Origin of the sequence: Streptomyces rubellomurinus (assembly GCF_000961885.1) — a bacterium.
GTDB lineage: Bacteria > Actinomycetota > Actinomycetes > Streptomycetales > Streptomycetaceae > Kitasatospora > Kitasatospora rubellomurina.
Genome location: NZ_JZKH01000001.1, coordinates 112,890 through 228,232, shown reverse-complemented (window position 1 = coordinate 228,232; position 115,343 = coordinate 112,890). Strand labels below are relative to the sequence as shown.

General features: G+C 70.8%; 81 protein-coding genes (2 of these 81 cut by a window edge). 46 read left to right on the top strand and 35 right to left on the bottom strand.

Annotation, left to right across the window (positions count from 1 at the left end; translation table 11 throughout):
• The 7 genes in view from VM95_RS00915 to VM95_RS00885 are tightly spaced (at most 46 nt apart) and all read right to left on the bottom strand, a layout consistent with a single transcriptional unit that may run on beyond the window.
• Positions 1–143, bottom strand: the 5' portion of a protein-coding gene (locus VM95_RS00915; protein WP_045691961.1) for a sulfotransferase family protein. 592 nt of this gene lie to the left of the window's left edge; only the first 143 of its 735 coding nucleotides appear in the window; it begins with the start codon at positions 141–143; the stop codon falls past the left edge of the window.
• Complete coding sequence (locus tag VM95_RS00910) at positions 136–933, bottom strand: hypothetical protein (RefSeq protein ID WP_157881962.1); 798 nt, start codon at positions 931–933, stop codon at positions 136–138. The genes VM95_RS00915 and VM95_RS00910 overlap by 8 nt, the downstream gene beginning before the upstream one ends.
• 5 nt (positions 934–938) lie before the next feature.
• Positions 939–2,591 carry a pyridoxal phosphate-dependent decarboxylase family protein gene (locus tag VM95_RS00905; RefSeq protein WP_052707066.1) on the bottom strand — a complete coding sequence of 551 codons (1,653 nt, stop codon included), beginning with the start codon at positions 2,589–2,591 and terminating at the stop codon, positions 939–941.
• Complete coding sequence (locus tag VM95_RS00900) at positions 2,584–3,627, bottom strand: radical SAM protein (RefSeq protein ID WP_045691959.1); 1,044 nt, start codon at positions 3,625–3,627, stop codon at positions 2,584–2,586. The genes VM95_RS00905 and VM95_RS00900 overlap by 8 nt, the downstream gene beginning before the upstream one ends.
• A complete protein-coding gene (locus VM95_RS00895) occupies positions 3,627–4,829 on the bottom strand; it encodes a glycosyltransferase (protein ID WP_045691958.1) in 1,203 nt (400 codons plus the stop codon). Before VM95_RS00895 ends, VM95_RS00900 begins: the two co-directional genes overlap by 1 nt.
• 11 nt (positions 4,830–4,840) lie before the next feature.
• Positions 4,841–6,853 (bottom strand): radical SAM protein, encoded by a 2,013-nt coding sequence (locus tag VM95_RS00890; protein WP_045691957.1) that lies wholly within the window; start codon positions 6,851–6,853, stop codon positions 4,841–4,843.
• Between the two features lie 46 nt (positions 6,854–6,899).
• The gene (locus VM95_RS00885; protein WP_157881961.1) at positions 6,900–8,738 is read right to left on the bottom strand and encodes a hypothetical protein; all 1,839 of its coding nucleotides are present in this window, start codon (positions 8,736–8,738) and stop codon (positions 6,900–6,902) included.
• A 303-nt stretch (positions 8,739–9,041) separates the two neighbouring features.
• On the opposite strand from VM95_RS00885, the gene argS reads away from it, so the two are divergent.
• The 13 genes from argS (at position 9,042) to VM95_RS00820 (ending at position 40,508) form a co-directional block, all read left to right on the top strand.
• The gene (gene argS / locus VM95_RS00880; protein ID WP_045691955.1) at positions 9,042–10,802 is read left to right on the top strand and encodes an arginine--tRNA ligase; all 1,761 of its coding nucleotides are present in this window, start codon (positions 9,042–9,044) and stop codon (positions 10,800–10,802) included.
• Positions 10,803–11,255: 453 nt separating this feature from the next.
• The gene (locus tag VM95_RS00875; RefSeq protein WP_107072821.1) at positions 11,256–12,446 is read left to right on the top strand and encodes a serine/threonine-protein kinase; all 1,191 of its coding nucleotides are present in this window, start codon (positions 11,256–11,258) and stop codon (positions 12,444–12,446) included.
• A gap of 97 nt (positions 12,447–12,543) precedes the next feature.
• Entirely contained in the window at positions 12,544–15,684 is a 3,141-nt protein-coding gene (locus VM95_RS00870; protein ID WP_045691954.1) for a DEAD/DEAH box helicase, read from the top strand.
• Positions 15,681–21,137, top strand: a complete 5,457-nt coding sequence (locus VM95_RS00865) for a hypothetical protein (protein ID WP_045691953.1) — start codon at positions 15,681–15,683, stop codon at positions 21,135–21,137. The genes VM95_RS00870 and VM95_RS00865 overlap by 4 nt, the downstream gene beginning before the upstream one ends.
• Positions 21,134–27,868 carry a DEAD/DEAH box helicase gene (locus VM95_RS00860; protein WP_045691952.1) on the top strand — a complete coding sequence of 2,245 codons (6,735 nt, stop codon included), beginning with the start codon at positions 21,134–21,136 and terminating at the stop codon, positions 27,866–27,868. Before VM95_RS00865 ends, VM95_RS00860 begins: the two co-directional genes overlap by 4 nt.
• A complete protein-coding gene (locus tag VM95_RS00855) occupies positions 27,865–30,207 on the top strand; it encodes a UvrD-helicase domain-containing protein (protein WP_045691951.1) in 2,343 nt (780 codons plus the stop codon). Before VM95_RS00860 ends, VM95_RS00855 begins: the two co-directional genes overlap by 4 nt.
• Positions 30,208–30,330: 123 nt before the next feature.
• Positions 30,331–30,714 (top strand): hypothetical protein, encoded by a 384-nt coding sequence (locus VM95_RS00850; protein ID WP_045691950.1) that lies wholly within the window; start codon positions 30,331–30,333, stop codon positions 30,712–30,714.
• 223 nt (positions 30,715–30,937) lie between these two features.
• A complete protein-coding gene (locus VM95_RS00845) occupies positions 30,938–32,482 on the top strand; it encodes a hypothetical protein (protein WP_045691949.1) in 1,545 nt (514 codons plus the stop codon).
• On the top strand, positions 32,479–33,291 hold the full coding sequence (locus tag VM95_RS00840) for a hypothetical protein (RefSeq protein WP_045691948.1): 813 nt from the start codon (positions 32,479–32,481) through the stop codon (positions 33,289–33,291). Before VM95_RS00845 ends, VM95_RS00840 begins: the two co-directional genes overlap by 4 nt.
• 17 nt (positions 33,292–33,308) lie before the next feature.
• Complete coding sequence (locus tag VM95_RS00835; RefSeq protein WP_045691947.1) at positions 33,309–37,769, top strand: coiled-coil domain-containing protein; 4,461 nt, start codon at positions 33,309–33,311, stop codon at positions 37,767–37,769.
• Positions 37,766–38,914 carry a Wadjet anti-phage system protein JetD domain-containing protein gene (locus VM95_RS00830; protein ID WP_063773426.1) on the top strand — a complete coding sequence of 383 codons (1,149 nt, stop codon included), beginning with the start codon at positions 37,766–37,768 and terminating at the stop codon, positions 38,912–38,914. Before VM95_RS00835 ends, VM95_RS00830 begins: the two co-directional genes overlap by 4 nt.
• Positions 38,915–39,330: 416 nt before the next feature.
• The gene (locus VM95_RS38425) at positions 39,331–40,053 is read left to right on the top strand and encodes a hypothetical protein (protein ID WP_052707065.1); all 723 of its coding nucleotides are present in this window, start codon (positions 39,331–39,333) and stop codon (positions 40,051–40,053) included.
• A gap of 5 nt (positions 40,054–40,058) precedes the next feature.
• Positions 40,059–40,508, top strand: coding sequence for a hypothetical protein (locus VM95_RS00820; RefSeq protein ID WP_157881960.1), 450 nt, complete (start codon positions 40,059–40,061; stop codon positions 40,506–40,508).
• Between the two features lie 371 nt (positions 40,509–40,879).
• Here the strand turns inward: VM95_RS00820 and VM95_RS00815 are convergent, their stop codons facing one another.
• The gene (locus VM95_RS00815; protein ID WP_045691945.1) at positions 40,880–41,719 is read right to left on the bottom strand and encodes a PIN domain-containing protein; all 840 of its coding nucleotides are present in this window, start codon (positions 41,717–41,719) and stop codon (positions 40,880–40,882) included.
• Positions 41,720–42,011: 292 nt separating this feature from the next.
• Here VM95_RS00815 and VM95_RS42215 point away from each other — a divergent pair, with 292 nt between their 5' ends.
• The 6 genes from VM95_RS42215 (at position 42,012) to VM95_RS00785 (ending at position 57,291) form a co-directional block, all read left to right on the top strand.
• Complete coding sequence (locus VM95_RS42215; RefSeq protein WP_157881959.1) at positions 42,012–42,338, top strand: hypothetical protein; 327 nt, start codon at positions 42,012–42,014, stop codon at positions 42,336–42,338.
• Between the two features lie 226 nt (positions 42,339–42,564).
• Complete coding sequence (locus VM95_RS00805; protein WP_045691943.1) at positions 42,565–44,634, top strand: Shedu anti-phage system protein SduA domain-containing protein; 2,070 nt, start codon at positions 42,565–42,567, stop codon at positions 44,632–44,634.
• Positions 44,635–45,138: 504 nt separating this feature from the next.
• Complete coding sequence (locus tag VM95_RS00800; RefSeq protein WP_045691942.1) at positions 45,139–50,346, top strand: sacsin N-terminal ATP-binding-like domain-containing protein; 5,208 nt, start codon at positions 45,139–45,141, stop codon at positions 50,344–50,346.
• Between the two features lie 382 nt (positions 50,347–50,728).
• Positions 50,729–51,376: a DCL family protein gene (locus tag VM95_RS00795; protein WP_052707064.1), complete on the top strand. Its 648-nt coding sequence runs from the start codon at positions 50,729–50,731 to the stop codon at positions 51,374–51,376.
• Between the two features lie 546 nt (positions 51,377–51,922).
• On the top strand, positions 51,923–52,831 hold the full coding sequence (locus VM95_RS00790) for an endopeptidase (protein ID WP_244178561.1): 909 nt from the start codon (positions 51,923–51,925) through the stop codon (positions 52,829–52,831).
• The gene (locus VM95_RS00785; protein WP_045692055.1) at positions 52,828–57,291 is read left to right on the top strand and encodes an AAA family ATPase; all 4,464 of its coding nucleotides are present in this window, start codon (positions 52,828–52,830) and stop codon (positions 57,289–57,291) included. The genes VM95_RS00790 and VM95_RS00785 overlap by 4 nt, the downstream gene beginning before the upstream one ends.
• 425 nt (positions 57,292–57,716) lie before the next feature.
• On the opposite strand, the gene VM95_RS00780 is transcribed toward VM95_RS00785, so the two are convergent.
• Positions 57,717–63,116, bottom strand: a complete 5,400-nt coding sequence (locus VM95_RS00780; RefSeq protein WP_157881958.1) for a helix-turn-helix domain-containing protein — start codon at positions 63,114–63,116, stop codon at positions 57,717–57,719.
• Between the two features lie 615 nt (positions 63,117–63,731).
• On the bottom strand, positions 63,732–64,523 hold the full coding sequence (locus tag VM95_RS00775; RefSeq protein WP_425265272.1) for an exodeoxyribonuclease III: 792 nt from the start codon (positions 64,521–64,523) through the stop codon (positions 63,732–63,734).
• A gap of 347 nt (positions 64,524–64,870) precedes the next feature.
• Between VM95_RS00775 and VM95_RS00770 the strand changes: the two genes are divergently transcribed.
• Entirely contained in the window at positions 64,871–65,644 is a 774-nt protein-coding gene (locus tag VM95_RS00770) for a GntR family transcriptional regulator (RefSeq protein WP_045692054.1), read from the top strand.
• A 128-nt stretch (positions 65,645–65,772) separates the two neighbouring features.
• On the opposite strand, the gene VM95_RS00765 is transcribed toward VM95_RS00770, so the two are convergent.
• The gene (locus tag VM95_RS00765; RefSeq protein ID WP_045691938.1) at positions 65,773–66,936 is read right to left on the bottom strand and encodes an ROK family protein; all 1,164 of its coding nucleotides are present in this window, start codon (positions 66,934–66,936) and stop codon (positions 65,773–65,775) included.
• Positions 66,937–67,304: 368 nt separating this feature from the next.
• Positions 67,305–68,906 (bottom strand): hypothetical protein, encoded by a 1,602-nt coding sequence (locus VM95_RS00760; RefSeq protein ID WP_157881957.1) that lies wholly within the window; start codon positions 68,904–68,906, stop codon positions 67,305–67,307.
• A 295-nt stretch (positions 68,907–69,201) separates the two neighbouring features.
• Here VM95_RS00760 and paaK point away from each other — a divergent pair, with 295 nt between their 5' ends.
• The 3 genes from paaK (at position 69,202) to VM95_RS00745 (ending at position 71,970) form a co-directional block, all read left to right on the top strand.
• On the top strand, positions 69,202–70,536 hold the full coding sequence (gene paaK / locus VM95_RS00755; RefSeq protein ID WP_045691936.1) for a phenylacetate--CoA ligase PaaK: 1,335 nt from the start codon (positions 69,202–69,204) through the stop codon (positions 70,534–70,536).
• Positions 70,537–70,757: 221 nt separating this feature from the next.
• Positions 70,758–71,429 (top strand): class I SAM-dependent methyltransferase, encoded by a 672-nt coding sequence (locus VM95_RS00750; protein ID WP_045691935.1) that lies wholly within the window; start codon positions 70,758–70,760, stop codon positions 71,427–71,429.
• A 103-nt stretch (positions 71,430–71,532) separates the two neighbouring features.
• Positions 71,533–71,970, top strand: a complete 438-nt coding sequence (locus VM95_RS00745; protein ID WP_045691934.1) for a GNAT family N-acetyltransferase — start codon at positions 71,533–71,535, stop codon at positions 71,968–71,970.
• Between the two features lie 7 nt (positions 71,971–71,977).
• On the opposite strand, the gene VM95_RS00740 is transcribed toward VM95_RS00745, so the two are convergent.
• Entirely contained in the window at positions 71,978–73,429 is a 1,452-nt protein-coding gene (locus VM95_RS00740) for an aminopeptidase P family protein (protein ID WP_045691933.1), read from the bottom strand.
• Positions 73,430–73,557: 128 nt separating this feature from the next.
• Between VM95_RS00740 and VM95_RS00735 the strand changes: the two genes are divergently transcribed.
• Positions 73,558–74,196 carry a helix-turn-helix domain-containing protein gene (locus VM95_RS00735; protein ID WP_045691932.1) on the top strand — a complete coding sequence of 213 codons (639 nt, stop codon included), beginning with the start codon at positions 73,558–73,560 and terminating at the stop codon, positions 74,194–74,196.
• A gap of 18 nt (positions 74,197–74,214) precedes the next feature.
• Here the strand turns inward: VM95_RS00735 and VM95_RS00730 are convergent, their stop codons facing one another.
• Positions 74,215–74,799 (bottom strand): hypothetical protein, encoded by a 585-nt coding sequence (locus tag VM95_RS00730; RefSeq protein ID WP_052707063.1) that lies wholly within the window; start codon positions 74,797–74,799, stop codon positions 74,215–74,217.
• A 229-nt stretch (positions 74,800–75,028) separates the two neighbouring features.
• Between VM95_RS00730 and VM95_RS00725 the strand changes: the two genes are divergently transcribed.
• Entirely contained in the window at positions 75,029–75,427 is a 399-nt protein-coding gene (locus VM95_RS00725) for a hypothetical protein (RefSeq protein WP_157881956.1), read from the top strand.
• 15 nt (positions 75,428–75,442) lie between these two features.
• Here the strand turns inward: VM95_RS00725 and VM95_RS00720 are convergent, their stop codons facing one another.
• Positions 75,443–76,114, bottom strand: a complete 672-nt coding sequence (locus tag VM95_RS00720; protein ID WP_045691931.1) for a TetR/AcrR family transcriptional regulator — start codon at positions 76,112–76,114, stop codon at positions 75,443–75,445.
• Between the two features lie 124 nt (positions 76,115–76,238).
• Here VM95_RS00720 and VM95_RS00715 point away from each other — a divergent pair, with 124 nt between their 5' ends.
• From VM95_RS00715 to VM95_RS00695, 5 genes are all read left to right on the top strand, one after another.
• Positions 76,239–77,216, top strand: a complete 978-nt coding sequence (locus tag VM95_RS00715; protein ID WP_045691930.1) for an alpha/beta hydrolase — start codon at positions 76,239–76,241, stop codon at positions 77,214–77,216.
• Between the two features lie 191 nt (positions 77,217–77,407).
• Positions 77,408–77,947, top strand: a complete 540-nt coding sequence (locus tag VM95_RS43525; RefSeq protein WP_208615378.1) for a hypothetical protein — start codon at positions 77,408–77,410, stop codon at positions 77,945–77,947.
• Between the two features lie 135 nt (positions 77,948–78,082).
• Positions 78,083–79,168: a cell division protein ZapE gene (gene zapE, locus VM95_RS00705; RefSeq protein ID WP_244178560.1), complete on the top strand. Its 1,086-nt coding sequence runs from the start codon at positions 78,083–78,085 to the stop codon at positions 79,166–79,168.
• A 57-nt stretch (positions 79,169–79,225) separates the two neighbouring features.
• Positions 79,226–79,801 carry a COG1361 family protein gene (locus tag VM95_RS00700; protein ID WP_157881955.1) on the top strand — a complete coding sequence of 192 codons (576 nt, stop codon included), beginning with the start codon at positions 79,226–79,228 and terminating at the stop codon, positions 79,799–79,801.
• Positions 79,802–79,904: 103 nt separating this feature from the next.
• The gene (locus VM95_RS00695; protein ID WP_045691928.1) at positions 79,905–80,675 is read left to right on the top strand and encodes a DJ-1/PfpI family protein; all 771 of its coding nucleotides are present in this window, start codon (positions 79,905–79,907) and stop codon (positions 80,673–80,675) included.
• Positions 80,676–80,688: 13 nt separating this feature from the next.
• Here VM95_RS00695 and VM95_RS00690 read toward each other — a convergent pair whose 3' ends face one another.
• A complete protein-coding gene (locus tag VM95_RS00690) occupies positions 80,689–81,984 on the bottom strand; it encodes an alpha/beta hydrolase family protein (RefSeq protein ID WP_063773424.1) in 1,296 nt (431 codons plus the stop codon).
• A gap of 109 nt (positions 81,985–82,093) precedes the next feature.
• Between VM95_RS00690 and VM95_RS00685 the strand changes: the two genes are divergently transcribed.
• The gene (locus tag VM95_RS00685) at positions 82,094–82,762 is read left to right on the top strand and encodes a TetR-like C-terminal domain-containing protein (RefSeq protein ID WP_078859488.1); all 669 of its coding nucleotides are present in this window, start codon (positions 82,094–82,096) and stop codon (positions 82,760–82,762) included.
• A 20-nt stretch (positions 82,763–82,782) separates the two neighbouring features.
• Here VM95_RS00685 and VM95_RS00680 read toward each other — a convergent pair whose 3' ends face one another.
• Positions 82,783–83,439, bottom strand: coding sequence for a hypothetical protein (locus tag VM95_RS00680; protein ID WP_045691927.1), 657 nt, complete (start codon positions 83,437–83,439; stop codon positions 82,783–82,785).
• 125 nt (positions 83,440–83,564) lie between these two features.
• Here VM95_RS00680 and VM95_RS42210 point away from each other — a divergent pair, with 125 nt between their 5' ends.
• Positions 83,565–83,702, top strand: coding sequence for a hypothetical protein (locus VM95_RS42210; protein ID WP_157881954.1), 138 nt, complete (start codon positions 83,565–83,567; stop codon positions 83,700–83,702).
• A gap of 154 nt (positions 83,703–83,856) precedes the next feature.
• Here the strand turns inward: VM95_RS42210 and VM95_RS00675 are convergent, their stop codons facing one another.
• Positions 83,857–84,048 carry a hypothetical protein gene (locus VM95_RS00675; RefSeq protein ID WP_045691926.1) on the bottom strand — a complete coding sequence of 64 codons (192 nt, stop codon included), beginning with the start codon at positions 84,046–84,048 and terminating at the stop codon, positions 83,857–83,859.
• Between the two features lie 41 nt (positions 84,049–84,089).
• The gene (locus tag VM95_RS00670) at positions 84,090–84,854 is read right to left on the bottom strand and encodes a MerR family transcriptional regulator (RefSeq protein WP_045691925.1); all 765 of its coding nucleotides are present in this window, start codon (positions 84,852–84,854) and stop codon (positions 84,090–84,092) included.
• A gap of 360 nt (positions 84,855–85,214) precedes the next feature.
• Between VM95_RS00670 and VM95_RS00665 the strand changes: the two genes are divergently transcribed.
• Positions 85,215–85,754, top strand: coding sequence for an NUDIX hydrolase (locus tag VM95_RS00665; protein ID WP_045691924.1), 540 nt, complete (start codon positions 85,215–85,217; stop codon positions 85,752–85,754).
• A 207-nt stretch (positions 85,755–85,961) separates the two neighbouring features.
• Here VM95_RS00665 and VM95_RS00660 read toward each other — a convergent pair whose 3' ends face one another.
• Positions 85,962–86,954: a hypothetical protein gene (locus tag VM95_RS00660; RefSeq protein WP_045691923.1), complete on the bottom strand. Its 993-nt coding sequence runs from the start codon at positions 86,952–86,954 to the stop codon at positions 85,962–85,964.
• A 153-nt stretch (positions 86,955–87,107) separates the two neighbouring features.
• On the opposite strand from VM95_RS00660, the gene VM95_RS00655 reads away from it, so the two are divergent.
• Together VM95_RS00655 and VM95_RS00650 are read left to right on the top strand one after the other, a co-directional pair.
• Positions 87,108–87,335, top strand: a complete 228-nt coding sequence (locus tag VM95_RS00655; protein WP_045691922.1) for a hypothetical protein — start codon at positions 87,108–87,110, stop codon at positions 87,333–87,335.
• A 43-nt stretch (positions 87,336–87,378) separates the two neighbouring features.
• Entirely contained in the window at positions 87,379–87,831 is a 453-nt protein-coding gene (locus VM95_RS00650) for a DUF6879 family protein (protein WP_244178559.1), read from the top strand.
• 65 nt (positions 87,832–87,896) lie between these two features.
• Here VM95_RS00650 and VM95_RS00645 read toward each other — a convergent pair whose 3' ends face one another.
• Both VM95_RS00645 and VM95_RS00640 read right to left on the bottom strand, forming a co-directional pair.
• Positions 87,897–88,565 (bottom strand): class I SAM-dependent DNA methyltransferase, encoded by a 669-nt coding sequence (locus tag VM95_RS00645; protein ID WP_045691920.1) that lies wholly within the window; start codon positions 88,563–88,565, stop codon positions 87,897–87,899.
• Between the two features lie 156 nt (positions 88,566–88,721).
• Entirely contained in the window at positions 88,722–89,561 is an 840-nt protein-coding gene (locus VM95_RS00640) for a helix-turn-helix domain-containing protein (protein ID WP_157881953.1), read from the bottom strand.
• A 234-nt stretch (positions 89,562–89,795) separates the two neighbouring features.
• Between VM95_RS00640 and VM95_RS00635 the strand changes: the two genes are divergently transcribed.
• The gene (locus tag VM95_RS00635) at positions 89,796–90,020 is read left to right on the top strand and encodes a hypothetical protein (RefSeq protein WP_045691919.1); all 225 of its coding nucleotides are present in this window, start codon (positions 89,796–89,798) and stop codon (positions 90,018–90,020) included.
• A gap of 8 nt (positions 90,021–90,028) precedes the next feature.
• On the top strand, positions 90,029–90,256 hold the full coding sequence (locus tag VM95_RS00630; protein WP_045691918.1) for a hypothetical protein: 228 nt from the start codon (positions 90,029–90,031) through the stop codon (positions 90,254–90,256).
• Between the two features lie 224 nt (positions 90,257–90,480).
• Here the strand turns inward: VM95_RS00630 and VM95_RS00620 are convergent, their stop codons facing one another.
• The 4 genes from VM95_RS00620 to bioB form a co-directional block, all read right to left on the bottom strand.
• Entirely contained in the window at positions 90,481–90,927 is a 447-nt protein-coding gene (locus VM95_RS00620) for a hypothetical protein (protein ID WP_045691916.1), read from the bottom strand.
• A gap of 79 nt (positions 90,928–91,006) precedes the next feature.
• The gene (gene bioD / locus VM95_RS00615) at positions 91,007–91,744 is read right to left on the bottom strand and encodes a dethiobiotin synthase (protein WP_045691915.1); all 738 of its coding nucleotides are present in this window, start codon (positions 91,742–91,744) and stop codon (positions 91,007–91,009) included.
• On the bottom strand, positions 91,741–93,045 hold the full coding sequence (locus tag VM95_RS00610; RefSeq protein WP_045691914.1) for an adenosylmethionine--8-amino-7-oxononanoate transaminase: 1,305 nt from the start codon (positions 93,043–93,045) through the stop codon (positions 91,741–91,743). The genes bioD and VM95_RS00610 overlap by 4 nt, the downstream gene beginning before the upstream one ends.
• A gap of 35 nt (positions 93,046–93,080) precedes the next feature.
• Positions 93,081–94,289 carry a biotin synthase BioB gene (bioB, locus tag VM95_RS00605; RefSeq protein WP_045691913.1) on the bottom strand — a complete coding sequence of 403 codons (1,209 nt, stop codon included), beginning with the start codon at positions 94,287–94,289 and terminating at the stop codon, positions 93,081–93,083.
• A 248-nt stretch (positions 94,290–94,537) separates the two neighbouring features.
• On the opposite strand from bioB, the gene VM95_RS00600 reads away from it, so the two are divergent.
• A complete protein-coding gene (locus VM95_RS00600) occupies positions 94,538–95,386 on the top strand; it encodes a hypothetical protein (RefSeq protein ID WP_157881952.1) in 849 nt (282 codons plus the stop codon).
• Positions 95,387–95,510: 124 nt separating this feature from the next.
• Here the strand turns inward: VM95_RS00600 and VM95_RS00595 are convergent, their stop codons facing one another.
• The 4 genes from VM95_RS00595 to VM95_RS00580 form a co-directional block, all read right to left on the bottom strand.
• On the bottom strand, positions 95,511–98,003 hold the full coding sequence (locus VM95_RS00595; protein WP_425265271.1) for a DEAD/DEAH box helicase: 2,493 nt from the start codon (positions 98,001–98,003) through the stop codon (positions 95,511–95,513).
• Between the two features lie 87 nt (positions 98,004–98,090).
• Positions 98,091–98,816 (bottom strand): hypothetical protein, encoded by a 726-nt coding sequence (locus VM95_RS00590; protein WP_045691910.1) that lies wholly within the window; start codon positions 98,814–98,816, stop codon positions 98,091–98,093.
• 3 nt (positions 98,817–98,819) lie between these two features.
• Positions 98,820–101,099 (bottom strand): hypothetical protein, encoded by a 2,280-nt coding sequence (locus tag VM95_RS00585; protein ID WP_045691909.1) that lies wholly within the window; start codon positions 101,097–101,099, stop codon positions 98,820–98,822.
• Positions 101,100–101,129: 30 nt separating this feature from the next.
• The gene (locus VM95_RS00580; protein WP_157881951.1) at positions 101,130–101,585 is read right to left on the bottom strand and encodes a hypothetical protein; all 456 of its coding nucleotides are present in this window, start codon (positions 101,583–101,585) and stop codon (positions 101,130–101,132) included.
• Positions 101,586–101,807: 222 nt separating this feature from the next.
• On the opposite strand from VM95_RS00580, the gene VM95_RS00575 reads away from it, so the two are divergent.
• Positions 101,808–102,998: an 8-amino-7-oxononanoate synthase gene (locus tag VM95_RS00575; RefSeq protein WP_045691907.1), complete on the top strand. Its 1,191-nt coding sequence runs from the start codon at positions 101,808–101,810 to the stop codon at positions 102,996–102,998.
• A gap of 40 nt (positions 102,999–103,038) precedes the next feature.
• The gene (locus tag VM95_RS00570; protein ID WP_045691906.1) at positions 103,039–103,545 is read left to right on the top strand and encodes a hypothetical protein; all 507 of its coding nucleotides are present in this window, start codon (positions 103,039–103,041) and stop codon (positions 103,543–103,545) included.
• Here VM95_RS00570 and VM95_RS00565 read toward each other — a convergent pair.
• Positions 103,531–104,193, bottom strand: coding sequence for a GNAT family N-acetyltransferase (locus VM95_RS00565; protein ID WP_244178558.1), 663 nt, complete (start codon positions 104,191–104,193; stop codon positions 103,531–103,533). The two genes, VM95_RS00570 and VM95_RS00565, sit on opposite strands and share 15 nt — an antisense overlap.
• Positions 104,194–104,215: 22 nt before the next feature.
• Positions 104,216–105,223: a non-homologous end-joining DNA ligase gene (ligD, locus tag VM95_RS00560; RefSeq protein WP_208615377.1), complete on the bottom strand. Its 1,008-nt coding sequence runs from the start codon at positions 105,221–105,223 to the stop codon at positions 104,216–104,218.
• Between the two features lie 66 nt (positions 105,224–105,289).
• Between ligD and VM95_RS00555 the strand changes: the two genes are divergently transcribed.
• Positions 105,290–106,351: an ATP-dependent DNA ligase gene (locus VM95_RS00555; protein ID WP_045691905.1), complete on the top strand. Its 1,062-nt coding sequence runs from the start codon at positions 105,290–105,292 to the stop codon at positions 106,349–106,351.
• A 55-nt stretch (positions 106,352–106,406) separates the two neighbouring features.
• On the opposite strand, the gene VM95_RS00550 is transcribed toward VM95_RS00555, so the two are convergent.
• Positions 106,407–107,819, bottom strand: a complete 1,413-nt coding sequence (locus VM95_RS00550; protein WP_045691904.1) for a serine hydrolase domain-containing protein — start codon at positions 107,817–107,819, stop codon at positions 106,407–106,409.
• Between the two features lie 467 nt (positions 107,820–108,286).
• Between VM95_RS00550 and tdh the strand changes: the two genes are divergently transcribed.
• The 4 genes from tdh (at position 108,287) to VM95_RS00530 (ending at position 113,325) form a co-directional block, all read left to right on the top strand.
• A complete protein-coding gene (gene tdh, locus VM95_RS00545; protein WP_045691903.1) occupies positions 108,287–109,315 on the top strand; it encodes an L-threonine 3-dehydrogenase in 1,029 nt (342 codons plus the stop codon).
• 29 nt (positions 109,316–109,344) lie between these two features.
• Positions 109,345–110,541 carry a glycine C-acetyltransferase gene (locus tag VM95_RS00540; protein WP_045691902.1) on the top strand — a complete coding sequence of 399 codons (1,197 nt, stop codon included), beginning with the start codon at positions 109,345–109,347 and terminating at the stop codon, positions 110,539–110,541.
• A gap of 255 nt (positions 110,542–110,796) precedes the next feature.
• Positions 110,797–111,708, top strand: a complete 912-nt coding sequence (locus VM95_RS00535; protein ID WP_045691901.1) for a LysR family transcriptional regulator — start codon at positions 110,797–110,799, stop codon at positions 111,706–111,708.
• 135 nt (positions 111,709–111,843) lie between these two features.
• The gene (locus tag VM95_RS00530; RefSeq protein ID WP_208615376.1) at positions 111,844–113,325 is read left to right on the top strand and encodes an MFS transporter; all 1,482 of its coding nucleotides are present in this window, start codon (positions 111,844–111,846) and stop codon (positions 113,323–113,325) included.
• Positions 113,326–113,513: 188 nt separating this feature from the next.
• Here VM95_RS00530 and VM95_RS00525 read toward each other — a convergent pair whose 3' ends face one another.
• Positions 113,514–113,714 (bottom strand): hypothetical protein, encoded by a 201-nt coding sequence (locus tag VM95_RS00525; protein WP_045691900.1) that lies wholly within the window; start codon positions 113,712–113,714, stop codon positions 113,514–113,516.
• Positions 113,715–113,840: 126 nt separating this feature from the next.
• Here VM95_RS00525 and VM95_RS00520 point away from each other — a divergent pair, with 126 nt between their 5' ends.
• Positions 113,841–114,383, top strand: coding sequence for a TetR/AcrR family transcriptional regulator (locus VM95_RS00520; protein ID WP_045691899.1), 543 nt, complete (start codon positions 113,841–113,843; stop codon positions 114,381–114,383).
• 14 nt (positions 114,384–114,397) lie between these two features.
• Here VM95_RS00520 and VM95_RS00515 read toward each other — a convergent pair whose 3' ends face one another.
• Positions 114,398–115,343 carry the 3' portion of an alpha/beta fold hydrolase gene (locus tag VM95_RS00515; RefSeq protein WP_078859487.1) on the bottom strand. It continues 59 nt past the right edge of the window, so only the last 946 of its 1,005 coding nucleotides appear in the window; its start codon lies beyond the right edge, outside the window; its stop codon occupies positions 114,398–114,400.

The window sequence follows — 115,343 nt, the reverse complement described above, 5'->3', positions numbered from 1 at the left end:
GCCACGGTGTAGCCGGCGAGGTGGAGTTCGTGCGGGGCGTGGACGTCGGGGTGGGATCCGAGCAGGCAGCGCAGCAGGGTCGATCCGGAGCGGATCGGGGAGAGGAGGAACACGGGAGAGGGGACGAGGCGGTGGTCAGGCACCGAGTTCCTCCTTCACGGCGTGCTCGCGTTCGGCGAAGACACGCAGGCGGGTGGCGATGTCGCGGCGGTAGTGGGCGGAACCGGGCGCGGTTTTCTCGTCGCAGTGGAAGACCCGGAGCGGGAGGCGGTGCAGGTAGCCGATGCCGGGGCCGGCGGGCTGGGCGAAGGTGTGGGAGAGCCAGTCCTCGTAGTTCATCCAGCGCCGGCCGTCGTCGTGGAACCGGTCGCCGGGGACGCCGCCAGCCGCGGCCATGACGGGGCGGGCCCGCTGGGTGTCGTAGATCAGGAAGTGGGAGGAGACGCGGTTGACCGAGCGGGCCCGGTCGCTCAGCGGCGGGCCGACCTCTTCGAGCTTCCACTGCCAGCAGTCATGGTCGTCGATGCGCTGTGCGAGCGCGAGCTGGGGGCACTGGTCGAACGTCTCGGCGATCTCGGCGAGGACATCGGTGGCGTTCGGGTCGCGGAAGGCGGCGACATCGCCTTCGATCGTGATCAGGAAGCGGCTCTTGTCGCTGACGAAGTGGGTGTGGATGTTGTTCGCCTGGTCGCCGGAGGCCCGGTGGCGGGTGCGCCAGCGCAGCCGCACTTCGTCGAAGCCCCAGGTGCTGTGGGCGAGTTCGACGATCTCGTCGGCCGGGGCGCTTTCTGCCCCGTCTACGACGAGCACCAGGTCGTACGGGTGGCGGGTGCCGCGGGTCAGGGCGTCCAGGGTGCTGGGGATGGTGCGGCGCAGGAGTTCGACGTCGCTGTGGACGAGGTAGGCGATCGTGAACGCGGGTGGATAGGTCACGGCGGTCACCAGCCCGCGGGTCCGGTCACGCCCGGCCTCGGGGTGCTGGCGGCCGGGTTCGCGGATGCCAGTAGGGTGCGGAGGTCTTCCAGCATGCGGCCGGTGAGCTCGTGGGCGGCTTCGATGATGTCTTGCTCGATTCCGTGCTCGATCTCGTCGGGGATGTGTGGGTGGCCCACGCACATCCCCATGACCTGGTACTTGGCGCTGCTGCCGAGTCCGAGGCGGTCGGCGAGGTCCTGCAGTGCGAACAGGTCGAAGACGACCGTGCCCGCGCGGTACAGGCGGTCGGCGAAGGCGGCGGTGTAGTGGGAGATGAGGTCGCGCACGGCGGCGTGGTGCGCGGTCGGCAGCGCGGCCTGTTTGAGGGCTTCGGCGACCGGGGTGGGGAGGAAGACGAAGGCGCACCGGTAGAAGTCGGAGGTGCCGAGCATCCGGAAGCAGCCGGTGCGTTCGAGTAGGTCGACCATCTTCTGGAAGGTGGCCTGACGGTCTTCGACGAGTCGGCCGATGCCTTCGACGCCTTGATGCTTGATCAGCGCCCAGAGCTTGAGCGATTCGAAGCCGCGGGAGCCGTAGAACGGGGTGATCAGTCCGAGGTCGAGGCAGTCGGGGTCGTGGGCGCGGCCTGGGTAGCGGGCGAAGCGGCCGATTGCGGCGGGGTCGCGGAAGAGGACGTAGCTGGAGGGGTAGCTGACGAACAGTCCCTTGTGCGGGTCGAGGGCGATGGAGTCGGCGTGCTCGATGCCGGCGAGCTGGACCTTGAGCTTCTCGGAGAACAGCAGGCTACCGCCGTGGCAGGCGTCCACGTGGAACCACACGTTGTGCTGCGTGCTGAGCTCGGCGAGGGCCTGCAGGTCGTCGATGCCGGTGGTGCGGCAGTTGCCGGCGACGCCGACGACCATGAAGATCCGTTTGCCGGGAGGTGGCGAGGCCATCAGGCGGGCGACGGAGGCCGGGTCGCTGGTGAAGTCCGGGGTGGCGTCCGCCCACAGCAGTCCGTCGGTGCCGAGGCCGAGGGCTTGGGCGGCGGCGAGGTAGGAGAAGTGCTCGACTCCGCTGGCCAGCAGGATCACCGGCTGCTCGGGCAGGGCCCGCATGCCGGTGGTGCGGATCTCGGGGTAGGTGTGGGCGAGGGCGGCGGCGATGGCGATGTGGTTGCTCATGTTGCCGCCGGAGGTCCACATGCCGCCGAGCGACCCGAGCCCCTGGTAGTCGGCCAAGGGAGTGGTGTCGTAGCCGACCAACTCCCGCAGCCAGGTGATCAGCTGGGCCTCGATCACGCTGGCAGCGGGCGCGCTGCGATCGAAGGCGATCAGGTTCTGGTTGAGGAAGGACGCGACGATGTCGGCCGCGAGAGAGGCGATGCTGTCGCCGGTGTCGGGGAATGCGAGATAGCGCGGGTCCGCCTGGGAGATCGACCACCTGGCGATCTCGGTCAGGGCCTCCAGTAGCTGCTCGTCGTTCTCGCCGTCCTGGGGGAGCGGGCCGGCGAAGCGGTCGATGAGCTCGCTGACCTCTCCGTGCCGTAGGACCAGGTCGTCGCGCAGGGCGCCGGAGGTGAAGTCGAGGCCGAGGTCGACCGCGCGGTGCAGCAGCCGTCGGCTGTCCGCGGTCGGGCGGTTGCCCAGGAGGGCGGGTGGGTGGGTGTCAGACACGTCCGAACTCCATTCGGTACACGCAGTCTTCGCACGAGGACCACGCCGGGGCCTGGGAGAGGAAGGAGTCCCGCAGAGCCCCGTACGGCTTCGAGGTCCAGATCTCGTCAATCTGCGGCTGGTGGGTGTTGCCGAGCCCGTTGCCGGGTGAGGACTCCATGTGGATGCAGCACGGCGTGATGTCGCCGTCCTTGGTGATGTAGCTGGCATCCCAGGGCCACGGGCACACGGCCCGGCCGGCGGCCGGGGAGGCCAGCCGGGAGTAGTCGAAGATCGACAGCTGCAGACCCAGCTCGTCGGCGCGGGCGAGGCCCGCCTCCAGGTGCGGCACGACCTGGGAGGGCGGGGCGGCGAACAGGGACTCGGCGTTGAGGGTCTTGTCCTCGCCCCAGTGGTGCAGGCTCTCCACGCTGATCCGCGTGACGCCGTGGTCCGCGACGAAGTCGACGATCGCCGGGAACTGGTCGAGGTTGGCGGTGGAGAGCGTCACCGCGGCCGACAGCGCGGTGTCGCGCTGTCGCGTCATCTCCGCGGCCTTGCGCAGTGCGGTGGACAGCTGGGATCGGCGCAGGCCGGAGCGCATCCGCCCGAGCGTGGCATCGTCGGCGCCGTCGACGCTGATGGCGAGCAGGCCCAGTCCGGCGTCGAGGACCGGCTGGAGACGGCGGCGCACGAGCAGGCCGTTGGTGTTCGTCGAGGTGAACACGGACCGCTCGGTGCACGCCTGGACGAAGGAGGCGAAGTCGCGGACGATCAGCGCCTCACCGGCGCCGACGAAGGAGACGTGGCCGAGATCGGGCAGCTGCTCGAGGAGCGCGACGAAGGCGTCCAGCGACAGGTGTCCGCCGCTGCTGTCGTGTACGGCCCGCACGCACCCGGCGCAGGCGAGGTTGCACAGGTCGGTGAGTTCCACCTGCAGGTACTGGGGAGTTGGCGTTGGCCGGCCCGGTTCGAGCCCGTAGCGGTCGAAGTCGTCTGTGACGAGGAACTTCCGAAAGCGCTCCGGCACCACGACCGGCTGCATCTGCTCGGGCATCACCTGGTCACCTCCTTCCGGTAGACGGAGACCATCTCGTCGACGAACGCCTCGAACGCCGACACCCGGCGGCTGAACGACAGCACCCGCGGCCCCTGGAATCCGGCCGCCGCATCGATCGCCTGCCTCCACGAAGCCGGGTCGGCGTACCGCTCGACGAGGTGGACGCCTCCGTCATTCGCGAGGTGGCGCATGGACGGCACCGCCGAGGACCACACCGGCACGCCCAGGGCTCGGGCCTCGTGCGCCACGATCGGATGGTTCTCCCACCACTGCGAGGGCACCAGCAGCGCCCGTGCGCCGGCCAGCACCGGCCCGACGTCGGAGCGGGAGAGCGGAGGAAGCCAGCGCACCCGCGGATCGGCGGCGGCGACCAGGCGCATCCGCTCCTCGTATGTGGCATCGTCCGGCACAGTTGCGACCAGCAGAGGCAGCGTGGTCGGGCTGTCCGCGAGGGCGTCGAGGAGGACGTGGAGGCCCTTCTCGGGTGAGCACCGGCCCAGGAACAGCAGGTACTCGCCGCTGCCACTGCCGCTCTCGGTCAGCGGCTGCCAGCTGTCGGGCAGCCCGTAGCAAGCTTGGTCCCGGACCGCCTTGTTCATCGCGACGCCGGCCTTCGCGAGCTCCGCAGCCTGGTGTGGTGTCTGTGTCCACAGCGCCCGCACCCGCTCGTTCAGCCACGCGACGTTGCGTGCCCGCCACAGCTCCACGTCCCCAGCTGCCGCAGTCGGCGCACCCAGGCATCCCAAGCAGCTGGTCGAGTGCGCGGTGCTGGTGCACTGCGCACCGGTGGAGCGCACGAGGAGCTGGTGGTCGGGGCAGACGGCGGTGTAGTCGGTCAGGGTCGCGACGACCGGCACGTTCCGCAGCGGCGCGATGTCGAGGAACGCCAGGCCGACGCGGCTGAAGTGCAGGACGTGGACGAGGTCGACAGCAGGTCGCGAGGCGAGCAACTGCTCGATGAGCGCCGCCTGCTGGGCTTCCTGCTCGCGCCAGCCGACCGGGTAGTCGCGTTTGAAGACCGCGGGCACGCTGATGTACTCGGCCGCGGTGCGTCGCTGCGGCGACGGCGGGTCGCCAGCCGCCAGCCACGCGACGTCCAAGCCTCGCGCCATCAGGGCCCGGGCGAGGTCGTCGGCCAGGATCTCCGTCCCGCCGGCCTCCTCGCCCGCGAACCGGTGGGTGACCAGAAGAATGCGCATCTCGCCTCCCGTCAGCAGGTGTTGCCCTGGAGCCCGGCCCAGCGGCCCAGCGGCGTGAGCTCAACGGGCATGCGGCCGTTGACTCCCGCCGCAGCTGGCCGCCCGGGTGCTTCCGGGCCGGACAGGTGAAGCGGACCCTTTGCGTTCGGGCCCAGGACCGCGAACGGCTCATGCAGCGTCAAGGCCGTCCATCCACCGTCCGTGAAGTCCCCGAACACGTTCACACCAAGTCCCTCGTCGGAAGCAAACGGTTCGGGAAGCGGCAGCAGGAGCTCCAGGTGATCGGCCTCCCAGGAGAGGCGGACGTCGTGGGCGTCCTCCCAGGTGGGATCGGGATGCGGAACACGGCGGAACCGCATGTCGGGAGCTGCGAGCCACCAGGCGCCGTCGCGGGTGCACCACAGGTACCGCTCGCCTGGCCACTGCCCGGCGGCGAGATCATGCAGGGTGAACACGCTCTCGCCCACCGGCTGCAGGCGGACGCGGACCGCTTGGACGGCGTCGGGCGTATCGCCCAGCTCCAGCCGTACCGCAAGCCCTTCGGCGCGTCGGGCGAGCGTGACGGCGAGTCCCGCAGGGTTGGCCAGTCCGCCCCGCACCCTGCCCGGACCGGCGAGCGGGATGGACATCGGCTGATCGTCGACCGTGGTGTCGAGGCGGGCCGCGGGTAGGTAGGCGGATTCGGGGGAGGAAGCGAGGGAATCGGCGGTGAGTCCGTACGGCGAGGGCAGGGCGTCCAGCACCTCGGGGTGCAGCTCGCGCAGGGTGACGACGAGGCGGATCGACAGGTCGGTCAGGAACCGGATCAGGTCGCACTTCACGCCGTCGGGCTTGGTGATGTCACCGTTCGTGAGGACCGCCTGGTAGTAGCAGCCGCCGCCGCACACGTACCGCGATGGGCAGGAGGAGCACTCGTCCCGCTGGTCGACGACCAGGTCGAGGTACTTGCGGCGCTCGGTGTCTTCGACGCCGGTGGAGGCGTGGCCGATGTGCCAGCCGGACTTGCCGATGAAGTGCGCGCACGGGTAGAGGTTGCCGTTGGTGTCCAGGTAGGTGCCGCTCTTGCCGGCCCCGCACCGGTAGACCTGAGCCGCGCGATCCTTCACCCGGTAGAAGAACCGCATGAAGAAGTCCTCGGAGTTCAGCGCGAGCAGCCGGGCGAGGATGCCCTCCGGGGGCTGGGCGAGGATGTGCTCGACGAGGCCGGTGTAGCCCTGGCGGAAGGCCGGCAGGGTCTTGGCGTTGAGCGCGTAGTCCTTGTCGTGGGTGGCGTTGACCGGCTTCATGTAGATGTTGCGGGCACCGACGTCCTCGAAGAGGTGGCGGAAGATCGCCACGAAGTCGGTGCAGTACGCGGTCAGGACGGCCGAGACCCCCATGTCGGGGTGGCGGGCCAGCACCTGGTCGAGCACGGAACGCACGTGGTCGTACGTGCCGCCGCGGTCACCGGTGTAGAAGCGCACCCGGTCGTGGACGTCCCTGGGCCCGTCCAGGCTGATGTCCTGGGGCGGGCCGAGCTGCTCGGCGAGCTCCGACGTCATCGACAGCGTCGCGTTGGTGACCATGGGCCCCGCCCAGACCACGGCGACGGGGGAATCGGCGAGGTTCTCGGCGACCAAGTCCTGGACTGTGTCGTGCATGTGGCGCACGAGCATGGTCTCGCCGGCCAGGCCGAAGTCGATCCGGCTGTACCGGGCGTTCTCCTCGACCAGCCGCTCGCGGTGGGTGCGAAGGCCCTGCACCACGGTCTCCAGCGGGATCGTGACGGGCTTGCCGTCGGCGTGCACCCGGTCCCGGAACGAGCAGTACGTGCAGCCCATGTTGCAGACGTCGGTCAGCGACAGCTGGGCCTGCGGGTACGCCTCCCGGTAGGAGGTGATCTGGTGGACCGGCTCCAGCGCGCCGCACGGACACGGCTGGCCCGGGGCGGTGATCTGGCCGCCGCGGACATGGAAGGTGTAGCCGTCCGCGAAGGAGACGTGCGAAGCATCGCTGGTGGACAGTGGAATCGCGTCGCTGATCACGGTTGACCTCTCGGGTTGAGATGGCGCGGATCGGGGCGGAACGGGATTACAGGTTGAGCGGGCCAGGCAGACCGAGGCGGCGACGCAGCACGTCCAGCCGGCCGGCCAACTGCTCCACCTCCGTGTCCGGGCCGGTGGCCGGCGGCGCGGGATCGGCCGCCTCCCGCAGGGCGAACGCCTGGCGCACCAGGGCTTCCACCTCGGCGGCTTTGTCAGCCGGAACGAGCTCGTGCAGGAGCGACAGCTGGGGGACCAGCTTCACCGGGGGCGGCGTAACTGCGGCACGGGTGAACACGAGCCGGGCCAGCAGCGCCCGTGACTCGAACCACAGGTACTTGGCGGTGAGTTCGCGGCCCTGCTGCTCGCACTCGCTTGGCCGGCTGATGACGGTGGTCGACGGGGCGGCGATGGCGGTGGCGACCCAGCCAGGGGAGTGATGGTCCGTGCCGGGCCGGCGCAGCTCGAACCACTCGTGGAGGTCGCGGCTGAACTTCCCGTTCGCGCTGACGACATCGCGCTCGGTCGGCCGGGCGGCGGAGCCCTCGGCGGCAAGACCCAGGCAGGCGAGCGCCTCGATCACGAGGTCCTCAAGCGCCCGATGCCCGTTGGGGTGGTTGGGTGAGCTCAGTTCGAAGTCGACGTCGCTGCCGTGTCCGAGGACTCCCTGTGCGCACGAGCCGCGCAAGATGAGCTCCAACCCCTCCAGTCCCAGGATGGCTTGAGCAGTCCGGGCAATGCGGGCGGTGACTTCCTCGGCGACCTCGGCGCGCTTACATGCCGCATTCCACCCGCAGGTGCCCCGCAGCTCCTCCAGACGTGCGGCCAGCTGTTCGAGCGATCGGAGGCCAGCGGCCAACGGGCGCTCGGCCGTGGAGAACATCGCGAGGACCCACGGTCGGCGTAACCGCTCCAGGCGACGGCTGCCACCGCTACCGGCGCATTCGGTGAGGGCATCCAGCCGGTGAATGAGATCCGCATAGGCGTCCTCGCCCTGGTCTGCTCGCAGCCGCGAGGTCAGCACCGTGTGGAAGACACCGAGGCCGGGCGACAGGACGTCCTCGGCGAGATGCCCCAGACGGGCAGCGCTTGCGGACTTCGACCCCGCGGCGGGCAGTTCGCTCGCGAGCGTCAACTCGATGCCGCGACGACGCACCTCCTGCGCAGCCAGTCCGGCCGGCAGCCAGGCAGCGAGTACGGACTCGAAACCGTCCAGCGTCGGCTCGTCGACGCTCCCCGCCGTGATGCGCCTTCTAAGTCCCAGATCGCGGCCGAACAGGTCGGACCACCCGATGTCCCACTTCATCACGGTCAGCGCACCGGGGGCGGCGGTGCCCGCCGGGACGAGCAGCGCGTCTTCCCAGTCGATCAGGACCGTCCGGCCGCTCTGCCGGAACATGTTCCGCGGAATGCACCCGGACGCCTCCACACCGCGTCCCAGCACCGCCAGGAGGAGATCCTCGATCTCCTCCGTTGACAAGCCGGCCAGGCCGTCCGTTGAGGCAGAGAGCGGGATCCCGAGGTAGGGCGACACCAGAGCCGCCGTACGGTCATCCAGTGGCACCAGGTCGGGAACGCACACCACGATTCGCCCGAACCCGTCCATTGTGAGCGCGCCCAGGCGACGCGCCGCCTCCGAGGCGAGGGCGCGCTCCGCGTGCGCCGCTGTCCGGGCCCGGAGCTTGACCACGAGGTCCCGCCCTTCGTGGCGCAGCCGCCGCACCGCACCGGTGACGTCGCCGAACTTCGGATCGTTGAGTGCATGCCCTTCGCCGTCCCCGGCGAACACCGCCCGGATCGCCGCAGCGATGCCGGGCGAACCACCTGCACCCCCAGACAGCCTGCTCACCTCACTCCCCTCCCGAGCGCCGCACAGCAGGCTTGCCACCGTAGCCGCTCCATCACGCTGTGTTCGATCGAATTTGCGGATTCGACCCAAGGGGGATGCGGAACGCGTGCCTCCCCGGAGGCGGAGGGCTCCACCAGTGGTGCTGATGATCACTCAAGATGATCTACGGTCAAGGGCCTTGAGGTTGCAGGGTTAGCTTCGCGACGACGTTAATCGGGCCGTCGGCTGTGCGGGGCATGGGATACTCGGCAGACGGCGCCGACCGACTCGACGGAGCGGCGCTGTGCGACTCCCGCGGCCCGTCCGCGGATCCGCCCTCTCACAGAAGTGGTCCTTCGATCTATGCCTACGGTCCTCTCCATCGCCGACGTGCTGCGCGAGCGCTTCGCACAGGCGATTTCCACTGCGTTCCCCGACGCCGCGGACAGCGACCCCCAGCTGCGACGAAGTGACCGCGCCGACTTCCAGGCCAACGGCATCATGGGCCTGGCCAAGCCGCTGCGGGTCAACCCCCGCGAGGTGGCCGCGCGCGTGCTCGAGAACCTCGGCGTCGACCAGGTGATCGCGAACCTGGAGGTCTCCGGGCCCGGCTTCATCAACGTGACCGTCACCGATGCCGCCATCCTCGAGCGCCTGGCCGCCCGCGCAGCCGACGCCCGACTCGGCGTGGGCAGCAACGCTGAGGCCGGCGTCACGGTGATCGACTACAGCCAGCCGAACATCGCCAAGGAGATGCACGTCGGCCACCTGCGCTCCACGATCATCGGGGACGCGCTCGTGCGCGCCCTCGAGTTCACCGGCGAGAAGGTCATCCGGCGCAACCACCTCGGGGACTGGGGCACCCAGTTCGGCATGCTCATTCAGTACCTCGTCGAGCACCCCGCCGAGCTCGACGAAGGCACCGAGCCGGACGACTCCGGGCCGTCGATGTCCCGGCTCAACCGCCTGTACAAGGCGTCGCGCGCCAAGTTCGACAGCGACGCCGACTTCGCCGATCGCGCCCGCAGGCGCGTCGTCGAGCTGCAGGCCGGCCACGCCGAGACCGTCGCGTCCTGGCAGGGCATGGTCGACGAGTCGAAGGTCTACTTCGAAGCCGTCTACGCCCGCCTCGGCGTCCTCCTCGAAGATGCCGACGCCGTCGGCGAGAGCTACTACAACCCGATGCTCGCCGACGTGTGCGCCGACCTCGAAGCCTCCGGCGTCGCCGTGCGCTCGGACGGAGCCCTGTGCGTCTTCTTCGAGGACATCAAGGGCCCCAACGGCGAACCGACCCCGCTCATCGTCCAGAAGAGCGACGGCGGCTACGGCTACGCCACCACCGACCTGGCCGCCATCCGCGACCGCGTCGGCATGCTCGGCGCCAACCAGCTCCTCTACGTCGTCGACAGCCGCCAGGCCCTGCACTTCCAGATGGTCTTCGAGACCGCCCGCCGCGCCGGCTGGCTCCCCGACAACGTCCGCGCCCTGCACCTCGGCTTCGGCACCGTCCTCGGCAAGGACGGCAAGCCCTTCAAGACCCGCTCCGGCGAGACCGTCCGCCTCATGGACCTCCTCGACGAAGCCGTCGACCGGGCCCGCACCGTCGTCGCCGAGAAGAGCCCCCAGCTCGCCACCGAGGAACTCGAAGACCGGGCCAGGCAGGTCGGCATCGGCGCGGTCAAGTACGCCGACCTGTCGACCTCCCGTACCCGCGACTACATCTTCGACGCCGACCGCATGGTCTCCCTCAACGGCGACACCGGCACCTACCTGCAGTACGCCTACGCCCGCATCCAGTCCATCCTGCGCAAGGCCCCCGAAGGCGTCACCCCGACCGCCCACCAGGACCTCGCCCTGGAGACGGCCGAACGCGGCCTCGGACTCCTCCTCGACGAATTCGGCGCCACCATCGACCTCGTCGCCGAGACCTTCGAACCCCACCGCCTCTGCGCCTACCTGCACAGCCTCGCGGCGGCGTACACCACGTTCTACGAGCACTGCCCCGTCCTCAAGGCCCCCAGCCGCGAGGTCCTGGAGACCCGGCTTCTGCTCTGCCAGCTCACCGGCCAAACCCTCCGCCAGGGCATGGACCTCCTCGGCATCGGAACCCCCGAGCGGCTGTAGCTGGTGCGAAGCCTTCGGATAGGCGGCGATAGGCCGGCCTACCCGAAGGCTTCGTATCGGACGGTGGGTGTTTGTGGCCCGCGGGGGCTGTTGGCGAGCTGATACTTCCCGCGGGCGCCGACAGCAGCTTCATGGCGGTGATCAGGGATGCTCACTTGACTGCTGGCCGAGCGCGTCGACCTGTCGATGACCCGCCCCCTCGCCCGTGTACTCCATCGCTCTGTGATCAGGTGCTGACACGCACGTCGCGGTGCCTGCTGCTTGTCGTCTCGGCCGCTTCCGCCCGTTCTCCGGGCCACGGGACGACGGCGCCTTCTGCCAGGCCGATATCGATCGGTACGCTGTGCGGGTGATTCGTCAGTGTCCACACTGCTCGGCAGAGCCTTCTGAGGCGGGTGAGACGCTCACGTCAATCGCGTTCGTGTCGGCACTGTGGAACCCGGGGGGAAGCTGGTGACAGGTACCGTCCTGCCGCAGCAGATCGGCCCGTACGCCGTCGAGCGGTGTCTCGGCACCGGAGGCATGGGGGCGGTGTACCTGGCGTACTCCGTCGCGGGCGACCCGGTCGCGGTCAAGGTCATCAGGCCCGACAAGATCGATCCGCATTCCCGGGCCCGCTTCGAGCGGGAGGCGGAGATAGCGCGCACCATCTCGGGTACGGGCCGGGTGGCGCGCTTCCTCGACGCGGATCCGCTCGCTGAGCAGCCGTGGCTGGCCATGGACTACGTTCCTGGCCGCCCGCTCACCGAGGTCGTGAAGGAGCAGGGCCCGCTGCCGGCACCACTGGTGGCGAGTGTGGGCGCACTGCTCGCCGAGGGGCTGGCCGCGGTGCACGGGGCAGGTCTGCTCCATCGGGACCTCAAGGCGTCCAACGTCATTCTGGGCGACTTTGGCCCGGTGATCATCGACTTCGGTCTCGGCGCCTTCCTGGAGGCGTCGAAGGGCTCCATGAGCCAGCCCGGAACCGTGCTCGGCACGGTCCGCTGCATGCCGCCCGAGCAGGCGCGCGGCGAGACCGAGGTGACGGGAGCGGCGGACGTGTACGGGCTGGGAACGGTCCTCCTGCACGCCGCCACGGGCCACGCACCCTACGACGGTGTGCGGTGGGAGGCGATCGCGGTGCAGGTGGTGAGCCCGGACGTCGGGCCCGACCTGTCCGGACTGCCGGAGCAGCTCACCCCGCTGCTGACCTCGATGCTCGCGTACGAGCCGGGCGACCGTCCCACCCTGGACCAGGTGACCAGGCATTGCGCCGACCTGCTGCGGGAACTGGGCACCAGCCCGGCTCGAGCCCGCCACGCGCTGATCCAGCAGACCAGGCCGGCCGACGGCGCGCCGGTGGCCCTCCCGCAACCGGACGCCCTGATGCTGGACCGCCTGGAGGCCCTCGACAAGCTGCTGCGGGAGCAGCCGGAGGCCGTGCCCGGGGCCGAGGGCGACTCCGCGCCCGCCGAGGAGGGCAGCCCCGCCGCGGGTGACCTCCCTGTCGGACCGACACCCGCACCGGCAGGCCCGCCCACGGAACCCCGGCCCCCCGCCGCGCGCCCCGGCCGTCCGCCCGCGTCCCGGCGGGTGGCCGACGAACTGCGCAAGCGGTACGCGGCCCGTGGGCAGCTGACCTGGTCCGAGCGCCAGAAGCTCTGAGCGCCTCGCCCAGCCCCGACCGCTTGCAGTAGACAGTAGGCACGGATACGGCGGCATCGCTGAACCGGCCGAGCACACCATCATCGAGGAGCACAACGTGACCACGGCGCCACTGCCCGACGATTCTGCTGCGGGCACCGCCGAGGACTCGCACTTCCCGGCGGGGGCGAAGCCGACCTTCGCCCCCGGCGCCCAGGTCCGCATCCGGGACGAGCAGTGGCTCGTCAAGTCGGTCACCGAGAGCCGCGACGGGCTGATGGTCGAGGTCAGCGGTGTCTCCTCGTTCGTCCGGGGCACGGACGCCGTGTTCTACCAGGGCCTCGACCAGATCGACGTGCTCGACCCGCGCAAGACCGACCTCGTCGAGGACGAGACCTCGAAGCACGCCAAGGCCCGCCTCTACCTGGAGGCGGTGATCCGCAAGACCGCGCTTCCGCAGACCGAGCACGGGCTCGCTCTGGCCGACTCGTTCCTGATGGACCGCCAGGAGCACCAGCTGCGCCCGGCCGAGCGGGCGCTGTCCATGCGCAATCCGCAGCCGCGGCTTCTGATCGCCGACGTGGTCGGGCTCGGCAAGACCCTGGAGATCGGCATCACCCTTGCGGAACTGATCCGGCGGGGCCGGGGCGAGCGCATCCTCGTCGTCACGCCGGCCCATGTCCTGGAGCAGTTCCAGCGCGAGATGTGGACCCGGTTCTCCCTGCCGCTGGTGCGACTGGACTCCACCGGCATCCAGCGCATCCAGCAGGAGATCCCCGCCGGGCGCAACCCCTTCGCCCATTTCAAGCGGGTGATCGTCTCCGTCGACACGCTCAAGTCGGCCACCTACGCGCACCACTTGGAGAACACCGCTTGGGACGCGGTGGTCATCGACGAGTCGCACAACCTCGTCAACAAGGGCACCCGGAACAACCGCCTCGCAGAGCGGCTCGCCAAGAACACCGACGCGCTGATCCTGGCCTCGGCGACCCCGCACAACGGCGAGGCCGAGTCCTTCGCCGAGCTGATCCGGATGCTCGACCCGGCGGCGATCGCCGACGTCAAGAACTACAAGGTCGCGGACCTCGACCACCTCTACATCCGCCGCACCAAGACCGACCGCGAGGTGCGTGACGGCCTGAAGGACAAGCCGTGGGCGGAACGCGGCCCGTCCCTTCCCGTCCCGGCCCCGGCCACGCCGAAGGAGGTGGCCGTCCTGGAGAAGCTGGCCGCCGAATGGACCCCCGGCGATCCCGCCCGCTCCTCGGTCTGCGCCGAGCCGATGGTGGCGTACGGCTTCCTCAAGGCGTTCCTCTCCTCCCACGTCGCCCTGCGCAAGTCGCTCGCCAACCGCCGTGCCTACCTGGAGCACCCGCGGCGCGCCGAGGCGGCTCCCAAGGCCCGCGAGGCGTTCACGGCGGAACACCGGGCCCTCGCCGAACTCGAAGCGCTCGTCGCGGAGTTCGAGGACAAGGACTCCGCCAAGCTGGACGCTCTGGTGGACACGCTGAAGAAGGAGCTCGGCGTCGGCCCGCGCTCCGAACGCCGGGTCGTGGTCTTCTCGGAGCGGATCGCCACGCTGGAGTGGCTCGCTCAGGTCGTCCCGGAGCGGCTGGGCTTCAAGGCGAAGCCGGCCCTGGCGGAGAAGGCGCGTCCCTGGAAGGCGTACGGCGGGGCGGTCGAGGTCATGCACGGCGACGCCACGAACGACGACCAGCAGCGGGAGATTGTCGACCGCTTCGGCCGCCGCGACGAGCCCGTACGGCTGCTGTTCACCGGCGACATCGCCTCCGAAGGCGTCAACCTGCACCACCAGTGCCACGACCTCATCCACTACGACCTGCCGTGGTCGCTCATCCGCATCGAGCAGCGCAACGGCCGAATCGACCGCTACGGCCAGGCCGTCAGTCCCGAGTTCCGCGCGATCACCCTGACCGCCGACGTTCCGTGGCGGCGCGACGAATCGACCGGAGAGCAGCTCACCCTCGACGACCGGCTGGTCGGTGTCCGGCTGCTAAGCCGCGAGGCGCAGGCCCACGAGATCGAGACGGGCGAGGGCTGCGCCGAGGCCGTCACCGGCCTGTACGACGCCAGGAAGGAGGACGACCGCCTGACCCGCGACCTCATCAAGGGCGGTACGGCGGAGCGCTCCATCCAGAAGTCCCGGCAGGAGGCGGGCGGCGTCCTGGCCGGCCTCCTCGCGAACGTCAACGCGCTGATCGCCGATCCGTCGGCCGCGTCGGCCGCCGCGGGGATCCCCCCGGTGGCTAAGGCGGACGTACCGCATCTGTTCGCCGACACCGAGGCGTACTTCCATGCCGCGATGGACCTGGTCTACCCGCAGGCCGAGCGCGAGGCCATGGGCTGGAAGCCCGTCACGGACCGGGGCCGCGTCGAGTTCACGCCGCCGGACGATCTCCAGTATCGGCTGCGCGCACTGCCCGCCTCGTACCTCGACCAGGAGAAGATCCTCACCACGTCCAAGTACGACGGCACGCTGAGCATCACCTTCAACCGGAAGTACGCGGCGGAGCGGCTCGAAGCGGCCCGCGACGCCAAGCGGGGAAAGACCGAGCAGACCGCGTCGCAGTGGCCGAACGTCTCCTACGTGTCCGACATCCACCCGGTCCTGGACTGGGTGACGGACAAGGTCCTCGCCAAGCTCAAGTACGACGAGGCGTTCGTCCTCGCCCATCAGCCGGACGCCGCCAGGGCCGCCCGGATCCACCCCGACCTGCCGGCCGCTCTGGGCGGCCCCGTCTACCTGCTGCAGGGCGTCCACTCCAACGCCGCCGGCACTCCGACCGTGGTCGAGTGGATGGCCGTCACCGGCCTCGACAGTGCCGACCCCCGGGTCTGGCGGATGGACTCGGCGTTCCTCGCCGCCTGCGGCGTCGGCCCGAACATGCCTGGACGCGACCGGATCCTCGACAAGGACGGCCTGAAGGCCCTCGTGCCGGCCGCCGTCGACGCGGCCGAGGCCCACCTGCGGGACCGCCGGGCCGAGTACGACCTGCTGATCGACGGCTACCTCGCCCCGTACGAGGACCGCGTCCAGACTTGGGAGCAGATCGCGCTGGAAGTCGCCGGTAACCACCACCGCCGCCGCGAGATGGTGGAAGACACCGCGACCGACCGCCGCGAGCTCGTCCGGCGGTTGCGTACTTCCGGCGATCCGATGATCCGGGTCCTCGCCGTCCTCGAACCCCTCTACTCCACCGCACCGACCGCCGCCCGCGCCGAGGAGTCCGCCCGATGAGCTACACCTTCGACTCCTTCGCCAACCGCGGAGAGTACCTCTCCGCCCACTACTTCAGCGAGGAACTGGAGAACACCCTCAAGAAGAAGTCGGCGGACGACGAGGGCCTGTTCACCCTGTGGACCTACCGCGAGACCGACCAGCACGACACGCAGTCCACCCCGCGTGAGCTGCTGCTCAGGCTGCACACCGAGTACGCCGGCCGGGTCCGGCCGATCCTCGCCGCTGACGACGACCCGGCGGGCGAGCGGGCCGAGCGCCTCGCCGCCTGGCACACCGGCCTGCTCGCCGCCCTCGGGTACGGCAGCTCGGACCGCGTGCTGCCGCTGCACAATGCCGGCCGCGCGTACGAACTCCCCGTCGCCTGGCACGGTGACGGAATCGTCGCCCTCGACTGCGGGTGGACCGACAGCCTCGACGACGCCCTCGACTCCGACGGCGCGGGCCGCCTGCTGGACCCCCTCAAGACGTCCGAGGGCCTGATCAGTACGGGTGAGAAGCTCGCCGGCTGGCTCTTCCAGAGCGAACTGCACGAGCCCGGCGGCGAGGCGCCGCGGTTCGTACTGCTGCTCTGCGGCGGCGTGATCGTCCTCGCCGACCGCACGACCTGGTCCGAGGGCCGGTACCTCGCGGCGAGCGTGGACGCGGCGCTGCTGCGCAACGACACCAAGAAGACCGGCGAGCTCGCCCTGCTCGCGGCACTCTTCTCCCACGAGATGTTGGCCCCCCGCCCGGACGGCAAGGGCCGCCGGATGGACGACCTTCTCAAGGCGTCCCGCGACAACGCAGTCGGTGTCAACTCCGAGCTGCGCAAGGGGCTCCAGCGCTCGGTCGAGATCATCGCCAACGAGGTGCTGGCCCGGCTCAAGGAACACGAGGTCACCCCGCGGCAGATCGAGGACCCGGAGCGGCACGGACCGTTCGCCAAGCAGCTGACCCGTGAGTCGCTTCGCTACCTGTACCGCATCCTCTTCCTGCTGTACGCCGAGGCCCGTCCCGAACTGGGCATCCTGCCCGCCGACGACTCCACCTACGAGGCGGGCTACTCCGTTGCCCGGCTGCGCGAACTGGTCTCCCGCGACAGGAAGCTGGTCGACGAGGAGAGCAAGAAGGGGTTCCACCTCTACGCCTCGCTCGACGTCCTGTTCAACAAGGTCAACTACGGCCACCGCCCGCACGGCACCGAGCCCGAGGACCACAAGGCCACGGGTGAACGCAGCGAACGGCGCGGTCTGCGCTTCGAGCCGCTGCGCAGCGAACTCTTCGACCCGAAGGCCATCACCCTCATCGGCCGGGGCATCCGCGACCCGCGCGTCGATGCCGACAGCGGCGCGGACGAGTTCCCGAAGTGGCTCGACCTGCGGCTGCGCAACGAGGCCCTGCACAAGGTCCTGCGCCTGCTCACCATGAAGGAGGCGAGCGCAAAGGGCCGGCAGGGCGGCTTCATCTCCTACCGCAACCTCGGCATCAACCAGCTCGGCGCCGTCTACGAGGGCCTGATGTCCTACACCGGCATCATCGACGACGAGCGGCTGCTGGCCGAGGTCGCCAAACCCGGTGCGAAGAGCGGCACCCAGCAGCACGGTGACCCCGAGAAGGGCTCCTGGCTCATCCCCGCGGACCGGCTGAGCGACTACCCGGCAAACACCCATGTGGTCTATTCGGCGCAGGACGCCGAACAGCACGGCCTCCGCGGCCCGAAGAAGTACGAGCCCGGCACCTTCGTCTACCGCCTCGCCGGACGCGACCGCGAGACCTCGGCGTCCTACTACACCCCCGAGTCGCTGACGAAGGTCACCGTCGAGCTGGCCCTGAAACACCGGCTCGACCAGAAGAAGGACGAGGACGGCAAGACCGTCCGGACCCGGGCGAGCGAGCTGCTCCGCTACACCATCTGCGAACCGGCCCTGGGCTCCGGCGCGTTCCTCAACGAGGCGATCAACCAGGTCGCCGAGGCGTATCTGAAGCGCCGCCAGGAGGAGCTGGGCCTCACCCTCGACACCTCGCAGGCGCTGGAGGCGAAGCAGAAGGTCAAGGCGTACATCGCCCTCCACAACGCATACGGCGTCGACCTCAACGCCACGGGCGTGGAACTCGCCGAGGTGTCGCTGTGGCTCAACACCATGCACCCCGGCATGCGCGCGCCCTGGTTCGGCCTGCACCTGCGGCGCGGCAACTCGCTGATCGGGGCGCGGCGTTGGGTGTACTCGGCCGAAGCCGTCAAGAAGGAGCGGACGGTCGCCGCGCAGGCGCCGACCAAGCTGCCGTTCCGGTCAGCGGAGGACGGCAAGAAGCAGCCGCTGCCGGACGGCGCGGTGCACCAGTTTCTGCTGCCCTCGCCCGCGTGGGGTGCGGTCCAGGACGCCGGCGGGGACGCGAGGAAGCTGGTCGAGCGGCTCGCTGGGGAACAGGTCGACGCTCTGAAGGCGTGGCGCAAGACGGTGATGACGAAGCCCAAGACCACTGGCGGCAAGGGTAGCCAGCTGGCCCGGCTCCAAGCCGTCGCGGAGCGGGTGGAGTACCTGTGGGGGCTCGTCGCCATGCGGCTGGAGCTGAGCGAGCGGGAGATTGCCCGCACGATAGACGTCTGGGGCGCCGACCGGCCGGAGGACGCCGAGGAGTACGCCTTCCTGCGCCGGGACAAGGAGAGTGCGGGCGGTGCGCTGCCGCTGACCAAGGAGCAGGTCTTCAAGGACCTGTTCGCGGCGGAGGGCTCGCCGTACTGGCGGCTCAAGCAGGTCATGGACGCCTGGTGCGCGCTCTGGTTTTGGCCGCTGGACAAGGTGGGCCTGCTGGACGGCTCTGATCCCGAGTACGCCACCGCGCCGGTTGTTGGTCTGGACGCACTGCTGTCCTCCGGTCTGGCGCCGGTCACGGGGGCTGCGGAGCCGGTCGCCGAACCTGAGGCGGAGCCCGCGTTCGTGGAGCACGGGCTGCTGTTCGCCTTGCCCGGTGACCAGTTGGCCTTTGGCGAGGGCGGAGACGACCTCGTCGAGCGGCGGGAAATCAAGAAGGCTGGCGCGTCGTCGTCCGGCCGCAAGGGCGGCGCGGGCGGGCCGGTGCGTCGCCGTGACGTCATCGCGCTGACCGGCCTCGACGACTGGCTCGCGTTCCTGGAGTCCATGGTCGGGACGGGTGAGGTGCCTGAGGGGACGTTCGCCACGTCCGTCGACTCCCTGACGAAGCTGAAGGACCTGGAGAAGCTGGTCGAGGCCGAGATGGGCATGGACGATGCCCGCCGAGCGGTCGAGACGCGGTACCCGTGGATGCGGACCGTCCGGGATATCGCGGCGGAACAGGGCTTCCTTCACTGGGAGCTGGAATACGCCGGGGTCTTTGCGGGGCCGTCCGGAGGGTTCGACCTTCAAGTCGGTAACCCGCCGTGGGTGCGGCCGGAGTGGAAGGAAGACCCGGTCCTCGCCGAGTCCGAGCCGTGGTTCGTGCTCACGGAGAAGCCGAAGGCCGAGGAGAAGGCCAGGCGGCGGGAGGTCGAGCTCGGGCAGCGGGAGGTGCAGGAGTACCTGCTGCGCGAGGTCACAAACACGATGACGATGGCCTCGTATCTGGCGTCCGCGCCGGCGTATCCGCTCGTTGCCGGTACTCGGCCCGATCTGTACCGCGCGTTCATGTGCGAGGTGTGGGATCACGCGGGCGTCGGCGGCACGGCGGGAATGGTGCACCCGGACACACACTTTGCTGGTGACAAGGAAGCGCGGCTGCGGGCTGCCGCCTACGCGCGACTGCGGGTGCACGGCGATTTCGTCAACGCGGGCAACCGGTTCTTCCCGCCGCCGGTGGGCCGGTCGAGCCACTTCGGCGTCCACGTCTACGGGAGCGAGAGGGAGATTGCCTTCGACTCGCTGTCCTGGCTGTTCACGGTCGATGCCCTGCGGATGTCAGCACTTGCTGATGCCGAGAAGGATGACGATGATCCCGGTGTGAAATACCGGGGCGACTGGGACGAGCGCCCGCACCCCAAGCGGGTCATCCGCGTTACCCCGGACACCCTGCGACGTTGGCAGCGCCTCGCCGGAGATTCGGGGCCGGTGGAGCACACCCGCCTGCTCACGCCGGTGAGTACCGCCGAGGACCCGGCGATCGACGCACTGGGCCTATACCCTATACGGCTCGGGGAGCTGCGGCCTGATGTGACCCAGGGGTATAACGAGACGAACTCCAAGAGGCGGTCCTACGGGCCGGACAAGAACGTGCGGCTCATCGACTACAACACCGGGGTCGATGGCCAAGAGGACTACCAGGCGGAATCCTGGGAGGATGTCATCCTCAAGGGCCCGCAGATCGGCGTCGCCAACCCGATGTTCAAGCAGCCCAGCCAGGGCGGCGGCGAGACACGCGGCCTCGACCTGCGGGAGCTCGCGGACGACGCGGTGCCGGAGTCAGAGTACCGGCGGGTGGCGCCGATCCACGTGTTCCGGGGAGAGCAGGACCACTGGACCGACTGGGACCGCTACGAGGAGCTGCTCGGTTCGGAAGAGGAACGGGCGTTGGTACGGCTGGCGGTTGCTGAGAAGCGGAAAGTGGAGCCCGAGGAAGTCGCAGAGGCGGAGATTGCGGAGGTTCTACGGGACAAGGCCGGTGCGCCATACAGCGGATGGTACCGCCTGGCGTGGCGCCAGATGATCGCGCCTGATACAGAGCGCGCCCTCTATTCGGCGTTGCTGCCACGTGGAGTGGCGCATGTAGACAACGTTCAGAGCATGCGTGTCGGCAGAAGCCAGAACCTAACCGCATTGGTTAGCGGGATGTGGGCTGCCCTCCCGGTGGACTACCTGCTTCGGATCACCGGCGTCGGTCACCTGCGCATCGGTGCGGCTAGTAGTCTTCCGGCGCCTCAGCCCGACCATCCCCTCGCTCCCGCGCTCCTTCTCCGTACCCTTCGCCTGAACGTCTTGACCACTGCCTACGCTGACCTCTGGGAAGAGCTCTACGACCCCAGCTGGCCCGGCTACGAGCCGTGGGCGATCGAGTGGCCGGGCATGAAGACCGAGCTGCACGCCGTAAGCCCGTCCTGGCAGCGGGAAACGCCCCTCCGCACCGAGTACGCGCGCCGTGCCGCGCTCGTCGAGATCGACGCGCTCGTCGCCGTCTGGCTCGGTATCGATGCCGATACGCTCGTCGCGATGTACCGGGCCCGCTTCCCGATCATGCAGGACTTCGACCGAGTGACCTGGTTCGACGCCAACGAACGCAAGATCGCTGGCGACCGCTACACCTACGGCTTCGACCAGACCAAGGAGCACTGGCAGCAGTTCGAGGCCCACCAGGGGGACCCCGCGGCGAACCCCGTCCCCGATGGTTACGCCGCGCCCTTCTACAAGGCCGACCGCGAAGCGGAGATGCGACGCGCCCACGCCCACTTCACCGAGCGCCTGAACGACGCAGTGGCCAAAAACCTGTGGGACCCGACGACGATGGAGGTCCCGAAGCCGTGAGGCCGACCCTCGAAGCACAGGGACTCAAGGAGAGCCTGCTCCAGTACCTCTCCACCACCTACGGCCTGGCCGACGAGGGTGCTCGCAAGGCGCTGCACACCTTCCTTGGGGACGAGGCCACGGGCATGTTCCGTGGCCCGTACCTGCGCCTGCGCACGCCGTTCACGCGCGCCGAGGACGGCTGGCAGCAGCACCTGGACTGGCACCGCGCCGGCGGCTGGTCCCCGTACGCGCACCAGGCGCGCGCCTTCGCGAGGCTCACCACGAAGGACGGGCACACCCCGCAGCCGACTCTGGTCACCACCGGCACCGGCTCCGGCAAGACGGAGTCTTTCCTCTACCCGGTGCTCGACCACTGCGCCCGCGAGCGCGCTGCCGGGAACCGCGGTGTCAAGGCCGTCTTCCTGTACCCGATGAACGCCCTCGCCACCGACCAGGCGGGACGGATCAACGACCTGCTGGACGCCGAGAAGGACGTGCTCACGGGAGTCCGCGCCGGTCTGTACATCGGCGACAAGGCGGCGACGCACTACGACTACGTCTACACCCGCCGCCAGGACATGCAGCTGTCCCCGCCCGACATCCTGATCACCAACTACAAGATGCTGGACCTGCTGCTGCAGCGTTCTGCGGACGCCCCGCTCTGGGACGGCAGCGACATCCGCTACGTCGTCGTGGACGAGTTCCACACCTACGACGGCGCGCAGGGCACCGACGTGGCGATGCTGCTGCGTCGCCTGGCCTCCGCAGTCGGGGCGACGCAGCCTGGCCGTCCGCTGGGGACGATCACTCCGGTCGCCACCTCCGCGACCCTCGCGTCCGGCACCGACGCGGACGGGGTGCGCCAGCTGCTCGACGTCGCCGCGCACGTCTTCGGCACCGAGTTCACCGAGGATGCCATCGTCGGCGAGGACCGGCTCACGGTCGACGGGTTCATGCTCGACGAAGCGGCCCCAGACGCCAGGTTCCTTCCCGGCCGGGTGCCCCCGCCCGAAGCGCTCACCACGCTTCCCGACCCCGCCTCGGGCTCGGCGGCGCTGGCCGCGTTCGCCGAGGCCGTCACTGGGAGCCGGTTCGACGCGTCCGGCCCGATCGATGTCCGGGAACTGGGCGCGGCGCTCAAGCGGAACCGGCTCACCTACGCCGTCCTGTCCGCGTTCGACGGCTCGGTGCGCACGTACGACGAGGTCCTGGACGTCATGCGGCGCAGCGGGGCCGCGAGTTGGGACGAGGCGATCACGACCCGGCCGGAGGTGGCGGCCGTCGCGCTGGCGCGGTTCGTCGCCCTGCTGTCCGTCGCCCGGGATCCGGACGAGCCCGCCGGGACCGGCCGTCCGCTGGTGCAGGTGGAGGTGCACCAGTGGGCGCGGTCGGTGACGCGGATGCTGCGCGGTGTCCAGCCCTGGCCGCAGGCATCCTTCGCGTGGGACGCGGCCGGGGCGCAGGCGCAGCCGCGGACGACGCCGGACACCACTGGTCCCCGCGAGACCAGGTTGTTCCTGCCGGCTGTGTACTGCCGCGAGTGCGGTCGCTCCGGCTGGTCGGTGCTGGCACCCGAGTCGGACGACGAGGAGCTGAGCTTCGAGTCCCACAAGATCCGACGTGCTTCGGTGACCGCTGACAAGGCGAAGATCCGTGCCCTGATCGCGGCCACCGACAAGGAGGCTATGGAGGGAAGTGGCCGGGCCGCGATGGACCGGGCGGCCCAGCGGTCGCTGACCACCGGAGGTGCGGGCGTCCTGATGGTGCTGGACGGCCCCGACCGCCGGCTGCGGCTGCCGGATCCGATCGACGACTACACCGCCGAGGGCGATCCCCGACCGCGAGGCGCGGATGCGGCGTTCGTCCTCGTTCAACTGGGCGAGCGCGCCGAGCGCGCGGCACAGGACGACTGGTGCCCGGCCTGTGGCACCCACAACGCGATCCGCTTCCTCGGTACTGGTGCCGCCGCGCTCGCCGCCGCCTCCGTCACTCAGCTGTTCACCGGCGGCGAGATGGACAAGAAGCAGCGTGAGACCAAGACGTTGATGTTCAACGACTCAGTGCAGGACGCCGCGCACCGGGCCGGCTTCGTCGCTTCCCGTTCCTACACGTTCTCCCTGCGCGCCCTGTTCACCAAGCACTTGAACGAGCACCGGCCCACCGCGCTCAACGACCTGGTGGCCGACGTGGTCGAAGCCACCACCGACCGTGAGACCCTGGCCGCCGTTGTCCCGCCCGATCTGCATGACGACGCGGGGGTGGCCCGCCTGCTGTCGGGTGCCGGCCGTGGCGGGGACAAGCGGACCTGGGACTTGATCGGCGAGCGGTTCGCTTTCGAGGCGGTGATGGAGTTCGGCCACCGCTCCCGCAACGGTCGCACCCTCGAACTCACCCGCACCGCCGCGGCCTTCGCCGAGATCCCCGACGCGCCCGCCGCGATCGCGCTCGTCCGCACGGCCCACGAGGAGACGGCGGACCGAGGCATTGCCATCGTCGAGTACGACGACGACCGCTACCTCGCCTTCCTGCGGGGCTTCCTCGACCGGATGCGCACCCGTGGCGCAATCGGTCACCGCTGGCTGGGGAAATACCTCGACGAGGCGGGGACCAGCCGGTTCTTCATCTGGGGTGGCCGCCCGCCCGGCATGAAGGCCTTCCCCAAGGGCGTCTCCGCCCCGGCCTTCCTGCTCGCCAAGCCGAAGCCCAACAGTGAGTTCGACGTCGCGGCTGGGCGCCTGTCCTGGTACGAGACGTGGGCGCAGCGCTGCCTCGGCCTGACGCGCGAGCAGGCGGACGAGTTCTGGCTCCGCCTGCTGCCGCGGCTCGCCGACGCCGGACTGCTCGCGGTCCGTACGCCGGGCGACTCGGCGGCCCGGATCTACGGACTCCAGCCCGGCGCCGTGCAGATCCAGTTGCTCTCCGACGAGCAGGTCAACAGCGCGTACGTGCGTTGCCCCAAGTGCTTCTGGGAACAGACCGTGCACCCGTCGCTGCTGGCCCAGTACCACGACCAGCCCTGCCGCGCGTACCGCTGTGCCTCCGGGCGGCTCGTCGCCGGCGACCGCTGGCAGGAGACCATCGACCGGCACGACCGCGACCGGGACTACCGCGACGACTACTACCGGGGCCTCTACCGGCGGGCCGGCACCTTCCAGGTGATCACCGCGGAGCACACCGGACTTCTTTCCCGAGCGAAGCGCGAACGCGTCGAGGCGGCGTTCCGCAAGGGTGAGGGCTTCAACGACCCCAACGTGCTCTCCTGCACCCCGACCCTGGAGATGGGCATCGACATCGGCGACCTGTCGGCCGTCGTGCTCGGGGCCCTGCCACGCCGTCCCGCCAACTACACCCAGCAGGCGGGCCGGGCCGGCCGCCGTACCGGCAACGCGTTCCTGCTCACCATCCCGGACCGCTCGCGCCGCGACCTGTACTTCCTGGACCGGCCGCGCGACATGATCGACGGAGAGATCGTGCCGCCCGGCTCGTACCTGTCGGCCGTCGAGATCCTGCGCCGCCAGTACACCGCCCACCTGCTCGACCTCGCAGCCCGCGGACGGCTGCTGCGCGAGGACGGCAGGCCGCTGGCCGCGCTGCCGCGCCGGGTGGACGAACTGTTCGGCCCGTCCGGGTACCTAGAGGACTTCGCCGCCGCCGCCCTCGCCAACGGCGAGGAACTGGTCCGCGGTTTCCTCGACCTCTTCCCGTCCGGCGTCAGCGAGAACGCCCGGGCCGAACTAACGAAGTACGCGACGCGCCGCCTGCGCAGCGCGGTCGAGCGTGCTGAGCGGACCTGGGAGCGCGAGAGCCAGAAGCTGCGCGACCGCATCCGTATGATCCGGTCGGCCATCGACGAGCTGAAGGACGGCGACGAGGAACAGGCCCGGACGAAGGCCGAGTTGGAGGCCGAGGCGCGGGCACTGTCGAAGAAGGGCGGGGCCCGGCTGCGCCAGCCCGCCCAGAGCGTCCTGTGCGATCTCGGGCTGCTCCCGAACTACGCACTGATCGACTCGACGACCACCTTGTCGGCCACGCTCTACTGGTCGGAGGGGAAGGCCGGCACAGGGCAGGAGCAGTACAAGTCGAAGTCGTACATCTACGAACGGCCGCGTTCCTTCGCCATCGCCGAACTCGCGCCCGGCAACACCTTCTACGCGGAGGGCTACAAGCACCGCATCACCGGCATCGACATCGTCACGGGCGAGGAACAGGACTGGCGCTACTGGCGGTTCTGCCCTTCCTGCGGCCACGTGCGCACGCACAACGCCGAGCACGACATCTCACCCTGCCCACGCTGCGGGGACGCCGGCATCGCCGACTCCGGCAGCCTGTGGCAGATCGTCCAGCCGACCACGGTCACCGCCCGCGCCAAGCGCGAGGACGCCCGCATTGGAGACGAGAGCGACGACCGTGACCGGCGGTTCTACAGCGTCGTCGACATGGTCGATATCGCACCCGGCGACTTCGTGGCCAGGACCTCCTGGCGGCATACCAGTCAGGTGTTCGGTGTCGACTACACGCGGCGGGCCGTGATCCGCCGGGTCAACGTCGGGCCGCTCAGGATCGGCGCCCAGGAGGGCGACCAGCTCGCCGGGCGGCCCGTACGGATCGCGTCCTTCCAGGTGTGCACCGCATGCGGCGCGGCGAGCGCGGACGGGCAACCGGTGTTCGACGACGACCGCGACGCCGTCGACATCTCTGCCAACCGCCAGCGCGCCCTCAAGCACCACACGCCCTGGTGTCCCCACCGGCGCGGCACGAAGACGGTGCCGCAGGAACAGGTACTGCTCGCCCACGAGTTGGAGACCGAGGCGCTGCGCATCCTGCTCCCCGCGGCGACCGTTCTGGTCGACGAGAAGGTGTACTCCTTCCAGGCCGCCCTGCGGCTCGGCGTCGACCGTGCCTTCGGCGGCGACCCGCAGCACCTTGACTCCTGCCTCGCCACCATGCCCGATCGTGACACCGAGGAGACGAGGCACTTCCTCGTCCTCTACGACCGGCTTCCGCACGGCACCGGCTACCTCGACCGGCTCACCACCCCGGCCGCCTTCCGCCAGGTCCTGGAAGACGCGCGGACCGTGCTCGTCGACTGCCCGTGCGTCCAGGAGAACCGGCCCGCCTGTCACCGCTGCCTGTACCGCTACACCGAAGAACGGCGCATCGAGACCGTGTCCCGGCAGGCGGCGCTGGAGATCCTCGACGACCTCCTCGGCCGGAACACCGACGCCTGGACCACCCAGGAGGTCGGCAACACCGACCAGATCGGGCTGGACGGACAGGTCGAGTCCGATCTCGAGGCACGCTTCCTCACCGTGCTGCGGGCCTGGGCCGAGAAGCGGGACAGCGACGCTTCGCTCGACGAGAGCGGTGACAACAGCGGGTACCTCCGACTCAAGGACTCGACCACGGTTCACGGCTGGCGCCTCACCGCGCAGCGCAGCGAGGGCTTCACCCGCACCGACTTCACCTTCGAACGCACCGAAGGCCCCAAGCGGAAGGTGACGGTGTACCTCGACGGCCGCCGCTTCCACGCCTCCCGCCGCCACAATCGGCTCGCGGGTGACGCGGACAAGCGAAACCGGCTGCGAGCGAAGGGGCGTGCCGTCTTCCAGCTCACGTGGGACGACCTGGCCGCATTCGAACAGCAGATAGGCGTGCACAAGGGGGACCGCGATGCAGCCGACCCAGTGTGGCCGCCGTACGAGCACAGCGCCCGAGCGGTGGCCAAGCAGCTGCATGCCGACCACTGCGAGGACGACCTGGACTCGACTGCCTTCCTCGACCCGATGAGCCAGCTCCTCGCCTACCTGCGCAGCCCCGATGACGCCGCCTGGGGCAGGCGGGCCGCATCCGTCGTAGGCGGACTGCTCGGTGCCAACCCCATGGCGCTCGTCGGCAACGGCTCTGCGGAGGAGGCACACCGGACGCTGGGGACGCTCCTTGAAGCCTGGGGGCGGACCGGCGGCATCGACCCGGCCCCTGTGACCGGGGGCGGGACGGTCAACCTGTTCCAGGCCAGCGACCGGTCCGGACTGCCCGTCGCCTTCATGGTTGATGGCACCACCGGTCGCTGGACGGCGCTGGTGTGCCTCGACGACACGGAGACCGACCAGCTCGGTACCCCCGAGCACAAGGCAAGGTGGCGAGCCTGGCTCCAGTGGTCCAACCTGCTGCAGTTCCTCACCCACGCCGGTGGCGACGGCGTCCAGCTCACCACCTCCAGCGCCGGCCTGTTCGACCTCGGCATGCTCAAAGCATTCGGCGGGATCGGCGAACTCGAATCCCTGGTCGTCCAGTACGGCGAGGGCGAGCGGGCACAGCAGCCCACAGCGGCCGAACCGCTGGACGAGACCCCGCTCGAGGCCGCCCTGCGGGACCTGCTGTGGGACCGGGAGATCCTCGGTTACCTGGACGAGGATGAACCCGACGCTCCGCTCGCCCGCCTCGCCCACGCCTTGGCCGACCGAGGCAAGCGGGCACCCGTTTACGGCTACGAACTCGGTGACCGCGGCTGGCTCGCCGACCTCGTCTGGGCCGACGAGGGGCTGCGGATCGCCATCATGGCCGGGCCGTACGACGGCGACGACGAGGAGAACCACAGGACCTGGCAGGCCTACCGCGACGCGGACTTCACCGTACGCTCCGCTGACGAATGGCTCGACCGGCTCGACGACCTGCTCGCCGCCCTCCCTGATGCCACTGACCGCCCCGACTCCGCCTCCGACTCCCACGAACCGAGTGCCGCACGATGACAGCACGCCTGAGCCTCTATCAGAAGGCCGAGAACGAGCTCTACAAGATGGACTCGTCGGTCAAGACGAAGTTCTACGACTTCTGCCACCTGTTCCGGAACGATCCGGGGCACCCTAAGCTCGACCTCAAGCCGCTTAAGGGCGACCGCCGCATCTACCACGCCAAGATCGACCCCTCGTACCGCGCCCTCCTGGCTCCCGCCGGCGTGGGCCCGGACGGCGTCGAGCAATGGCTCGTCGTTGCCGTGCGGCACCGCAAGCACGTCTACGAAGAGCTCAGCGTCGCCATTAACCGGGTCACCGGCGAAATCGAATTCGTCGACCTCGGCGTCGTCGGCCAGAGCGTGCTCAAGCGGGCAGGCATCCAGCTCACGCCCGACCCGGCGGAGCGGGTTCCGCTGGAGGCCGCTGCTGTACGCGAGCCCGTTGCCGTACCCGAGTTTGCCGCCGTTTCGACCCCTGACGCCGAACCGTCCGCGGTGCCGCTGCTCGCCGCCTGCACCGCCGACGACCTCCGCCGTCTCGGCGTCGCGGAAGCCCTGGTCGAGGTGTCCCTCCTGGTCACCAGCGACGACGAACTCGACCAGCTCGTCGCCGGCGCACCGCGCCTCACCGCCGAAGTGCTCACTGGCCTGGGCGCCGGCATGAGCGTCGAGGAGGTGGAGAACGAGATCACCCGGCCCGCCGCCACGGTCCTCGAACCAGGTTTCGAGGACGACATGGGCGCCGCCCTCATCCGTACCGCCGTCACCACTGTCGACGACGACCTTCGCAACGTGCTCGCCGAGGGTGACTTCCGGGCCTGGAAGGTCTACCTCCACCCCACGCAACGCAAGATCGTCGAGCGGAACTACAGCGGTGCGGCCCGGGTCAGCGGAGGCCCCGGCACTGGCAAGACCATCGTCGCGCTGCACCGCACCGCCCGGCTCGCCGCCCAGCTCCAGCCTGGCCGGGACAAGCCGATCCTTCTGACCACCTACACCAAGAACCTCACCGCTGACCTCCGGTCCCGGCTCAGCTCGCTGATCACCCCTGACCTGCTCGCCCGCGTGGACATCAAGCACATCGACATCCTCGCCCAGGGCGTCCTCAATGAAAACAGCGCCGCCGGCGCCCAGCGCTCGCTCATCGGCGACGCCCAGGCAAAGGAAGTCCTCGGCGAGATCCTCTTCGAGCATGACCCGCAACGGCGCTGGGACACGGAATTCCTCTTCGACGAGTGGGAACAGGTGATCCTGGGCCAGTCGCTCGCCACCCGGCAGGACTACTTCAAGGCCCGGCGCCCGGGCATGGGCCGCGCCCTCACCCGCCCCGAACGCGGAAGCGTCTGGCAGCTGCTGGAACAGTTCACCCTGCGCCTGAACAGCATGAAGCGCGAAACCTGGGCGCAGTCCGCGGAACGGGCCGCGCGCTACGAGATGGAGCGCGCCCGCAAGATCCGGGAGCGCGCCGACCGCAAGGCAGAGATCGGGGGCGGAGACCTGAAGCACCTCGACGACAACAGCTCCGCGATCCGCTACCTCCGTCACCGCTACCAGCACATCGTCGTCGACGAGGCCCAGGACCTCAGCGCCGCCCACTGGAAGATGCTGCGCGCGATGGCCGCCCCTGGTCCGAACGATCTCTTCATTGCCGGGGACACCCACCAGCGGATCTACGACCGCCAGGTCACCCTCTCCACCGTCGGGATCAACATCCGGGGCAAGGCCTCCAAACTGACCCTGAGTTACCGCACAACCCAGGAGATCCTCGACCAGGCCGCCAAGGTCGTCGGCGACTCCACCTACGACGACCTCGACGACGGCACCGAGAACCTCAGCGGCTACCACTCCCTGCTTCGGGGCCCGGCACCGGAATTCGTCGCCTGCATGGACTGGGACGACGAGATCACCCGGCTCGCCGCCAGACTGAAGCTGTGGCGCGAGGAGATCACCCGCCCCGGCGAGGACGGCACCGTTCGCGACCCCAGCGGCGCCATGGCCGTTTGCGTTGCAGACGGCGACATGGCCGGCCGCGTCGCCGCCGATCTCTCACTGAAGCACGGCATCACCACCGCGACCCTCACCAAGGACGGTCCGCAAGGCGGTGGCGAGGTACACATCGGCACCATGCACCGGTTCAAGGGCCTGGAGTACCAGAAGCTTGCCATCGTCGGCGCAAGCGACGGCATCCTGCCGCGCACGGCACTGATCGAGAAGTTCGCGCACACCGACTCCAAGCGCTACGAGCGGGAACTGAAGCAGAGCCGCAACCTGCTTTTCGTGGCCGCGACCCGTGCCCGCGACGCACTACTGATCTCCTGGCACGGTGCCCCCAGCCCGTTCCTGCCGATCCACTGAGCGCTCAGCACCGACCGGGGCAGCGGCACCTCCTACGCACTCAACCAGTCCGCCCGCGACGTCCTGCTCGGCACCGACCCGCCGGTCAAACTTACCCGCCGAGCCACCCAGCAACTCGCCCACGTGCGGGAGCAGAACGTCGACACCGTCCACCCCGGGGGCACCGTCATCACCCGAGCCGGCGACGACATCCGCTGGTGGACCTGGGCCGGCTACCGCGCCAACGCCACCCTCGCCGGCCTCACCGACGAACGCCAGCGCTTCTCCGACGAATACCTGCGCCTACGCACCGACCTCACCCCGCAGATGTGGAAGACGGCAGCGGCGGACGCCGTCTCACGCCTGTGCCTGCCCGACATCGACGTGAAAGCCATGCGCGGCCTGAAGCTCCACGAGGCCCTCCCGGAACGCCTGGCCATGGCCACACTCGCGACCAGGATGGCGGACCTCGAATCGGCGAAAGCCGTCCTGTCCGAACCAGTCAGGTTTTCGCTCCGAGCAGAGTGAACTCGACCGTTCCACCAGGACGCGACGTGCGGGACCCGCGGTGCTGGCCTACCCATTTGGATTGTGGGCCGCTTCCAAGTCGACTTCTACTGGCTCGGGCACCGACCGGCAGGAGGATTCAGCTGCCGAAAATAATCGTTTGACAGTTCGAATATGACGTATTGTCAGACCCTCCCTCTAGCTTGGCCCTCGTGTCGGCCATCTACGGAAGGGGGCCCTGCCAGTGTTCTTCGAGGAACCGACTGCGGCCTACGAGAGCCTGACCGCACGGATGAAAGCGCTGGCTGTGGTTCGCCCGATCGTCGGCCTCGACTCCAGCAAGGCGAAGACTGAGCGAGGCTGGCACGGCTACCGGCTCGCAGAACTGGCTCTGGCGGCCGTCGACTTCGTCGCTCTGAGCAGCGACATGGGCACGATGGTTCGCCAGGAGGCCGTGGCTAAGGAAGTCGCACGATACGCGGCTCTGCAGGTGCCCGAAGGGACAGAGAGCGAGCGTGAGGCCGTTGGTACGTGGATCACCGAGCGACTGATCAACGTCGAGGAGCGTGACCGTGCGTTCCGACAGCCCATCGGCACCCTCGACGAAGAAGGCTTCTCCGTAAGGGACTTCCCGTTCCAGATCCTCAGGGAGGTGCCCGACGAGGTCGGGCGTGCCGCACTGGTGGTGACCGAGGCCGCGATCAATGTCCTCCTCCACGCGATCGACATCGACGTCGCATCGGCGCAGATCGCGGCCGAGGCCCGACTGACTGCGATGCTGAAGCGGGCCCGCATCGAGGACGCGTTGCAGGCGGCACTGCACGCCCGCCGACAGAGCTTGCGCTACGCGAAGCAGCTCACCGACTGGAGGGCCGCCATGCAGCGCAGCGTACGCGCCATCAGCTGGGCGGACCAGGTCGACGAGGAGGTCGAACTCGCCCTCGAGCATGTCAAGGCGCGCTCCGATGCCGAGACTGCCATGCAGCAGCGGGCGGGCGAGCTGCTCGCAATCACCGAGGACGAGCAGAAGCGCCAGCAGCTGATCGATCTGGGCGCCGTGCTCGCCGACTGCCTCGACCGCCACGCGGGGCTCACCACCTTGCTGATGGAGCTCGGCTCGGAGTTCCGCCGACAGCAGGACCGGCAGGTGTTCGTCGTACCCGCGCTGCACACACGGGTTCACCTCGAGGACCAGCTGCTGCGGCCGGTCCTCGAGCTGCCGATAGACACTGCGATCGGGCCGCTGGCGGCCTTCACCCGCGCGGCCTTCGGCTCCAAGCGCCCGCACGTGCTCTACCTCCCCGACTTCTTCGCCGCACTGTGCCGGGTCACCGAGATTCAGCCTTTGGAGCCGGCTGTGGTTCAAACCGATCATGAATGGGACGAATCAGCCGACGAACCTCTGTTCACCGCAGAACAGGAGCAGGACGTGGCAGACATCCTCGCCGGCGTGCCGGCGGCGGGGGTACGCCTGTCCTCGCTCCTGCAGCAAGCACGGCTCAACCCGCCAGGCGCGAGCCAGCGGTGGGGGACCGATCAGCTGGTCGCGCTACGTGTCCAGGAGCTCTTCCGCAACATCCCCGTCTCCCGGCTGGCCGAAGGGAGGGAGTCGGTTGTGGCGATCGACGACGGCGTGGAGCTGGATGACCAGCGGTTCGGAGGATCTGACTTCCTCGTGCTGAGCGTGCGGGCCGACCCGGCCAACGCCACGGGAGGTCCGCCCGCAGCCCGTCCTATTCCCTCGCCCCGCCGTCCCGGCGCCCCTGCACCCATGAAGGACCAGGTATGACGAACGATGACGTGGCGGACGCCACCCGCATGATCGCTATGGCCCTGGGCCGCGGCAGAGTGCCGGCGCGATCGAGCGAGTACGCGAGACTCGTCCAGCGGTACCACCGAGACCCTGACTATGCCCGCATGGTGCACATGGCGGCGAAGGGCTTCGATTTGACGGTCCTGGGTGTCGACCACCGCTCAGGACTCATCCTGGGCACCACCGCGGAGAGCTCACTGTCCTTGTCGGTCACCGAGCTGGTGCCCAATACCGGGGACCGGCCGTTGTATCTGCTCGCCCAACTCGCCATCGCTACGCTTACGTTCCCCCGGCCGCAGGACCTGGACGACGACGAGTTCGTGGGCCGTGTCACCGTCAGCGCCGTCGACGACTACGTGCGCGAACACGCTCTGGCGATCGAGCAGCGCATCAACGCGGCCGGTGAGGACCAGGACCCGCCGACCGGCCAACCGGGGCTGGAAGCCCTGTGGCGTGCGTACCTGCGGCGCAGCGCCACGGGCAGGACCAAGGGCGACAACGAGCCGTTCGGATCCAGCCGAAAGATCGTCGAGCGGGCGCTTAAGCACTTGGTCGATTACGGCTTCATGCACAAGGTGCCAGGCGATGGCGAGGGCACATACGTCACGCACGTGAAGTACCGCGTGCAGATCCGCGAGCTCGCGGCCGGCGAGATGCTCAAAGAACTCGCGGCTCTGGGCATCTCCCGCCTGCCGAGCAGTGACCTCGGACGCAAAACCGGTGATCCCGCCCCTCCAACGCCCGGCGCACCTGGTCCCACGCCCGCCGCAACCCTCGCTGACTGACCCCACGGGAGTCCACTGTGTACGAGTTGAACCGCGTCCTGCTGCGGAACTTCGGCCCTCGCGACGCCCGGTACGAGTGCGTCGACCTCGACCTGTCCGGGGTCGGAGAGCCGGTATCGACCGGTGCTCTGGTTCCCGACGCCGGCCACGTTCCCCATCGGCCCTCGCCCGCGAGCCTGGTGATGCTGCAGAACGGGGGTGGCAAGGGCGTGCTCCTCACCGCAATCATGTGCACGACCATCCCTTACCGTCACAAGGATCTCGAGGCGCTTCGCAAGTTCGTCGTCTCGCCCGCCCAGCCGTCGCACATCGTGATGGAGTGGGTGGACGCGCGCACCGGCCGGCTCCTGGTCACCGGTCAGGTCCTCGCGCCGGCAGCAGACAAGAACCTCAGCAGGCTCTTCTACAGCTTCCAGCCCGGAGCGGCCCTCACCGCGGATCGCCTGCCATTCCACCATGACGGCACCTGGCTCTCCTTCGACGACTTCTGCACCGAGCTGCGGGACCTCAGGGCCCGCCATGAAGGGCTGGGCCTGCGGGAGGAGGCCGGCCAGAAGGAGTGGGAAGCCCACCAGAGCAGCCTCGGCCTCGAGCCCGACCTGTTCAACGTCCAGCGCGCGATGAACGCTACAGAGAGCGGTGCCGCCAACGCGTTCACCACGACCACGTCCGGTGCCTTCGTGGAGTGGCTCCTCACGAAGGCTTCCGACGCTTCCGATTACGACGCGGTCGGCAAGATGTTCGCCGGGTACGCGGGGGCAGTCTCGCAGTACCAGCTTTGGCAGAAGGAGCGCGCGTTCGCCCTCGAGATGCAGCGCCAGTGCCAACAGGTCGACGACGCCCACACGGCACAACTTTCGCAGGCGGCACAGGCAGCACAAGCCTCGACGAACCTCGTGGCGCTGGCTTCGACACTCCTGGCCAGGGACAGGCAACTGGCCTGTGAGGTCGAGCTTTGCAGTACCGCCTACGAGGAGGCGGATGTCGAGAACCGGACGAGACTGGGCGCACAGGACGCGGCCGACCGCGCGCTGCGACACGTCCAATGGCACAGCCTCCGGCTGGATCTGGCCGACCTGGAAGCCAGGCGGACGGATGCCGAGGCGAGGAGGCTCGAAGTCGAACAGGAACGCGACGGCTGGACCCAAGTTCCGCTGGCCCTGGCCCTCGCGGCTGCCCGCCATGCCTTCGACAGTACCCAGCTCGACCTGACCCGGGCCGAAGGGGCCATCGCGCCCTATGCGAGGGCCGCCGATGACGCCGCAGCCCGGCTGAGGATCAGCCTGCGGCTGGCAGAAGAGGCCGCCCGTAAGAAGATCCGCGACTTGCAGGAGGCCACGCGCGCCAGCGGGATCGACGTCAGCCAGTGGCGCGCCCGCATGGGCGACCTGCGCAAGCTCGACGGTGTCGCGGAGGGCGAGACGGCGAACCTCAGCTCGCTCGTCGCCGAATTCGAAGCCGCCCTCCAGCGGGCGCGCGAATCGCGGGACGTGCTGGCCGGAGAGACGGCGGCGGACGCAGCTGCCCGCTCCCGTACGGCGGAAAGGGACCTGGGGGAGCAGGCCGACGATGCGAAAGCAGCTGTCGATGACGCGAAGACGAGCGCTGCCCAAGCTCGGGCAGAGCTCTCCACCGCCGATGCCGCCGCGTCCGCGGCCAGCAATGCTGCAGACAACGCGAGCGCTGTGATCGACAGGCTCCGGACCAGGGCGCGGCACATCCAGCGCGATCCCCTCAGCTCAGAGCTGCTGGAGACAGAACTCGACGCGACCGGCGATGATGCCTTGACCTGGATCGCCGTTGCGGCAGGGCCGCTGCACGACGTCGCCAGCCGCCGCCATGCAGCCCTGGAAGGAGCCCTCACAGCTCAACGGCGCAAGCTGGACAGAGACCAGGAGTACCTGACCGCCCTGGACACCAGTGCCGGACTGCTGCCCGCGCGCACTCACGTCCGCGAGGTCTGCGACGCCTTGCTCGGGCACGGAGTCGCTGCACATCCCGGATGGATCTGGATGCGCGACAACCTGCCGACCGACCTCCACGCCCGGGCAGTGTCCGATCACCCCGACCTGGTGGACGGAGTGATCGTCACCGACGAGTTCGCGCTGGAGAAGGCGCGCCAGTTCCTGGAAGATCTCCGCCCACTGCCGGCAGCGGCCGTGGCCATCGGAACCGGCAACCGCTTCGCCAACACGGCCCCCAGCGACCAGGCGGGGCGCACCGTGGTGGAGCCCACACCCGCCATGCACGATGAACTGGCCGCCGCACGCGAGCGAGAGATCGTCGAGACGCGTATCCGGGAGACCTCCGAGGAAATCCAGCAGCAGGAGACACGCCGAACGGCAACGGCACGACTCCTTGCCGCCCTGGACCACTGGCAGGACGAGATCGGAGAGCTTCCCCTAGACGTACGCCTTGAGGAACTGAGCAGCCTTCAGGCCGCCTCCGGAGTCGCCAGGGAAGCAGCCGACGCGGCCTCCGACCGAGCACAGGAACTCGAACTTGCCCTGGGCGAGACCGAGTCGCAACGCGATAACGTCCTCGCCCAGTGGGCAGCCCAGCAAAGGACGGCAGACGACCTGGAGCGGCTGGCCGACAGCGAGGCCGAGGCCGGCCGTGCCGCCGACCGGATCGCCGAACTCGAGCGCCAGACCACACTGCGGCTCGCCGAGTTCGGCAAGCTGGAAGCAGCCTGCTCCGCAGCGGAGGACGAGAACCTTCGCCGTGCCCGCCTCATTGAGAACCACGAACAGGAGGCGGCCAGACACAGCGGGGAGCTGGAGGTGATCACGGCCACCGACGAGGCCGAACGCCGCCAGGCACAGGCCGGCGTGCTCGCCCCCCTGCCCGTGCTGCGACAGCAGTACAAGCAAGCCGCCTCCGATCTACACGCCCGTGAGGTCGGTGACGACCTTCGCGAGCGCGCGCGGACTGCCGAGGCCGACCTCCAGAGCTGCCAGGCCCTCTGGAAGAAGGTCCCGCCCTCTGTACAAGATCGAGCACAGGTCCTCGCGCAGGACACACGTGCTGACGATGCCATCCAGCGAGACGCCCTCGTGCGCAGTATGACCGAGCAGACCACGCGTCTGCAGACCGACGAAAGCCTTCTCAACTCGGAGCGCGCCCGCGTCCAACTGCAGCTCGAGCAAGCCCAACCGGCAGAGGGCCAAGCCTTTCTGGAAGAGGAGGCCGCACAGGAGTGGACCCCGCATGACCGGGCCCAGGCCCAGAAGCTGCTGGAGACAGCCGGAGATTTGAAGAGCAGCGCGGACCGGGCAGCGCGGACGGCCGGGGACTCCTTCGAGGCCGCGGGCCGCGCCAAGAAGGAGGCTGAGCGTAGCCGCACCGCCCTCGCCCCGGTCCTTGCACTCTTCGAGGCGGCGATCAAGGGCATGCCCATCGATCAGGAGGCCGCACCCTACCCTGGATCACTCGAAGGCGCCGAGTCCAAAGCCCGAGAAGCCGTGAGCCTCCACGCGACAACCCACAAGCAGCAGGGCGCTGCCGACCGAGCTGTCGAAGGAGCCGTAGCCGATCTGAAGGACGCCGTCTCCAACGTCGCCTACCACGACCTCGACATTCCCCTGCGCGCACAGATTTCCGCCCTAGACGGACGAATGATCCCTCCCCTGGCCGCCGATTTCGTCACCGCTCTCACTGAACGCGCCGCTGTCCTGGCCTCCCAGCTGAACGGAGTCGAGCAAGTACGCGAAACCCTGGTCCTCCAACTGGCAGGTCGTGTCTCCGAAGAGCTCAAGAAGCTCGACCGCGCCAGCGCCTTCTCCGTCTTCCCCGACGACGCCGGCCCATGGTCGAACCAGCGCTTCCTGACGATCAAGTACCAGCCGCCGGAGCAGCCCCTGCTCCATGGACTTGTCCGCGAAGCAGTCCAGGCCATGGCCACTGCCCCCAACGCCGGTGGGCTCAAGGGAATCGACGTCGTCATGCGCTGCCTCCACCGCGCCGTCCCACGAGGCTTCACCGCCAAGGTGATCAAACCAACTGCCTCGCGCACCATCGAGCACGTGCCCGTGGAAGACATGAAAACGATCTTCTCAGGCGGCCAAGAACTCACCGGAGCCATCCTCCTGTACTGCGCGCTGGCCGCCCTGCGAACCTCACCAGGCCCGCGTAGTCGCACTCGGCACGGCGGCCTCCTCATGCTGGACAACCCCATCGGCCGCGCCAACGCGGACTACCTCATGCAGATCCAGCAGGAGATGGCCACAGCACTCGGTATCCAGCTGCTCTACACCACCGGACTCAGCGACGACAACGCCACCCTGCGGTTTCCCCTGCGCATCCAACTGCGCAACGACGCGGAAGCCCGAAGCGGACTGTCCCTCGTCCGCATCGACGAACGTGTGCGCGCATCGCTGGTCCCTAGGCCACGGGTGACGCCCGACCCCGAGGCCCCCGAGCCCGCTGGCTACCTGAGCACCGCCCGGCTCTACACCAAGACCGAGGCCGGACAATGACCACGCCACACGACAGCCCGGTGCCACCCTTGTCTCCAGCCGCCACCAGGCTCAACGACACCCTGCAAGCCAGGACCCCCGGCAGCGGCACGCTCTCTCGCACAGCCCTGACGGAGGCATTCGCCTCTGCTCTACCGGGCCTGTCTCACAGCGGCAACAGCCGCCAAAGCCTCGCCACCCTGCTCATCGAGCTTGCCGACGCGCAACTCCTCACCCTGCCCTCCAACCCGGCGAAGTGGGACGCCGGGCGCCCCCCACTGCCCGACGCCGTCCGCATCGTCCGGCACCACCCGGCCCCCTCGGCCCCCCGAGAAGCGCGGTCATGGAGACCAGAGCTCAGCTGGGTATCGACCGCGCGCGTCACCACCACACAGACGAACATCCTGACCGCGATCAACCGGTGGTTCCGGGACACGAGTAGCACAGCGGAGGCCCGCCGCCCCCTGTCCCTGCGCGAACGATCCCACGAGATCTTCAACGACGAGAAGCGCCTTGACAGCCTCATCGGCGGAGCGCTCTTCGGCCCGGGCCGACTCGACCTCGACCAGCTCGCCACCTACCGGGAAGCCCCACCGCTCGCCTATCGACACCTCGGAGACGGCGACACCATACTCGTGATCGAGAACAGCGATACCTTCGCCACCCTGCGCCACCTGCTCCAACGCGACCCCGGCCGGATCGGCTACGTCGCTTTCGGCGCCGGCCGCGCCTTCGAGGCGACCATTGCCAGCATCGCCGAACTCCCGCAGATCCACCGCATCCTCTACTACGGAGATCTCGACGCGGACGGCCTGTCCATCCCGGCCAGGGCCTCCATTACCGCAACGCTTCTGGGCCTACCGCCCGTTGAACCAGCGGAAGGCTGCTACCGGCTCCTCCTCACCCGCCCTCGCAACACAGCACTCAAGGTCGATCCGAGCCGCGCCCGGCTGCTCGTGGAGTGGCTACCACCCGCCTTGCAAGATCAAGCCCTCGTGATGCTCACGGCAGGTGACCGCGTCGCCCAGGAAGCCGCAAACCTGAACCATCACCTCGCAGACACTCAGTGGCTCACCATCCGGGAGTTGGCACCAACGACCTCCCGCCCACACTCCGAGCCTCCCCCACGAGGCGCGGGCGGCAACAGCTCTTCGGTCACGTCCTGAGGCGCCGCACGGTCTCGTCGAGGCCGCCCCACTGGCTGAGGGCGGCCTCGACGAGCTCGACGTCAGGCGGATTCCTCAGATCACGTCCTGAAGGGTGAGTCGTGCCATCCCCGTCGGCCCCACCCCCAGGGCCAGGGCCTCGCGGCGGCGGGACCGGACTGTCGGTGACGTGCTGTTGAATGTGCGGCATGGCGGCTCACAACCGAGGCGTCCGAACGCGGCCAGTGAACGAGAGTATCCATCAGATCGTCGACTAGGATCGCCCGTTGCACTCCGTGAGTCGCGCGCAGCGTGCACCGCGGGTGCGGGCCGTCTGGTCTCGGGCTTCAGGGGGGACCGTGCCGAACAGAGGGGTGACGGCGGGGGCTGGCGTGCCACCCGTCAATTTCGCCACCCACCAAGTGCGGACGGGAGGCATGGGCGGCGCCCGCGACGACTTCGAGGCAATGATCGGCCAGCTCGCACTCGCGCTCACCCCCGGCGTCCGCATCATCGCGGCGAACCCGGGGGACTGGGGCATCGACGCCTTCGCGGGCGACCTCGACGGTGCCGTCACCGTCTGGCAGGCGAAGTACTTCTTCCCCGCCACCGCCGGAGACAGCCACCGGCGCCAGATCCGTAAGTCCTTCAACGCGGCCGTGAAGGCCGCACGGGAGCAGGGCCACACCGTCCAGCGGTGGGTGTTGTGCGTGCCGTCAAACATGGACGCGCCGACGGCGAAGTGGTGGGATGATTGGAAGCGGCGCAACGAGCATGCCCATGGCCTCGTGATAGAGCTCTGGGACGAGACGGCCCTGCGTGCGAGGCTGCTGAGGCCGGAAGCCGACCATGTGCGGAGACACTACTACGATCCGTTCGCCGGGAGCTCCTCCTCGGGCCTTTCGTACCGCAAGCCGACGCGTTCGGTGGCACGGATGGTCCGGCGGTACGGCTGGCTCGGCATCCTGCCGACCCTCGCGATCGGCGCGGCGACGACCCTGTGGCCGAGTGCCGGCGGAGACGTCCACATCCAGGCCGGCTCGTTCCGGCCTGTCCCGAGTACTACACGCTACAGGCACCCGGAGAGGCGTTCGTGCAGGCCAAGCGGACCAACTGGGCGCCCTGGGACGGCGCCACCCTGGTGGCGTCAGCCCCGGTGAAGCCGGTGATCGAGGTCACCGCCCAGACATCGTCCTACGAGTCGGTCCTCCTCATGGGCGTGCGGGTGAACATCGTCAAACGCGGGCCGCTGCCGAAGCAGGGCATCGTTCTCGGGCAGGGCGGTTGCGGCGCAGGCCAGGATGAGCGCCCGTTCGACGTCGACCTCGACCCGACTCCTCCAAAGGTCATAGCCGTCCAGGGGACGAAGCCCCTCACGCAGTTCCCGTTCCGGATCGAAGCGGCGGACCCGGAGGTGTTCGTCCTCAACATCTCCGACACGTCGGACGAGTGCTGGTTCACGATCGAGCTGGACTGGGTGAAGCAGGGCGAGCCGGGCACCACGGTCGTCGATGACCGCGGGAAGCCGTTCCACGTCATGGGTGCCGGTGGGCGGCCCCGCTACGTTCCCGGAGGCGGCCCCACGGCTGTTGACGGCCTCGTCCAGGGCGGCTGAGCGCCGTCCCACCGCCCTGCGGCCGCACCCAGGCCGCTGGCAGCACCAGCACCACCAGACCCCACAAGCCGTCAGGAAGGATCCAGCCCCACCCGCCACTCCCCATGACCGATTCAGCGACCCGACCACCACATGGGACACACTGTCAGTCGCAGCGCACTGTGTTCCGGCTCGGTCATCGCCTGCCCGTGCTGCCCTACGGCGCCGGCCAGCCGATGCCCCCTGCGCTGTCAGCTCGGTCGCGAACGTGCCATCCGCCCGGGGCGAGTGGCTCACATGGTCGTGGCTGGTCATCTCAAGGGCCGTCATCCCTGTGCGCCCTCTCGCCTGGTTGGGCTGCACAGGATGACACAGACCGCGAGACCGCGTCTCTACGCGTCCTCCGGCGTGCTCAGCTTCTCGACGTCGAGCCCGGCGTGCCTCGCTCGGCTCGACTGGCCGACGTCGTAGGTGAACAGCTTCATCCGGCCGCCGACGACCGGGCTCACGGCCAGCGCCCGGTCCACGATCTCGTCGTCGGCGATCGGCAAGCGAGTGTGCGCCGGCGGGTCGAACAGGATCTCAGCGGCCACGCCGGGCCCACCGTCGCCCTTCCGGAGGATCGTGTAGCACCGATCCCCCTTCGGGAAGAGGCCGTCGATCACCTTCAGGGCGCGACGAGCCCGATGGCGCACGTGCTTGTTCGTGGACTCCTTGAGGCGGTCCAGCTCATCGATGACGACGATGGGTACCATGAGGTGAACGGTGCCGAACTCCGCACCCACCAGAGCGGCCCAGTCGATGTACTCAAGCTCCTGCGGGTGCTCGATGAACATGCTGGTGTCGAACACCACTGTCAGGGCCGCCTGAGGCCCTCGGTTGATGGCCTCTTGAAGCCTGCGTACGGCTTCCTCGAACGCGGTCTGCCGCTGCCGCAACTCCAGCCGGACGAGGCTGTTGGTGAACCTCTCCATGGAGCCCGAGCCGAAGTCGGCGGCTCCGGCGAGCAGGTGCTCGTAGCGGCGGGTGAAGACGAGGCGCTCGATCTCCCGCTCGCTCAGCTGGCTGGTCAGCCGCTCGACCGCGTTGTTTGCCCACTCCAGGTACGCCAGTACGAGCTCGCCTGCGCCCAGCGGGGAGCCGGTGTAGAGGTTGCTCACCTCCGTCTCCACGTCTCGCAGCGCTTGAAGGACGTTCTCCCGGTTCGCTCCCGGGTGAAGGGCGAGGTGCATCCGGCGATCCTCGCAGCAGTCGAACCGGATCGCACCCCGTTCCGCGATCGATATGGCAGAGACCTGGCCGTCCCAGGAGTAGCCGGGGCGGACACTTCCTCAGGGGTTCCGCAGCACCGGCGCCAGGCTTTGGCCGGGCTGGCGATGACTGTGCGCAGGTTCATCCCGGAGAGGACCACACCGAACAGCTCAACCATGTCACCCAGGCCATGCGCGACCTGCGCGAGGAGAAGCGCCGCAACCTGTTCGACTACCCCGGCGGCGACGACGAGTACGCCGAAGCCTCGAGACCTTGGTTGACGAGCGCCGCCGCCTCGCTGCCCTGCCACAACGCCCCTCCGCCTGGGTCGAGGTCGAGACCGGCCAGACCTTTGCCGACGCCTGGACCGTGGCCGACCAGGAAGGGCGTCGCCAGCTCCTTCTCGGCCTCAAAGCTCGCCTCTACATGACACCCGCCATCGAAGGCTGGTACCTGCCCGCCGAACTCGAAGCACATGCAGGGCAACTGGAGAGCGATGGGAGATCGGTGCAGGTCGGCTGCCCTGAAACGTCGTCGGCCCGAGCTGGTCGTGGGGTGGATGGGGCGTCGAACGTGGTCGCCTTCGCAAGCGCAGGCTGACCTCAGTCCGTGGGCGCACGGCACATCGTTGGGGGAGATGCCCTCTCCCAGAACGCCGTTCACCTGAAGCGACGTTGAGGATGGGCAGACCGTTGCCGACACCTTGGCCTCGCTGGAAACACTGCGGCGTTCTCGCGGCCGGCCTTCCAGACTCCTTGATGCCCGCGCGAGAACGGAATCTCCCGATAGTCCGCCTCCTGGCATCCCGGCCGTCCATCATGGAGGCATGACGTCCAGTGACCCCGCCCCGGCACAAGCACGACCCGATATCACGGCGGTGACGCGGCAAGACATCTTCAAGTACCTGCGCGGGATGTCGAGGCCCTGGTGGGGAAAACAGGACGAAGTCGCGTTTCTGGAGGGCCTCTACGACCTGGACCTGCCGCCGTCGGAGAGCAGCCAGCTCCCGACTGTCCGCGCCGATATCCAGCAGCACCGGTTTAACAACTTCGACCTGCCTGACGACTGGATCTTCGAGGACCCCAGGCTGGAGCTCTTCCGCGGAGCGGATGAGGTGTTGCTCGCCTTTCTGGCCCGGGTGGTCCATCCCGAGGTGGCGGCCGACGTCGAGGAGGCGACCGGGCACGTCGAGGAGCTGAACCGGCTTCTGGCACCGGACGGATGGAGCCTGCGTCCCTATGAGTTCATTTCCGGCCGCCCGCTGTACACCCCGGTGCGCGTCGCGCCGACGGGCCCGTTGGTCCCGTTGCCGCTGGGCGATGAGGACACGGGCAAGCTCGACCTGGTCCTTGGCCAGACCTACAGCCTTCTGGACTGCGCCGGCGAGGAGAGCGCACGGGACCTGCTGCGCACCGCGATTCTGACCCTGCGCCGCGACGGCGGCTTCTTCCATCCCATGCCGGGTGACGGCTGGACGGCGGACACGTACGAGGCGGTCCTGACGGTGGAGCGCGAGCTCCTGCACGCCTTCACCGAAGAGACGAAGGACTTGGTCTGGCGGACTCTGGAGAGCGTGCTGCGCCAGCTCGGGCGCACCGACGTCCAGAGCCTCGTGGTCGAAGGCGATCCCCGGCCCATGCCCAACATCGCGCCGGACTGGCGGACCCGGGCCGCTGCCCCTGCCACCCCCATCGTTCGGGGCTTCCGTCTCCCTTTCACCAGCACCGAGTTCGACGTCACCCGAGGTGACTTCGCCAGCCTGGAGATCCGCGGTTCCCAAGACGGTGATGGGCTCCAGCACCTCTACGACACCCGCGCACGCCGAATGATCACCGACTTCGTCCTCGACGATCGGCCTCAGGTAGCGACCCTGCTCAACGTCACCATCATCAAGAAGGGCGACAGCTACACGCCGAGGATCAAGCTCTGGAAGAAGGACAAGAAGAAGGCGGGGGACACCCCCATCTCCCAGATGATGCCTGACACCGGCGCCACCCGGGCGGTCAAGGCGCTCGTCGACACCGGCGACGTTCACGAGAACTTCTGGAAGGTCATCAACTTCATGCAGGGCTGCGTCGGCCTGAGCACCCCCGGTGTCCTCCACCAGCTGGTGACCGGGGACGAAGCGCAGCTGGCCCAGCTGCTGACCGGTCAGGACCGGAGGATGGTTCTCGGTGCGGTCAGGTCTGCGGTCGGTGGCGGACTTACGGAAGCGGACATCCGGCTGATCAGCAACCGCAAGGAACAGCTCCAGAGGTTCGAGCGGCTCCTTAACGATCCGGACTACTTCCAGCAGGCGGAGAGCCTGGCCACGACACGCGGAGCGGAGGCGGTCTGGCAGGCCTTCTTCGAAGAGAACCAGTGGATCTTCGGTTACGGCCTCAACCTCATCGCCTGCCAATCCATCGACGACGGCAAGCTGGAACGCATCACCACAGGCGCCAATATCTTCGGCGGTGCCGGGAAACGCATCGACGCCATCATGCGTTCCAAGGGTCTGATCAGCAGCATGCTCTTCTGCGAGATCAAGACCCACGAGACTGAGCTACTCGCCAGAATCCCGTACCGATCGGGCGTCTACCAGGCATCGAAGGAGCTGGGCGGGGGCGTGGCCCAGGTGCAGAAGACCGTCAACAAGGCCCAGCAGCTCATCTCCCGTCAGTTCCTCGATCGCATCTACGAGGACGACGGCACCCCGATCGATGTCGGGCTGTCTACCACCCGCCCGCGGCAGGTCGTGGTGATCGGGAGCCTGCAGGAGTTCATCCAGAACGGCGCCGTGAACCCGGAGAAGCTCAGCTCCTTCGAGCTGTACCGGACGTCGATCCAGGACGTCGAGATCATCACGTTCGACGAGCTCTACCAGCGGGCGTGTTTCATCGTCGAGGACCGCTGAGTCTGGTCGGTGTAAGAGCATCGGGTCTGGCTCCATCGCGTGGGCATTGCGACGGACAAGTCGCCGCCCCTGGCTCAGAGTGTGTGGACGTTCGACGTTTCGACTTGACGTTCGACGTGCTCCGGCGGCTGGAAGCTATGGTTGATCCGGCAGCTCGCGATAGCACCATCGGCGGCTGCGACAATTTGGCGTTACACGGCTGCGGGGGCTGTGTGCGCAGGCCTTACGCTCACCCACTGAAGCAGTCCTGGCGACGTGCTGGGCACGGTGCTGGACAAGACCGAGCTGATGGATCAAGGCCTCGGACCCATTGAGTATGACCAAATGCGTGCCCTAGTAGCGTGGCCGCGGATGATTTCGTACGGCACGGGGAGGCGGCGGTTGAAGGGCTCCGGGGCGGCGGGTTCCCGTCGGCGGCAGGTGTGGGCGCAGTCCGTGAGGAAGGCGCGGACGTGCCTGAGAGGCCTGGCGGAGGGCGACACGACTTCGCGCGAGCTGAAGGACGTGATCGAGGAGGTACTGGCTCCCGAGTACAAGGGGCGGGTGATCGTCGAGCTCCTGCAGAACGCCCACGACGCGCACCCGGCCACACCAGGCGGCGGGCGGGTGGAGATCCTGCTCGACGAGACCGAGGGCGAGCACGGGGTCCTCTACGTGGCCAACGGCGGCCGTGAGCTGACGCCGAAGCGCTTCGGCGCGCTGTGCCGGGTCGCGTCGTCCAGCAAGCGGCCGGACGAGGGCATCGGGCACAAGGGGGTGGGCTTCAAGAGCGTCCGTGAGCTGACCGAGGCCCCCGAGTTGTACAGCGTCTCGGGCCCGGTCGCGAAGGCATTCGACGGCTACTGCTTCCGCTTCGCCCTTCCGTCGGACTTCGACCGGCTTGCGGCTGAGGCGGCCCCGGATGACCCCGGCGCGGCGGACAAGCTGCGCGCCAACCTGTCCGCGCTGACCGTCCCGGTGCCCGTGGACGAGATCCCCGAGCCGGTGCGGCAGCTCCGTCGCCACGGGATCGTCACCGTCGTCCGCCTGCCCCTCAAGGACGCCGCCGCCCGCGCCTCGGCCGTCCGACAGCTGCGCGAACTCATCGACGACAGCGCGCCCTTCGAGCTCTTCCTCGACCGTCTGGCCACGGTCGTGGTGACCCACACCGAGGCCGGTGCCGCCCCGAACCGCGCCGTCTTCGGGCGGCGGGTGACGACGCTGTACAAGGCCCGCGGCCTGAGGATCGAGGAGGTGGCGCTGCGCCGGGGGCGCCTGAAGCTGGTCCTGGTCCGCAGCAGCGTGCCGGAGGAGCGTGTCCTCCCCGCCATCGCGGCCGGCGGCGACATGGGCAAGGCATGGGACAAGTGGCGCGGGTCGGCCGAGGTGGTGGTGGCGGTCCCGGTGGGCAAGCCGCTGACGCGCGGTCGGCTCTACACCTTCCTGCCGATGAGCACTGCGACGGAGTGCCCGGTCGACGGGTACGTCAACGCCCCGTTCTTCGCCCATTTCAGCCGCCGCTCGCTCGCCGTCGAGACGTCGTGGAACCAGCTGCTGCTGGACGAGGTGGCGACGGCGTGCGCCCGCGCGGCCGTACTGGTCGACGAGGGGCGGGTGTCGCTGCCGGGCGAGGCCGTGATCGACCTGGTCTGCCGACAGGGCGCGGAGCTGGAGCGCCTGCGGGAGGCGTTCCGGAAGCTGGACCGGAAGCTCAACGAGGTGGCCTTCATGTCGAGGGTCCACCCAGAGGGCTCTCGCACCTCGTTCGACCACGGCTACCTCGTCGAGCAGCCCGAGGGCGTCGAGGTCTTCACCCCGCAGGCCATCGGCGCGACGGGCAGGGCCGAGATCATCGACCCGGCCCTGGACCCGCTGCGCGCCGAACGGCTCCGGACGATGGGCCGTCTGCTCCGACTGCGTTTGGAACCACCGACCGCCGAACTCGCGCGGTGGGCCGAGGCTGTGGCCGAGGGGCTGGCCGCAGCCACCGGCACGGAGGAGGCGGATCACGAGCGCTGGGCCGACTTCTACCACGACCTGGCGCTGTCGTTCCCCGACGCCGCCGAGCTGCGGGGCAAGCGGATCGTCCTCGACACGAGCGGCCGGCTCGTCCCCGCCGGTGGCGAGCACGTCTTCTTCCCCGACACCGGTGACGTCCTGCTCCAACCCGACGCGCTGCCCGTCCGCGTGCGGGAGCACCTCTCCTTCGTCCGCGATGCGATCCCGTGGTCGGGAGGCCGGGGCAGGGCCCGGAGCCGACGTGTCGCCGGGCGCCGGTGGCTCGAACAGCAGGGGCTCGTGCAGACGTACACCCCGGCGGCACTGCTGCCCGTCCTGACCGCCGTGATGCGGCAGGACGGGCAGGACGACGAGACCCGGCGCGAGTGCCTGCACCTGGCCTGCCGCCTATGGAGCGCGCAGGGCCAGCGGGCCGGTCACATCGAGGGTCTGCTCGTTCCCACCAGGAGAGGGTGGTCGTCCGCCCGGCACGCGATGTTCGGCCCGGGCTGGTCGGGAGTGACCTCGGCCGTCGACGACACGCTCGTCAGCTTTTTGGACCTGACCCAGGCCCTGGACGACTCCCTCCGGAAGGCCCACGGCGCGCTCCTCCGGCCGGCCGCCGAGGTGTGCGACGGCAGCGGCACCGATCCGGCCGCGCTCCAGCGCTTCCTGGAGCGCCAGGGTGTGAGCCACGGCCTGCGCCCGACGTACCAGGCTGTCATGGGGTCGGTGAAGGGGAGCCAGCTCAACTACCCGAGGTCCTTCGACGCATATGGGTCCATCTGCCGTACCCTCCAAGCGCACCGGGACTGGACGGAGACGGCCCAGAACTGGCGGAACAGGCACGGGAGCCTCTACTCGACCGTGGCCTACCGGCCCCATAACGGCGTGCTGGCGAAGCTCCCGGGCCAGGACGCCTACGCCGAGTTCTCCGACGAAGGCCGTCGGCTCTACGCCGAGCTGATCGTCCACGGCCTGGACAGGTGGCGAGACAGCGCGCTGGAGGCCCGCTTCACCGGAGGCAGCGACCGCTCCGGCACCCTCTGGCCGACTCCGCTCGCCGCCTTCCTCTGCCACGCGCCGTGGATACCGCAGACCCTGGACTATCGGGGCCGGAGCACCTTCGCCCCGGTCTCCACCGCGTGGTGGTGGAGCGAGAGCGAGCAGCCGCCCGCCTACCTCTCCGTCGTGCCCGCGGGGCTGCGGCAGCTGGCCACCGGCAAGGCGCTGGGCCGGCTCGACCTGCTGGGCGTGCGCCGCTGGTCCGACCCCCGTACCGCCCTGGACCGGCTCCGTCACCTGCCCCAACTCCTGCTCCAGGCGCCTCAGTTGCGCCACGGGGTGCACGCCAACGCGATCCGTCGCGCCTACGAGCGGGCGTGGTCGGACCTGCTGCCGCCCCACCCGGGCCAGGACGGCTGTCCGGTCGGCGGTCGGCCCACCGGGCCGGAAGCCCTCCTGATCTCCCGGGCCGGCGCCCTGGAGGTCCTTCAGGTCGGCCCCGACTGTGAAGCCGCCGAGCCGGTCTACCTGCCGGACCCGGGCAGCGGCCAGCAGCGCAAGCTGCTCGACCAGGTCCCCGTGCCGGTGCTGCCGCTGGGCGACCGGGCGCTGGGCAGCCGGGTGTACGAGCACCTCTCGGACCACGACGGGTTCGAGCCCCGTCCATGCAGCGAGGCGGCGGTCCAGGTGGTCGCGGACCAGCTGCCCGCACCGCAGGCGCCGAGCACGCCCCTGCTGGAGTTTGCCGGCCCCTGGCTGCGCACCCTGGTGGCCGCGGTGGTGGAGTACGACGAGGACCGTGCCCTGCGTCCGGGGACGGTCACGGTCGCCCGGCTCACCCGGCGTCTGCGCTCCTGCTCCCTGGTGCTCGCTGCCGAGGCCGTCACCCATGTCGCCGGACACGTGCTGACCGCCACCGACCGCTCGGTGTTGCACGACGACCCCGAGCGCCCCTGCCTGGTCGTCGTCCAGGCACCGCCGCGAGCGGACTGGCCGGTCCTGGAGGCGGCCGCGCCGGGCATCGCCGAGCTGGTCGGCGCGCCGTACCGAGCCGACGCACTGGAGATCGCCCTGGTGAGGCTGGGGCAGCGAATGCGGAATCGGGGAACCGCCGAGGTGACGGAGGCCGACCTGGCCGCAGCACTTCGCCTGCCGCTCCACCGGCTGGAGGCGGTGCTCTCCGACCGTGCCTCCGCCCGCTCGGGCAGCGCCCGGATGGTCCCCGTGCTCGCCTGCGAGGACGTTGAGTTGGCGGAGCAGCTACAGCAGCTCCAGGAGACGTTCAACAGCCGTGAGGAGCTGCGCGGCTGGCTGGCCGAGAACCTCGGCGCCGATCGCGCCGAGCTGCTGCTCTCACTCTCGGAGGACGACTGGCAGCGGCTGCTGCTACGGCTCGGTGTGCCGCTGGAGCGGGCCAACCGCGCGTGGGAGGTCCTTGGGCTTGCCACGATCGACAACTCTGCCCTGCATACCCGCCAATTCGAGGCATGGCTGCAGGGCAACCGCTCGCGGCTGGCGGACCGGGTGCGCGACGCGTTCGCCGCCCCCCACCGCGCCGGGCGGGAGCTGGGGGAGTACGTGCGGCTTCGCGAACTGCCGGAGCTCGGCCCCGACCCGGCGTGGCACCGGACGCTCTGGGAGCTCCCCGCCCAGCTGATGGCCGACCACGCGGACCGGTGGCTGGCCGAGCACCTGCCCCCGGCGGGCAAGGACTCGGGGGCGCTGCCGCCGGTGAGCGAGCTCCGGGGCGCGTGTGTGGGCTTCGTGCACGCCCGACTGCCGGAACTGCGCAGCCTGATCGAGCGCTGGGTCACCCGGCAGGGGGCCGGAACGGAGTTCACCTGCCCTGGGGCGGCGCGGGTCGCCCAGGAGATGGAGGCGGAGGGGCTCCTCGACTTCGCTCCGCTGACCCGCAAGGCACTGATCGCCTGGCTGCGCTCGCGTGGTTACTGGCCGGACGGGATGCCGGCCACGACGAACCTCGCCGACCTCGGGCTGGAGGGCGATATGGCGGGCCGTCAGCCGTCGTCGCCGCGCGACGGCCGGGCAGCGGCACCGTCGGGGCGGTCCCAGACGCCGACGCTGGAGTTCAACGGCGAGCTCCTGCCCATAGGGAGCGACGACCTGCGCGAACTCGCGCGCACAGTGGTAGCCGACCTTACCGAGGCGGAGCTGGCGACGCCGGTCGACGTGGTGCCCCCCGAGGCTCCCGGACCCGCTGCCGCCATCCCGCGCCAGCGCGGATCCGGCGGCTCAGGGAACGGCACGGGCGGCCTGCGGGAGTCCGGCAATGGCGAGAAGCCCGTCGCGGTCGGCCTCGCCGGCGAGGTGGTGGTCGGCGCCTGGCTGGAACGGCACTTCGGGGTGCCGCCCGAGGAGTCGTGGAAGTCGGAGATGCGCCGCCACGTCCTCGCCGACGGGCTGGGCAACGACAGCCTCGGCTACGACTTCCTGATCCGGGACGGCGAGCGTACGCTGCTCTTCGAGGTCAAGTCGTCCACCGGCGCGGACGGCGACATCCACCTCGGGGACACCGAGACGCGGGCCGCACGGGCGAGCCAGCTGGAGCCCGACGTTGAGTACCGGATCGTCTACGTCTCCCACGTCAACGACCACGAGCGCCGGAGGATCACCCCGCTGCCCAACCCGTTCAGCGAGTCCGGCCTGACTAGCTATCAGATCGTCAGCACTGCTATGCGACTGCGCTTCGTCCTGCCACAGGAGGAGTGACGGCGCTGCGCCGGTGCCCGGTCCCGGCCGGTTCACCAGCCGGGGTGAGTGAACGGGCGAAGCCGTGCTCGACGCGGGCGCAGCTCTACATGACACCCACGATCGAAAACTGGTGTCTACCTGCCGAACTCGAAGCACGAGCACCGAAGCTGGAGCGCGCTGGCAGCTCGGCGTAGGTCGAGTGACCCGGGATCGCTGTTGGATCCGAACCCCCGTGAAGGCGGAGCAGACGAATTGGCCCGGGTATGCCCGGACGGGTTGGTGTTGGAGACGCGAACTCCCTTACCACAGCCGCGGTATTCACTTCCCTCGTGCCGCTTGGCGGGTCCATCGTTGTGGGGGCGCCCGGATGCGGCGGGCGGATGATCAGGAGGTTGATCTGGTGGCAGTGACTTGGATCGGGCGACGTCGGTACACGACGAAGACGGCGGCTGGCGACGCGGTGCGCAAGATTCTGCATGGGAACCCGATCGGCACCGAGTTGGCTGGAGAGGAGTTCGACCTTGTGCGGGACCTTCTCGACATGCACCACGAGGCCGAGGAGAAGATTGGTGTAGGCGTGGCTGGCATCCGGATCGCCCCTCCGCAGAAGGGCAAGTACCCCGGGTTCGAGGTGGTGCGGACGGACGGCAGCACGATCGACTTCTCTTACAAGACTTGCCTCACGACCCCGAGCCTTCGATCCCAGGTACACAACGTGATGCAGGTGGAGATCGAGGGTGAAAAGACCGCCTACTTCGAGTCGCGGCTCGCCGCCGGGACATTCGCCTCTGACCTGTCTGGCGTGCCGCTGGATACCGCCGACACCGCCGTAAGCCACTTCCGGGGCCCGGCGTTCGCTCAGATTGCTGATGGGTTCGCCGTCGCCGAGGGCGGGTGGGAGGCCATCGAGCTGACGCCTTCGACCGACTACGGCCTCGGGATGTTCGTCAATCGCGACCAGGCTGACCGGTGGCGCGCGCATTGGGAGGAGCGGGCGGTCCTTGGTCTCCTGACACAGGCCGAGAACCGTAGCCGCCCGCGCGCCTGATCGCCGTCTGCGGCCCCGGCCCCTGAAAGAGGCCGGGGCCGCGCTGTTACCGCTGCCGGATTGCCGGATGTACCGGTTGCGTGCCGGGAGAGCTACCGGTAGTCGACGCAGTGGCAGCCAGTACGGCGCACCGCAAGGACGATGGCAGGCAACCGCGGACGGGCGAGGACCTCGGCCAGGTGCTCGGCGGCCTCGCGGATGGTGCAAGCCGCAGGAACAGAATGCACAGTGGGAAGTTATTGTGCCGTCCGCACCGCAGTTCCGCGACCTTCACAACGAAGCCAGCGCTGACCAAGCGCGAACAGACGCCGGAGTAGGAGCCGGAACCGCTGGATTCTGAAGGCAGTGCGCCCCGGGAGCCTCTGACGGCTCGGCCGGAGGCGCGACCGTCAGCCGATGCCGCCAAAGCCAGGGTGAAGCGGTTTTCTCCTGCCGTCAGGATCCGGTCTGTCGGCTACCGGCAGGCCGAGGGCCATGGAGGGATGATCGCTTGGGCACCCGGGCCATAGAGTGGTCCCTCACCGTGGTGTGACGGCGGAGTGAGGGGTGGGCGAGCGGGTGGAACGGCAGCATGTGCTCGGAGTGCACGGGATCCGGCAGGGCAGGACATCGCAGCGTGAGCTGACGAAGGACTGGACCGAGGCCCTCGAACGAGGCGTCGGCGGCCTGCGGAGCACGGCTGACTCTCAGGACCGGCCGCCGGCCGTGCCCGCGGTGGAAGTCCCCCACTGGACGGCCCTGCTGGCTCAGAAAACTGGCAGCCTGAGCGGCGGCGACCTGGTGCCCACCGACCTAACCCCGTTCACCGCGGACGAGGAGGCGTTCGTGAGCCAGGCCCTCGATGACCTGTTGACAAGCGAGGAACGCGCCTATGCGGCCCGGACGGACCCGACGACGCTGGGCCTGCCCAAGCTGTGGCCAGCGAGCGTCACCCGCATCGCGATGGCTTACGACCGCCGCAAGCCCGGCGGGGCGGTCGCAAAGCTCATCGGCGCGCTACGCGAGGTGCACCTGTACCTGACCCGGTCGGATCTCGCTGCCCAGGTGCGCGCCCACGTGACCGAGGCCGCGAGCGAGCACACCAGTGTCCTCATCGGCCATTCCCTGGGCAGCGTGATCGCCTACGACCTGATCCGGCGAGGGGAGATCGCCGCACCGGGCGCGGCGGGGGCCGCCCTGCATACCTTCGTGACCTGCGGCTCACCCCTCGCGATCCCCACCGTGCGGCGCGGCCTCGCGGTACCCGATGGGGAGGCGATGGCGCTGCCGCCACACATCAGGTGGGTGAACGTGTTCGACCCCGGGGACGTCATCACCGGCGGCGCGGGCTTGGCCGCAGCGGCGCCCGCCGTTCTTGACGTCCACGTCGACAACGGCCGCATCGATCCGCACGCCGCAACCCGATACTTGCGTACCGTCCCTGTGGCCCGGGCCGTCACCGGCACGTGGACATGACGGACGGCCAGGTCCCCGCTACCTTTCGGCGCCGCCTCGTCGTGATCGCCGTTAGCGAGTACGACGAGGGCACGCAGGCGGCCCGAACGAAGTTCCGGGCGGGGATCGGCGCGCAGGTAGCGGTTGTCGAGGACTGGTGGGGCGGCGCCGGCCTGGACGACGGACGTCGTTTCACGCCCTCACATCCGCCCAAACCTTTGCAGAGTGTCCACGACCTGCGGGCCTTTCTCATCGACGAGGACCTTGTCGGCGCCCACGAGGACGAGGCCCTCGTCATCTACATCACAGGCCACGGCCTGGCCCCGCAGGGGTCGCAACACTTCCTGCGCCTGACCGACACGCGACTGGAACGGCCGCTCTCCACGGCCTTCCCGACCGCCGAACTCATCACTGCCGCGCTCGACTCCCGGGCCGAGCACGTGCTGGTCATGGTCGACTCCTGCTACTCCGGCCGCCTCGCGGCAGAACTGAACTGCCATCTCAAGGCGCTCCACCCGGACCGGAAGGCCCTGCATACTCTGGTCGTCCTGGCTGCGGGAAATGAGGACAGCACACCCCGCCTGCGAGCCTTCACCTCGGCCCTGGCCGCCGTCCATGCCCACTGCGCCGACGAGGCCAGTGGCTACGCCCGCTCACACCTTAGCTGGGAGGAGTTCCGCACCGTTCTGGACACGGTCTGGGACCCTGCCGAGATGGCCGACGTCCACGTCCTGTGGCCGCCGTCCAGCGTTGGCCGCCGCCTTGCCGCCAGCGAACCGACCCCCTGCCTGCCCAATCCCGGACACACCGACACCACTCTGCTGGAAGATGCCCGTAGCCAGGTCGGGTGGACCAGAGCCGAACTTGACGACTACTGGATCACCCGGGCCACCGGCCAGATGTCCGGAGACGCGGGCTGGTACTTCACCGGCCGCGCCACACTCATCAGCGAGATGCACGACTTCCTCGCCGGTGACGACAGCGCGCTCGTCGTCACGGGGCAGGCCGGCTCCGGCAAGAGCGCCCTCCTCGCCCGCCTAGTGACTCTCAGCGACCCCCGATTCCGCGCGGACCCCGCATACCGGCCCTACGTGGAAACAATCCCCGAGCACCTCCAAGTGGCCCCGAACGCCGTCGATGCCGCAGTTTTGGCCCGTAACACCGACCCACAGGAACTGTCCGCCGCCATCTACAAGGCCCTCACCGGCCAATCCGCCCCCGCCGACCGCGACGCCACCGAACACCTGCGCGCGCACGTCCGCACCGCGTCGCCAGCGAGGGGCCGGCCCTTCACCGTGGTCGTCGACGGCATCGACGAGGCACGCAACCCCCGCCGCATCATCACCGACGTCCTGCGATCACTGGCCGCCCCGCACCCCGACGGCTCGCACGCCGTACGGCTCATCCTCGGCATCCGCAGCTCACCACGTACCCCCCGGCCACACCAGGTAGCCGTCGAGGAGGAGGGACGCGGACTGCTCGAACTCCTGCAACAGACCACCGGCGCCCGAACCCTGCTGCGCACCGACGACGACGCCGCCCGGGACGACATCGCCGCCTACGCCGAAGCACTGCTGCGCGCCACTCCCGCGACGGGTACCCGGCTGCTGCACCGCGATGACCACGCCGTCACCCGGACCGCCGCCGCCATCGCACAGGAGGTCGCCCCCTCTTTCCTGGACGCCCGCCTGGCGGCTCAGCAGCTGCATGCCGCCCTCTTCCTGCCTTCGTCGGACGACCAGGACTGGCGCAGTCGGCTCAGGGCGGGGACAGAGGAACTGTTGCGGCAGGACCTCGCGGACGTCGCCGAACACACCCGAAGTCGGCCCGAGGACCTGCTGGCAGTCCTGCGCGCGACGGCGTTCGCCCTCGGAGCCGGCCTCCCCTGGGCAACAGTGTGGCCCGCCGCCGTCCGCGGCCTCGAACCGCGCTGCGAGGCGCCCGACATCTGCATCCGCGTGGTGCGCGACAGCCGTCTCACGGGCTACCTGACCACCGCCGTCGAGGACGGCCGAACCGTCTACCGGCCCATCCATGAACGCGTCGCAGAGGTCCTGCGCACCGCTCCGCACACCCTGCTGCTGGCGCGGACCCCTGTCGCGCAGGCACTGCCCGGCCTCGAACACCTGACAGACGACCCGGCCCCCGACGGCACTCCGGCCCACCGGCGGCTCACAGAGGCGTTCACGGCTCTCCTGGCCGACAGCTCAGAGCAGCCGCCCCACCCCTACCTTCGCCGTCACCTGATCGGCCACGCAGCCGCCGGGGGCGTCCTCGACGACGAGCACGTCCCCGCGTCGTTCCTGCCATTCGAATCCCAAGGCCGGGTCAGGGGCACCCTAGGACTGCCCGTGACGGCCGGTCCCTCCACCCAACGCCTCGCAGCCTGGTCCCGCGTTGAGCCGTTCCTGGGAGACGCCCCGCCCGCCGCCCGGTCCGACAGCCTTGCGCTGGCTGAACGCGCCGGCGACGCCGGGCTCCCGGCCCACCAAGGGGCACCACCGCGGCTACCGGCGCTGGCACCGCGGTGGAACCGTCTCCAGCTGCCCACCAACGTCCTCGCGGGCACAACCACCGGGATCTGGAAGCTGGTCGCCTTCCGCACGGTCGACGGATCCGCCGTCATCGCGGCGGGCCACGCGGACGGAACCATCACCATGTGGGACGCCCGTACCGGCGTACCCTTCGGGGCACCGCTCACCGGCCTCGGCCGCTACGTCCGTGCCGCAGTCGTCCTGCCAGCGGAGGAGACGCGGGCGGACCCGATGCTAGTGGTCGGCAGCGACACGGGCCTGTGGCAGTGCGACCCGGACACCGGTCGCACCCGGCAACTGATGGCCGGTCGCATCCGGGCCCTGGCCTTGACCACCAGCGGCTACTGGGGACCCCGACTGGCCGTCGCCACCCCGCACTTCGTGTTCATGGTGGACCCGTACACCGGTGCCGTTCTCAATGAGCCCCACGAGCTGAATGTCCGCCCGGATGGCCGCCGTCCGCTGGTCGTGCACGCGCTGGAAGAGATCCCCGTCTCCCGGGAGAAGTCGCTCCTGGCGATCGGACAGGACGGGAACCAGGTGCCGCTTCTTGACGCGGACACCCTCGAGCCCGTCGGCCAGCTGACTGGCCAAGGCATGGGTACCTCCGCCCTGCAGGCCTTCACTAACCGGGACGGCCAGGCCCGCCTGGCGGTTGCCTCCCGATCGGGTAAAGGCGTGAGGATCTTCGATCCCGTCACCTGTGAGGTGCAGCGACACGCACCGATCCGCCAGTCGGTCGCCTCCATGGCGCTCTACGACGACCACTACCACGAGCCACTCCTGGCCGTCGGCAGCGGGGTCGACGGAGGCATCCGCCTCTTCGACACCTTCACCGGGGAGCAAGTGTTCTCTCTGCCGACCGAACACACGAAAGCGGTCCGCGGACTTGCGGTCCTGGGCAGGAGGTCGAGCCCCCTACTTGTCTCGGGTTCCCTCGACGGAACCATCCGTCTCTGGAGCCCCGAGCGCAGCACCAACTCGTACGAACCCGTCACCGACCCGTCCGCCGAGCATGTCGCCCTCGTCCCACAGCCGGCCGGCCCGTCCCGCCTCGTCAGCTCCGATCAGCACGGCGGGATCCGGGTACACGCCTCCGAAACCGGTGTTCCCACACGACTCTTGCACGACGGCATCGACGAGCCGCACGGCAGGATCAGTGCTCTGGCCGTCGCTCCCGACACACCGGAACTTGCCGTTGCCTACACGGACGGAATGCTGCTCGCGCTGACAGGAGACGGGGAGCGGCGGGTCCTCCACGGGGCGAACGACTATCCGAACCATCCCCACATTCGTCAGCTGGCCTTCCTGCCTGCGCGGCCGGGCCGGGGCTTGGCCATCGTCGCCGGATTTACCGATTCCGCTGTCGCCTTCCTCTCCCTGGACGACGGGTCGCAGTTGGAGCGGATGGACTGGCGGTACAGCAATGGCCCCGTACGAGCGCTGGCAGTGGCATCATCCGGCACTGAGGAGCCGCTCGTGGCCGTGGCCGCCAAGACGGTTCGGCTACTCCACCTTGGAGGCGCGCCGACCACAGCTCTGCCTTCACGCATCGGTTTCGTACACAGCCTGGCATTCCTCACCGCCGGGCCGGCGCCCCTTCTCGTCACTGGGGGAGCCGATGGCGCGATCAGGCTGTGGGATCCCTTCTCCCTTCGGCGGGAAGCTTATCCGGCTCTTCTGGGCCACCAAGGCAAGGTGGGTGCGTTGGCGGTGCTGCACCGTCAGGATCGCTCCCAGCCCCTCCTCGTCAGCGCCGGTACGGACGACACCACAATCCGGGTGTGGGACTGCCACGCCGGCGAGGAAGTCCTGCGACTGGTCACAGGAGCCCCGGTCACCGCACTCGCAGTACAACAGCCACACGCCACGAGTCCGGACGGCAACCAGCCGACCATTGTCTTCGGCAGCCCGAACGGCATTGCCGCGGTTTCCGTCCATCTTTGACCCGGCGGCTGACAGGCACCCGTCGAGAGCGACCGGGTCTCCCAACATCAGCTCGGACCAGGCGAAGTCGGAATGTTGGGAGAAATGCGGACTCGGCGGCGGCAGCGGGCATGCAGACCGTGTGCAGTGCAGCGATGGTATCGAGGTCATGCTTGGCGGGGCAGGGGCAGAGCGGGTTCCGCCAGGGCGAAGTGGGAGTCCCGGCCGTCGTGTTCGAGCACGGCTCCACCGGTCCTCGACGAATGCTCGGTCGATCCGGGGATCGTTGGCGAACTATCGGAGGTTTCCGAGGATCTCAGAATCCTAGTCTGTCACGGGAGTCAGGCCAGGCGACCAGCGGCTCCTGTGCTGGCTCGCCAGCACAGGAGCTGGAGAAGCCGTTCGCATCACCTTCGACGGAAGGTGCTTCGCCGGCTCCGGTCTGGCTATTCGGAGTACGGTGCGAGCCGGGACAGCCCCGCAACCACCAAGGCGTCGACGACCCGTTGCCAGTCCTCCGTCATGCCCACGTCGGCCACGGTCTGGCGCAGTTCAATCAGCCAGGAGGCGAGCAGATAGGTGCGTGCTGCTTTTCCCGGATGCGCGAGCACCAGGTCCGCCACCCACGGGAGGCCGACGCGCGCTTGGTCCTCAGCCGGTAGTGGCCTGATGAAGCCGATAAGCTGGTCCACGCATGCGGCACTGCCTTGAGTGATCGGCAACCACCGTGCGACGGCGTCCCGCCAGGCCAGCGGGTCCCACCAGATGATGGGCTCGCCTTGCACTTCCCGGTAGAGGTAGGTGACTTCGGCGGCGCTGTTCGGCAGGAGGGAGGCCAGGGCCGATCCGTAGTCACGTCGGCCCATGAAGGGCGAGTGGCCGTCGGCTTGCAGGTCCATCACATGCGTAATGACGGCCGGCCACATCCGGCGCGCGACGGCTCCTGCGTCCGCTGACTCTTCGGCGGCAGCCGCCAGCGCGCTCAGGAAACTGCCCAAGCGCGTCCCGTGGTCAGCATACGCATCGATGTGCTGGATGACGGGGGCGTCCTCGCCTGTGCTGGCGAGAGAGAGAAGTGCCCGTGCCGCGATCAAGGCGCGGGTGCCGCGGTGGTCCCGGTCGTTCTCGGAGGCTAGCAGTGAGCGGCGCTGCGTTGCGAGGACTGTATTCAGGAGTTCGCGAGCCCGGTCCGAGACGCAGGTCTGTGCAGCTGCTGCCGGCCCGAGGGCCCTGATCGCCCCATCGAGGCGCGCTTCGTGGATGGAGTCCGCGGTTACTTCCGCCAGTGAGCGTGCGATGGGGTCGTCGAGTGTGGCGGGCTTGCGCCGGCCGGTCTGGGGGTCCCATTCGCCAAGGACACAGTCCCGCATCGTCTCGACCGCGAGCTCGAATGCGGTCTCGTGGTGGCAGACGCTGTCATCGGTTGTGCAGTTGGTGCGCCAGAGTTGGTCGAGGCCACGCGCCAGATGCACGCGCACTTCGTTGGCTACGGCATTCCCCAGCTTCCCCGCCGCGCTGGCCGTCTGGTAGTACGTCGCAGACCCGTCCTTGCCGTCGAGCTGGGCACGGAGCCGCGCTGCGCCAGGCAGAAGGAGTAGGGGCAGGGCCCGCGCAGCATGGCGGTCCGCTCCCTGCTCGAAGTATGTCTCCTCGAACTCGAACGGGCGCGGTGATCCTGCGCCCTGGCCGATGCGCAGAAGCGTGTCGGCGGCGAAGAGCAGTGAGTCGACGGGCAGATCGACGCCGTTGATGACATGCGCAGTGAGCGCTGCGGCGGCTACTGCGGCGGGTGCATCCCACTGACTACTCGAGTCGGGGTCGGGTGGGTTCTCGAGCAGGTCGCAGGCTGCGGCGAGGTCGGCGATCAGGTCCTGCGCCGTGAGGGTCTCGGTGTTGCCGTTCTTGGGGTTGACGTAGTAGCGGACGTTGAGCCGCATGGCCTCGTGAGCGCGTGCCGACTCGACGTTCTTGGCCTGTAGGGCCTCGACGACGTCACTTGGGGGCGTGCTCTGGATCTCGACGCCCCCTTCGACCCGCTGCGCTTGGTAGGTGCTGCGGTCCAGGCTGCTCGCCCACCCGCGCACGGCCGTCAGCTCGTCCTGGATGACTTGGTCGTCGGTCTCGCCGAGTTCCTCCTCGACCATTCGCCTGGCCGTTGCGATGAGCTCCTGGCCGACCAGTCGCAGCTCCTCCGCACGCTGGTCGTTTGCGTGCAGCACCATCGTCATAGCCGCTTCCCGCAGGGACCAGCGGCGACGTTCGGGAGCGGTCAGCCCGTCGGAGGGCGCCGCCCCCAGGCCGCCAGCTTCGCTGACGACGCGTCCGAACTCCAGGTGCCAGATGTCCGGTTCGGTGAGGTACCGGTCCAGCAGGCGGTCGGCGCGTTCCAGGTGGCGGACGAGAAGGCTCACGATCAGGCCAACCATGGCCAGGTTCTCGCAGCCCTCCAGCAGGATGGCGATGATCCGTTCCAGGGAGGTGTTCGCTTCGATCAGTTGGTCGCAGATTCGCTCCAGCGCCTGCAGCGCGCTCATACAGGGGTAGGGGCCGACGCCGGTCCCGCGGTACCAGTGCCAGACGTGCTCGTCTCCGATGTATGTCCGGCGCTCGCCCGCGACGTCAAGCCGTGTGCGGAAGGCATTGAGGTCATGCTCCTCTACCTGGGAGCCGTACTGGAGGTGGCTGCTGGCCAAGGTGCGTGCACGCGTCAGTGCGGCGTGGTTGAGCATGCGGTTGAGTACCGCGACGCCGTTGCGGAAGTCCGACTGGAACAGCGCAAGGAACGGGCCACGGTACCAGGCGGCGAGTGGGGTCACACCGAGCCCGCGGGCAGTGTGGTGCCGGATCCCGTCTTCGTGAAAGCCCGTGCCGTCTTCGTCCTCGTTCAGGTAGTAAGCCTCGGTCAGATCGGCGAGGAGGCCGCGCCGGTACATGGCCAGCGCCCGGCCAGTCAGTACCTCCTCAACGGTGGGGCCCACCCATGCCGGCGCGTCATGCGCCACTCGACGCAGAAGTACCTCACCGTCCTCTCCGAGATCTGGGCCCAGCAGGGCCATCAGCTCGAGGAGGAGATCGTCCGCGATCTCGCGAGGGATCTCAGGGCGCGTCGGGCGGGGCGTGCGGCGGCGACCGCGTCCCATGAAAAGAAGCCGCTGCTTCTCCAGGTGCTGACGCTCCGCCTCGACTTCCTCTGGTGGCAGTGCGGCCTGCGCCGTGGCGGCGGCCGCCTGCTGTTCGTGGAACCGGCGGTCGGCTTCGGCACAGGCGGCGACCAAGCGGTCGTGCAACTTCACCCGAAGCGGATACCCGGCAGGTGTGCCCGCGAGGGTGACCGCGTGGAGCCAGTCGCGAAGGGCTCCCTGCACGTGCTTGCCCTGCTGCCAGGGTTCCTCCCCCTCGAGCAGCAGGGCGATCAGCGGCTCGACCGCGTCGATCCGTACCAGGCCCGCTCCGTTGCGCAGCCGCTGGTCCACGAGACGCAGCAGTCGCCGCATGCCCGTGTCGGGCTCGGCACGCAGCGTCGGCCATGCGTCGCGCAGCACTGGGTCGGGGGCTCCGAGTGTCAGGAGTGCCTCGCCAGGTACGTCCCCCCAACGGTCCCCGTGGCCTTCGGTAACCAGGCGGTCGAAGGCATCTTGCAGGCCGGTGAACCTGCCCCGGAGGGGGTTCCTCGGGCTGTTGGGTTGGGCGAGGAATGCTTGGGAGGCTAGCCGCGCGGCACCGAGCGTCCAGCGCGGCACACCGGCCTCAAGCAGTCTCGCGGTGGGGCTAGCGGTGGTGAGGAGGAGACGGGCGATCGCGTATCGGCGCACCTCATCGTGGGCGAACCGGGGGCCGATGGTGAACGGGTCGTCCGGGTCCGTGCGTAGCAGTCCGTCCTGGCGCAGGCCGGCGAGCGCCGTGGCATCGATCGTCCCCATCACGTCCAGGGCGTCTCCTAGGCCGAGTTCAAGGGCGGCCAGGCGTAGGAGCGTGATGCTGCGGGCCTCCGGAAGACCGCGCTCGGGATGCGCCTTGCGCAGCACCAGCCCGTTCCATACCTGATGCATCGCGTCGGCGTCGTTCAGGGGAGTAGCCGTCACGCGCCCGCGCACGAGGAGATCGACGACCACCGGCCTGCGCAACAGCTCCCGTGACCGCGGCTGTTCCGCGAGGGCCGACAACTCGCTGAAGACCGCCGTGACTTCGGCCACTTGGGCATCGGTCAAGGACGGCACCTCAAAGCTGGCGATATCCCCACCGACGCGATCGCTGAGCGTGTCGTGGACGACTTGCTGTGCGTCGTTCGCTGTCACAGCGACCACTTTGACGTCCGCTTGCACGGCCGCGTCGACGAGGTAGAAGAAGACACTCGCTTTCCCCTCGACCAGTGCGTCCGCGCCGTCGATCAGTAGGAGTCGCTGAGGGGCGCTGAGTTCTCCGAGGAGCGTTGCGAGCGAGGTGCGGAGCGCGGACTCCAGTTCGACGCCGGTACCGGGGAGTGACCTGAGGTCGATGCAGAGGGCTTGCAGGACGTCCGGGTCCAATGCGGCATCGGCGATCGTGCGGACCGCCAGCGCGCTCTTTCCCACACCGGAGTCGCCGCGCACGACAACCGCTGCTGCCGAGGACTGCACTACCTGGAGCAGTTGATCTGCGGTGTCGCGCCGTTCCAGGTGGACCTTGCGACCGTCGCCGGAGATCGCGTCGCTCACCGAAGCGACCGCGCTCTGGTGAAGGCGAGCGAGCATGGCCCAGCCAGGCTGGTGACGGCGCGTTGCTGAGTCGAGGACCTCGTGGCAATGGCGCCGCAGGAGCCCGAGGTCGACGCTTGCTGCCTTCGGCGCGTACTCAGCCGCCAGGGCCACGAGCCGCTCTTGCAGTCGCATCGCCCCATATAGATCCGTTCCGCGGGCCTTCAGGATCAGGGAGTTCGTCATGGGGCCCCAGTCCAGTTCGTCCGGCGTCTCCAGCCTGGGCATCAGCACGGTGAGGCGCGACAGCAACTCCCATGTGCGCTGCTCGACGAGCCGCGAGTCGGGGGCGGCTGTCCCGAGTTCCGGCAGTGCGAGTTTCACGAGACCTTCGAGGTGCCTGAGCCGCGTCCTTACGCCAGCGGGGAACTTCCGGTGTGTCCGGATGAGGCCGAAGAAGCTGGGCGCGTCCTTGTGTACGAAGGCCTCAGCGGCGAGTAGCGCCAGCTGTTCCGTGTGCTCCTGCCGACCCGCAACAACCAGGCCGGCGCGGTATTCAGGGCCGCCCGTCGGCGTGTTGACAACCTCCTGGACAAGCGTGCCGATGAGCTTCCTGCTCGCCTCGTTGCTCTGCACGAGGTCGGGAGCCCGACGCACCGCGAGGGCTAGTACGAGGGATGGCTCGACCTCGTCAGCCCGGGCCGCACGGATGACCAGGTCGTCGGCCGAGTGCTCGGGTGCTCTCTGGAACTCCACGCCGACGACCGTCCGGCTGTCGCCCAGCTCTGTCGCGCCGGTCCCGAGGAGAAGATGGGCGAGGTACTGGACCGCGACCTTTCGCTCGAACGTGACACCGCCGCCACCGGTCGCGTAGGGACTCACCCCTGCCGCGACGTCAGCGGCGGCGTCCGACCGAGTCTCCTCCAGCCACGCGCGCAAGGTCTCGTTGTCGGTGGTTAGGTGCCAGCGGTTGGCCCGGCCGACCTTGCTTGAGGTCGCGAAGCCAGCCTCTCGCAATCTCTCCAGCGCCGCCGTTGCCGTCGTCGGGGAGATCCCCAAGTCCTGTGCCAGCATCCGGCCTGACGGAGGCACGGTCGCACCCGCCAAGGCCTCCAGGGCAGCGTACGCGTTCTCGCCCAGCATCCCACTGAGCAGATCAACGGTTGACGTCACAAACGGGAGCATAGCTTCCATGTCCAGTTGTTCTGAACATGAAATTAGAACGTGCACTTGTGAATGGATGTCAGGTGTCGTCGCAGCACCCGCGGCTCCGCCGTGTCTGGCGGCCACTCGGGATCAGACGCACCGGCGCAGCGGTCCTTGGCGCTGGCGGCCGCAGGAGCGGGCATGGCCGGCGCGTTGGTGGGTACGCACGATCGTGGAGTTGGCCGCCACGACTGGGTGATGAGTCGGCGGGATCTCGGGGAGGTCTAGGACACAGTGCGGCCGCTCGCGCAGGGCCGCGAGGTCGCCTGCGGGGCTCGCGCAGTAGCGGCTCGGGCGCGGCGAGGCTGGTGCGGGCGGCGTCGATGTTGGCGGCGCTGGTCTGGGCCAGGGTGCCGTCGAACCGAAGGCGGCCGTTTCCGGCTGCAAGGTGCTGGAGTGCTGACAAGGCTATCGGAGCTGGCGATCGACTCGCTTTGTAAAACGCTCCAGCGGGGAAGCCCGCCGGAGCTTGAGGTCGGTGTCGCGTCGTCCTGCACAGGGGAAGAAATTCTGGCGCGACTGGGTTCTATTCGTTTCTGGATACGTCTCAGTGCTGCTGAACTCTCGTTGGCTGTCAGTCAGTTAGCCGATATCGAACACGGCGGTGACGGGTGCGTGGTCGGACCACCGCTCGGCGTGGGTGGCGGCGCGTTCGACGTAGGCCTCGACCGCCTTGGCGGCGAGGCCGGGCGTTGCGACCTGGAGGTCGATGCGCCAGCCGGAGTCGTTGTCGAAGGCGCGGCCGCGGTAGGACCACCAGGTGTAGGGGCCGGTGCGGTCGGGGTGGAGGGCGCGGACGACGTCGACGTAGCCGGCCTCGTCGTAGACGCGGGAGAGCCAGGCGCGTTCTTCGGGGAGGAAGCCAGCGGACTTCTGGTTGGCCTTCCAGTTCTTGAGGTCCTCGGGGCGGTGAGCGATGTTCCAGTCGCCGCAGACGACGACCTCGCGGCCGTCGGCGGCGGCGCGGGCGCGCAGGGCGGTGAGGTGGACGAGGAACTCCGCCATGAAGCGTTCCTTCTCGTCCTGGCGCTCGGTGCCGACTTCGCCGGAGGGCAGGTAGAGGCTGGCGACGGTGAGGCCGGGGAGGTCGATCTCGACGTAGCGGCCGGAGCCGTCGAACTCCGCGGAGCCGAAGCCGATGGCGGTGCGCTGCGGTTCCCGGCGGGAGAGGATGGCGACGCCGGCCCGGCCCTTGGTGGCGGCGGGGGCCCAGACGGCGTGCCAGCCGTCGAGGTCGCGCAGTTCGACGGGCAGCTGCTCGGGCTCGGAGCGCACCTCCTGGAGGCAGATGACGTCCGCCTCGGTGCCGGCCAGCCATTCGACCAGGCCCTTCTTGGCCGCCGCTCGGATTCCGTTCACGTTCACACTGGTCACCACGATCACCCGGGCAGCCTACCGAGCGCCGGGGCCGGCCCCGAAGTCTGACGCGCGGCGGTGCGCGGCGGTGCGCGGTGCGGTCGGTGAGGACCGCGCTGACGTGAACGCGGCATGAAGGGGGGTGACGGTCGCGTTGACGCCTGTCATTGGTCTTGACCATCTCCGGAGGGAGCCCCTAGGGTCGCTTACTGCAAGGACCTTTAATAAAGAAGGACGGATAAAGGCCCGCTCTCCCACCTGCCGCGTCAGCGGGCAGCGGGCCGGCGATCCGTCCTTCTCGCCGCAGCGGCGAACAGGCGCACAACAGCAGGACCGGAAGCGACCGGAACAGGGTGGAGGACACGGTGGGCACGACTGGACAGCTCTCGGCGGTGCCGGAGCCCAAGTACTGGCACCTGCGCACGGTGTTGCTGAAGGCCATCGACACGGAGTTCTCCACCGGCCAGGTCCTGCCCAACGAGCGTGAGCTGTCGGCCCGCTTCGGCGTGGCCCGGGCGACGCTGCGGCAGGCCCTGGACCAGCTGGAGCTCGAGGGCCGCCTGGTGCGCCGGCGCGGGATCGGCACGCTGATCGCGGCCCCGCGGGTCGGCGTCCCGGTCAACCGGCAGGAGGAGGGCTGGCCGGGCGCCGCCCGCAGCCAGGCCTGGCGGACGGTCGACTGCACCACCGCCCCCGCCTCCGCGGCGCTGGCCAAGGGCCTCGGCATCGCCGAGGGCGCCACCGTGCACACCGTACGGCGGGTTCGGCTGGTCGAGGGCCGCGCGATGGCCACCGAGTCGCTGCACGTGCCGGCCGCCGCGCTGCCGCACCTGCCCGGCTTCCGGGCGGAGAGCGACCGGGCCCGCTCGGTGCTGCGCCAGCTGGAGCGCCTGGAGGTGGACGGCGAGTCCCGCGCGGTCGAGCTGGGCGTCGCCGAGGCCGAGGAGGCCGCCCTGCTGGAGCGCCCGCCCGGCTCGCCGGTGCTGGTCATGACCACCCAGTACGCCGCCGCCGGCCGCCTGGTCGCGCTCGCCGTCTCCACCTACCGGGCGGACACCTGCAAGCTGACCTTCGGCGAGACCGGGCTGGTCGAGGTCACCCCGGTCGGCGCGGCCGAGGGCGTCCGCACCGCCTCCTGAACCATTTCCCGACACCCTCAGACCGGGGCCCGGACGCCAACTGGCGCCCGGGCCCCGGTCGTTGAAGGAGTTGAAGGAGTTGAGGGAGACAGAGGAGTTGGTGGAGCTGCGGGAACCGGCCCGGTGGCTCAGATCCGGGGCGGGTCGACGGCGAACAGCTGCTCCTCGACGTGGTCCAGGGCGACGCGCAGCGCGCCCATCGCCACCACCTCCGAGCCGAGCGCCGCGAGGGCGACCTCGGGGGCGCGCAGGGTGAACTGGGCGAGCCGTTCGCGCAGCGGCTCCAGCACGCCGTCCAGCCCGGCCGCCCAGCCGCCGATGACGACCAGTCGCGGGTCGATGGCCAGGACGAGGGCGGCGACGCCCTGCACCAGCCGGGTGAGGAAACGGTCCATCGCGACCTTCGCGACCTCGTCGCCCTCCCGGGCCAGCCGCAGCACCCGGGCCACCGCGGCCTCGTCCAGCGGGTTGAGCGGCTTGCCGGTGGTGGAGAGCAGCCGCTCGGGAGTGACCTCCTGGCCGAGCAGGTGCAGCGCGCCGATCTCGCCGGCCGCGCCGCCGTAACCCCGGTGCAGGCGGCCGTTGATGAGCGAGCCGGCGCCGGGGCTGAGCCCGGCCATCACGAACACGACGTCGTCGGCGCCGACCGCCGCGCCCTGCCAGTGCTCGGCGATGGCGGCGAGGTTGGCGTCGTTCTCGATCAGGACGGGGCAGCGGAAGGAGCGCCGCAGCCGGGCGCCGAGGTCGAGGCCGGTCCAGCCGGGCATCGCGGTGCCGAGCTGGACGGTGCCCTCGCGGTCGACGATGCCGGGGGTGCCGATGCCGACCGCCCACAGGTTGTCCCGGGAGATGCCGGCCTTGCGCAGCACCTCGGCGACGGCGGTGCGGACGGCGGAGAGCCGGTCCTCGGCCTCCAGGGTCTCGTCGACGGGCTTGAAGTGACTGCCCACCACCTCGCCGGTGAGGTCGGCGAGGATGACCCGGATGTCGTGCACCCCGATCTCGATGCCCAGGATGTGCCCGGCCTCGGCGCGGAAACGGAACCAGCGGGCGGGCCGGCCGCGCCGTCCGGGGCCCGGCTGGCCGTCCTCCCGGGGCTGCTCGACCTCGGCGACCAGGCCGGTCTCGACCAGGCCCTCGATCACGCCCTCGACGGTCGGGCGGGAGAGGCCGGTCTCGCCGACGAGTTGAGTGAGGGTCACCGAGTTGCCGGAGCGCAGCGCCCGGAGCGTGACGGCCGCATTGATCCGCCGCAGCAGGGAGGAGTCTCCTCCGGTGAGCCGATCCGCCAATGCGTTGCCCTTCGCCGTTCGCGCGACTGCCCTGGCGCGCGGTGTCGAGTGCGCGGTGCCCACCGAATGGCCCGCGGGGGTTGCCGCCCGGACACGGCACGGCGGCGAAGGAAGCCGCCCGCACACCGGGGCCGGAGGACATGCCGGAGCCTACCGGGGGCCGGGCCCCCGCGGCGAGGATCTTCGCAGCTCACCCCGGCTTCGGTATCGAAATGGTACGGATCGGGTGGCGGTGCGTGATCCGGACTTCACCGGACGGCCACGAGCCCGGGTTACGGCACCTCCGGGTCACGGCACCTCGGCCTCGGGCTCAGCCCCAGCCTCGGCCGCAGCCTTGACGTCGACGGCCCGGCCCGGCCCGGCCCGACTCAGCCCACCCGGGCCGCGAACAGGCGCTGCCCCAGCAGCCCCATCGGGTGCCCGTCCGCCGGCAGGGCGAGGACGGTCGGGCAGCCGGCGGCGGTGAGCGCGGCCCGCCAGGCCTCGGCGGGCTCGGCGGCGAGGCCGCGGGCGTCACCGGTGACCAGCAGGTCGAGCTGCTCGGCGGTGGGGGCGAGCAGGAGCAGCCGGCCGCCGGGGGCGAGCAGGGCGGTGAGGGCGGCGGCCTCCTCCTCGGGCCGCCCGGTGGCGGTGGCGACGACCAGGTCGTAGCGGTCTCCGTCCGGGCTGAGGTGGTGTTCGGCGTCCGGGCGGGGGCGGGCGGTGAGGGCGCGGGCGACGGTGGTCTCGGCGCCGTCGCGGTCGAGTTCGAGCACCCGCAGCGGGGCGGGCCCGGTGTGGGCCTCGGCGGTGGCGCGCACCAGGGCGCCGAGCGCCGCGCCGAGGTAGCCGCGGGAGGCGGCCCAGCGGACCGGGGCGGCGCCCGGGCGGGGCGCCTCCTCGCCGCTGATCAGCTTGGGGAGCCGGGCGGCGCCGCGCCGTACGCGGTCCAGGGCGTTGGCCGGGCCGAGGCCGTCTGCCCAGCTCTCGGCGGCGGGGCGCCAGGACTCGCGGACGTCGGTGGCGGCGAGGGCGGGCGCGCCGAGGTAGGACGGACCCTGGGTGCCGGAGTCGTGCGGCTGGGCGTCGCCGTCCTGCCGGGCGCCGTCCTCCTGCCGGGCGCCGTCGTCCTGGCGGCTGATCAGGCCGTGCCGGGCGAGCGCGTCGAGCCAGCGCCGGACCCGGGGCCGCTCGGCCGGGGTGACCCGGGCGGTGGCCAGGATTTCGGCCTCGTGGTGGCTCTGCGCAGGGTCGGTGAGCACGCCGTACTGCTGGAGGGTGAGCAGCAGTGAGGCGAGCACGGCCCGGTCGAGGTGGGCGCCGAAGTCGCGGACGTGTTCGGCGGTGACGCCGATGCTGTGCTTCCAGGCGGCGGCCTCGGCGGCTTCGGCGTCGGCGCGCAGCCGGCGGTCGGCGTCCTCGTCCTCGCTGTGCGGGGCGCGGACGTGGGCGAGGACGGCGCCGAGCGCCTCGACGGCTTCGTACACGTCGTCCTGCCGGGGTTCGGGGCCGACGTGCAGGATCAGGCGCAGCGTGCCGAGGTCGTGGTCGCCGAGGCCGGGCTGGCGGCTGAGCCGCCAGAGCAGCGCGGAGGGCAGGCTGAGGTGGGTGGCGCCGGTGGCGGCGAGGGCGGCGAGCAGCTCGTCGGGCTGCTGCTCGGGGTCGCCGCAGTGCACGGTGCCGCCGGCGAGCAGGGTGGCGAGGCCGAGTTCGACGGCGAGGTCGGTGGCGGGGTGCAGCACGGTGTGCCGGATCGGCAGGGGGCCGAGGACGCCGGCCCAGTGGCGGAGCCGCTGTTCGGCGGTGCGGGCGGCGGAGGGGGCGAGCGCGGCGTGCTGGGCGACGCGTTCGGCCAGGGCTCTGGGGAGGCCGCCCGGCGGGGAGACGCCGAGCAGCAGTCCGATGCCGCTGATCGCTCGGCTGCCGACGACGACGGCGGGTCGGTCGCCGAGTTCGCGCAGCGCGCTGACCAGGGCGGGAGTCGAGGCCAAGGTGATCACTCCGGGGTGTGGGGGGAAGCCGCACCACTGTTCCACGCGTCCGGGCCGGGGGAGGCGGTCCACGGGTCAAAATTCCGTAATGATTTTCATATCGGCCAGCTAAGCGGATGGGTGATCTCCCTGCGAAGCCCCTGAAACTTCGCATTCCGGAACTTTGCCAAGACGGGAGGGAGCCGGGAGGCGAGGGTGTCTTGACAGGTGATCCACCCGCTCGGTTACCTGGGCCGAGCCCGTCCGAACCGAACGATCGGTAGGCCCCCGGGGGTCGACCCGCGAAGGAGCGACGATGACCGGCAGCGCACCCACCCCGCAGCGGCGCCTCGGCGACCCGATCCCGCCCGAGCTCCTCGACGCCGGCGAGCGGATGGACGCCGACGAGCTGCGCGCCCACCAGCTCGACCGGCTCCGGGCCACCCTGCGGCACGCGTACGACCACGTCGAGACGTACCGCCGGAAGTTCGATGCGGCCGGCGTGCGCCCCGAGGACTGCCGCACCCTGGCCGACCTCGCCCGCTTCCCGTTCACCACCAAGGCCGACCTGCGCGAGGGCTACCCGTACGGCATGTTCGCCGTCCCGCTCGACCAGGTCCGCCGGCTGCACGCCTCCAGCGGCACCACCGGCCGCCCGACCGTCGTCGGCTACACCGAGCGCGACCTCTCCACCTGGGCCGACCTCGTCGCCCGCTCGATCCGCGCCGCCGGCGGCCGGCCCGGCGACAAGGTGCACATCGCCTACGGCTACGGGCTGTTCACCGGCGGCCTCGGCGCGCACTACGGCGCCGAGCGGGCCGGATGCACGGTGATCCCGGCCGGCGGCGGCATGACCGCCCGCCAGGTGCAGCTCATCCAGGACCTGCGGCCCGAGATCATCATGGTCACCCCGTCCTACCTGCTCACCCTGCTCGACGAGTTCGAACGCCAGGGCGTCGACCCGCGCAAGACCTCGCTGCGGGTCGGCATTTTCGGCGCCGAGCCGTGGACGGAGGAGATGCGCCGCGAGATCGAGGACCGGCTCGACCTGCACGCCGTCGACATCTACGGCCTCTCCGAGGTGATGGGCCCCGGCGTCGCGCAGGAGTGCGTGGAGACCAAGGACGGCCTGCACATCTGGGAGGACCACTTCTACCCGGAGATCGTCGACCCCTTCACCGACCGGGCCCTGCCGGACGGCGAGAGCGGCGAACTCGTCCTCACCACGCTCACCAAGGAGGCCCTGCCCGTCATCCGCTACCGCACCCGCGACCTCAGCCGCCTGCTGCCCGGCACCGCGCGGCCCGCCTTCCGGCGGATGGAGAAGGTGACCGGGCGCAGCGACGACATGATCATCCTGCGCGGGGTGAACCTCTTCCCGACCCAGATCGAGGAGATCCTGCTGCGCACCCCGGGCGTCGCCCCGCACTTCCAGCTGCGGCTGAGCCGGCGCGGGCGGATGGACCACCTGACGGTGCGGGTCGAGGCCCGCCCGGAGGCGCCGGCCGGGCAGCGGGAGGAGGCGCGGGCGGCGATCGTGCGGGCGGTCAAGGACGGGGTGGGCGTCACCGTCGAGGCCGAGGTGGTGGATCCGTACACGCTGGAGCGCTCGGTCGGGAAGATCAAGCGGGTGGTGGACGAGCGCGGCTGAGGCGCGCCCCGGAGTCATGAGGTCGCCGGAGACGGACGGCTGTCCGGGGGGTGATGTCGTACGTCTCCGGCGACTACAGAAATGTAGACGTTCGACCGGGGCGGCGTCCAGCCCGGCCGCCGGCCCGTCGCCCGCGTCCTCGGTGCGGGTCCTCGGTGCGCGGGCCGACCTCGCTCCCTCACGGTGCGTGAGAACCCCCCTACGGGCCCTATGCTGCGGGCATGCCGAGTGAGCTGCGAACTCCCCAGCCGGTCGACGACCTCGCCTTCATCCGGCGCGAGACCGAGCTGAAGCCCGTCCCCTTCCTGCCCGAGATCAGCCTGCACATGGCGGAGGACGCCATCGCGCTGTGGGAGACCACCGAGCGGGAGCGCGGCACCGCCGACCTGCCGCCGCCGTTCTGGGCGTTCGCCTGGGCCGGCGGGGTCGCGGTCGCCCGGTACGTCCTGGACCACCCCGAACTCGTCGCGGGGAAAGACGTGTTGGACATCGCCGCCGGCTCCGGTCTGGTCGGCGTGGCCGCCGCCCTGCGCGGCGCGCGGACGGTGCGGGCCGCCGAGATCGACGCCTACGCGGTGGCGGCCATCGGCCTCAACGCCGAGTCCAACGGTGTCCGGGTGGAGGGCGCGCTGGTCGACCTGGTCGACGGCGACGGCGCGCCCGCCGACGTGGTGCTCGCCGGGGACGTCTTCTACGAACGGGCCATGGCCGCCCGCTTCCTGCCCTTCCTGGAGCGGGCCGTCGCGCGCGGCGCCACCGTCATCGTCGGCGACCCCGGCCGCGCCTACCTGCCCCGGGACCGGTTCACCTCGCTCGCCGCGTACCGGGTGCCGGTGGTCGCCGACCTGGAGGACACCGCGGTCAAGACCACCACGGTGTGGCGGCTGGGCTGATCCTCACCGCGACGGGCCCGGCCGGGCCGGGCCGGGCCGGGGCGACCGTCCGTGACGTGGAATTCCCGGCAGCGCGGGGGAGCGTCCTGCTAGACAGGCCGCCATGACCGACAAGATCGTCCTGCGCCCCGCCACCCCCGACGAGATCCCCGCCCTGCTCGCCCTCTGGGCGCGCGCGGCCAAGGGCACCAGCATCACCGACGACGCGGTCGGCGTCGCCGCGCTGCTGGCCCGCGACCCGGAGTGCCTGATCGTCGCCGCCCCGGCCGACGACCCGGCCCGACTCCTCGGCACCGTCATCGCCGGCTGGGACGGCTGGCGCTGCCACCTCTACCGCCTGGCCGTCGACCCGGACCACCGCCGGCGCGGCATCGGCGCCGCCCTGCTCGCGGCCGCCGAGCAGCGCTTCACCGCGCTCGGCGGCCGCCGGGCCGACGCCATGGTGCTGGACGACAACGCCCTCGGCCACCGCACCTGGCAGGCCGCGGGCTACCAGCCGGAACCGCAGTGGAGCCGCTGGGTCAAGCCGCTGCAGGGCTGAGTCCCGCTCAGCCGCGGAGGCGGGCCAGCCAGGCCTCGACCTCGTCGGAGCGGCGGGGGAGGGCGGCGGACAGGTTCTCGTTGCCCTCCTCGGTGACCAGGATGTCGTCCTCGATCCGCACGCCGATGCCCCGGTACTCCTCCGGCACCGTCAGGTCGTTCTCCTGGAAGTAGATGCCCGGCTCCACGGTGAGCACCATGCCCGCCACCAGCGGCCCGTCGACGTGCTCCTCGGTGCGCGAGTGGGCGCAGTCGTGGACGTCGATGCCCAGCATGTGGCCGGTGCCGGCCAGGGTGAAGCGGCGGTGCAGGCCCAGTTCGTAGACCTTGTCGGCGCTCAGGTCGCCGAACAGGCCCCAGGCGGTGAGGTGTTCGGCGAGGACGCGCTGCGCGGCGTGGTGGAAGTCGCGGAACTGCCCGCCGGGCTTCACCGCGGCGATGCCGGCCTCCTGGGCGGCGTACACGGCGTCGTACACCTTGCGCTGCAGGTCGGTGAAGCGGCCGCTGACCGGCAGGGTGCGGGTGACGTCGGCGGTGTACAGCTCGTTGGTCTCCACCCCCGCGTCGAGCAGCAGCAGGTCGCCGGGCTGGGCGTGGCCGGTGTTGCGGACCCAGTGCAGGGTGGTGGCGTGCGGGCCGGCCGCGGCGATGGTGCTGTAGCCGACGTCGTTGCCCTCGATCCGGGCGCGGACGAAGAAGGTGCCCTCGATCAGGCGCTCCGGCGTCGCGGAGTCGGTGCCGAGGACGCGCACCACGTCCTCGAAGCCGCGGGCGGTCGCGTCGCAGGCGAAGCGCAGCTCGGCGATCTCGAACTCGTCCTTGACCAGCCGCAGTCCGGAGAGGAAGACCTCGAACTCGGCGTCCCGCTCGGCGTCGAGCCGGTCGGCGAGGGTCCGCTCCAGCGCCGCGTCGTGCCGGCGCAGCACGCGCACCGGGGCGCCGCCGGCGGCGGCCGCGCGCAGGTCGTCGTGCACGCCGCGGACGTCGCGGCAGGGCAGGCCGAGCAGGCGCTCGCTCTCGGTCAGGCTGTTGCGGCGGCCGTCCCACAGCTCGCCGTGGTTGTCGAGCCAGAACTCGCCGTTCGTCAGGCTGGACCGGCCGCGCAGGTAGAGCACGGCCTCGTGGCCGCTCGCGCTGGTCGGCTCCAGCACCAGGACGGCGTCCTGGGACTGGTCGCCCGTCAGGTAGACGTAGTCGGAGGACGGGCGGAACGGGTAGTCGGTGTCGTTGGCCCGCACCTTCGGGTTGCCGGACGGGACGACCAGCAGCTCGCCCGGGTACGCGGCGGAGAGCGCCGCGCGGCGGCGGGCGGTGTGTGCGGCCTGTGCGATCGGCTCCAGGTCGCGGCGCTCGGTGTCGGCCCAGCCCTGCGTCATGCTCGCGGCCAGCTCGTCGGTCACGCCGCGGGTGAGGCCGTTCTTCCGGTACTTGACGGCGTCGGCGGGCTGGGCTTCGGACATGGCGTCTCCAGAGGGGGAGGGTCGGTGCGGGGTGCCTTCGCTACGCTGCCCGGTGGGCGTGCGCGGCAGGCGTACGGCAAGCGTTCCGTACGGTATAACGAACGGTGACGGGAGAGAAGAGGTCGAGGGTGAACGGTTTCGAGGGCTCGGTGCGGGGCGTCCTCGCCGCCAACCTCAAGCGGGTACGGGCGGCGCGCGGGCTCTCGCTCTCCGAGCTGTCCCGGCAGGCCGGCATCGGCAAGGCGACGCTCTCCCAGCTGGAGTCCGGCGCCGGGAACCCCACTCTGGAGACGGTGTTCGGCCTCGCCCGGGTGCTCGGCGTCCCGATCTCCGACCTGGTGGAGGCCGGGCCCGCCGACCAGGTCACGGTGGTCCGGGCGGCCGAGGTCGACGTGCTCAGCGGCCGGGGCGTCGACCTGCGCCCGCTGCGCCGGATCGAGTCCGGCGGCGAGGTGTTCGAGGTCTACGACCAGGTGGTGCGCACCGACGGCACCCAGATCTCCGCCGGCCACACCGGCACCGAGCACACCGTCGTCCAGTCCGGCCGGCTGCGGGTGCGGGCCGGGCGCCGCGAGGTCGAGCTCGGCCCCGGCGACTACATCGGCTTCGACGCCGCGCTGCCGCACGCCTACACGGCCGTGGGCGGCGAGCCGGTCCGCTCCGTCCTGTTGCTCCAGTGCCGCGCCGAGCCGCACCCGCACCTCGCGGACGGGGCCGGGGACGCAGGCGGGACTGTGGGCGGCGAGCGGCTGCCGCACCAGGACTGAGCGAGCGGTTCGTTCGGTTTACTGAACGGGCTGGAGGGCACTAGCGCGACGCCGGCGGTGGTAGTGCACCGTGAGGACGGCGAGCAGCGGCCCCCACGCGGCCAGCGGCCAGTACGCCGCGCAGAAGACCACGTCCCGCCAGGCGGACACGTGCAGGCCCACGCCCGGGGTGCCGTCGACCCGGTAGCCGAGGCTGACCATGGTCAGCGAGTACGGCCACAGCAGGGTGTTGAACGCCGCGCCCAGGCCGGCCGGGATCACCGCCGCGAGCACCGGCACCCGGCGCCCGCCCAGGACCGGGATCCACCGGGGCCACACCTCGCCCCACTCGCTGACCAACCCGACCGCCAGGAACGCCAGCAGCTCGCTCACCACGCTCAGCGCGATGACGTACCACCACTCGCCGCCGAACCAGTCCGGCGGCGGGGTGCCGTCCGCGGGGGCGTCCATCAGCGGCAGCCGGAAGTCGACGGCGAGGACCCGCCAGAGCCCGGCCGGCAGCACGGTCAGCGAGGTGAGGTAGGCGGCCCGCACCGCCCAGCGGGGCACGCCCGGTGCCGTTCGACCGTGCAGCCGGGCCAGCGGGGTGTGAGCGGCGGTCATGGCGAACTCTCCTGGTGTGACCTGGGGTTGAACGATCCGACGCATCGAGGATCGCGCCGCGGGCGGGGGTGCCGCGTCCGCCTCCGGCACCGCCCGTCCCGCCCCGTTCACCCCTTCGGGGGAGGCCGCCTGCTACCGGGACGGTAGCCCGCCGGGGCGATGCGCCGGCCCGGCCGACGCCCCGCGCGCTCGGCTATCGTGAGGCCGAGGAAACGGGAGGGTGGTGGGCATGAGCGAGACGATCGCCGAGTTCGGCTGCGAGGTGTGCTGCGCGCCGAGCGCGGAAGCGGTCTGGCGCGACCGGGCGACGGTCTTCGCGCACGGGACGGACGTGGTGGACGACTCCCACTTCATGGTCTCGACCCGCCGCTGCCGCACCTGCGGACAGCACTTCGCCTCGATCTTCACCGAGTTCATCGACTGGAAGAACGGCGACGACGCCCAGTACCTCACCCTCCTGCCGGTCACCCCGCCCGAGGCCGACGCCCTGGCCGCCGGCACCCTCACCCCCTTCCGGCTCGGCACCCTCGGCGCCGGCCGCCGCTACCTGAACCACGACCGCCCCAGCGGCGGCCCGTCCCGGGTCTACTGGCGCACCGGCCCCTTCATGGTCGTCGAGGGCCACTGACGCCCGGAGACCTGATCACCGGTACGGCCGCGCGTCGCTGATCGACTCCTCGATCCGGGCGAGGTGGGCGGCGAGGATCTCCTCGAACGCGGCGCGGCGGTCCGCGCCGAGCGGGCGGACGTCGCGGGCGAAGTGCGCCAGGGCGGGGAAGCGTTCGGGATCGGCGCCGAGCACCGCGACCCGGAACTGCTCCATGGCCTGCTCGTACTCCGCTGCGGTGATGCTGCCGATGCCGCCCTCGGAGGCGATCAGCGAGGCGATCAGGATCACGATGCGGTGGTACCGCACCGGCACCTCCTCGTCGGGCAGGCCCGAGGCGCGCAGGGCCTGCAGCAACTCCTCCATGACCAGCCGGGATCCGGTGCCGCCGGACGCGTAACGCCCCCACAGCGCGGCGAGTTGGGGCTGCTCGCCGAAGGCCTCGCGCAGGCGCAGGCCCAGGGCCGTGATGCGCTGCTTCCAGTCGCCCTCGGGGCGGTAGCCGTCCATGGCCGCCTGGAGGACCCGGTCGGCGACCGCGCGCAGCAGCTCGGTCTTGTTGCGGAAGTGCCGGTAGAGGCTGGAGGAGTCGGTCCCGAGCGCCGCGGCGAGCTTGCGCACGCTGAACGACTCGGCGTCGCCCGTGCGCAGCAGCTCCGCCGCCGTGTCCAGGATCTCCTCGGTCGACCATCGCCTGCGGCCAGTCATCTCGCCCCTCTCGTCCGGGCACAGCCTAAACCATGCACTCGTTGTTGCGTTTGGCATTGCGCTTGGTGTTGCACGCGGTGCGTGCATAATGAGGGCGGCGCACTGTTCGAGGGGAGAAGGACACATGAGCGAGACCACGAGCACGAGCACGACCACGGCGGCGACCGCGACCCGGCCGCCGGAACCGGACTTCGCGGCGATCACGCCCGAGGAACTGCGCACGTACCGCGACGCCGAGAACCGCTTCCGCGCCTCCGACGCCGCGCGGGCGATCCTCGGGGAACCGCACCCCGGCGCCGCGATCGCCTGGCAGCGGATCGCGCTGCCCGGCCGCGACCTCCCGGTCCGGGTCTACCGGCCGGCCCCGCCGGAAGGGGGCGCTCGCACCGACCTGCCCCTCGTGGTCCACGTCCACGGCGGCGGCTTCGTGGGCACGGCCGCGCAGTGCGACTGGACCAGCAGCCACCTCGCCGCACGGCTGCCCGCCCTCGTCGTCTCCGTCGAGCACCGTCTGCTCGCCCCCGACAGCCCGCTCGCGCACGCCGCCGACGACGGCTGGGACGTGCTCCGGCACGTGGTCCGACACGCCGCGCGGTGGGGCGTCGACCCGGCGCGCGTGGCCGTCTTCGGCGAGAGCTGCGGCGCGCTGATCAGCGCGCTGACGGCCGTGCGGGCCCGGGAGGCCGGCCTGGAGCTCAGGGCGCAGGTGCTGGTCAACCCCGTCGTCGACGTCACCGAGTCGATGCCCGACTACCCCTCGATGGCCGAGTACGCGGACCGCCCGACCCGGGCCCTGCCGCTGCTGCGGCTCTTCCGGCGGCTCGCCGTCCCGCCGGGAGCCGACGCCGCGGCGGTCTCCCCGCTCTTCGCCGCCGACCTGGGCGGCCTCGCCCCGGCGCTCCTCGTGGTCCCCACCCAGGACGCGGTCGCCGACCACGGCCGCCGCTACGCCGAGCGGCTGCGCACCGCCGGGACCCCCGTACGGCTCTCCGAGTACCCGGGAGCGAAGCACGCGTTCCTCACCCTGCCCGGCGTGGAACCGCAGGCCGCGGCCGCCCAGGCGGAGATCCTGGCGTACCTCCGCGCGGCCCTGACGAAGTAGCGGAAGCGAGGGGGAACGTGCCCGGGGCGGCCGCGGAAGCCGCCCCGGGCGTCGGCGGGCGTCGCTGCCGGTTCGGCCCGGCAGGCTGCGGGCCGACCGCCCGTGCGGTGCGCGGCGGGCGAATTCGGATCGCCCGGGCAGGTGCCGGGTGGCATCCTGTGGCGGGCTGGTCCGGGAGCGGGGGAGGGCTCGTGGGTTACGAGGTGGAGTGGGTGGAGCTGCCCGAGGCCGCGGGGCGGGTGCGGAGCCGGTGGGAGGACTGCACCGGGAGCGGCCTGGTGTGCGATCACGAGCCGAGGTGCGCGGAGGCGTACTTTTCGCTCGCGGAGCCGTTCCGGTTCTGCTTGAACGTCGCCGGGATGGCGGTGTGCCGGGACGGGATGCGCCGGGCCGGCATGAGCTACCGAGCCGAGCGGCAGCCGTTTCCGGACTGGCCGTTCGAGGGCGCCGAGGACTGGCGGTCCGCGAGCCGGGCCCGGCGGGACGCCTACAGGGCGGCCGAGCGGGCCGCCGCCGCGCAGACCGTGCCGGGGGGAGTCGGTGTCCCGGAGTTCAAGCTGTCGAGCAACGGCCCGTGGATCGTCGGCCCCCAGGAGATCGCCGGCGCCCTGGGCCGCTACGCCGTCGCCCCGGCCGGCCTGCGGGCCGAGCTGGAGGCCGCGGAGGTGTGGCGCGACTGGCTCGGCTGGCTGCGGGAGACGGTGACCCGCGGGGGCTTCACGGTCGGCTGAGCGGCCGCCGTCGGTCGGGCGTTGTCGCAGGCCAGGGGCATCTGGCAAGATCACGAGCGCGCGCCGGGGGCAGCGGACACCGCCACCGGCTTCGGTGGTGTCGGCGTGGGACCGGGGGGCCGTCAGATGATGGAGATGTTCGAGCGTGCCGCCGCGGAAGCGGGCTTCGCGCTCGACGGCTCGCAGACCGCGGCGGCCGAGCGGCTCGCCCGGCTCGGCGCCGACCTGTCCGCCCGCCGGCGCCTCTTCGGTGCCGGGAAGCCGCCGCGCGGTGTCTACGTGTGGGGGCCGGTCGGGCGCGGCAAGAGCTGGCTGACCGGGGTCTTCTACGAGGCGCTGCCGCTGCGGAACAAGCGCCGGGTGCACTTCCACGAGTTCTTCCGGGAGTTCCACGCCGTCCACGCCCGCCACCGCAAGGAGCGGAACGCCTGCGACCTCGCCGTCGCGGAACTGCTCAGCGACTGCCGGCTGCTGTTCTTCGACGAGTTCCACGTGCACGACCCGGGCGACGCGATGATGATGGGCCGCGTCCTCACCTCGCTGGTCGAGCAGAAGGTCACCCTGGTGGCCACCTCCAACTACCCGCCCGCCGGCCTGCTGCCGAACCCCGTCCACCACCACATGTTCGAGCCGACCATCAAGCTGCTCGAAAGCTCCCTGGACGTCCTGGAGGTCGCGGGCCCGCACGACTACCGCTCCCGCGCGAAGTCCCGTACCAGGGGCTCCCGTTCGCGGTTCGAGGGCGGGGGCTACCTCTGGCCCGGCAGCGAGCGGCAGCTGCGCGAGGCCGGGCTCGAACCGCCGGCCGCCGCCGAGCGGCAGACCGTCCGGACCGGCGGCCGCGAGCTCACCGCCCGCGCGGTGCGCGACGGTCTCGTCTGGTTCGACTTCCACGAGCTGTGCGACGAACGCACCTCGACCGTCGACTACCTGGGCCTCGCCGACCGCTTCGACACCTGGGTGCTCTCCGGCCTGCCCGAACTCACCTCCGGCCGCCGGGACGCGGCGCAGCGCTTCGCCAACCTCGTCGACGTCCTGTACGACCGGGACGCGACGCTGTACCTCGTCGCCGACGCTCCGCTCGCGGACTGCCTCCGGGGGGACGCGCTGCCCATCGACGTCAACCGGACCGTCAGCCGTCTCGGCCTCCTGCCGGTTCCTCCGTTCGGTGGTCCCCCGAGCGCGTCCACCGTGCGGGCGGCTGCTGTTCCACCACGCTGATGCGGACGCCGCCCGCGACGGCGCGGGCGGCCGGAGCACGAGAGCAGGGTGAACGACATGGAACACCGTAGTAGGGGATTCGGCGGGGCCGGGTTGGTCGCGGCGGCGATGGCGGGCTGTGCGGTGGCGGTGCTGGCCGCCGGCCCGTCCTGGGCGCTGCGGCAGCCCGACCCGCGGCCGGCACTGGGGGGCGTCGTGCCGGGCGCGCCCGAGGCGGCCACGCTGCCCGCCGTGGCCGCCAAGCCGTCCCACTCCCACCTGGAGGTGGTCCGGATCGACCCGGACCCGGCGGCGCCCGGCGGCACCACCACGATCCACGCCTTCGTCGCCAACTTCGGCCCGGACACCACCGCCTCGCCGTTCACGGTCACCGTCACCCTGCCGGAGGGGGTGACCCCGCAGGCCCCGTTCTTTCCCACGGACTGCAAGGTCGGGGCGCGAGGCAGGCAGGTGCACTGCGTGTTCGGGCCCGGCCTGCCGAGCGGCCGCAGCGCGACCGCCCTCGTCCGGATCTTGATCTCCCCCAAGCAGGAGCCCGGGATCCTGGAGGGCGGCTCGGTCGAGGTGCGCAGCGCGGACGACCCGGGCGGCGCCCGCCATCGGGAGTCGTTCGACATCAGGGTCGCCGAGTAGCCGAGCGGCGTCGCCTGACCGGGTTCTGACATCCCTTCGGGAACCGGCCCGGCCGCCGATCCGACTGCCTGGGTGATCACCCATCAAGGGAGTTGGTTCGACGATGACTTCGAGCACGGGCACCACCCGTCGCACGGTGCTCCGCAGGGCAACGGCAGCGGCAGGCGCTCTCGGTGTCGGCCTGGCCGGTGTCCCGACCGCCGCATCCGCTGGGCAGCGCGAGCGGATCCGCGTGGCCGTCCTGCTCTACGACGGCTTCACCGCCCTGGACGCGGTCGGCCCGTACGAGGCGCTGTGCCGCGTCCCGGGCGTCCGTGTGGTCACGGTCGGCCGCAAGGCCGGTCCGGTCCGCACGGACACCGGGCAGCTGGCACTCGGCGCCGAGCGGGCCATGACGGACGTGCCGCACGCGGACGTGCTCCTGATCCCCGGCGGCGGCAACCGCGGCACGATCGCGACGATGAACGACCCGTCCGTCCTGGCCTGGGTGCGCCGCATCCACCAGCACTCGACGTGGACCACGTCCGTCTACACCGGCGCCCTCGTCCTCGGCTCCGCCGGCCTCCTGCGCGGCGTCCCGGCCACCACGTACTGGGCCTCGCGGCCCTACCTCGCGGAGACGTTCGGCGCGGTCGTCACGCCGGGCCGCTTCGTCGAATCGGGCAAGATCATCACCGCGGCGGGCGTGTCCGCCGGCATCGACCTGGGCCTGCACCTGGCCGCCCGCCTCTCCGACGACGAGGTCGGCCGGGCGATGCAGCTCGCGATCGAGTACGACCCCGAGCCGCCGTTCGACACGGGCAGCCCCGAGAAGGCGGACGAGGCCACCCGGCAACTGGCCCTCAAGCTCGTCGCCGACGCGGCGGCGCCCTGACGCAAGGGGGGCGTCAGATCCGCCGGAACGATCGCCCGGCCAGGCCGGCCCCCACCACTTCGCCGTTGTCGTCGCGGCTGAAGTGCCTCCGCTGCCCGCCCGCCGGCCGCTCCGGGGCGAGGGTGGTGTCGAGCCAGTCGAACGTGACCTGCTGGAATCGCGCCATGGCCCCCATGTGGCAGTGCTCGCCCGCGCCCTCGGACTCGGACAGCGTGACCAGGGTGTGCGGGCAGGTCAGCGCCGCACGGACGAGTTGGGGCTGGCCGTGGAAGAACTGGTCGTGCTCGGCGTCCAGGACGAGGGTGGGGCAGTCGATGAGCGGGGCGACGCCGTCGAGGGTGTAGTCGGCGGTGCGCCGGATGTAGTCCGCGGCGGAATCGGCGCCGAACGTCCACACGCCGTTGCGCAGGGCCCAGCGGAGCTGGGTGGAGGCCTGCATCATCAGGCTCAGGACCGGGTCGGCGAGGTCGTCGCGCCCGGCTCCGACCCACTCCCGCAGGAACGGCGGCATGAGCCGGGTGTGGGCCTGGTGGTAGTCGTAGAGGCCGTCGTTCAGCACTAGGGCGGCCAGCCGGTGCTCGTGGGCGGCGGCGCGGGCGGAGAGGTAGCCGCCGAGGCTGTAGCCCATGAGCGCGAGCCCGTCCGGGGCGATCTCGGGGCGGGTGAGCGCGAAGTCGAGCACGGGGGTGACGACGGCCTCCCAGTCCGGGCGAAGGACGAGGCCCTGTTCGCGCAGCGCGGCGCCCTGGCCGGGGCCGTCGTAGGTGAGCACGTGGTACCCGCGGCGCAGCGCGGCCGCGCCGATGACGAAGTAGGCCTCCTCCAGGGTGGAGTCGAAGCCGCCGGTGAAGACGATGGTCGGGCGGGGCTGCCCGGAGTCGTCGACGAGGAAGAGGTAGCCGGGCAGGGAGGTGTCCTGGTAGGGGATGCGCACGGCTTCGACGGGAGTGTCCATCAGCGTCGCGGCGGTCGCGAAGGTCTCGCGGGAGAGCGCGGAGAGGGCCTTGGCCTCGGGGTCGTGGGCGGGGTCGTCGCGGCGGTAGAACTCGGCGGTGCGGTAGTAGTTCGACGCGCGCAGCAGGGCCTCGCGGGCGCTGACCCGGTGACCGGCCGCCAGGGCGGCGGTGCCGATGGCGTGGACGCGCTGCGCGGTCCGCTTCCACTCGCGCAGCCAGGCTTCCTCGTCGCCCTCGCCGACGTCGCGGAGAGTGGACAGGACCTCGCCCAGGTCGGCGCCGCCGTCGTTGGCGAAGCCGGCCGCGCGCAGTGCCTCGAAGGAGAACGACTCGTCCTCGTACAGGAATCGCATGGTGCACCTCGGGCGTTTGTCGAGACGGAACGGTTCCGTCTCGTCTTCGGTCGACGATAGGCCGCACCTAGTCGAGACGCAACCGTTCCGCCTGGGGTAGGTTCGGGGCATGCCCAGCGCCCCCACGCCCCAGCCGTCGCTCCCCGAGCCGTCGCTCCCCGAGCCCGCCACCGCCGGGGCTCCCGGCCGCGCCCCCGGACGCCGGCTCCCCGGCGGCCCCGTCCTCCAGGACTCGGTGACGGAGGCGATCGCCGCCGCCTTCTTCGAGGAACTGGCGGCCGCCGGCTACGCGCGACTCTCCCTGGAGGCCGTCGCCAAGCGGGCCGGGGCGGGCAAGGCCGCCATCTACCGGCGCTGGACGTCCAAGCTGGACATGACCGTCGACCTGGTCTCCGCCGTCGCCGTCAACGCTTCCGGGGCCGCCGACACCGGCACCCTGCGCGGGGACGTCCTGGCCTTCCTCACCGAGGTCGCCGACGCCCTGAACGAGCCGCTCGCCGCGCGGATCATCCCCGACCTGATCGCCGAGGGCGGCCGCACCCCCGAACTGGCCGAGGCACTGTTCGCCGCCGTCCGCGACACCCGCCGCAGCAGGGCCACCCAGCTCCTGGAGCGGGCGGTCGCCCGCGGCGAACTCCCCGCCGACGTCGACCGCGAGATCGCCCTGGACCTCCTCGCCGGCCCGCTCTACTGGCGCCTCGCGGTCGTCCACACCCCGACCGCCCCGGACCACCTGGACCGTCTCACGGACATGCTGCTCGCTGCCTTCCGGGCCTGACGTCCGAAGCCGAACCCCTCCTACGGCCGCGGCGTGCTGACCCAGCGCCACGTGGTGAGACGAGGGTGCCCCGGCAGTTCGGCGCGGCCGGTCGCCCACAGCAGGGTGCGCCAGGGATCCGCGCCGCCCGGCGCCTCCGGAAACAGACGGGCGAGCACCCGGGAGCACAGAGCGGAGGGCGGGGTCCAGGCAAGCCCGAAGCCCTCCGCCGCATCGTGCATGTGCACCAGCGTCTCCACCACCCCCATCGCCGCGAAGCCTTCAGGATCCGACACCCCGGCGGCGTGGTGGGCGCGGACCTCGGACGAGGCCGTACGCACCATCGCGACCAGCAGCGCGCCGCACGCCTCCAGCACCTGCACCAGGCCGGCCGGACCCGCAGTGCGCTCCGCGAAGACGAAGACCGTGGGTCCGTCCGGCCTCTTCCGGTTCAACGCGAACGGCACATGGGTGTCCAGCGGCGGGCTCTGCGGCCCCAACTGCACGGCGTAGTACAGCAGGTCGTTGGCGAGGTGCTCGACGGTCTCCCAGCAGTCCCACTCCAGCGAACCGGCCTTACCGCCCCACCCCTCCGAGGGCGCGTCCCGCAGGACGCCCACGGCGAGCCGCACGGCAAGGTCGACGTCGTCCGCGGTGACGGGGGACGACACTGATCCGGTTTCGGCTGATCGAGACATCGCAGCACCGTATCCCAGGGGAGGAGGGCAACCGGCTCCTGGCGGTCGAACGGGACTCGCCACCCCGGAGACGGGAGTGGCCAACTCCCGGACAGCCCTTGCGATCCGTTGGAACAATCTCGGGTATGGCGACTGCATCGAGTCCTGCCGACAGGAACTGGGACGACCTGCTCCAGCACGGGACCGGCCCGGTACAGGAGTCCTTCCTGGACCTCGTGAGGAAGACCCGGCACTACGTCGGCTATTCGCCGGCCATGGTCTGAAGCAATCTCCAGACACCCCAGTACGCCGAAGCGGACCGCCTCGCCGTCTTCCGCAGGGCCTTCGACCGTCTGCAACCCTCCGCGGTCTACGGCCCGGCCGCACGGGACCTCATCGAGGCTGCGCTCAGCCAGACCTGAGAGGACCGGTGGCGCGTCAGACGGTGGTCGTCCGCCCGAGCCGGTAGAACGTGATGAACCCCTGGACAGTGAGGGCCAGGAGGACGGAGGGGAGCACGGTCCACGGCAGCACCCCGCCGATCGTCAGAGCCGTGAAGACGACCAGGGCCGCGACGAGGGTGGGGAGGACGGCGGACACGGAGATGCCGATGCGGATGTGGCGGGTCATGACGACTCCTCTGGGAAAGAAGGGGCGAACGGAATGAACGGTCACTTGGCGGTGCGGGCGCGGTCGAGATAGGCGGCCAGGTCGTGCCAGGCGTCGGCCGGAGCCACCGGGTCGCCGGACATCGCGGCCGGCTCGTGCCGCCAGGCCGAGCGCACCGCGGTCGACACGCCGCCGTCGCCCCCGGTGAACAGCGAGCTCAGCTCATCCATGCGTGCCACCAGCTTCCTCACCCGGGGCGCCGCCGGATCGACCCCGGCGAGCCGCAGCGCCTCGGCCCGGCGGTACAGCTCCGGCCACTCCACCTCCAGCAGGTAGTGCGCGGCAGGACCCAGCCCTGCCGCCCGGTCCCGCAGAGTCCGCAGCTGGTCGCTGTCGAGGTGACGCCGCAGCGCCTCCTGGCCCTGCGGTCCCGCGCTGCCCATCGACTGGAGCGCGCCGATCAACGCGGAGACGTCCGGCGCCCGGTCGGACGCCAGCTCGCCGTGGATGTGCGCCAGCCGCTGCCTCAGGGCCTCCAGGGACGCGATGGACGCCTCGACCCCGGCCAGGTGCTCACTCACCAGCCGAACCGGGTCGACTCCGGCCTCCAGGCACGTCGCGATGCTCTCCAGCCCCAGCCCGAGACGACGCAGCGCGAGCACCTGGTACAGGCGGATCACATCCTGCTCGGTGTACTCGCGGTGCCCGGCGGCGGTACGCCTGGACGGACTGAGAAGCCCGATCTGGTCCCAGTGGTGCAACGTACGAACGGTCAGCCCACTCGCCTCAGCGAGCGGCCCGACCTTCCACGTCTGGTCGATGCTCATGCACCAACGATGCCCCCTGACGTCGCGTGAGGTGCAAGCGCCCCGGGTTCGCCCGACGACCGGTGGGCGTGGGCTGCCGGTGCACGAGCGGGCTTCGAGGACGGTCGAAGCCCGCGTCGAACTCGTATTTCCCGAAGGCGAGCGCCGCACGGGACCTCATCGACGCCGCGCTCAGCCAGACCTGAGAGGACGTTCCGCGGCCCGTCGCACGGCGGCCCGGCGCAGGTCGGAAGACCTGAGGGTTGTCGCGGCCGGTGATCAGGTGGTCTCCTGGACACGCCCCAGCCACTGGTCGGCGGCGGCGGACCGTCGACGACGAGGCCGGCACCTGGACTCGGGCCAGAGCCGTACAGTCCTGGCATGACCGACACCACCGCACCATGGCGAGAAGTCGAACGAGCCACCGTCTTCAGCAAGTTCGGCCGATCCGTGGACCGCGTCGACTTCGAGCTGCCTGACGGACGGAAGGAGGAGTTCTACCTCAAGCGCGAGCGCCCGGCGGGGGCTGTGCTCGCCCTCACCCCCGACCGGCATGTCATCCTCGCCCGCCAGTACCGGCCCGGCCCCGACCGCGTGCTGTACGAGCTGCCGGGCGGCTTCCTCGAACCCGGCGAAGAACCGGCGGACGCCATCGCCCGGGAGCTCCTGGAGGAGACCGGCTACCGGGGCGAGATGCGCCCCGCCGGGCCGTACTGGCACGACGCCTACTCCAACGCCCAGCGCTTCGCCTTCCTTGCAACCGACTGCGTCAAGGTCGCCGAACCAAGGCCGGAGCGCACCGAGTTCATCGAGGTCGTCACGCTCACCCTGCAGGAGTTCCGCAGCCGCGTACTCCGTCAGGGCCGCCAGACCGACACCGCCGCGGCCTACCTGGCCCTGGACGCGCTCTCGCTCCTGTAGCCCAGGGAGACGACGGGCGGGCCGGGCCACACCATCTCACGCTCACCCGCCCACCCCGGGAGGTCCCCGTGGGTTCGGGCAGGCGGAAAGGGCCACGCTACGCGCCACCGCCGATCCTGAGCCGAACCGCACGCCGAAGGTGCTGCGGCCGATCGACGTCCCTGCCGGCTGCATTCCGATGCTCGGCCACGCCCTTCGTCGGATCTGCTAGCTGGTCCGGCGCGGAGGTGATGGTTCGGGCTCGGTGGGTGGCGTCAGCATGGTGGCGAGTCGGTCGACGCCGAATCCGCTGATCAGGAGGCGTTCCTTACGGCTCCCGGTGAGGCGCTGGGTCCAGTCGACGAACCCGCCGTCCGCGACCTCCAGTTGTTGGCCGTGAATGGTTGCGTAGACCTTGTAGCACAGGCCGGTGTAGTAGCCGCGTCCGGTCACCCGGTCGGGGTCACCGATGATGTCAAGGCCCGGTGTTCCGGCCAGCTCGGTACCTGCGCGGGCCAGGATCGGAGCGGCGGACTCGTCGAGGCAGGTGATGCGGATCTCGGTCTGGCGCACTCCAGCGCATGCCATCGCCCGGACGGCGAACTGCAGGTGCTCGACCAGGTGCTGTTGCTCGAAGGCCCGGCTGCCGGTGTCCCGGCCGGCTGTCACCAGGGCGAACAGTTGGAAGTGGGCGAGCATGCCGGGTGCGTCGAAGTGCTGGGCGCGCACGACTCGTTGGCTCGCAGCCAACCGGACCGGCACGGCCGAGCGGGGATCGGAAGCCAGGGCCTGGGATCTCCGCTGGGCTGCTTCCAAGGCCAGGGCATTGGTCGGGTCGGCTGCGACCTCGCTGCCACGAATGGTGGCGACGACCTTGCGCGGGTCGACGGTCGCGACCGCCGTATGCGCTGCCAGGGGGACGAGCGGAGCCAAGGTGAGCATCTGGAAGTCATCCGGCAGCGCCGAGAACAGGGCGTCTTCGCCTCGTCGTAGGTGTGTGAAGCTTGTCGGGGCCGGGGTCACGAACCGGTCGGTGCGGTAGCGCCGCATCACCTCGGCCGGGGTGAGCCGATCGGCGCGGCGTCGGAAGACTTCCAGGAGCAGCGTGGTCAGATCCGCCCCGGTCAGCCCCTCGGCCAGCAGCTCCAGCAGTTCCGGTCCGCCTGCCTCGGCCAGAACTCGGCGCAACGCCGGACCGGCCGGGTATTCATCGCTCGTCATGGCGGACGAGTATCGCCTGGCCGGTATCGGACAGGCCATCGATTTGCCGACGGGTCAGGAGCGAGCAAGTTCGAGCAAGTTCATGGTGCGAGCGGCGACGCGTGCGGCAAGATCGCTCAAGGCGATCGACTCCGACCTGGTAGGAGGCCCACCATGGCACTGCACAAGCTCGGACAGGACCCCCACAGCCCCGAAGGTAAGTCCCCGACCGTCTACTTCGACGACACGACGGGCAACTACATTCTCCAGGGCTGGAAGGTGCTGGATCCGGAACGGCTCGCACAGATGGACATCCCCGGGCACGAGACCGTGATCGAATTCCCCAGGCGCATGATGCAGTTCTTCCCGGAGGTGCACGGTGGTAGCAGTCCCATCGCTTGAGGACCTGCTGCGGAGCTGTACCCGGTCGGCTCTCCATCTGGAGATGCGGGACGGATACATGCGGGACGACCCGCTGTTCCTCAGCTGGCTCGGCGGACGACGCGACGACCCTGCCGACCGCCCGTCGTGGTGGAGCCCCTGGTTGCAGCTCATCCAGGAGACGACGAGCCGCGGAGTCGAGGTGCTGCGTGCGCGGGTCGTCTCGGAGCCGGTGAGCGATTACATCCGGTTCGAGCACGAGATCACGTTCCGGAACGTCGCCTCCGGCGAGCAGGTCAGGTGGCTTCCCCGCCGGCGGGCGACCGGCCTGGCGCTTCCGGGCAACGACTTCTGGCTGATCGACGGGCAGTTCCTCGTGGTTCACCACTTCAGCGGTGAGGGCGACTTCGTGGACGACGAGGTCATCACTGATCCGCAGACCCTGAAGCTCTGCGCCTCCGCCTTCGAGGCCGTCTGGGAACGGGCGGTCCCGCACGAGGACTTCCGGCTGCGCTGACCGTGTCCGCGTCGTCCAGCGTTCAGCAGGCCAAGCTGGCCGGCGGGACGGTAGGGCGACGCGGGTCAGGTGCTCGGGGTCCTGGCCGTAACGATCAAGGTCCCGATGTGCCCCTCGGTCGGCGCGTCGAGCACATCAGCTTGCGGCGACTCGAATCCGCTACGCAGAAGGAGACTGGTCCACCTGCGGGGTGTGTAGGAGTAGCGGTACGTGTACAGCGCCCTCCCGGCGAACCCGCCCTTGTACATGCCCTGGGGGCCGTAGGCACCGGGGATGGCGGGGGGCTGCGAGAAGACTGGGACGCCGCCGGGGTTCAGGCGGGAAGCGATGAGAGGGAACAGCTTCAGCGGGTCCGTGAACCAGACCGCTCCGAACACGGAGTAGATCGCGTCCCAGGTCTCGTCAGTGCCGCTCAGGTAGTCCAGGATTTCAGCGCAGTGGATCTGGACCCCGGACGGCCCCCAACGTTCGGTGGCCCTCTGGGTCATGACGGGCGAGAGGTCCACGCCGGTGGTCTTCACGCCCTGCTCGGCCAGTGCGGCAAGCGCGCGGCCGGTGCCGCACCCGATCTCAAGGGCGCTGGACGGGGAGCCGAGCAGCTCGAGGCCGGGCCCGTGGTCGGCGTACTGGGTCCAGCGGAAGACCGGCCCGGCGTCGAATACGTCGTCCTTGATGCCGGCCGCGTAGGTGTCCCAGAGCTCGCGCTCGGATGCGATGTCGTGCTGTGCAGGCAACGGACTCCCTTCGGCGAGGAGTTGGCGAGCAGGTGCCCCTGCCCCGTCGTGCGGGGCAGGGGCACCCTAGCGTTCGATCAGTGGCTGTCGGATCCTTGCTGTCGCGGACGGGGAGGATGCCCGGTGCGACCTCGATGTGGCCCTCGTCGTCTCCGATCAGACGGTTACGAAGTCGTCGGAGGACCGAATGGCTCGGATCAGGGCCAGGGAGTCAGCAGGGGATAGGGCACTGTTCTGGAGATGCCGCCAATCCCGTTCCCAGCGCAGGGCTTCGTCTGGGTCCTTGCTGAGCAGGGCTCCGAGTTTGGATTCCGAGTAGAGCACGGTCGATTGATCGGAAAGCGTGAGCATGATGGCCGGCCACGGAAATGAGCAAGCCTCGCCTCGTGCGAATGGGAAGACCTGAAGAGTGAGATTGGGGTTCTCTGCGAAGTGTTCAAGGCGCTGAAGCTGTGCGCCTGTTACGGCGTTGCCACCGATCCTTGTGCGAAGGCAGCTCTCGTCGAGGACGAAGTGGCAACGTGGCGCATCGGGCTTCTCGTGGAGGCGCTGGCGGGAAAGCGCGAAGGCGACGCGTTCGTCGGCCTGTCGCTGGCTGATCGAGCCGCGATTCGCGGCTGCGTTGTGGATTGCTTCTGCGTATTCCCTGGTCTGAAGAATCCCAGGAACGATCCTGTCTTGATACTGCCTGATCTGCAGTGCCTTGGATTCATATGACGCGTATTTGAAGAAGCCCTTGATCATGGAGCTTTGCTCAAGGTCCCACCACAGAGACACCAGCGTGTCGCCGGCATCCAGAGCAGTGTCAGAGGCGGTCGCGAAGCGGAAGGGCGGCGGGCGGTCGCCCAGTTCGACGTAGGAGACGAACGCGCCTGAGTAGTTGATCAACGTGCCGAGCTGGGACTGCGTGAGGCCCTTCGCTTGGCGGAGGCTTCGAAGTTTCCGGCCGAAGGCCTCGCGGCGCGATCGGGCTGGCTCTGAGGGCTCGCCGTTCATGATCACCTTGATTCAACGCATTGAGTGTTGAGTTGAAATGCCTTCCGATCGTAGCTCGGTGTCTCGATCCTTGAAGGGCGATCGCCAAGACGTGAGCGGTCCTGAGGTGTGGTGCGTCCGCGGAAGGTGGATAGCAATATGACTAGTAGTCATTCGGGCGAGAGCCTGATTCTGAGGCGGAACTTCCCGCCGTGCCGATGCGCGCAGTGCGGGGATTCCGTTCCCGAAGCGCGGATGAACGCCGACGTCGTGGCCCCGGCGGCGCCGCCCGTGAGGCGGGTGGCGCCGCCGTCCATCGCCTACCGGCCGTCCGTCGTCGGCGAGCGGGTCTTCGACGTCCGCTCGGGCAGGTGGGGGGCCTTCATGGGGTGGCAGCGTGGGCGCGCCTACCTCCGGCCCGCCACCGGCGGCGTGGAGTGGGACACCGAGGCGCGTTGGATCACGAACACCGAACAGTGAGATGCCCCATGAGCAAGATGATCGACAAGATCACGGCCGAGGACCGTCGCATCGCGGCCGAGATTCTCGACGACCTCCAGGCCGTCCTTTACGCCGCCGAGGTGAATCTCCCGTCCCTCGGTATCGACTGGCGTTCGGCCAAGGCCACCGGGGTCATCCTGATCGACCTCGGGGCCGCGCGGCCGGAGATCATCGAGCGGCTGGTCGTCGTCCTCCGCAGATGTATGCGGCCGTAATCGGCTCTGGAATCATCGTTGTTGGGAGTCTGGCGATCGCGGGTGCGGTCGTGACGATGATTCCTGAGCGCGTTTCCGATTCTGCGGGCGCGTTGGTGTTCGTCCTCATCTTCCTTGCCTCGTCCACGGGGGGATTCACGTTCGTGGCAGGGTGGATGAAGATGCACACATAGCGGCGCGGGCTTCGAGGACGGTCGAAGCCCGCGCCGTCGTGTTCTCTGCCCTCAGCTGTCGTTGAGGGCGTAGGTGCGGAAGGTGGCGAGCAGGGGGAGGACTTCGGTCTTGTTGGGCTCCTCGGTGACGGCCCTCATGGCGTCGATCACCGTGTGGGCGATGACCTTGGTGACGCCCAGGTCGTCGGCGGGAGCGAGCATGCCCCAGGCCTTCAGAGTCTGGGTGAGCAGGGCGCTCATCCGGGCGCCGATGTTGGCGCTGACGGCGTCCGACAGCTCCGCCATCTCCTCCTCGCTCATCGTGGCGCGCAGCCCGAAGGCCAGCGCCATCAGCGTGTCCATCGCGTGTTCGCCGTACGCGGCGACCAGCGCCGGGAGCGGCCGCTCCCCGTCGCCGCCCGCCGCGAGGGCGGCCAGCGCCTCGTCGTCGTCCTTCCACGCCGCCTCCAGGGCGGCCAAGGCCCGCAGGGCCTCGTCCACGGTCAGCCCGTCTGTCATGGGAGGAACCGTATTGAGGCGATAGCCGTGACACGCGCGGTCGGCGCGTGGGGTTCACACCTTCGAGCGAAGACAGGACCTAATCGGGGCGGTGGAGGTCGGCGAAGTGCTGTGCGTCCCAGGTGCCGCCCAGTTCAGGGGCCAACGAGGCGAGGGCGAGCGCGCCGAAGTCGTCAGCGGCACCCGCGCGTTCCGGGAGGGCGCCGAGGAGGGGGGCGCCGGCGGAGCGCGGGAGGTCGGCGAGGTTGCAGCGTTCGGCGAGGCCGGGGTCGGACGGCCAGGAGCCGACCAGGACGCCGGCGAGGGGGAGTTGGCGCGAGGAAAGCGCTTCCGCGGTGAGGGCGACGATGTTGAGGGTGCCGAGGGTGGCGGAGGCGACGAGGAGCACCGAGGCGGGCAGGCCCGAGGCGATGACGGCCCGGGCCTGGTCGGCCAACGTGCGTCCCTCGTCGTCGTAGCGGACCAGCAGGCCGCCCGCGCCCTCGACCAGGACGAGGTCGTGCGAAGCGGCAAGGGAGGCGACCGCCGTGGCGACGTCGGCGGGGGAGAGGTAGGGCAGCCCGGAGCGCCGTGCTGCGGTGTCGGGCGCCAGCGGGTCGGGGTAGCGGGCGAGCTCCAGGATGGTCACGTCGCCCGCCAGGCGCTGGACTTCGGCCGCGTCGCCCGGTTCGTCGCCGGTGACGCCCGTCTGCCCGGGCTTGAGCACCGCGACCCGCTGCCCGGCCCGCAGGGCCGCCGAGGCGACGGCCGCGGTGGCGATGGTCTTGCCGACGTCCGTGTTGGTCCCCGTGACGAAGAGGATGCGGGCGGCGCTCATCCGGCCACCGCCGCGGCGGTCACGGCGGCGGCGATGCGCGCGACGTCCTCGTCCCCGGTCACGTACGGCGGCATGGTGTAGATCAGGTCCCGGAAGGGCCGCAGCCACACGCCCTCCCGCGCGGCGGCCTCCGTTGCCGCCGGGACGTCCACCGGGTGGTCCAGCTGGACGACGCCGATGGCGCCTTGAACACGCACGTCCCGTACGCCGGGCACCTCGGAAGCTGCCGAGAGTCCGGCGGAAAGGCCGGAGGAGATGCGCTTGACCTCGACCGCCCAGTCCTGCCCGAGCAGCAGGTCCAGGGAGGCGTTGGCGACGGCGCACGCCAGCGGGTTGCCCATGAACGTCGGCCCGTGGGCGAGCACCGGCATCTCGCCGCGGCTGATCCCGTCCGCGATCTCGCTGGTGCACAGGGCGGCGGCGAGGGTCAGGTAGCCGCCGGTGAGGGCTTTGCCGAGGCACATGACGTCCGGCGAGATGCCCGCGTGGTCGGCGGCGAACAGGGCGCCGCTGCGGCCGAAGCCGGTGGCGATCTCGTCGAAGACCAGCAACACCCCGTGCCGGTCGCAGAGTTCGCGCAGCATGCGCAGGTAGGCGGGCGAGTGGAAGCGCATCCCGCCGGCGCCCTGGACGACCGGCTCGACGATGACGGCGGCCAGCTCGTCCGCGTGACGCTCCATCAACTCCTCGAACTGCGAGGCGTATTCGGGGTCGAGCGGCGCGTCGAACCCGGCCGGCGGCTCGGGCGCGAACAGCTGCCCGGGCAGCACCCCGCCCCACAGGTGGTGCATTCCGCCGTCCGGGTCGCACACCGACATGGGGTGGAAGGTGTCGCCGTGGTAGCCGCCGCGCCAGGTGAGCAGCCGGCGCTTCTGCGGCCGTCCGATGGACTGCCAGTACTGCAGGCACATCTTCATCGCGACCTCGACCGCGACCGACCCGGAGTCGGCGAGGAAGACGTGCCGCAGCGGCTCGGGCGTGATCTCGACGAGCCGCGCGGCCAGCCGGACGGCGGGTTCGTGGGTGAGCCCGCCGAACATCACGTGGCTCATCCGCCCCAGCTGCTCGCGCACGGCCTCGTCCAGCACCGGGTGCCGGTAGCCGTGGATGGCCGCCCACCAGGACGACATGCCGTCGACGAGCTCGCGCTGCCCGCCCGCGACGGGCTCGGCCAGTCTCAGCCGGACGCCCGAGGCGGATTCGACCACGTACGGCGTGACGGTGCCGGGCATCGGCCCGTACGGGTGCCAGACGTGGGCGCGGTCGAGGGCGATCAGCGTGTCGGCGGACAGCGGGGGCATGGTGGGCGGTTCTCCGGTTTCTCCCGTGGGTGTCGTCAGGCGTTGGGCGCGAGTTCGGTGCCGGCGCCGCGGCGGCGGACCTTGACCTGGTCGCTGTGCGAGTCGTCGGCGGCCGCGTCGTCGCCGTGCGCGTGGCCGCCGCACGGACCGCATCCGCCGCCGCTGCCGCACGCCGACGCGCCGCTGCCGCACGCCGACGCGGCGCTGCCGCAACCGGACGCGGAGGAAGCGGCGACATCGGCCCGGTGCCGCGGCAGCGTGGCCTCGCCCGTGCCTTCGACCTCGAACCCGGCGTCGCGGATCATGTCGAGGTCGGCCTGCCCGGCCTGGCCCTCGCTGGTGAGGTAGTCGCCGAGGAAGATCGAGTTGGCGATGTGCAGCCCGAGCGGCTGCATCGTGCGCAGGTGCAGCTCGCGCCCGCCGGCGATGCGGACCTCGGTGTCCGGGTTGACGAAGCGGACCATGGCCAGGATCCGCAGGCAGCGCTGCGGGCTGAGGTGCCACTCCTGGGCGAGCGGGGTGCCCTCGAAGGGGATGAGGAAGTTGACCGGGACGGAGTCGGAGCCGAGCTCGCGCAGCGCGAACACGACGTCGACGAGGTCCTCGTCGCTCTCGCCCATGCCGGCGATCAGGCCGGAGCAGGCGGACAGGCCGGCGCCGTGCGCCTTCTGCACGGTGTCCACCCGGTCCGCGTAGGTGTGGGTGGTGGTGATGTCGCCGTAGGTGGCTTCGGAGGTGTTGAGGTTGTGGTTGTAGGCGTCGGCGCCGGCCGCCTTCAGCCGCTCGGCCTGGTTGTCGGAGAGCAGGCCGAGGCAGACGCACAGCTCGACCTCGGGGTCGGCCTCGCGGATGGCGGCCATGGTGTCGGTGACGCGGTCGATGTCGCGGTCCGTCGGGCCGCGGCCGCTGGCGACCAGGCAGACCCGCTTGGCGCCGCCCGCCACACCGGCCTTGGCGGCCTCGGCGGCCTGGTCCGGCTTGAGCCAGGTGTACTTGAGGATCTCGGCCTTCGAGCCCAGGCGCTGCGAGCAGTACGAGCAGTCCTCCGGGCAGAGGCCGCTCTTGAGGTTCACCAGGTAGTTGAGCTTGACCCGGCGGCCGAACCAGCGGCGGCGGACCTTGCCCGCGGCGGCGACGACGTCCAGCAGTTCGTCGTCGGTGGTGGCGAGGACGGCCAGCGCCTCCTCGCGGGTCGGGGCTTCGCCGCGCAGGCCCTTGGCGGTGAGGGTATCGAGGAGATCCATGGGGCCGATCCTGCCAAGCGGCCCGCGAGCGGCGCCAGAGGAAACCCGCCAGAAGATCGGCTGATGGATGTGCCACTTGCCACAGTGTCGAAGCTCACGGCGTCGGCGCTGGTCACACCCTTGACGTGGACGCCGCGAGCGAGTTACCGGCGAGTAGTTCGCCCGCGTTCGGCCGGTCCGCGAAAGCGTGATCAACAAGGGCCGACCCCGTGATCCACGCCACCTGGCGGGTGCTTAGAATCTGCGCCATGACCACGCAGGGGGAGCGCACCCCGACTCCGGGAGAGGGCCAGGACGGCCAGGCAGAGCAGCGGCGATCCGGTCGGGGGGCCGGGCTCGGGAGGGCCGCCGTCGGACGGCTGACGCCCCGCCGGGCGGTGGGCTGGGTCGTGGTGCTGGGCGTGGTGGCGGCCGGCGGCTGGATCATCACCCGCCCGATGCCCGGCGACTACATACCCGGGCTCGGCCCGTCCAGCAAGGACGCCTCCAAGACGCCGCCCGTGCGCGGCACCCTGCCGCCGCGCACCGACGGCGAGGGCCTGAACCTCGACGACTACTTCCCCGCCCAGCGCCCGGTCGACGTGGCCGGCTACAAGGCCAAGCGCAACGGCGCCCGGCAGGGCGAGAACTGTGCCGAGGCGTTGCAGGACCGCTCCCAGGACCTGTTCAAGGACGGCGGCTGCCAGGCCTACCTGACGGTCAGCTTCACCGGGCAGGAGCGCCCGGTGCTCAGCAGCGTCACCCTGCTGCGCTTCACCGACCAGGCCGCGGCCACCAAGGCCGCCGACGCGCTGCGTGCCAAGCCGGGCGCGCTCGCCTTCATCCTCCCCGACACCAACCCGGCGCCCGCGCCGACCGCCGGAGCCGCGAAGCCGGCCGGCGGCGACGCGCGGGTCGAGGCGGTCGGGCACTACGTGACCGTCACCAGCTCGCGGGTCAACGACGGCCGCTTCGGCGGCCCGACCGCCGGCCCGAGCGGCACCCCGGCGGCCGCCCCGACGCCGTCCGCCTCCGGGGCGCCGAGCACCGAGCAGTCCCTGGACGAGGCCAACCGCGCGCTGTCGTACGCGGCGGGAGCGCCGTTCGCCTGGATGTGACGCGAGGGCTTCGTCCTGATGTCACAAAGCGGCGGTGACGAAACCGTGGGGGTCCGACCGGCAGAACCCGGTCGGACCCCCACGGCATTGACGGTTCGTCAGTGGAGGGAGTGGGGGAGGGCCGTCAGCCCCCGAGCCGGTCCACCGAGGTGACCCGCAGCACCGCCCGGCCCTCCTCGTCCGAGCCGTACAGGTCGACCTCGGCGCTGATGCCCCAGTCGTGGTCGCCCTCCGGGTCGTCGAAGATCTGCCGGACCTTCCAGGCGGAGTCCTCCTCCTCGATCATCAGCATCTTCGGGCCGCGCGCGTTCGGGCCGGTGCCCAGGTCGTCGTACTCGTCCCAGTAGCCGTCCATGGCGTCCGCCCAACGGTCCGCGTCCCAGCCGTACTCGCCGTCCAGCTCGCCGAGTTCGTCCCAGTGCTCCAGCGCGCACAGCTCCACGCGGCGGAACATCTCGTTGCGCACCAGCACCCGGAAGGCCCGCGCGTTGGCGGTGACCGGCGCCGCCTTGTCCTCCAGCGTCACCTCGGCGGTGGCCGCCTCGGTCGGGTTGGCCAGCTGCTCCCACTCGTCCAGCAGGCTGGAGTCGACCTGGCGGACCAGCTCGCCGAGCCAGGCGATGACGTCCTTGAGCTCGTCCGTCTTCACGTCCTCGGGGACGGTCTGCTCCAGCGCCTTGAACGCGCCGGCCAGGTAGCGCAGCACGATGCCCTCGGTGCGCGCCAGCTCGTAGAAGCCGACGTAGTCCGAGAAGGTCATCGCCCGCTCGTACAGGTCGCGGACCACGGACTTCGGCTGCAGCTGGTGGTCGCCGATCCACGGGTGGGCCCGGCGGTACACCTCGTAGGCGTGGGTGAGCAGTTCCTCCAGCGGCTTCGGGTACGTGATGTCCTGCAGCCGCTCCATCCGCTCCTCGTACTCGATGCCGTCGCGCTTCATCTCGGCGACGGCCTCGCCGCGCTCCTTGTTCTGCTGGGCGGCGAGGATCTGGCGCGGGTCGTCGAGGGTCGCCTCGACGACGGAGATGACGTCCATCGCGTAGGTCGGCGAGGTCGGGTCGAGGAGTTCGAAGGAGGCCAGCGCGAAGGTGGACAGCGGCTGGTTGAGCGCGAAGTTCTCCTGCAGGTCCAGGGTGAGGCGGACGATCCGGCCCTCGGCGTCCGGCTCCGGCAGGCGCTCGACGACGCCGCCCTCCAGCAGCGAGCGGTAGATCGCGATCGCGGTGCGGATGTGGCGGCGCTGGGCGGCCCGGTCCTCGTGGTTGTCGGTGAGGAGCTTGCGCATCGCCTCGAAGGCGTTGCCGGGGCGGCCGATCACCGACAGCAGCATCGCGTGGCTGACCTTGAAGCGGGAGACCAGCGGCTCCGGCTCGGCGGAGATCAGCTTGTCGAAGGTCTCCTCCGTCCAGCCGACGAAGCCCTCCGGCGCCTTCTTGCGCACCACCTTGCGCTTCTTCTTCGGGTCGTCCCCGGCCTTGGCGATCGCCTTGTCGTTCTCGATCACGTGCTCGGGCGCCTGCGCCACCACCTGGCCGACGGTGTCGAAGCCGGCCCGGCCGGCCCGCCCGGCGATCTGGTGGAACTCGCGGGCGCGCAGGATCCGCACGCGCTGGCCGTCGTACTTGGACAGGGCGGTGAACAGCACCGTGCGGATCGGCACGTTGACACCCACGCCGAGCGTGTCCGTCCCGCAGATCACCTTCAACAGGCCCGCCTGGGCGAGGCGTTCGACCAGCCGGCGGTACTTCGGCAGCATGCCCGCGTGGTGCACGCCGATGCCGTGGCGCACGTAACGGGACAGGTTGCGGCCGAACTTGGTGGTGAAGCGGAAGTTGCCGATCAGGTCGGCGATGGCGTCCTTCTCCGCCTTCGAGCACATGTTGATGCTCATCAGCGACTGCGCCCGCTCCACCGCCTCCTTCTGCGTGAAGTGCACGACGTAGACCGGCGCCTGGCCGGTCTGCAGCAGCTCCTCCAGCGTGTCGTGCATGGTGGTGCGGCGGTACTCGTAGAACAGCGGCACCGGGCGGGTCGCGTTGCGCACCACCGTGGTCGGCCGGCCGGTGCGGCGGGTCAGGTCCTCCTCGAAGCGGCGCACGTCGCCGAGCGTGGCGGACATCAGCAGGAACTGCGCCTGCGGCAGCTCCAGCAGCGGGATCTGCCAGGCCCAGCCGCGGTCCGGCTCCGCGTAGAAGTGGAACTCGTCCATGACGACCTGGCCGATGTCCGCCCGGGCGCCGTCGCGCAGCGCGATCTGGGCCAGCACCTCGGCGGTGCAGCAGATGATCGGCGCGGTCGGGTTGACGCTCGCGTCGCCGGTCATCATGCCGACCTGCTCGGTGCCGAACATCTTCACCAGGTCGAAGAACTTCTCCGATACCAGCGCCTTGATCGGGGCGGTGTAGAACGTCCGCTGCCCCTCGGCGAGGGCCGCGAAGTGCGCGCCCGCCGCCACCAGGCTCTTGCCCGAACCGGTCGGCGTCGCCAGGATCACGTTGTTCCCGGAGACCAGCTCGATCAGCGCCTCCTCCTGCGCCGGGTACAGCGTGATCCCCCGCTCCTGCGCCCAGGCGGCGAACGTCTCGTACAGCGCGTCGGGCGTGGCGGGCTTCGGCATCAGATCAAGGAGGGTCACCCGGCTATCTTGCCTGCTCGCCGCCACCCCGGGCAAAGCCTGCGGCGGCGAGCGGCCTGCTCGGACGGCTCAGTGCGTCGCGAGGTCCGGGACGGCGGGCGCGGTGGCGGGCAACTGCGCCTTGTCGCCGCACTCGTACTCCTCGGCGGCGACCCGCGCGACCTTCAGCGCGATGTCGGCGTACGCCTGACGGGCCTTGGCCGGCGAGGCGCCGTCGATGGTGCTGCCGCCGACGTCGATGCGGATGTACTGCGCGTTCGGGCCGGCGGGCGGCACGCGGACGTCGCAGCGCACGTAGAACTGGACGCGGCGGCTCGGTTCGGTGGTGGCCAGGGCCGCCGCTCCGCCGCCGACGTCCAGGATGGCGACCGGGCGGCCCTGCGCGGACTCCGCGGTGCGATCGGCCTCGATCCCGTGGAGGGCGGGGCCGACCTGCACCGAGAGGAGCGCGCGACTGCCGTCGCCGCCGTCCGGGAACCAGTCGAGGACGCAGGTGGTGCCGCGGTTCGCCGGATCCTGCGGCCCGGTGGGCGTCTGGAGCCGCGCCGCGCCCTGCTGGGTCGTCCTTCCGGACTTCCCGGCCAGCGGCTTCAGGTCGTCCCGGGAGAGCGCCGACCAGCAGGCGCTCTGCGGGAGTTCCTGCGACTGCCACGGCTTCCAGAGCCACAGGGCGCCGCCGCCGAGGACGGCCAGGGCGAGGGCGCCGGCCAGCCAGGGCAGGGCCCGCCGGTGCCGCGCGGGCGACGGCGGCGGGCCCTCGGGCGGGCCGGGAGCGGGGTGGGTGTCGTCGGCCATGGTTCAGTCCGCCTTCGAGGCCATCGTCGGGTCGTAGAGGTCGTGGCCGGCGGACCAGCCCTGGGTGATGGTCTGCTTGGCGCGCGTGGCCAGGTCGTCCACCCGGTTCTGGTCGAGTCCGGCCTCGCGGCCGGCGTCCTCGACGGCGTTGACGACCGCCTGCTGCGAGCCCTGGACCGTCGCGCCGGTGGTCTTGTGCGCCTCGTCCCGGCCCTGGTTGGTGGTGTCCACGTGGTAGCTGTCGGCGACCTGGGTCATGATGTCGCCGATCTGGTCGTTGATGAAGCTGCCCGCCTTGGGGATCTTGTCCACCAGGATGCCGCCGCTGTTGTCCCAGACCATCTTGGCGATGTCCTTCTTGGAGTCGATCGCGTCGTTGATCGCCTTGTCGGATATCGCGTGGTTCTGCTGGATCTCGTCCGACATCGCGTGGGTGATCAGGCCGGCGACCTGGCCGCCCGGCATGGTCACGTTCTCGATCGCCGTGGCCATGTCCGGGTGCAGCTCCGGGTGCATCATGACCTGCTGGATCTGGGCCGACTGGTACGCCTGCTGCGCGGTGGCGATCGTGGCGTACGCGTCGGGGTTGCGGCCGACCGTCGAGAGCAGGATGGCGGTGTTGTCGTGGTTGAGGAAGCCGGGGGCGCCGTTCGAGGGCAGCCGCGAGTTCGGGCCGCCGCTGTTCGGGCCGGGCCCGTCCAGGGCGTTCTCGATGTCCGCGATGTGGTTGGCGGCCATGTTGCCGATGCTGCCGTTGAGGTTGGCGAGCGGGCCGCCGCGCAGCATGTTCGGCCCGTCGCCGGTGCCGAAGCGGTCGACGACCTTGCTCATCACGTCGTTCATCGCCGCCGTGTGCGGCGGGTACGGGCTGGTCGTGTCGTCCCAGGCCCGGCCGGTGGCGGCGGCCTCCAGGGCGTGCCCGAGCGACAGGACGTGGGCCGGGTCGGGCTTGGTCTCCATCGGGCGCAGCGGGTAACTGATGTCGTTGATCAGGGAGTTGTCCCCGCCGGCGGTGAACAGCTTGACGTAGTTGTTCTCGCCGCCGGTGCTCTTGACGGTGCCGTCCGGGTTGTAGGTGGTCGTCGGGTCGTGGAAGAACTTGGTGGCCGCCTCGGGGCTGTGGCCGAAGGCGTCCAGGATGCCGGACAGCGGGTTGAGGCCCTGGAGGTGGCCGTCCTTGTCGACCTGCCCGATGAACTTCAGCGAGTCGAACGGGTAGCTGTTCTGGTAGGCGACGGCCTGCCAGCGGCCCGGGTTCTCCTCGGTGAGCTGGGTGACGTGCTCGGCGATCGGGTTGAGGAAGTGGGAGTCGTACGTCCCCTCGCGCAGCAGGTTCGACACGATCTGGTACCCGTACGGGCTGTGCGCCGGGTCGGCGCCCGGCGGGACGGGGATCTGCTTGGCGCCGGCGGCCCGGAACCTGCTCTCCCAGTCGTCCGAGACGTGCAGCGGCTGCTTGGTGTCGGTCGCGGTGGCGAGGGTGAGGCCGAGGTCCTTCTGGATGCCCTTGATGGCGGCGCTGCGGGCCGTGCTGTTGGCGTAGTCCCCGCTCTGGGCCATGGCGCCGTACTTGGCCATGAAGTCGGCCGGGTCCTGGTTGCCGTAGAAGGCGGAGGCGAACCGGGGGTCCTGGTGGTAGTGGTCCAGGATGGTCTGGAGGTTCTTGAGCTGCTGGTCGGAGGCCCCGGCGCCGAGGCTCATGATGTAGGTGGCGGTCTTGGCCTCCTCCTCTGCGATGCCGCCGACCGGCTTGGCGTTGAAGGCGGTGCCGTCGCTGCCGGTGTCGTCGCCGAGGGCCCGGGAGGCGTCCTGGTCGGCCTCGGTGGCGCGGTCGACCGCGTCGAAGATGGCCTTGGCGGCCGTCTCGGCCTTGGCCTGCCAGCTCTTGGTGTAGTCCGGGTCGTGCTTGTCCTCGGGGGTGGTGGGCGCGGGCCACTTCACCGTGCCGTCGTCGGTGACGGTGAGGCCGGCGGTGACGGCGTTCTGGACGGCCGTGGCCAGGTCCTTCTTGGCGGCGGAGATCGCGGTGTGGGCGTCGCGCAGGGTCTTGGCGAGCGCGGTGGCCTCCTCGAAGGCCGCGTGGATCTGGTCGCGGGCCCAGGTGAACCGGGCGTTGGCGAGGCCGGCGGCGTCGCCGTGCCAGCCGGACTGCTGGACGGTGCCGATGACCTCGTTCTGCATCCGCCGGGTGAGGTCCCAGTTGCGGACGAGTTTCTCGAAGTCGCCGGCCGCCGAGTCGAGGCTGCCGAGGTCGACCTGCTTGAGCTGGCTGAACGTCACCATGGCGGTGCTGCTCCCCCCGTTGTGCTGTGGCTAGCTGTTGGCGCCCTGCGGCTTGTTGAAGCTGGCGTGGACGTCGCCCTCGGTCTTGACGTACGACTGCGCCGTGGTCTGCAGGTTGGTGCCGATGTCGCCCACGGCGGTCTTCAGGGCGTCGGCCTGGTTGGACCAGGTGCTCCAGGCGGCGGGGAGGACGGTGCCCAGGGACCAGCCGGCGAGCGCGGTGCCCGCCGCGCCGACGTGCTCGGCGGGCTGGCCGCACTCGGTCTTGACGGCGTCGCGCAGGGCGAAGGCGTTCTGCGCGGCCTGCTGCAGCACTCCGGTGTTCACGGTGACGGCCTTGCCGCCGCCGCCCGCCGGGGTCAGCGAGACCGGGGCGTCGTTGGCGCCGGCCAGGTCCGGGAACTGCTTCTTGGCCTCTTCGGTCAGATTGCCCTTGTCGTCGAAGAGCCACGGATTCATTCGACGCTCGAAGTCGAGGTCTGTCACTTGCCACCCCCTGGGAAGAACGGAACGGAGCGTACCGAATGCGGCGTGGGCTAGCCGTGTGGCGTATGCGGAAGAATCATAAAGATTTGCGAAACCCGGGTTTACGTGTATTGAGCGCGGAATTCGAATGAACACACGGTGAATGGCGATGAACGTCGAGGTGCGGACCTGTGCCCAGTCGCACATTGCCCCCGCCTCGCCCCTCGTGCCAGAGTGCCGAGCATGGTCCACCCCCTCACCTCCACGCCCCTCCCCGCCCAGGCGCACGTCTTCGACTGGCTCGACGAGACCGCCGCGCTGCGCGCCGACGCCGGGCTCACCCGCACCCTGCGCAGCCGGGCCGCCGACGACCCGGTGCTGGACCTCGCCGGGAACGACTACCTGGGCCTCACCCGCCACCCCGCCGTCACCCGCGCCGCCGCCGACGCCGCGCTGCGCTGGGGCGGTGGCTCCACCGGCTCCCGGCTGGTCACCGGAACGACCGCGCTGCACACCGAACTCGAAGGCGAGCTGGCCGAGTTCTGCGGAGTGGAGGCCGCGCTGGTGTTCTCCTCCGGCTACACCGCCAACCTCGCCGCGCTCACCGCGCTCACCGACCCGGACACCCTCATCGTGTCCGACGCCTACAACCACGCCTCGCTCATCGACGGCTGCCGCCTCGCCCGCGCCGACGTCCACCGCGCCCCGCACAGCGACCCGGCGGCCGTCGCCGAGGCGCTGGCCGCACGGGCGCAGCGCCGGGCCCTGGTCGTCACCGACTCCGTCTTCTCCGTCGACGGCGACGCCGCCCCGCTGCCCGGCCTCGCCGATGCCGCCCGCGCGCACGGCGCCGCGCTGCTCGTCGACGACGCGCACGGGCTGGGCGTGCTCGGCCCCGGCGGGCGGGGCGCCCTCGCCGCCGCCGGGCTCGCCGGGCAGCCGGACACCGTCGCCACCGTCACCCTCTCCAAGTCGCTCGGCTCGCAGGGCGGCGCCGTCCTCGGCCCGCGCCGGGTGATCCGCCACCTCACCGAGACCGCGCGGACCTTCATCTTCGACACCGGCCTCGCCCCGGCCGCCGCCGGCGCCGCCCTCGCCGCCCTGCGCCTGCTGCGCGCCGAACCGCAGCGCGCCGACCGCGCCCGCGAGGTCGCCCGCACCCTCGCGGCCCGCCTCACCGCCGCCGGCCTGCACGCCTGCGAGCCGGACGCCGCCGTCGTCTCCGTCCGCGCCCCCGGCCCCGAGGCCGCCGTCGCCTGGGCCGCCGACTGCCGCACCGCCGGCCTCGCGGTCGGCTGCTTCCGCCCCCCGTCCGTCCCGGACGGCATCTCCCGCCTGCGCCTCACGGCCCGCGGCGACCTGACGGACGCCCAGATCGCCGACGCCGTCCGCACCATCGCCGACCTCGCCCCGGCGGGCGCGCGGCGCGGATAACCGCTGGTCGGGGTGGGGGCGCTCCGGGCAGGATGGCGGGATGACCGATCTGCTCTGGGACGACGTCGCCTGGCTGTTCGACCCGACCGATGGGGGCTGCCTTCCCGACGTCTACGTCGCCGACACCACGGTGGCGGACTGGCAGGCGGTGCTCGACCTCGTCGTGGAGCGGGGCTGGGCGTACGAGTACACCGAGGGCGACACCGTCCGGCCGCTCCCGAGGGCCGAGACCGTGCTGGCGCGACCGGCCGACGCGGAGTGCCCGAACCTGTGCGTCCGGCCGAGCGCCGACGTCTGCGCGATCTTCCGGTTCCTCGGTGACGAGCAGATCGACTTCGACGTCTCCCTGTGGGAACTCCAGGGCCAGGAGCGGCTGGACGTGCTCTGCGGGTTCCTGGCCGCGATCGGGCGGCGGCTCGGCAAACCGGTGCCGATGTACGTCGAGGGCGACACCCGGGCGCCGTTCCTCGGGTACGACGCCGAGGCCGACCGGGTTCGGGTGCTGTGGCGGCCGCCGCCCGGCGGGGGTGGCTCAGCGGTGGGGTGAGACCAGCAGTGCCTCCGCGCCGATCGGGCGGTAGCCGGCGGCCTGGAAGGCGCGGACGCTGGGGGCGTTGCCGGGGGCCTGCTGGGCCCAGACGACCTCGCCCTCGGGGAGGAGGTGGCGGGCGGCGGTGGCGAGGGCGCGGCCCAGGCCGCGGCCGCGGGTGTGCGGGTCGACCTCGATGGCAGCCTCCCAGCGGCCGGCGACGCCGCGGCCGAGGACCAGCACGCCGCCGTCCGTGGTGAACACCCGGACGTCCTCGCGGAAGTCGAGGGCGCGGACCACCCGGGGGTGCTCGCGGTCCTCGACCTCGGCCAGCGGCAGCGGCGGCTCGCCCGGCAGGCGCCCGGCGGCCGTCACCAGGTCGGTGTTGCCGACGACCCGGCCGGTGCGGGCGGCGAAGGCGGACAGGAACGACGGGCTGAGCGGCGCCGAGAGCGGTTCGCCCGGCGCGGCGGCGACGGTGTCGCGCACCCAGGCCGGGTCCTCGGCGGTGAACACCACGGCGTGCGCGGCGAAGGACAGCACCCCGGCCTCGCGCGGCGAGGGCTGCGGCACCACCGTCACCGACCCGTCCGGCGGCGGGAACACCCCGCCCGCCGCGTCCGCCAGGATCTCCGCCAGCCCCCGCACCCGCACGTCCATGCTCATGTGCCCAGGCTAGCGGGCTACTTCACTTCTTCCTCGCCCGGCTCGGCTGCACCCGGGTGGGCTCGCCCGCGGCCTTGGGATGGTCGGGCGGGTACGGGAGTTCGCCCAGGCCCTCGTCGCGCAGCTGCTTCTCGTACAGCTCCAGCAGGCCGTCCAGGCGGAAGGCATGCTGCTCCATCTCCGCGTTCAGGTCGCCGAGTTCGGCGAACCGGGCGGGGACGGTCCGCAGGTCGAAGTCCTCGGGGGAGGCGTCGTCGAGCTCGTCCCAGCGCAGCGGGGTGGAGGCGGTGGCGCGCGGGCGGGCGCGCAGCGAGTAGGCGGAGGCGATGGTGCGGTCGCGGGCCATCTGGTTGTAGTCGACGAAGATCCGCTCGCCGCGTTCCTCCTTCCACCACGCGGTGGTGACCTTGCCGGGCATCCGCTGCTCCAGCACCCGGCCGAGTGCGATGACGGCGTGCCGCCCGTCGGTGAACGTCCACTCTGGTTCGAGCGGCACGTACACGTGCAGGCCGCGCCCGCCCGAGGACTTGGGCCAGCCGCGCAGCCCGTGCTCCTCCAGCAGGGCGCGCAACTCGTGGGCGGCGCGGACGGCGTCGTGGAAGTCGGTGCCGGGCTGCGGGTCGAGGTCGATGCGCAGCTCGTCGACGTGGCCGGTGTCGGCGCGGCGGACGGGCCAGGGGTGGAAGGTGAGGCAGCCCAGGTTGGCGGCCCACAGCACGGCGGCCGGTTCGGTGGGGCAGATCTCGTCGGCGGAGCGGCCGCTGGGGAACTCGATGCGGGCCGTGGGCAGCCAGTCCGGCAGGCCCTTGGGGGCGCGCTTCTGGTAGAAGAACTCGCCGTCCACGCCGTCCGGGAAGCGCTGCAGCGTGGTGGGCCGCTCGCGCAGCCCGCGCAGCACCCCGTCCGCGACGGCCAGGTAGTACTGCGCGACGTCCAGCTTGGTGAAGCCGCGCTCGGGGTAGTACACCTTGTCCGGGTTCGACAGCCGGACGGTGCGCCCGGCGACTTCCAGTTCCACGGCTGCGCCCATGCCTGACACGCTAGACGTGCCGCGCCCGCCGCGCGCCCCGGGGCGAACCGCGCCAGGCTGGGAGCCATGGACCTGCCCGTGATGCCGCCGGTGGCGCCGATGCTCGCCAAGTCGGTGGCCAGGATCCCGCCCGGGATGCAGTACGAGGCCAAGTGGGACGGCTTCCGCACCATCGTGTTCCGCGACGGCGACGAGGTGGAGCTCGGCAGCCGCACCGGCAAGCCGCTGACCAGGTACTTCCCCGAGCTGGTCGAGGCGTTCCGGCGGGCGCTGCCGGCGCGCTGCGTGCTGGACGGCGAGGTGGTGATCGCCCGGGACGGGCGGCTGCGCTTCGAGGAGCTGCTGGAGCGCATCCACCCGGCGGCCAGCCGGGTGCGGCTGCTGGCCGAGCAGACCCCGGCCTCCTTCGTCGCCTTCGACCTGCTCGCCCTCGGCGACGTCGCGCTGCTGGAGCGGCCGCTCGCCGAGCGCCGTACGGCCCTGGAGGAAGCCCTCGCCGGCGCCGCCGACCCGGTGTTCACCGCCCCGGCCTCCACCGACCCGGACACCGCGCGGGCCTGGTTCTCCGAGTACGAGGGCGCCGGGCTGGACGGCGTCGTCGCCAAGCCGCTGGACCAGCCGTACCGGCCGGGCGAGCGCACCATGTACAAGATCAAGCACGAGCGCACCGCCGACTGCGTGGTGGCCGGCTACCGCGAGCACAAGAGCGGCCCGGTGGTCGGCTCGCTGCTGCTCGGCATCCACGACGCCCGGGGCAGACTCCAGCACGTCGGCGTCTGCGCGGCCTTCTCGATGGCCCGCCGCCGCGAACTGGCCGAGGAACTGGCCCCGTTGCGCATGGACGACCTCGCCGCGCACCCGTGGGGCGGCTGGGCGGACGAGGCCGCGCACGCCGAGGGACGGCTGCCGGGCGCGGTCAGCCGCTGGACCGGCGGCAAGGACCTGTCCTGGATCGCGCTGCGCCCCGAGCGGGTGGTCGAGGTCGCCTACGACCACATGGAGGGCACCCGGTTCCGGCACACCGCGCAGTTCCGCCGCTGGCGGCCGGACCGCACGCCGGAGAGCTGCACCTACGCGCAGCTGGAGGAGCCGGTCTCGTACGACCTCGGCAAGGTGCTGGGGATCTGACGCAGCGTCAGGGGCCCGAACCGGTACACCGGTTCGGGCCCCTGACGGCGGTGGATCAGGAATCCGTCTCCTCGGAGATGTGCAGCGTGGCGGAGCCGGAGGGCGCGGGCGTCGTGGTGCCGAGCGGCGTCCGGCTGGCACCCGCGGACGGGGACGGGGAGGGGGACCCGGACGGCGAGCCGGGCGCGGTCGGCGATCCGGTCTCGGCGGGCGTCGGCAGCGTGTAGACGTTGTTCGGCGAGACGATCTGCGTGATCGCCCGGGCCAGCAGCGTCGACGGCTCGGTGCCCTGGTACGAGACGTCGGTGTTGGTCATGATCACCAGCGAGGCCTGCGCCGCCGGCAGGTAGATCACGACGGTCTGGTAGCCGGGCAGCGAGCCGTTGTGCCCGATCCACCCGTGGGTGTTGAACACGCCGAAGCCGTAGCCGAGCGCCGGCAGCCCGGCCTCCCGGGTCTTGAGCCGCTCCGCCTGGGTGTCCGGCTTGATCAGCGGCGTGCCGGTGGCCAGCACCTTCGACCAGGTCTGCAGGTCGGCGAGGGTGGAGATGGCCGCGCCGGCGGCCCAGCCCCAGGACGGGTTCCAGTCGGTGGAGTCGGCGACCGCGCCGTCCAGCGTCTGGTTGGTGGTGCCGTGGGCGTGCGGGTCGGGGAAGGTGGCGTCGGTCGGGAAGACCGAGTTCTTCATCCCGGCCGGGTCGAACACCTGGGCCTTCAGGAAGTCCTGGAGCGGCTGGCCGCTGACCTTCTCGACCAGGAGGCCGAGCAGGATCGCGTTGGTGTTGGAGTACTCGAACTTGGCGTCCGGCGCGAAGTCCGCCGGGTGCTTGTACGAGTACGCGAGCAGCTGGTCCGGGGTGAACGGGCGCGTCGGGTCGCTGAGCAGCGCGTGGTCGAAGTCCGGGTCCAGGCTGTAGTTGTAGAGCCCGCTGCGCATGTCGCCGAGCTCGCGGACGGTGATCTTGTCGCCGTTCGGCACGTTGGGGACGTACTTGGAGATCGGGTCGTCCAGGCCCACCTTGCCCTGGTCCACCAGCCGCAGCACGGCGGTGGCCGTGAGGGTCTTGGTGACGCTGCCGATCCGGGTGTACAGGTCGGTCGACATCGGCACCTTGCGACCGGGGTCGGCCAGCCCGAAGGCCTTCTGGTAGCTGCCGTCCGGCGTGGTGTAGCCGACGATCACGCCGGGGACGGACGCCTGGCTCATCACCTGCTGGATCGCGGCGTCCAGCTTGCCCATCACGTCCGGCGTGAGGGCCACCACCCCGCCGGACGGGCTCGCGCTCGGCGAGGCGGACGGGCTGAGCGCGGCGGGCTCGGCGGTGACGGCCGCGCCACCGGCCGGCTCGGCGGTCTTCGGCGAGCCGGAGCAGGCCGCGGTGGTCAGCAGGCCGGTCACGGCGAGGGCCGCGGCGGCCGCGCGTACGGAGCGGGGAGCGGCCGGGCGCGGCCGTCTGGTCTTGGTCATGGATCGGGAGCGCCTCTCTGCGGCGGAGGGCCCCGGAGCTCGAAGGACGGCTCCACGGGGCCGCGGGGGAGCGTCGCCACCGTAAGCACCGGCGCGGCCCGCCCGCGCGCGGGTCGATCGTCGGCTGATCCGAACGGGCCCGCCGTCAGCCGAGTGCCCCAACCCGGGTGGCGGCCGGCTGGTGATGAGCGCGCCCCCGGGCGCCGATCGGTGTCGCGGCCCGGGCCCCCGCGCTCGGCCGGACGGGTGAGCACCGGCACGCCGTACCCGCCCGCGACCGCCGCTCGGGCACGATCGTTTAGCCCAGCTGTGACCGGCCTTAAGAATTCCTCGATGGACCGCACCCCCTCCCACCAGGCAGATTTCTGCCTGCCCGGAGTGCGTCCGCCAGGAGCGGCCGTACCGGGCCCCTCGGTCTGCCCCCCTCCGCAGGCCGTCCCCGCACCGCACGTCAGGAGCCGTCGCCCGTGAAGGCACTCGTCAAGCAGAAGGCCGAGCCCGGCCTCTGGATGATCGACGTCCCGAAGCCCGAGATCGGCCCCGGCGAGGTGCTGATCAAGGTGCTGCGGACCGGCATCTGCGGCACCGACCTGCACATCCGCAAGTGGGACGGCTGGGCGCAGCAGACGATCAGGACGCCGATGACGATCGGCCACGAGTTCGTCGGCGAGGTCGCCGAGATCGGCGCCGGCGTCGCGGACATCACGGTCGGCGACCTGGTCAGCGGCGAGGGCCACCTGGTCTGCGGCAAGTGCCGCAACTGCCTGGCCGGCCGCCGCCACCTGTGCCGCAACACCATCGGCCTGGGCGTCAACCGGGACGGCGCGTTCGCCGAGTACGTGGCGCTGCCCGCCTCCAACGTCTGGGTGCACCGGGTGCCGGTCGACCTCGACGTCGCCGCGATCTTCGACCCGTTCGGCAACGCCGTGCACACCGCGCTGTCCTTCCCGCTGGTCGGCGAGGACGTGCTGGTCACCGGCGCCGGCCCGATCGGCATCATGGCCGCCGCCGTCGCCAAGCACGCCGGCGCCCGCAACGTGATGATCACCGACGTCTCCCCGTACCGCCTCGACCTGGCCCGCGAGGTCGGCGTGACGCTGGCGCTCAACGTCGCCGAGCACACCATCGAGGAGGGCCAGCAGAAGCTGGGCCTGCGCGAGGGCTTCGACGTCGGCCTGGAGATGTCCGGCCGCCCCGAGGCGATGCAGTCGATGATCGCCAACATGACGCACGGCGGGAAGATCGCCATGCTCGGCCTGCCCGCCGACGACTTCCCGGTCGACTGGGCGCGCATCGTCACCTCGATGATCACCATCAAGGGCATCTACGGCCGCGAGATGTTCGAGACCTGGTACGCGATGTCCGTGCTGCTGGAAGGCGGCCTGGACCTCAGCCCGGTGATCACCGGCCGCTACGCCGCCGACGACTTCGAGGCCGCCTTCGACGACGCCGCGAGCGGCAACTGCGGCAAGATCATCCTCGACTGGACCGCCTGAGCACCCCGCTGACCCCGAAGGAGCCTGTTGTGTTCGACAACGTGCGCGCCGACATCGCCACCACCCTCGACGAGATCCGCGAGGCCGGCCTGTTCAAGCCCGAGCGGGTCATCGGCACCCCGCAGAGCGCCGCGGTCACCGTCACCGGCGGCGGCCGGCCGGGCGAGGTGCTGAACTTCTGCGCCAACAACTACCTCGGCCTGGCCGACCACCCCGAGGTGCTGGCCGCGGCCAAGGACGCGCTGGACCGCTGGGGCTACGGCATGGCCTCCGTCCGCTTCATCTGCGGCACCCAGGACGTGCACAAGGAGCTGGAGGACCGCCTCTCGGCCTTCCTCGGCCAGGAGGACACCATCCTCTACTCCTCGTGCTTCGACGCCAACGGCGGCGTCTTCGAGACCCTGCTCGACGCCGACGACGCCGTCATCTCCGACGCGCTCAACCACGCGAGCATCATCGACGGCATCCGGCTCAGCAAGGCCCGCCGCCACCGCTACGCCAACCGCGACATGGCCGACCTGGAGAAGCAGCTCCAGGACACCCAGGACGCCCGCCGCCGCCTGATCGTCACCGACGGCGTCTTCTCGATGGACGGCTACGTCGCCCCGCTGCGCGAGATCTGCGACCTGGCCGACCGCTACGACGCGATGGTCATGGTCGACGACTCGCACGCGGTCGGCTTCGTCGGCGCGGGCGGCCGCGGCACCCCCGAGCTGCACGGCGTGATGGACCGCGTGGACATCATCACCGGCACCCTCGGCAAGGCGCTCGGCGGCGCCTCCGGCGGCTACGTCGCCGCCCGCCGGGAGATCGTCGCCCTGCTGCGCCAGCGCTCCCGCCCGTACCTGTTCTCCAACTCGCTCGCCCCGGTGATCGCGGCCGCCTCGCTGAAGGTGCTCGACCTGGTCGAGAACTCGAACGAGCTGCGCGAGCGGCTGGCGGCCAACACCGCGCTGTTCCGCGCGAAGATGACCGAGGCCGGGTTCGAGATCCTGCCCGGCGACCACCCGATCGCCCCGGTGATGATCGGCGACGCGGCGAAGGCCGGGAAGCTCGCCGAGCTCCTGCTGGAGCGCGGCGTGTACGTGATCGGCTTCTCCTACCCGGTGGTGCCGCACGGCCAGGCCCGGATCCGGGTGCAGCTGTCCGCGGCGCACTCCACCGAGGACGTCGAGCGCGCCGTCGCGGCCTTCGTGGACGCGCGGGCCGCCCTGGGCGACGAGTAGCCCTCCCGAACTGCCCGTGGGGGCGGTCCGCTCGGAACCGGACCGCCCCCACGGGCCCCAACTTCCGTACGGCGCGGGCGACATCGACTCCGCCCGCGCCGTACGGACCCCAAGGACCACCTGTCCCACCCTCCCGCAGGCGGGGGCGGGCCCCGGCCGCACGGCCGCCGGCCCGCCCCCGTTCGCGGCTCCGCGGGGCCGTCGGCCTCCGCCGCCCGGCCGGGAGTGCTCGGCCGCGCTGGCAGAATTGGCCTTGTGATCGACGCACGACGGCTGCGGACCCTCCGGGCCGTGGCGGACCACCGGACCGTGACCGCCGCGGCGGCCGCGCTCTACCTGACCCCCTCCGCGGTCTCCCAGCAGCTGGCCGCCCTGGAGCAGGAGACCGGGCACCACCTGCTCGCCCGCGAGGGCCGCGGCGTGCGGCTCACCGCCGCCGGGGAGATCCTGCTCGGCCACGCCGACGCGGTGCTCGCCCAGCTCGAACGCGCCGAGGCCGACCTCGCCGCGTACAGCGCGGGCGCCGCCGGGGAGGTCACCGTCGCGTCCTTCGCCACCGGCATCGCCCTCGTCCTCGCCCCGACGATCGGGCTGCTCGCCGAGCGGGCCCCGGGCGTGCGGCTCAAGGTGCTGGACGCCGAGGGCGACGCCAGCCTGCCGATGGTCCTGGACGGGCGGGCCGACCTCGCCGTGGCCGTCGAGTACCGGGGCGCCCCGCGCGCCGACGACGCCCGGCTCACCCGCGTCCCGCTGTACGCCGAGCCCTTCGAGGCCGTCCTGCCGCTCGACCACCCGCTGGCCGCCGACACCGGCCCGCTCGCCGTCGCCGACCTGGCCGACCAGCCCTGGATCGGGCCCTACCCGGGCAACCCGTGCCACGACGTCGTCCTGCTCGCCTGCGAGCACGCGGGCTTCCAGCCCCGGCTGCTGCACTCCTCGGACGACTTCCGCGCCGTCGTCGCGCTCGCCTCGGCGGGCGCCGGGGTCGCGCTGGTGCCGCGCTCGGCGCTGCGCGGCGTCGACCTCGCGCGGGTCGCCGTCCGGCGGGTGGACAGCGAACTCGCCACCCGCCGCGTCTTCGCCGCCGTTCGGGCCGGCGCGGACGGCCACCCGCTGATCCGGCCCGTCCTGGACGCCCTCGCCGAGGCGGCCGCCGCCGAGGCCTAGACACCCGCCCCTCGCACGGGAGCGCCGACCGATCCGGTCGGCGCTTTTTTCGTGCCCGGGTTTCGTGCCCGGGTCCGTGCGCTATGGTTTCCGTACGCGTTAAGTATACGTGTACAAAAACTAGGGGGGAGTCCCGTGAAGGACGTGGAGGACATCGGAAGGACTCGGGGGAGGGCGCTCGGCGCGGTCGCGATCGTCCAGTTCATGGTCACGCTCGACATGACCGTGGTGAACGTCGCGCTGCCCGGCATCGCCGCCGGGCTGCACATCGACCAGGCCCGACTCCCTTGGCTGGTCAACATCTACGCCCTCTGCTTCGGCGGCTTCCTGCTGCTCGGCGGACGGCTGGCCGACCACTACGGGCACCGGCGCGTCCTGCTCGCCGGCACCGCCGCCTTCGCCCTCGCCTCCCTCGGCGGCGGGCTCGCCCAGGACCAGGCGCAGCTGATTGCCGCCCGCGCCGTCCAGGGCGTCGGCGCCGCCGTGATGGCGCCCGCCGCGCTCGCCGTCCTCACCCTCACCCAGCGCGAAGGCCGCGAACGCACCCGCGCCCTCGGCGTCTACGCCGCCGTCTCGGCGGTCGGCGGCGGCGCAGGCGTGCTGGTCGGCGGGCTGCTCACCGAGTACGCGGGCTGGCGCTGGGTGATGTGGGTCAACCTGCCGATGGCCGTCGCCGCACTGCTGCTCGCCGCGGGCAGCGTCCCCGGCGGGACGGTCGGCGGTCGGCGCGGCCGGCTCGACCTGGTCGGCGCCGTGCTCGCCACCGCTGGCGTCGGCCTGCTCATCCTCGGCGTCGAGCGCACCGAACAGGTCGGCTGGGGTTCCGCCGCCACCGCCGGGACGCTGGCGGCCGCCGGGCTGCTGCTCACCGGCTTCGTGCTCTGGGTCCGGTACGGGCCGATGGCGGACCCGCTGATCCGGCTCGGCCTGCTGCGCCGGCGGGGTGTGCTCGGCGCCAACCTGTTCATGGCCCTGCTGGTCGGCGGGCAGTTCGGCGCCTTCTACTTCTCGACGATGCACCTGCAGACGGTCCTCGGCTTCAACGCCGCCCAGGCCGGCCTCGGCTTCCTGCCGCTCACCCTGTGCGTGGTGGTCGGCATCCAGGCCTCCAGCCGCCTGATGCGCCGCGGCGTCCCCGTCCGGCTGCTGCTGGTGCCCGCCGGCCTGATCGGCGCGGCCGGCTTCGCCTGGTGGGCCGCCCTCGGCCCGGCCGGCAGCTACCTCGGCGACGTCCTCGGCCCGTCCATGGTGGCCGGCCTCGGCATCGGCTTCTCCTTCGTCCCGCTCACCGCCGCCGCCACCGGCGGCCTCCCGCCCCAGGAGGCGGGCGCGGCCTCCGCGCTCCTCAACTCCGCCCGCCAGATAGGCGGCGCCATCGGCCTCGCCGTCCTGGTCGCCGCCGCGACCGCCCGCACCGACCACCGCCTCGCCGCCGGAGCCAGCCCGGCCGTGGCCGCCACCCAGGGCTACGGCCTCGGCTACCTCCTGGCCGCCGCCTTCCTCCTCGCGGCCTCCCTCGCCGCCGCCACCGTCCTCCCGGGCCGCCGCCCCGCGCCCGCTGCGGAGCCCGGCCTCGAACGTGAGCGGACGGCGGAGGGTGCCCGGGCCGCGCGCTGACCGGGGCGCCGGGCCGGGAACGGCCGCAGCCCTGCCCGCGCGTGGTGCGGGCAGGGCTGCGGAAATCCGGCAGCTGCTCGGCGTCCCGGGGCGGGCGGCCGCCGCCGTGGTGGGGTGGCGGGGCGTCCCGGCTCGGGCGGCCGTGCAGCCGCTGGTCGGTGGGGGCGGTCGGTCGGGACCGCCCGGGGTCACCCCTTGAGGGTGATGAGGTGGACGGCGGGGGCCGAGACCACCTGGACGGTGTCGGTGCCGGGGACGCGCAGCTTGGCGAAGCCGCCCTGGAGGGCGACCAGGGCGCTGGGGACGTAGGAGATCGCCTCGCCGTCCGCGTTCAGCACCGTGTAGCCGGTGTTGAGTTCGACGGCGGCTTCGGTCCAGTCCTCGCTCATGCGTCCCCCCGGGTGTGCGGCTGTCCTGCTGTCCTGCTGGCCTGCGAAACGGTACCGATCGGTTCCGACTGGGAGGACGGTACCGATCGGTGCCGTTTGGCGTCAAGGGCGGCTAGGATCGTCTGCATGGCAGTCAACGCACGGGCGCGCCTGCTGAGCACGGCCGAAGCCCTCTTCTACGCCTACGGGATCCACGCGGTCGGGGTGGAGCGCATCCTCTCCGAGTCCGGTGTGGGCCGGGCGTCCTTCTACCGGCACTTCGCCGGGAAGGAGGCGCTGGTGACCGCGGTCCTGGAGGGCCGCGACGCGCGGTGGCGCGCCTGGCTGTCCGAGCGGGTCGCCGCGCACGGCGGCCACCCGCTGAACATCTTCGACGCGCTCGCCGAACGGTTCTCCGCACCCGACTACCGCGGCTGCGTCGCGATCACCACCATGACCGAGATCGCGGACCGGTCCAGCCCGGCCCGCCAGATGGCGGCGCTGCACAAGACCCGCGTCGTCGAGCTGGTCGAGCAGCTGCTGCGGGACGCGGACGTCCCCGAACCCGCCGCCCGCGCCAAGCAGTTCGCCCTGCTGATGGACGGCGCCATCGTCACCGCCCTGCGCGAGGGCACCCCGGACGCCGCCTGGCGGGCCCGCGGCATCGCGGAGTCCCTGCTGGCCGCCTGAACCGGCGGAGCGCCTCAGCGGCACAGCCGTGCGACCAGCTCCAGTTCGTGCGCCAGGAGCCCCACGTCGCGCGGGCCGGCGTGCGGCGCGCCGAGCGACCGCACGCGGAAGCGGTTGTCGGGTGCGGCCTCGTCCGCCTCGCGGATCATGAGGTCCTGGAGCGCCGGCGGGATGGTGCGGTCCTGCGTGTAGCGCACGAAGGTGCGCGGCACCCGGCCCCACGTCGCGGGCAGCCCGCGGGCGTCCTCGCTCGCGCCGACCGCCGCCGACTCGTCCGGCTCCAGGATGTTCATCAGCGCCCGGACCTCGGCGTCCGACCGGTCGGCGGCGATCGCCTCCTTGACGACCGCGAGGAACGCCGGGTCGCCCGAGCGCCAGTTGACCCGGCTGATGCCCAGCTCCGGGGGCGTGTGGACGGCGGGGAGCCTGGTCATGTAGCTGGTGGCCGCCTCGGGGGTCGTCATCAGCCGCAGCACCGAGGGGTGCTTCGTCGGGCAGAACGCGGAGGCGTACACCAGGTGCGCGAGCAGCTCGGGCACCCGGTTGGCGACCGCGTTGAGGGTCACCCCGCCGAGGCTTCCGCCGACCAGCACCACCGGGCCGTTGCGCCGTGCCTGCCGCACCACGCCGATCACGTGGTCGGCGAAGTCGCCCAGCGTCACCTCGGATATCGGGGACGGCTCGGTGCGCAGCCGCTCCAGGTCCTGCGGGGACTGGTAGGACTCGGGGACGTACGCGCCGAGCCCGTGCCCGGGCAGGTCGACCGCGATCGCGCGGTGGCCGCGCAGCCCCAGCTCGCGCAGCAGGGGCTGCCAGTAGAAGGAGTTGCTCCCCGAACCGTGGACGAGGACGAAGGTGGGCGCGCCGCTCCCGCGTCCGTCCGCGTGTGCGGCGGAGGCGGCCACGCCCAGCGAGGCGACCGCCCCCGCCCCGGCCACCACCGCCTTCAACGCACCGCGC

Bases quoted from the DNA above. Each gene is read 5' to 3' on its own strand.
- VM95_RS00900 (WP_045691959.1), bottom strand. From the start codon at position 3,627: ATGCCCGAGCAGATGCAGCCGGTCGTGGTGCCGGAGCGCTTTCGGAAG.
- VM95_RS00895 (WP_045691958.1), bottom strand. From the start codon at position 4,829: ATGCGCATTCTTCTGGTCACCCACCGGTTCGCGGGCGAGGAGGCCGGC.
- argS (WP_045691955.1), top strand. From the start codon at position 9,042: ATGCCTACGGTCCTCTCCATCGCCGACGTGCTGCGCGAGCGCTTCGCA.
- VM95_RS00865 (WP_045691953.1), top strand. From the start codon at position 15,681: ATGAGCTACACCTTCGACTCCTTCGCCAACCGCGGAGAGTACCTCTCC.
- VM95_RS00855 (WP_045691951.1), top strand. From the start codon at position 27,865: ATGACAGCACGCCTGAGCCTCTATCAGAAGGCCGAGAACGAGCTCTAC.
- VM95_RS00840 (WP_045691948.1), top strand. From the start codon at position 32,479: ATGACGAACGATGACGTGGCGGACGCCACCCGCATGATCGCTATGGCC.
- VM95_RS00830 (WP_063773426.1), top strand. From the start codon at position 37,766: ATGACCACGCCACACGACAGCCCGGTGCCACCCTTGTCTCCAGCCGCC.
- VM95_RS38425 (WP_052707065.1), top strand. From the start codon at position 39,331: ATGGGCGGCGCCCGCGACGACTTCGAGGCAATGATCGGCCAGCTCGCA.
- VM95_RS00815 (WP_045691945.1), bottom strand. From the start codon at position 41,719: ATGCACCTCGCCCTTCACCCGGGAGCGAACCGGGAGAACGTCCTTCAA.
- VM95_RS00805 (WP_045691943.1), top strand. From the start codon at position 42,565: ATGACGTCCAGTGACCCCGCCCCGGCACAAGCACGACCCGATATCACG.
- VM95_RS00785 (WP_045692055.1), top strand. From the start codon at position 52,828: ATGACGGACGGCCAGGTCCCCGCTACCTTTCGGCGCCGCCTCGTCGTG.
- paaK (WP_045691936.1), top strand. From the start codon at position 69,202: ATGACCGGCAGCGCACCCACCCCGCAGCGGCGCCTCGGCGACCCGATC.
- VM95_RS00750 (WP_045691935.1), top strand. From the start codon at position 70,758: ATGCCGAGTGAGCTGCGAACTCCCCAGCCGGTCGACGACCTCGCCTTC.
- VM95_RS00745 (WP_045691934.1), top strand. From the start codon at position 71,533: ATGACCGACAAGATCGTCCTGCGCCCCGCCACCCCCGACGAGATCCCC.
- VM95_RS00740 (WP_045691933.1), bottom strand. From the start codon at position 73,429: ATGTCCGAAGCCCAGCCCGCCGACGCCGTCAAGTACCGGAAGAACGGC.
- VM95_RS00730 (WP_052707063.1), bottom strand. From the start codon at position 74,799: ATGACCGCCGCTCACACCCCGCTGGCCCGGCTGCACGGTCGAACGGCA.
- VM95_RS00725 (WP_157881956.1), top strand. From the start codon at position 75,029: ATGAGCGAGACGATCGCCGAGTTCGGCTGCGAGGTGTGCTGCGCGCCG.
- VM95_RS00720 (WP_045691931.1), bottom strand. From the start codon at position 76,114: ATGACTGGCCGCAGGCGATGGTCGACCGAGGAGATCCTGGACACGGCG.
- VM95_RS00715 (WP_045691930.1), top strand. From the start codon at position 76,239: ATGAGCGAGACCACGAGCACGAGCACGACCACGGCGGCGACCGCGACC.
- zapE (WP_244178560.1), top strand. From the start codon at position 78,083: ATGTTCGAGCGTGCCGCCGCGGAAGCGGGCTTCGCGCTCGACGGCTCG.
- VM95_RS00700 (WP_157881955.1), top strand. From the start codon at position 79,226: ATGGAACACCGTAGTAGGGGATTCGGCGGGGCCGGGTTGGTCGCGGCG.
- VM95_RS00695 (WP_045691928.1), top strand. From the start codon at position 79,905: ATGACTTCGAGCACGGGCACCACCCGTCGCACGGTGCTCCGCAGGGCA.
- VM95_RS00690 (WP_063773424.1), bottom strand. From the start codon at position 81,984: ATGCGATTCCTGTACGAGGACGAGTCGTTCTCCTTCGAGGCACTGCGC.
- VM95_RS00685 (WP_078859488.1), top strand. From the start codon at position 82,094: ATGCCCAGCGCCCCCACGCCCCAGCCGTCGCTCCCCGAGCCGTCGCTC.
- VM95_RS00680 (WP_045691927.1), bottom strand. From the start codon at position 83,439: ATGTCTCGATCAGCCGAAACCGGATCAGTGTCGTCCCCCGTCACCGCG.
- VM95_RS42210 (WP_157881954.1), top strand. From the start codon at position 83,565: ATGGCGACTGCATCGAGTCCTGCCGACAGGAACTGGGACGACCTGCTC.
- VM95_RS00675 (WP_045691926.1), bottom strand. From the start codon at position 84,048: ATGACCCGCCACATCCGCATCGGCATCTCCGTGTCCGCCGTCCTCCCC.
- VM95_RS00670 (WP_045691925.1), bottom strand. From the start codon at position 84,854: ATGAGCATCGACCAGACGTGGAAGGTCGGGCCGCTCGCTGAGGCGAGT.
- VM95_RS00665 (WP_045691924.1), top strand. From the start codon at position 85,215: ATGACCGACACCACCGCACCATGGCGAGAAGTCGAACGAGCCACCGTC.
- VM95_RS00660 (WP_045691923.1), bottom strand. From the start codon at position 86,954: ATGACGAGCGATGAATACCCGGCCGGTCCGGCGTTGCGCCGAGTTCTG.
- VM95_RS00655 (WP_045691922.1), top strand. From the start codon at position 87,108: ATGGCACTGCACAAGCTCGGACAGGACCCCCACAGCCCCGAAGGTAAG.
- VM95_RS00650 (WP_244178559.1), top strand. From the start codon at position 87,379: ATGCGGGACGGATACATGCGGGACGACCCGCTGTTCCTCAGCTGGCTC.
- VM95_RS00640 (WP_157881953.1), bottom strand. From the start codon at position 89,561: ATGAACGGCGAGCCCTCAGAGCCAGCCCGATCGCGCCGCGAGGCCTTC.
- VM95_RS00635 (WP_045691919.1), top strand. From the start codon at position 89,796: ATGAACGCCGACGTCGTGGCCCCGGCGGCGCCGCCCGTGAGGCGGGTG.
- VM95_RS00630 (WP_045691918.1), top strand. From the start codon at position 90,029: ATGAGCAAGATGATCGACAAGATCACGGCCGAGGACCGTCGCATCGCG.
- VM95_RS00620 (WP_045691916.1), bottom strand. From the start codon at position 90,927: ATGACAGACGGGCTGACCGTGGACGAGGCCCTGCGGGCCTTGGCCGCC.
- bioD (WP_045691915.1), bottom strand. From the start codon at position 91,744: ATGAGCGCCGCCCGCATCCTCTTCGTCACGGGGACCAACACGGACGTC.
- VM95_RS00610 (WP_045691914.1), bottom strand. From the start codon at position 93,045: ATGCCCCCGCTGTCCGCCGACACGCTGATCGCCCTCGACCGCGCCCAC.
- bioB (WP_045691913.1), bottom strand. From the start codon at position 94,289: ATGGATCTCCTCGATACCCTCACCGCCAAGGGCCTGCGCGGCGAAGCC.
- VM95_RS00600 (WP_157881952.1), top strand. From the start codon at position 94,538: ATGACCACGCAGGGGGAGCGCACCCCGACTCCGGGAGAGGGCCAGGAC.
- VM95_RS00595 (WP_425265271.1), bottom strand. From the start codon at position 98,003: ATGCCGAAGCCCGCCACGCCCGACGCGCTGTACGAGACGTTCGCCGCC.
- VM95_RS00590 (WP_045691910.1), bottom strand. From the start codon at position 98,816: ATGGCCGACGACACCCACCCCGCTCCCGGCCCGCCCGAGGGCCCGCCG.
- VM95_RS00585 (WP_045691909.1), bottom strand. From the start codon at position 101,099: ATGGTGACGTTCAGCCAGCTCAAGCAGGTCGACCTCGGCAGCCTCGAC.
- VM95_RS00575 (WP_045691907.1), top strand. From the start codon at position 101,808: ATGGTCCACCCCCTCACCTCCACGCCCCTCCCCGCCCAGGCGCACGTC.
- VM95_RS00570 (WP_045691906.1), top strand. From the start codon at position 103,039: ATGACCGATCTGCTCTGGGACGACGTCGCCTGGCTGTTCGACCCGACC.
- VM95_RS00565 (WP_244178558.1), bottom strand. From the start codon at position 104,193: ATGAGCATGGACGTGCGGGTGCGGGGGCTGGCGGAGATCCTGGCGGAC.
- ligD (WP_208615377.1), bottom strand. From the start codon at position 105,223: ATGGGCGCAGCCGTGGAACTGGAAGTCGCCGGGCGCACCGTCCGGCTG.
- VM95_RS00555 (WP_045691905.1), top strand. From the start codon at position 105,290: ATGGACCTGCCCGTGATGCCGCCGGTGGCGCCGATGCTCGCCAAGTCG.
- VM95_RS00550 (WP_045691904.1), bottom strand. From the start codon at position 107,819: ATGACCAAGACCAGACGGCCGCGCCCGGCCGCTCCCCGCTCCGTACGC.
- VM95_RS00525 (WP_045691900.1), bottom strand. From the start codon at position 113,714: ATGAGCGAGGACTGGACCGAAGCCGCCGTCGAACTCAACACCGGCTAC.
- VM95_RS00520 (WP_045691899.1), top strand. From the start codon at position 113,841: ATGGCAGTCAACGCACGGGCGCGCCTGCTGAGCACGGCCGAAGCCCTC.